A 111076-nucleotide genomic window follows, 5' to 3' on the forward strand; every position below is an offset into this window, starting at 1 on the left:
GTGCCTTGTCCACGCATCGATTGTCCCCCGTGCCACGGACCCGGTGCCCGGGCGGGGTCGTCGGCAGACGGCAGGGAGTGAGTTGGATGTGGCAACCTAGTGGCATGAAGGCACGCACCACCGAGGACCACAAGCTCCCCGCACTCGCTCTCGACTCGCGTGGCCGGCCCTGTTCGATCGCCGCATCGCTCCAGGCCGTCGGCGAGAAGTGGTCACTGCTGGCGGTGCGGGAGATCAGCTTCGGCAACCGCCGCTTCGCCGCGATCGCGCGTAACACCGGCGCTCCCCGCGATGTCCTCACCGCGCGCCTGCGTCATCTGGAGTCCGTCGGCGTCCTGACCCGGCGGCAGTACAGCGAGCACCCTCCGCGCTTCGAGTACCACCTCACCGAGGCCGGGCGGGACCTGCTGGTGGTGCTGACCACGCTGCGCGCGTGGGGCGACCGGTGGCTCGTCGACGAGCCGCCCGCCGTCTTCGGCCACTCGTGCGGCGAAGAGCTGGACCTGGTCCACAGCTGCCGTCACTGCGGCCAGGAGGTCGTGCCCGAGGATCTGCGGCTCGACGTGCGTACGCCCGGCTGGAATTCCTCCGGACCCGTCGAGTCCCCGGCTGCCGACTCGTCGGTCGGGAGCGAATGACCGCAGGCCGTGCTCCGGTGGCCCGGCGCGGTGAGGTAGTGTTCTCCTACGCGCTCGGCCGGGAAACCGGGAGGATTCGCGCAGCGGGACGTGGCGCAGCTTGGTAGCGCACTTGACTGGGGGTCAAGGGGTCGCAGGTTCAAATCCTGTCGTCCCGACTTGTAAGAGTCGCAGATCAGGGCCGTTTCAGTGCAATCTGAAACGGCCCTTGATCATTCTTGGGACGAGTTGCGGAACAACCGGTTTGACCGCGTCAGTTGGCGGCGTGAACCGCGGATGGGCTTCGCCTTCTGCGGACTGGACACGGCCCTCTACCACGGCACCGAATCCGAGGGCGAGCAGGCGATCTACATGAGCATGCCCTGCCCCTGATCATCGCGCAGAACAGGTGGTCCCCAACTGGTCCCCAGATGCCTGGACATCGGCCACCTGCACGGTCAAGGCGTGCTCCAGCGCAGTACCGCCCCCAGCCCGCCCGCCGGACCGTGCATGCCCTGAGGCACGAGCAGTACCTCGGCGTCGGCCGCCGCAGCCGCCCGCAGCAGCGCGTCGTCCGCGCGTGCCTGGACGGGCTTGGCCACGCCCATCGCCTGAGCCTGGCCGCGCTGTACGGCGACGTCGTCCACGCCGGGGCCGATCCATACGTCGCGCGCCGCGTCCGACGCGTCCTGCGCGAGCAGGAGCGTGGCCACCTGGTGGCTGCGGGCCGCGTCCACGACCGCCGGAACACCTTCCGCCGCATCCCCCCGGCCGGTGTCGACGGAGGCTTTGCGGTGCTCGCCCGGCCGGCCGCGTCCGATACGGAAGCGCTCCAGGGCGCTCTGGAGCCGGTCGCGGGAGTACGCCTCGCGGGCCTCGGCGATCTGGCGGTCGAGCACGCTCTTTGAGGCGCCCGGCGATCTGCTGCCGCTCTCGGCCTCGACGGCAGCGGCCCGGATGTGTTCGGGCAGCCGGTGGTGCACCGCCTTGCGCTCGCGGGAGTCTCCGGTCAGGACCAGCAGCCGGGCGCCGCTGTCGGGCCACTGCTTCGCGATCTCGCCCGCGATGATGTCGGCGGTTTCGTTCCAGCTGTTCTCGACCTTGTTCCGGTAGTGCCACTCGTAACGGTCGGCGGGGATGCTGCGATGCCCGCGGCCCCGCCACTCCCTGCCGTTGGCATGGCCCAGGGTCTCGCGGTGGTGTGCGTCGCGCAGTTCCAGATCGGCGCCGGTCCGGTCGATGTACGCCACCAGGCAGGGGGGTTCGTCGCCACGCAGCCCGGCGAGCGGGGCGACATGGGGCAGGATCGACCACGTCGCCTCGGTGTTGAGGGGAGAGACGGCGAGCCGTAGGTCGAGCACGACCTCGGCACCGGCGGCGAAGATCGCCCGGCCGGGAGGCGCCCCGGAGACCGGCTCATGGGAGAGCGTGTCGATCACGGCCTTGACGGTGTAGGCGTCGGCGCTGGCGTCGATGAGCTGCGCCGCCACAAAGCGCTCACGGAGCTTCTGGACCTTTGTGGCTTCCTCGGTCGCGCGCGAGGTGTCGATGTAGACGGAGGCCCAGGGGCCTGGACGATCGAAGAGCGGCTTGAGAAAAGCAAGTTCCATGATCTCCCCCAGGCTTGGGAGGGTGATTACTACCAGATTACGACGACCTGTCCAAAGTGCCCTGCGGAATCGAGCAAGTTGAGGCGCACCCGAGCAACGACCGGTTCGTGGACCCGGACCGCTGACGGGCACCGTCCGCGACGCGGTCCGGCGGCGGTTGCAGCGCGTAACGGTTCATATTGCGAGCGTGTCGGGGCGCTGTTTCGCTGAGGGAGTCCGCTCTACCCGACGTCCAGGGAGTGACGATGAGCGTTGCAGGTGAATCCGGTGGCCGAGTCCGGCAGATGCGTGAGAAGGCCAAGCAGATGCAGGAGGCCGCGGAGCGCACGACCGACCCGCAGGAGCGTCGGCGGCTCCAGGAGAAGGCCCGGAAGCTGCAGGAGCAGAGCGAGCAGGAAGGCGGCATGGGCAGCGGGGACCCTCGCCCCCTGTAGGTGCCCGCACCACGTGAACGGCTGACGGCCTGTCCTTGGGGCAGGTCGTCAGCCGTCGCTGTTGTGCCCCGTCGGCTCGGGCGCCCGGTCGGCAGGTGTCCCTGCGGACCGTGGCTCGTCGCCCGGTTGCCGGTGATCAAAGCCGAACTCGTAACGGGGGATACTCCGCCGAGCCATGGGAACCCGGCGACCGACAGCGGCACGAGCAAGGCGCGCGAAAGGACGTGAGCCCCATGAGAGTGGCGTTCCTCATGGCCCCCAAGGGGTCGAACAGATCGAGCTGACCGAGCCGTGGCAGGCCGTCGTCGACGCCGGTGGAGAGCCGGAACTGCTATCGACGAAGCCCGGCCGTGTGCAGGCCTTCCGTTACCTCGACAAGGCCGACACCTTTGCCGTCGACCGGACGGTCGCCGAGAGTGATGCCGCGGTCTACAACGGGCTGGTGCTCCCGGGAGGCGTCGCCAATCCGGACGCACTGCGCATGGACGAAGCGGCCGTCGCGTTCGTCAAACGCTTCTTCGGCCTCGCCAAGCCGGTGGCCGCCATCTGTCACGCCCCGTGGACGCTGGTGGAGGCGGACGTGGTCCGCCGTCGGACCCTGACCTCCTGGCCCAGCCTGCGAACCGATATCCGCAACGCGGGCGGGACCTGGGTCGACGAGGAGGTCGCGGTCTGCCGCGCCGCCCCGGCAACGCTGATCACGAGCCGTAGACCGGCCGATCTGAAGGCGTTCTGCTCGACGTTTCTGCCGGAATTCGGCGGCTGAGCCCTTGGAGCGCGTCGTAGGTCGAGCAAGATCCACCAAATTGTCACGGTATGTGTTCAGTTGCGTACTTTGAGCGATGGGCGCAGTGTGGTTACGGCGTTTCACCCCACACCCGAGAAACCCGAAAGGACACGTCATGGGTAAGGCAAAGGCCAAGGGCAAGCAGGTCAAGGGTCGGATGAAGGAATCCGCGGGCAAGGCCATGGGCGACCGGGGCATGCAGGCGGAGGGCCGGGGCGAGCAGATCCCCGGCTCGCCCCAGGAGGCCGTGCGGAAGGCCGCCGACCAGGCGAGGAGGCCGGGCGGACGGTAAGTCTCCGGCCAGGTGGACGGGCTGCCCCGGGGCTACGGTCCCGGGGCGGCCCGCTGTCCGGCCACGACTCGCGTGACCAGGGCGTAGGGCGGCGGTGGGTACGCCGGAAAGCGGATAGTTGTCAGTTCAACCGGCGCCCCGCACTCAGGAAACCCGCCTGTCCTCGCGCAGCGCGGGTTGGAGCCTGGACACCAGACGGAAGAAGTCGGCCTCGTTGCCCGCCATGCCGAGAGCGCGCAGCGCCTCGTCCGCCTCGGCGATCGGCGCGGTGAGCAGCGGCAGATGGAGCAGCGGCCGTTCCGTTTCGGAGAGGACGGCCCGGGTGGTCTGCAGCAGTCGTAGGTACGCCTGTGCCGCGGCGAGCTCGGAGTCGGTCATGTCGGTTGCCCCCTTGGAAAGGTGTCGGACCGTCAAGCATCTCGCGAGGCACTGACAATGCCTGCCGGGCAACGGGTTCGCCCGGGTCCTGCCGCAGGGCGGGGGCAGTTCAGGGCATGAGTTCCAGGGGGTCGTACTCATGGGGCCGGTCGCCCACCCACTCGATCCAGGTCGGGTCGTCGAGCAGATTGTCCGCGTCGGGCAGCCCGGCCCGGCGGAGGAATTCCAGCAACTGGTCGTCGGAGTGGGCGAGCCCCATGATCTGATCCCGCACGGTGACTCGGCGGCCACCCGACGGGGAGATCCGGTGTACAACGATCGGTGGGTGCACAGCCATGTCTCCAGCGTCCGTCCATCATGGCCCGGCGGCATCCGGACACCCTGCATCCTCGCGCACCGCGGGGGCGGCCGGAACGCCCCCGTGATCAGCGGTGCGTTCGCCGTCGGGTTGGAGGCGTCGTCGGTGCCGTGAACGACGAGTGTCCCGACGCGGCGTCCGGTGATGAACCGCGCCCCGCGACGGACCTGTTCGAGGCCGGAGGGCAACTTCTCGGTGGCCGTGCGCCGCGCGTCTCCACGTCGAACGCCATGTCCGATTTCCGCCAGCCCCGGCCCCCGGGCGGTGCCCATACTGGTCGTATGACGATCGAGGACAGCAGGATTGAGGACAGCAGGTACGAGGCGGTGAGCAGCCGGGACGCCCGGTTCGACGGGATGTTCTTCTTCGCCGTGGCCACCACCGGGATCTACTGCCGCCCCAGCTGTCCCGCGATCACGCCCAAGCGCCAGAACGTGTCCTTCTACCGGACGGCCGCCGCCGCCCAGGGCGCGGGATTCCGGGCCTGCCGCCGCTGTCGCCCCGACGCGGTGCCGGGCTCCGCCGAGTGGAACGCCCGCGCCGATGTCGTCGGCCGGGCCATGCGGCTGATCGGCGACGGCATCGTGGACCGCGAGGGCGTCGCGGGCCTCGCCGACCGGCTGGGCTACAGCGCCCGCCAGGTCCAGCGGCAGCTGAACGCCGAGCTCGGCGCCGGCCCCATCGCCCTCGCCCGCGCCCAGCGCGGACACACCGCACGCGTACTGCTGCAGACGACCACCCTGCAGGCGGCGGAGATCGCTTTCGCCTCGGGTTTCGCGAGCGTGCGGCAGTTCAACGACACCATCCGCGAGATCTACGCGGCCACCCCCAGCGAACTGCGCTCGGCCCGGCCAGGGCGCGGCTCGCGCTTCGGCCCGGTCGCCCCGGCCAACGGCGCCTCCGGGGTGCCACTGCGGCTTGCCTACCGCGGCCCGTACGCCTCGGCGGAGGTCTTCGACCACCTCACCGCGCGTGCCGTCACCGGCATCGAGGAGATCGTCGGCGAGCGCGGTTCCCGGACCTACAGGCGCACTCTGCGGCTGCCCGGCGGATCCGGCGTGGCCGAGGTCGCCGAACAGCCGGGCGCGGGGGGCTGGTTGGAGTGCCGACTGCACCTCACGGACCTGCGGGACCTGACGACCGCCATCCAGCGGATGCGCCGCCTGTTCGACCTCGACGCCGACCCCTGCGCTGTCGCCGAACGCATCGGCGCAGACCCGGCTCTGGCTCCCCTGGTCGCGGCCCGCCCCGGTCTGCGCGCGCCGGGCACGGCCGATCCCCACGAGCTCGCGGTACGGGCCGTGCTGGGCCGGCGGGCGCTCTGCGACGAGATCGTCGCGGCGTACGGGCAGAAGCTGCCCGAGCCGAGCGGCGGGCTGACACATCTCTTCCCGCGCGCCGAGGACTTGGCGGCTGCGGAGCCCCGCGCGCTGCGCACCCTGGCGACCGCGCTCGCAGACGGCTCGCTGATCCTCGACCCGGGGGCTGACCGGGACGAGGCAGAACAGCAGCTGCTCACGCTGCCGGGCATCGACCGCCGGACGGCGGGCTACATCCGGATGCGGGCGCTCGGCGACCCCGACGTCCTGCTGCCGGACGACGTGACGGTGCGAGCGCAGACGGGGGATGGGGAGAGGTGGCGGCCGTGGAGGTCGTACGCGATGCACCATCTGTGGGCCAGGGCGTCCGGAAGCTGATCCACCGGCCGACGGTGTGGGTCACCGGGGAACGAAGGCGACTCGGAACAACTTGGGCCACCACTTGCCGGTGAGCAGGAACTGGCGGGTCCCGGGAACGGCCGCGATGCCGTTCAGGACGTCCGCTCGGGCAGCCTCCTGTGGCGTGAGCAGCCCCGCGGCGTCGATTTCCCCGGTGACCGTGCCGGTTTTCCCGTCGATGCGCATGATCCGGTCCGATCGCCAGACGTTGGCGTACACGAGGTCACCGACGCATTCGAGCTCATTCAGCCGGCTCACGGGGCGCCCACCGGCGGTGACGGCAACCTCCCCTGTTTTCAGGAGTGTCCGGGGGTCCCGGAAGGAGAGCCGGGAGGAGCCGTTGCTCGTCACCAGCCGGTCGCGATGCCGCTGGTGGCACAGGCCCCAGCCCTCGTCCCCGTACGGGACCCGGCGCAGCTCGGCCAGCGTTCGCGCGTCCCGTTCGAGGGCCAGGCCGTTCCGCCAGGTGAGCTGCCACAGAGTGGGTCCTATGACGGTGATCCCCTCGCCGAACAACGGCCGGGCCAACTCGGCGCGGACTGCCGGAAATCCGTCGAGCGGGCCCGCCCGGACCGAGGACTGTCCGACCACGCCCGTGCTCTCGTACAGCGTGCCGTCTTCGGTCATCTCCAGGCCCTGGGTGAAGGCCTTCGGGTCATGGGGCAGGGTTCCGACGACCTCGGCCCGCAATTGCTCGATCCCTGTCGCGGCCCGCACCGCTGGGCCGCGGCCGGTCTCCCCGGCTCCGCCCCCCGTCCCACACGACGTGGCCAGCAGTCCACCGACCAGGGCCACGACCACGACGGGGACCGTCAGTGCAGCACGCATGACCTCACGTTGCCCGGTTCTACGATCGTGTCTTGGACGGCACCCGCGCTCCGTGCTGCTTGTCGGCCGGCCGTCGGCCGGGGACCACTGCCGCCAAGCGCGACGACACGAGCGCGGTGAGCCGGGCTGTCGTGTCCTGCTTCGGCCGGTAGCTGTACGCATAGGCGTGTGCGTCGCCCTCTCCGCGTACCGGAGCCGCGTTCAACACGGCTCCCAGCACAGGGACGTTGACGCGTTCGAGAATGCGCAGGGCGTCGATGACCTGGCTCCGGCTCGTCCGCCCGGCGCGCGCCACGAGCAGGTAGCCGTCGATGGCGGGTGCCATCGCTGTGGTGTCGGCGAAGGGGAGCACCGGGGCCGTGTCCACCACGACATGGTCGAACTGCTCGGCAAGAGTGCGCAGCAGGGAGGCGAAGTAGGTGCTGCCCAGGAGCTGAGTCGGGTTGGGAGGGATCCTCCCGCTGGCGAGCACCGAGAAGGTACCGGCCGACTGGAGTACCTCATGCAGTTCGGCCTGGCCCACCAGAGCGGTGGTGAGCCCGGCGTCCCTGACCAGGCCGAGGGCCGGAGCAATCGAAGGCCGGCGCAGGTCGCAGTCGATCAGGCATACCTTTGCCCCTTCTTCGGCCAGTGTGGCGGCCAGGTTGACCGACACGCTGCTCTTGCCCTCACGTGGCAGCGGGCTGGTGACGGCGATCACCTTCGGCCGCTGGTCCACCTCCGCGAACTGCAGGTTGACACGAAGCTTCCGGAAGCCCTCGGCACGCGGACTGTGCATGTCGTCGCGCAGGGAGACCGGTTGCCGTGCGGCTCGCGGGTCCTGAACGATGCTGGACAGTACGGCGGGCCCCCCGGCGGCTGCCAGGCATTCGGCGAGGGCTTTGGAGTCACGCATCGACGTGTCCACCGTCTCCAGCGCCACACCCAGCCCAAGCCCGAGCAGCAGGCCCACCGCCAGACCCAGGGCAACGTTGACCGCGGTGTTCGGGGACGAGGGCGCGGTCGGCACGTCGGCGGGGTGCGTCACGGTGAGCCGTACCGGGGAGGGGAGCTTGCTCGACTCGGGACGCTCCAGCTTCCTGATCACGTCGGCAAAGCGCCGAGCGACCGCGTTGCTGATCAGGGCGGCTTGTTCCGCACCGGTGTCGGTGACGGTCAGGCGGACCAGAACGGTGTTGAGCGGCGCTTCGGCCTCGACCCTGTCAGCCAGCTGGGCCGACGTCATCGTGAGCCCGAGGGATTTCACGACCGGTCCGGTCACCGCGGGGCTCTCCGCCACGTCGGCGTAGGACTGGACTCTGGCCTGGGCGAACGAGTTGCCCTCGTTGAGCTGGGAGGTGTTGGTGTCGGCCTGGAGGGACACGAAGAGCGTGGTCGTCGCCCGGTATTCCGGAGTGACGAGGACACTCGCCAGGACGCCCGCCACCGTCCCCAGCACAGTCACGAGGGCGATGACGTGCCAACGACGGGAAAGGACACGTAGGTAGTCGCGCAGATCCAAGGCCATTCCCCAGTCGGAGGCAGTGAGTGAGCAGTCAGCCTAGGAGCAGGCTCAGGGATTTGGGGCGCATGGCATGTGCACTCGACCTTTCGTACCCCAATGGAGTGCACCGGCGTCCTTTCAGAGACGCTCAACTGTTTCCACGCGGCACCGATTGCAGGCGTCGAATACGTAGTCGGCGACACGCTCCACCATTGCGTAGTCGAAGGAGTCGTGGTCGGTGGCAATGACCACGGCGTCGGCAGCCGCGACTTGTTCCTCCGTGAGGTCGACGCACAGAATGTCGTCGGGCAGCTGACGAGGGTCGACATGCGGTTCCACGGCGAGGACGTGAGCGCCCATGTGCTGGAGTCCGAGAGCCACCGCGACCGAAGGGGACTCCCGGATGTCGCCGGTGTTCCTCTTGTAAGCGAGCCCGAGGACCAGAACCTGGCTGCCGTTGACCGGCTTACGCCGGGCGTTGAGCCCTCTGGCCACCCGCAGCACCACATGGTCGGGCATATGGCTGTTGATGTCGTTGGCCAATGCCACGAAGCGGAAGTCGTGCCGCAGCCTCTGCTTGACCTGCCACGAGAGGTAGGACGGGTCAATGGGCAGGCAATGTCCGCCGACGCCGGGCCCGGGCAGAAAGCGCATGTAGCCGAAGGGCTTGGTCGACGCGGCGTCGATCACTTCCCAGATGTCGATGCCGAGCGGTTTGCAGAACATCGCCAGCTCGTTGACGAGGGCGATGTTGACATGGCGGAACGTGTTCTCCAGGAGCTTGGTCAGCTCGGCCGTGCGGGGTGAGCTGACCGGGACGGTACGGTCCACGATGTCTTCGTAGAAGAGCTCCACATGTCGCAGGGAGTCCTCGTCCATACCGGAGACGACCTTCGGGGTGTTCTCCAGCCGCCAGGTCGGGTTTCCCGGGTCGATTCTTTCCGGGCTGTATCCGAGGAAGAAGTCCTTGCCCGCCTGAAGCCCGCTGCCCGCCTCCAGGATCGGGCACACCACGTGCTCGGTCGTGCAGGGGTACGTGGTCGACTCCAGGATCACCGTGGCGTTCGGCCGAAGGTGCAGGGCGATTTCCCGCGCGGCGCTCTCCACGAAACTCAGGTCGGGGGCGCCCTCCTTCAGAGGCGTGGGCACCGTGATGACGCAGACATCGAAGTCCGCCGCGTCCGCGTAGTCGGTACTCAGGACATAGCGGCCCGAGTTGAGGGCAGCCAGCAGGCGGGGCGACGTCACGTCCTCGGCGAACGACTCGCCGCCGGCCAGACGCTTGACGCGCATCTCGTCCACATCGAGACCAACGACGTTGCGCCCCGCCTCCACTGCGCGAACGGCAAGTGGAAGGCCCACGTACCCCTGGCCGACCACCACTACCTTCTTTGTTGCCTCCGACATGATCGGACTCCTCTCTGCTGGCCATGCAGAATGTTTCGTTGGGATATGCCCGGTGCTCGCCCGACGCGGCTTTCTGTCCGTCTCCCGAGTGAACACTCGCCAGGCGAATGGGGGCATGTCGGCAGCCAAGGAGTGCGAATGGTCTAAGGGCGGGATTCAATTCATTCTTTTTGCGTCATCCCTGGCTATGGTTTCCGTGCGTTGCTGGGCACTTGCCCCCGGCAACGCCCACCCGCAGACATGGAGTGACGGCGTGATGGAACGTCCGAAATACCTGGTCACCGGAGGAGCCGGCTTCATCGGCTCCCATCTCGTCGATGCACTTCTGGCGCGTGGTGAGCCGGTCGTCGCACTCGACGACATCAGTACGGGAAGCCTGGTGAACCTTGCACGAGCGCGCGAGCAGGGTCACTTCCAGTTCGTCCACGGTTCCGTACTGGATACATCGCTCGTCGACAAGCTGGTCAGTGAATGCGATGTCGTGGTGCATCTGGCGGCGGCCGTAGGTGTGAAACTCATCGTGGAACAGCCACTGAATTCCTTCACCATCAACACCAAGGGCACTGAAACGGTGCTCAGTTCCGCTCACCGCCATGGCCGGAGAGTCATCATTGCCAGCACGTCGGAGATCTACGGCAAGAACTCGTCCGGACCGCTGAGCGAGACATCCGACCGTGTCCTCGGCAGCACCTCCGTCCCCCGGTGGTCCTACAGCACGGCCAAGGCGGTCGATGAGATCCTTGCCGAGCTCTACCGCCGGGAGTACGGACTGCGGTCCACCATCGTGCGGTTCTTCAACACCGTCGGCCCTCGACAGAGCGCCGCCTACGGCATGGTCATCCCGAGATTCGCCCGTCAGGCAGTGAAGGGTGAACCCCTCACCGTCTACGGCACCGGACAGCAGAGCCGCTGCTTCCTCCATGTCGCAGATGTGGTCCAAGCGCTCTTGTTGCTGATCGACCGTCCGGAGGCGGTGGGCCAGACCTTCAACATCGGGAGCGACGAGGAGATCAGCGTTCTGGATCTGGCGCGGCGGATCATCGCGTGCGCCAAGAGCAGTTCGACGGTGCGCCGGCTCTCGTACAGCGAGGTCTACGGACCGGAGTTCGAGGACATGGAGCGCAGGGTCCCCGACACCACGAAACTGAGGAACTTCACCGGCTGGAAGCCGCGTCGGAACCTCGACGACGTTTTGGTCGATGCCGTCGAAGACGCCCGGAGCGACGTGAGGAGGCAGGCACTCGGGGCCGCCGACAGCTCGGCGAAGGGAGGAACAGGCGACCCCAAGAGCCGGACGGCGCTGGTGGGTCCATGTCCGGTCTGAGTCCGTGGCTCGTGTCGGCGGTCGCAGGCGTGGGGGCACTCTTCATCGCCGCCCTGCTGACCGAGCCCCTGCGACGCCTGGCCCTGCGGCGCGGTTACACCGACCGGCCGAGCGCACGCAAAGTCCATGTCCGTCCCACTCCCTATCTCGGCGGCATCGCGGTCGCGATCGCCACGATCGGCTCGGCGTGTGCGGCGACAGCCGTCGTGACGGGGACCGACACCACAGTCCTCGTCCTGCTCGCAAGCGCCTCGCTCATCGCAGTGCTGGGCCTCGGCGACGATCTGCGTCCGCTCAGCATTCGTCTGCGTCTGTGTGTCGAGGCCGCGGCAGCCCTGGCGGTGGTGCTGTGGTGCGGCCATCCCGTTCTCTTCGGTTCATGGTTCGACGTTGTGGTCGCTGTCGGGTGGATCCTCTTCACCACCAACGCGTTCAACCTGCTGGACAACATGGACGGCGTGGTGTCCACCGTGACCACCGTCACCGCGGGATTCCTGTGCTGTGCCGCCCTCTCCGTCGGACTGGCCGGCCTTGCCCCGGTCATGGCTGCCCTCGCCGGAGCCAGCGCGGGCTTCCTCTTCCACAACTGGCATCCCGCGCGGATCTTTCTCGGTGACGCGGGCTCGCTCTTCGTGGGCTTTCTGGTGTCGTCCGCCACGGTGACCCTGCACCGGGACACCGCCGCCCTTTCCGGGTACACCAGCCTGTTGCTCATCACTCTGGTGGTCACCGCGGACACCGGCCTGGTCATGGTCGCCCGCCGCAGGGAGGGCAGGCCTCTGCTGCAGGGCGGCAGGGACCACATCGCCCACCGGCTGCGCAGCCTTGGGCTGACCGTCCGCCAGGTGACCGTTGTCATCGGCGGTTTCGCGGCCATGTCGTGTCTGACGGCGGTGCTCGTCATGTTCAGGGTGTTCCCGCAGAGCGCGGTGCTGGCCGCGGTGGTCGTGGTGACCGCGGTGACCGCGCTGGCGTGGGGTCTGCTGCTGAGAGTCCCTGTGTACACGTAGAGGGCGCGGACAGAGGTGAGGGGAGCCCCGGCGCATCGCCGGGGCTCCCCTCAGTGCTGTGGTCAGCCCACTTCCACCGTGAGGCGCTCGGCAGGTACCGCCCCCTCGTACTCGGGCAGGGTACGGAACCAGCGCACGGTCTCGGCCAGCCCCTGCTCCAGCGGCACTTGGGCGACATCCGGGAAGAGTTCGCGCAGGAGGCCGCCCGAGGCCTGGGAGTGACGGACGTCTCCCGGCCTCGCCGCCTCGTGCCGGATGTCGGGCGGAGACCCGATGATGTCCGCGAGCTGCCGGGTCAGGTCGATGACCGGCACCCGCGTACCGAAGGCCAGGTTGACCGGACCGGGGCAGGTGACCTTGCGCAAGACAGCGTCGGCCAGCACCCTGACGACGGTTCCGATGTAGGTGAAGTCCCGCGTCTGCAGTCCGTCGCCGAAGATTCTCACCGGCGTGCCGCGCAGCAGGGCATCGATGAAGGCCGGTACGACGGCGGCGTAGGCGTGGCCCGCCGCCTGCAACGGCCCGTAGACATTGAAGAACCGGAACGCCAGGACCGGGAGGCCGAAAGAAGCCCCGTAGGCAAGGACGTACGACTCGGTGGCGAGCTTGCTCGCGGCGTAGGGGCTCATGGGCCGCGTGGGCAGCTCCTCGTGCTTGGGAAGCACAGGGACGGCTCCATAGACCGAGGAGGACGAGGCGGCGACCACGGGGACGCGATGGCGTCGGCAGGCCTCGAGGACGTACACCGTCCCGTTCGCGTTGACGTTGTGACTGGCGACGGGGTCCGCCAGAGACCGCGGTACGGACGGGCGGGCAGCAAGGTGAACGACAGCATCCACTCCCGACACGATGTCGTCGAGGAGTTCGGGGTCGAGAATGCTGCCCTCGATCAGCTCCGCGTCGACTCCCGCCAGGTTGGCTGCGAATCCTGTGCTCAGGTCATCCAGAGCGAGGACCTTGCTCACGGTCGGACGTGATGCGAGCTCTCGGCAGAGGTTGGCACCGATGAATCCGGCACCTCCGGTGACTAGGACGTTCACAGTGCTGACCTTTCGAACGGGGATGTGGTCCACCAGCCGCGGGCAACCGCGATGGAGGTGTAGAGAGCCTGCGTGTCGGCCACCAGACGTTCCGCGCCGAAGTGCTGGGTGGTGAACGTTTGTGCCCGTGCCCCCATCTCCTGGCGCAGTTGTCCGTCGCGCAGAAGCGTCACCGTGTGCCGGGCGAGTTCGGTGGACGACGGCTGTGCCAGGAGTCCCGTCGTGCCGTCCTGCACGACCTCCGCGACGCTGCCGACGTTCGTGGCCACCACGGGCAGCCCCGCCAGCCCGGCCTCGATCAGGCTGACGGGCATGCCTTCGTTGTCCGAGGTGAGCAACACCAGGTCGGCGGCCGCGTAGACGGTCTCCACATCGGCGCGCCAGCCCAGCCGGTGGAGCGAGTCACCGAGATCGGCAACCGCCTCCGGATCCGGCTCGAAGTCACCTTCTCCGCACACCACGAAATGCGCTGCGGGAACGGCGCGTCGTACTTCGCGGGCCACGGCCAGAAAGCGATCGGGCCGCTTGATGCCGGTAATTCGCCCTACGTAGGCGACCACGGGGCAGTCCTGCGGGAGACCGAGCAGTCGCCGGGCTTCGGCTGGCTCTGGTGCGGTTGCAAGCCTGGTGCCGGGCGGCGTGACCGTGTATTGGCTCGCCTTTCCAATGCCGGCGGCGACGAGGTCGTCCCGCACCCGACTGCCCACGGCGACCAACCGATCAGTGAGGGCTGCCAGACTGCGCTCGGTCTGCACCAGGACCCGAGTCTTTGCCGGAGAGAAATAACCATGCAGGAGATGGCCGTGAAAGGTGTGCACCCTTGAGGGGACACGCGCCAGAACGGCAGCCGCCCGCCCCAGCGCGCCCGCCTTCGCAGTGTGCGTGTGGACGATATGGGGCCGGAATCGACGCATGGCTCTGGCCAGTTCGACAACGCAGCGCACGTCGTCGGTAGGCCGCACGGACCGTCCCAGCCATTCGAGCCGATGGACCGGCAGGTCGGCCGCTCGCTGATCCAGATAGTCCGCCTCACCCGAACCCACCTGACCGGTGATCAGAAGATGGTCGAATCGGTCGGGATCCAGGCCTCGCATGAGGGCCGAGACCTGAACTGCCGGACCACCGACGTTCATTCGCGTGATGACTCTCATCACGCGCAGGCGTGGAATGCCGGAACCCGTGCTTCGGTGCGTGGTGGTCGACATGTGCCCGATATTAAGCCGAGCGCAGTCCGGTATCCGGCAAGGGCGCGAATTGTGTTTCCGTCGCTTTGGGTAAACCTCTCGGAAATATTTCGACAGGCCAAGGAGTTCGCTGGAAGCCCGCTATTCGGTCGATTCTCGTCTCCGTCGCCGCAGCGTCGCTCGCCCTTCTCGACTGGCGTCTGATATACCGCGTCAGTACGCGCGTTTCTCCTCGGGTCGAGCGCAAGGGGGTGGCGCCGGCGCCTGCGGTACATGCCCGCAGCAGCGGGCTCTTCTCGCTGGCCCCTCGCCCGCGCTGGTTCCGAACGGCCAGGCGCGGGCGGCGCCCGCCGTTTCCGGTGGAGGTGTTATCGGCGCCCCAGCAGTTTCCGGTAAAGGCTGATGTGCCGCTCCACCATGGTGTCCGCACTCAGGTGCTCAAGAGCCCATACCCGGGCGGCCTTGCCCAGTCGTGCGGCGGCGGTGTGATCCGTGAGCAGCCAGTGCAGGCCCTCCGCCAGAGCTTCGGCGTCAGCCGGCGGTACCAGTACCCCACGGTCGCGCAGCAGTTCAGGTGTTCCACCGACGGCGGTGGCCACCACCGGCCGGCCGACCGCCATGGCCTCCATGACCGCGTTGCTCAAGCCCTCCTCCAGGGAAGGCAGTACGACGACGTCCGCGCGGGCGAGGAATGCGGCCACATCAGTGCGATGGCCCAGAAAGCGTACGTCGATGCCCAGCCGCTCCGCCTGTTGTTCCAGATCAGGCCGCTGCGGACCCTCGCCGATCAAGACGAGTGTGCAGCGCTGCCCCCGCTGCTGCAACCGGCAGACGGCGTCCAGCAGATACTGGTGGCCCTTGTACGTACGCAGGTTGGCGACGCACAGCACCACGGGCAGGTCTGTGGTCAGGTGAGCCGGTGCGACCGCCCGGAAATCCTGCGCCTCCATGCCGTTGTAAATGACGGCGATCTTGTCCTGCGGCAGACCTTCCTGACGCAGGGCGTCCTCGGCGACGGCATGCGCATTCGCCACAACGAAGTCGGTCATACCAGTGGCCACCCGCTCCACGGCCAGCTGCACGCGGCGCCCCTCCTTGAACGTGCCCAGACTGCGCCGCCCGGCCACGCACACGGGAACACGCGCCAGGCGGGCCGCGGGAGCTGCCGCGATGTAGCAGTGGAACAAGTAGGCGTGCAGGACTTGTGGTCGCGCGCGGCGCAGGTGAGCCACGAGCCGCGCGTATGCCTTCACGTCGGCGATGGTGCCCTTCACGGCGCCCTCGAGATCGACCCACGGCCGGGAGATTCCCCGGCATCCGAGGCCGATCACCTTCACACCGGAACCGGACAGCTCTGCGATACGCGGTCCTCGGTCGGAGAGCAGGAACAACGTGGTCTCAATGCCCCGGGCCACGAGGCCGCGGGCCAGCATCGCCACCTGCTTCTCCGCACCTCCTAGTCCCAATTGACCGATCATCAGGCACACCCGGGACAGCTCGACCTCGTCGGCGGTGCTCCCGGGGATCGGTACGGCGCCGGTCTCGCGGCATCCAGTCACTGGTATCAGCTCCATCCAGCCGGCAGTTCGTCACGGCAGTAGCGTGCTTTCCTTGTGGTTCAGGCTCTCAGTACCATTTGCGTCGATATCCATCGCGACGCACGGTCGTCCGGGTGATGGGCCGCCGATGGCAGTCAGCAGACCGAGGGCGGGTGGCTACCCGGGCGGCAGGGACGCCGCGGCATGCTTGCCCGGCACGCATCGACGAGCTGTGGCGATGAGTGTGAGCAGGTCCGCGGTCACAGGGAGAAGGTTCCTGGCCCGGATGCCTGTCACCCTGGTGAACAGGCGCGTCTGGAAGGCGGCCAAGAGTACGTAGGCCAGCGACGAGGCCAGTGCGCAGCCGACAGCGCCCCACACAGGAATCAGCAGCAGGTTCAGAACGATGTTCACCACCAGGGCGATCACGGACGGCACGACGACGAGCTTCGCCCGGCGCAACCGCAGCAGGTAGGCGCTCGGGAGCCGGGTTGCGCCCAGCGCCATCACTCCGGGCGCCAGCAGCATCACGAGCGGTACCGCATCCGCGTACGCCGCGCCGTATACGACGGAGACCAGCACTGGTGCGGACAGCGTCAGCACCAGCGCCGAGGCCAGTGCCAGCAGAACCGCGTACCGGGTGATCCGTACGGTGACATCAGCGGATTCGGTGTCGCTGGCGGTGAACTGTCGTTTGAGCATCACCTGCGAGACGACATCCGCCAGCAACCGGCTGTACCCGGCCAGGCCGACAGCCAGTGAATAGATGCCCACCTCCCGCGCGCCGGCGAAGGCGCTGAGCAAGTAGATGTCCGCGTTCATCAGAAGGAACACCGATGCGGGCCCGAGGTGGTACCGGGCGCCGGTGACCACCGTCGTGCGCGCCAGTTCCAGGTCCCGGCGGCGCCCCGCAGTCACCCCGAAGGCGGTGAACACCACCAGCGGGGCAGCCCCAGTGGCCACCCAGACGAGCAGCCCCGTCACTACGTTCAACCGCTCACCGGCCGCCAGGACGGCCACAGCGGCACATTGGCCGATCGCGGCGGTCAGCATCGACCAGTTCGCCACCTGGACGCGGCCCTGCAACAGCGCGATGTTGCTGGCGTAGTTCGACGCGATGCCGAGAGGAACGCTCAGGCAGGACACCATCACCAGGTACCCACCCGGCAGGTCCAGGGTTTCGGGTCCGATCACGGTCACAAGGGCTGTCCCCGCCAGCCCGCTGAGCGTCCCGAGCACGAGGGCGAGCGGCACGCAGTTGCCGGCGAGTTCCTCGCGGCGCCCGGCGTCCGTCCACAGCGCACTCTGCGCCTGCTCGCCGGACAGGTGCCCCAGCATGGTGGCGGTCGTGGCGACGGTGACCGCCATGTAGTAGATCCCGCGGCCCTCCGGCTCCAGCGACCGGGCGATGACTGCGCTGGTGAGCACGGACAGGACCAGGCACGCGGCCCGGCTGCCCAGTATGCTGAGCACTTGTCGCGCGGTGTCAGCCACAGTTTCCCTGGGCGGCGGGTTCGGGAGCGGCACTCGAGGTGTCGCAGGAGGACTCGGCGCAGGTGCGGTGCCACAGTTCGAACTGCAGTAGCGACCACAGCCGAGTGGAGCGGTCGCGTCCCTCCACATGGTCCTGCAGCAGTTGTCGCACGACCTCGGGCCGGAACAGTCCGCGAGAGCGAGCGGTGTGGTCGGTGAGCAGATCGAAGGCAAGTGGCCGCAGTTCGCAGCGCAACCAGTCCGCCATCGGCACGCCGAAGCCGGCCTTGGGCCGGGAGATCAGCTCAGGCGGCAGCCACGGAGTCATTGCCTTCTTCAGCAGTGCCTTGGTGACCCGGCCGTCGACCTTCCACCGGCCGGGCAGACCCGCGGCCCACTCCATCAGATGGTGGTCCAGGAACGGAGAACGGGCCTCGAGCGAATTGGCCATGGTGGTGATGTCCACCTTCACCAGCAAGTCGCCCGGCAAGTAGGTGTTGACGTCGACGTCCATCAGCCGGTTGACGTCCTCGTCAGCAGGGCTGGCGTCGAACACCTGGCTGATCAGCTCGTTGCTGTCGACGCCGACCACCTGCTCGTGCATCGCCCGGGTGTACAGAGCGTCCTTGGCCTCGCCGGTGAAGTGGGACATGAGAGTGGCATATCGGTGCTGGGGTGTCTCACTCAGCAGCCGCAACCCTCTGCCGACCCTCTGCAGTTGGGGTGTGGCAGTTCGCTGCATCAGCGCCGAACCGATACCGGTGAGCATGCTCCGCAGAGGTTTCGGCGGCTGCATACGCCCCACTCTGTTCATGTACGCATAGCGCCGGTAACCTCCGAAGCTTTCGTCCCCACCGTCGCCGTTGAGCACCACCGTCACGTGTCGGCGGCTCAATTCGGCCACGAAGAAAGAGGGGATGGCCGAGGAGTCGGCGAACGGTTCGTCGAAATGCCGCGTCACCGTGGGCAGAACTTCCAGCGCGGACGAACCCGCCACCACGAACTCATGGTGGTCGGTTCCGTAGCGGCGAGCCACGGTCGCCGCGTACGACCGTTCGTCGAAACGCTGGTCGTCGAATCCGATGCAGAACGTTTTCACGGGCCGGTCACTGAGCCTGGCCATTGCGGCCACCACCGCGGAGGAGTCGATGCCGCCGGAAAGAAACGCCCCCAGCGGACGCTCGCTGACCATCCGGACCCGCGTTGCATCCAGCAGCAATTCCCTTGCCTGCTGTGCCGCATCCTGCTCGCAGCCCACCGGCCGGGGCGTGAAGTCCAGCTTCCAGTAGCGCTTCAGGCTCACCTCCCCGTCCTGCCAGATCAGCAGGTGTCCGGGGGACAGCTTCCGGACTCCGTTGTAGATGGACCAGGGTGCCGGCACGTACTGGTAGGTCAGATAGTGATGCAGAGCCACCGGGTCCACCTCACGGGACACCGCTGGATCGGCCATGAGGGCCTTCAGCTCCGACGCGAACGCCAGTGAGGTCCCGGACTGCCGGTAGTACAGCGGCTTCTTGCCCACCCGGTCCCGTGCCATCAGCAGCCGGCGCCGTGCCGCGTCCCAGATCGCGAAGGCGAACATCCCCCGCAGATGCTCGACCAGGTCCTCGCCGTGTTCCTCGTACAGGTGGACGAGTACCTCGGTGTCGCCGTCGGTGGCGAATCGGTGCCCGCGCGCGATCAGTTGCTCGCGCAGCTCGACGAAGTTGTAGATCTCTCCGTTGAAGATCGCCGCGACCGTGCGGTCCTCGTTGTAAACGGGCTGGCCTCCGCCGACCACGTCGATGATGGCGAGTCGCCGCATCCCTAGCGCTGCGTTGGCGTCGGTGTGGTAGCCCTCTCCGTCGGGCCCCCGATGGGTGATGAGGCGGCACATCGCCCGCACCTGTTCGGGATCGGGAGGGCTGGTGGACACGATTCCAGCTACACCGCACATAAACGCTCCCACCGCAGGCCGACCGCCAAAGCATGCCGATACCTACCACATATATGTGGGTATTTCGTCGGGCCTCGCCCGCGCAACGGCAGCTCTTCCCTCTTCGGGAACCGCGCCGTGTGCTCTGATCCGGTGACCTCCTCTGTGCGGCGCCGCCAATTTCGCCGTCGGGTCCTGGCGGAGGGATATGGTCGCGGAGCCCCATCGGGGCGTTCCGGGGCCCGTGGTCGAGTTCTCGCCCATCTGCTGGCCGCGCATCGTCAACATGTCGGCACTCCAAAGGGTTCGCGATGGGCGCTGGCACCGAGCATAATCAGATGTGATCTGAATGCGCGAGCTTGCAGAGCTCATTCCGCGGAGGCTCCGAACATCTGGCGAACCATGAGTGTTTCACTTCTCCCCGGGCGACGCGCATGTACAGTGCGGAACTATGAGCATCTCCCTGGCGCCGAAAAGCCTCACGCATCAGCATCTACTGGCTTCGGTAAATACGGAGCTATCCAGTACAGCCGGGCGGGATAGTCTTCGGGTACTAGACGTGGGATGCGGCGAGGGGGACCTCGTGGCGTTTCTCCAGGCTGGACTGACCGACCTCAATCCTGGAGTCGCCGTCGAGGTGCACGGGTTCGATGTTATTGACACATTGTCAAATCGTCCTGATTTCCCGAAGTCGACTGTGGATCGGCTGGAATCCTTGCTGCCGGGCGAGCCATGGGCCGATCGTATTCAATCCGTATCCCAGCACGAGGCGTGGCCATACCCGGACGGAAGTTTCGACATCGTGGTGTCAAACCAGGTATTGGAGCATGTCGTCAGGCTTCGCCCGTTTCTCGCTCAACTCAGCCGTGTACTTGTGCCGGGCGGGCGCTCGATGCACGTCTTTCCGCTGCGGAACGCACTATGCGACGGCCACGTCCTCATGCCGCTGATTCACCGCGTTCGTGGTCATGAGCAACGTGCGGCAATGGCGCGTATGTGGAGGTGGTTGAAGGTGGGAAACAACAGGACCGGGGACATCAGGGAAACCGCCGAACGTATCTCGACCTATTTGCATCTGGGTACGACATACCGATATTTTGAGGAATTCTCAGAGGAGTCGAAGCGTGCGGACCTGAAGCTTTCATACCGGTACACGCAGGAGCTTTACCAGCAGAAGATCGCTTCCGTGCTCGGTCGTAGGGGATTGGAATCCTACTGCCGTTCCAGGCGGGCCGTAATCGACTGGATCGCCTTTTGTGTCCTTCGTCATGTATCGTCAATTACACTAGTATTCGAAAAGTAGCGGTCTGCGGGTTGGGACCTATGGTCAAGTGAGCGGCCTCCAATTGCGCGTCCCGGTTGCGGCGGTCGGTCTGCCGTGGCTCAACCGCTCCCGGGTGTGGTTGCTGCCCGCACTGCCGTGCGCTGTCGCGGTCCTGGAAACCCGGCCGTGAGGCGCCTTTCACAAGGTGGTCATCGTGCTGACGAGCCTGGCCGTCACCATGGCTCTCACAGAGGCGTGCCATGGTGGCCACCAACGTGCAGGAGTCGATGTCGCCCGACAGGAAGGCACCCCAGCGGACGCTCGCTCATCATGCGGACCCGGGTGGTGTCCAGCATTCCCTTGCCTGCTCTGCCGTCTTCCGCTCGCAGCCCATCGTCCGGGGTGTGAAGTCCAGTTTCCAGTACCGTCGCAGGCTCACCTCCCCGTCCTGCCAGACGAGCAGGTGGCCGGGGGCCGCTTGTGTACTCCGCGGTAGATCGACCAGGGTGCGGGCACGTACTGGTAGGTCAGACAGTGATGCAGAGCCGCCGGGTCTACCTCACGGGACACCGCCGGATCGGCCATCAGAGCCTTCAGCTCCGACGCGAACGCCAGTGAGGTCCCGGACTGCCGCTGTACTACCGGGTCTTCGCGGTTGAGCGGTGCGTCTCGTTTGTGGCCTGAGGTGGTGTCACGGTCCGCCTGGCCTGGCTCTCGACCACCCCGCTGACCTGGCGGAAGAACATCCGTCACGTCGCGATCGACATGTCGTCCACCTACCGGGCCGCGATCCGCACGGGACCGCCCGACGCCGTCATCGTGGTCGATCACTTCCACGTCGTGCAGCTGGCGAACAAGATGCTGTCACGGAGCGCAGGCGCACCACCGCCGAGGTCCGCGGCCGGCGCGGACGGGCCACGGACCCGGAGTGGAAGGCCAGGCGTCGGCTGCTCCGCAACCGCGAGGACCTGAGCGATGAGCAGTTCGCGAAGATGTGGAACCCGCTGCTGGCCGAGGGGAGGGTCGGCCAGACCCTGCTGACCGCGTGGATCGCCAGGGAGTCCCTGCGCAACATCCTCGCCCTCGCCCTCACCGGTGCGAGCCGACATCAAGTCGGCCACGCCCGCTGGAAGTTCCTCAGCTGGTGCGCAGACAGCGACATCCCCGAAGTGCGCCGCCTCGCCGTCACCGTCGACCGCTGGTGGACCGAGATCGCCGTGTTCATCGACACCGGGTACAGCAACGCCCGGAGCGAGGGCATCAACCGCGTGATCAAGCTCGTCGCCCGCAACGCGTTCGGGTTCAGCAATGCCGACAACCGGCGCCCTCGGACACGCTGCGTCACCACCCGCCGAGCCCGCGGGCACCTCCGCACCGCTCAACTATGAAGACCCACCTGCCCACAAGCAGAAAGCTCGAACCTGAACGCGCAGAAAGGGTCCGTCAGCAAGCTGACGGACCCTCATGCAAGATCGAGGTTCGGGGCCCGCGCAAAGACTACTCTCAAGGCCCGATTGTCTCGCCCATGCATCAAACTCTCTTCAGATATTCGATGCACCTGACGACAATCACCAGCCCACTGGAGCGAACCAGTCAAATTACAGCGGAACCAGGAGTGTGTAGCGCCGAAGGCCCAGCGCTACCCGAATTTCACGTACTTGTATACGTGCCCCACAGACCCGGGCTCGATGCTGCTCTGGACCTCGCCCCTGCAACCGCTGAACTGATACGAACGTACCATCCGGCTGGTGTAGTTCGACGCATAGAACGGCGGGCTGTCCCCTCGCAGAGAGTAGCAGCGACCCGACTCCGGGGAAGACAGCACTCCGTCCTGCGCACCCAGTCCGGAGGTGCTCCAATAGAAGTCTCCGTCAGCCGCATGCGCGGATACCGGCAGCGCAAGCAGAGCGGCCGCCAGCAGTCCCGGACCGGCCGCTCGCGCGACCTTCGCACCAATCATTTCCACAGGCTCCAATCTTTTCAAGTGTTTTTTGTGCGCATCACTGGGTGGTAAAACATCGAATTGAGAATCCAGTTTCCGATGCGCACCTTGGTCTCCACGCTGATGTGTACGCTTGTACCGTAGACAGGTACCCCGGAAATCTCTTTGGGGCACTGATTTAGGTCATTGCAGAGCTGGTGGTAGAGATCCAGGTAATGCACTCCTGGATACTTCTTGCTGAACTCCAGGAGAATTCCGGACAGCAGGACCGCCACCGTGTTCGGCGTATGCGCAAATGTCGACCCGAAGACATAGACTGGCGTTCCCCTATTGGAGAGGATCCGGATGGCTCGGTCAAGATTGGTGACGAACCTCCGCCGGGCCTCGTCATCGCGAATCGTCACTCGCTTCCCGCCCGGATCGATCTGCTGCTCGCCCGCATCCCACTGGATGCTCATCAAAACCGCATCCGGACGCACCTTGTCCATCAGGGCAGGCCACTCGACCTCCCAGTTCGGGCAAGTCTTCGGGATCGGAAGCGGTTTACGGATCCCGCACGCGAGCACTGCGGCGTTCTTGGCCTGCCCCTTTTTGCCGAGAGCGGAAGCGATGCCGTCACCCGCGTCACGTCCCCAGGAATCTCCGACGACCAGTACCTTCTTCCCTTCCGCACCCGGCAGCAGGGCAGGGTCCCCCCACGGAGGGATGCTGGTGTTACGCAAATTCGGTGACGTTTCAGGGAACGAGCACGGAGCGGCGTAGCAGGGAATTTCCGAGAGCATGGGCTTAGATTCTCGAACCAGTCCAGGGCTCCCACCCCACCACCCTGCCATGCTGGCCGCCAAGCACAGGGATAGACCTTTCAGCATGTGACATGCAGGCATTGTCACCAGTCCCTCCGAAGGAAGTCAGCACGCAATTCGTCGTGAGGCCCCGGGCCCCGGATCACCTCGGAGCGTACCGACAGGACTGCTGAGCAACCACCCGACTCGACGCACCAGTACGAATTTTCACCGGATTGGTCCAAGCTGGCCGGACGGCTACCTCCGGATGACGCATTCATGGGCGCGCCAGAACTCGGCGTTGGCTACCGGCAGCTAATCTCCTGATCGACAATCAACTTGCGCTCGGCCGACGGGCGGGATGTCGGCCTGCTCGATTGTAGAACCTCAGTCAAATTACAGACCTTCGTACGCAGACTCCGCAAGCGCGTCCGACGACGACGGAATCCCGGGAATCAAGGTGGGTAGCCATGGCGCGAGGAAGAATTCTCTGGCTCTGCGTCGCCGGAGTGATCAGCGTGCTGGCATGCGGTTGCACTTCACCACATGTGGAGAAGAACACCGCACACTCCGAAGCAGCCCCTGCCAAAGCCGGTGAACCACACTATGGGGCAGCCGTTCCCCCTCTCGGCTCCCCTTCTCTCTCACCCGCGGTGTCCGGGAAGACCGTGCTGGTGGTGGGGGACTCCTGGTCCGCCAGCATCGGCCAGGGCATGAGTGAAGTCGCGGCCTCTCACAACACCATCGTAAACGCGGGACTCGGCGGCTGCGGAATCCTGCTGCCCATGGGCAAGGAAACACCGGAGACATGTCGCAAGTGGCCCACCCAATGGCCCTCCTATCTGCAGAAGTACAAGCCCGATGCCGCCCTGCTAAATGTCGGCTTCTGGGACGTCACCCCGCAGCGGCTGGCAGCCAACGCAGAGCCCCGCGACCTCACCTCGCCGGCCCACGAGACGGCCTTCCGGGACCGGCTGAACCAGGCAATCTCCATTCTGACCAGCCGGAACACCCCGTTGTACCTGATGACTTCGCAGCAGGTCAGCCACCCAAAGTACCGATCCTCCGCCCTGGTGATGAACCGAATCCTCCGGGAGGCCTCAGCAGAACATCCCGGTGTGCGACTGCTGGATCTGCGCGGCCAGCTGTGCAATGACGATGGGTGTCCTGAAGTCCTCTCAGGGACACAGGTCTACGACCCCACTGACCACCCCACCAAGCCTGCCCGCGCACGCCTGGCCATCTGGGCTCTGAACGCGATGTTCACCAGGAGCGGTGCCTGAGGTGTCGCTGGCTATCGAACATATGGCCCTAACCGGAGACGAGACTCACCGCGGAAGAATCGACGCGATCGACGGCCTACGGGCCGTCGCCGTTGCCGCAGTCATGGCCTTCCACTGCGGGATCGGGCTGGACGGCGGATTCCTCGGGGTCGATCTGTTCTTCGTCATCTCGGGGTTCGTCATCACCCGGTTGCTGCTGGCGGAACGAGCCCGAACCCCACGCCCTTCACTGGGGAGCTTCTGGTTCCGGCGGGCCAAACGACTCCTCCCCGCCGTCCTACTCGTTGTCGGAACCGTCCAGGCGTGGATGCTCCTGCAGGATCCTCCGGGACTGCGTCCCACCGTGAACGCCCAGACGCTAGCCGCCCTCACGTACACCTCCAACTGGTACGCGGTCCTCGGACACGTCGACTACTGGGACGTGGCCCAGGAACAAGCCCCGCTGAACCACCTTTGGTCCCTGGCCGTTGAGGAGCAGTTCTATCTCGTCTGGCCAGTCCTGCTGATCGGGCTCACCACCTGGGGTAGCGTACAAATCCGCCATCCCCACCGGCTTCTCCTCGCGGCTGCCGCAGCCTGCTACCTGCTAGCGCACCTCCTCTACCTCCCCGGCATGCCGGAGCGGGCCTACCTCGGCACTGATTCCCGGGCCGGAGCGCTATTGCTGGGGGCCGTCATCGCGTTCCGCCCAGGTCTGTTCTCCCGGTTCTCTTCGCCAGCGGTAGCGGTCCTCGGCTGGCTGTGGTGCACCGCAGACATCGACTCGGCCGCCTTCTACGCCTGGCAGCTGCCTGTGGCAGGGATTGCAGCAGTCGCGCTGATCGATGCCACCGCGCACCAAGATCGATTCCGGAGGACGCTGACGTCCCGCCCACTCCTATGGCTCGGGCACCGCAGCTACGGGCTCTACCTGTGGCACTGGCCCGTATGGGTCTACCTCGGTGTCAACCACCCGGAGTGGAACCAGGGAACGACTGCGTCCGTAGCCGTCAGCGCGTCCGTCCTCCTCTCCGCGGCCAGCTACCGACTGATTGAGCGCCCCGTTCGAACCTCGCCGTTGCGCCCCCGGATCCTTCTCCCCGCTCTGGCTGTCTGCAGTGTCGTGGTGGCCATCGTCACCACAATCCCCGTCGCCGCTCCCGTGGATGCCCACAATGACGGCCCGATCGTCACCGGACCAAACGCACCCTGACGAACCGGTGGGGTGAAACCCGCGTTGTAGCTGTTCAGCAAGGGTGACCAACCATCGGATGTCCGTGAGCTGCGGAAACGCGCTCACGGCTTCAGGGGCGGAAATCGCAGGCCGGACAGGACCGCGCCGACGAGTCCGCTGTGGTGAGGTGGACACGACGTCTCCCGTCGTCCAGCAGCTCGGCGCGCTGGACAAGCACCCCGTCGAGGTCGAGCAGCACCGTCGTATCGTTGACCAAGCCCGTGGCTCCTGCATGATCGCTCTGCCTCAAGAACAGAAATGATCACGCATGACCACGGGCGCCTTGCATTAGCGTCAGGGCACCCTCGCGGCGGTCACGGACCGTGACACCACCTCAGGTCACAAACGAGACGCACCGCTCAACCTCGAAGACCCGGTAGTACAGCGGCTTCTTGCCCACCCGGTCCCGTGCGAGCAGCGGCCGGCGCCGTGCCGTGTCCCAGATCGCGAAGGCGAACATCCGCCGCAGATGCCCGACCGGGTCCTCGCCGTGTTCCTCGTACAGGCCACAGAGATAGGGGCCATTTCGCCCGGCTTGCCGCGCAACGCCCGCGCCTCGCTTCGGGAAATTTCGCGGTGTGCTCTGAACCGGTGACCTCTTCTGGCGGGCACCCTCGACTTGGTGGTCAGGCTCGGATGGCGGGTGCCATCGCGACCTTGAAGTCCTGGCGCATCTTCCGCAAGGCACGGTGTAGCCCCACGGGCTCACGTCAGCCACGGCCCCCGTTCACCCCGGAGGGCACCGCTGATTGCCCATTGGTGGATCTCATGAGTCGGTTGCATGCCTAACTCGTCGTAATATGCGGCAAGAACACGACACGCGAGTGCTTGCCCGCCGCAAAGTGAACGATCAGTTAGCTTGTCCTGCATGCACAGGAGATTGGCCGATGGCCTCGCGGAGAAGAACCGAGACGCTGGCTGGTTCGAAACGCTTCAGTGTCCGAACTGCCGTGCGCGGCTTCACGGAGAGACCACACTGACCTGCGAAAGGTGTAGGCGGGTCTATCCGGTGCGTGAGGGGATCCCACGGTTCGTTCCCGAGGACAACTACGGGAAATCGTTCGGGTATCAATGGAATGTGCATCGGCTTACCCAGCTTGACTCGTATGTGGGGCTTCCCGTTTCCAGAGATCGCCTCCTGAGGGAGAGCGGCTGGACTCCTGATGAGCTTAAGAGCCGCGAAGTTCTTGAGTGCGGAAGCGGCGCCGGACGCTTCACGGAGGTGCTCTGCCAGATGGGGGCTGCTGTAACCTCCTTCGACATTTCCAACGCGGTGGAGGCCAACGCCACATCCAATGGCCGATTCGCCAACCTGCGGCTACTTCAGGCCAGCATTTACGAACTCCCCCTGGTGGATGAGTCGTTCGACCACCTCGTCTGCCTCGGAGTCATCCAGCACACGCCTGACGTCGAGCGGGCCTTCAAGACGATCTTCCGTTACCTGCGTCCCGGTGGAAAGTTCTGCATCGACGTGTACGCGGCGATCGTCGCCTATCCGCATCTACGGCAACTGCTGCGGCCCGTCACCAAGCGAATTCCTCCCGGCAAGCTCTACAGCGTTGTCCAATCCATGACGCCACGACTGCTGCCGGTTTCCATGCGTCTCAGCGCAGTTCCACGGGTGGGTGACTACCTGACCCGGCTGGTTCCCGTTGCCAATCACCGCCACCTCGGGCTGACCGACACCGAGACCTTGCGGACCTGGTCGATCCTGGACACCTTCGACTGGCTCTCGCCTCAATTCGAGCGGCCCCAGCCGCGGCGCCGACTCGATCGCTGGTGCAGGGATCTTCGCCTGAGCGAATTCGAGATCGAACGCATTCGCGGGCTCTATGTCGTCCGTGGAACGAAGTAACACAGATCGAAAGGGGCCGGTTGACCATGCGCGCATCGACCGTGCTCAGAAAACCGGCCAGCCCTCATCCTAACCCGACCGACGCCCCGCGGAGTTCCCTCTGGGGGGCTCTGGCGGTATTCACGGCAGCGGCGGTTCTCCACGTCGGTGTTGTCGTCGTCGTTCACTCACATACCAACGGCGACGCGCTCTTTCCGGATGCTCGGGGCTATAGAACGGCAAGCGACATGATTGCCGCTGCCTGGCGCAGCGGGAGCCCCTTGGAGTCGCGCAACCTCTCGGGGCTGGTCGGTTCCGAGGTGTGGGGCTACCCGGCGATCATGGCGCTGTGCAGGCTCCTGACCGGTGGTGGGTGGCTGGCCGCCAAGACGGTTCTGGCTCTTCTCGCGGCCACCGGCGCGGTCGCCGCGTACGGACTGGCTCTCACATCCGGGCGGGGGCGTAAGCGCGCCGCCGCCGCCGGACTGATGGTGGGCGCGAGTCCGTCCCTCTTGCTGTGGGATGCCTGGGGCCTGAAGGACGGGCTGATCACCAGCATCGTCCTGTGGTCCCTGCTCGTGCAGACCCGGGCGCGCTTCTCGCTCGCCTGTGTCAGCACGATGCTGAGCATCTACACATGTCTGTACCTGAGACCAGCGGCAGCCCTCTTTCTCGGGGTTGCTCTGCTCGCCCGGGTGAGATTTCGCCGTGAGTACCTGGCGGGTTCCCTTGTCCTCATCGGGGCCGCCGCCGTCTTCATTCTTCCTCGTCTGATGACGCTCTTTGGCCTTGTGGACAGTCTGGAGGTCCACGACGGAACCCGTCTCGCCTTCGGCGGGGGATACGGCTCCCAGAACCTGTTGAATCATCCTCAGTATCTGGTGACCTTGCTGCTCGGGCCGTTCCCCTGGGAGTTCGGGCCGGAGACCGCCGTCCCCGAACGTTGGCTCTATCTGGGCACCGTCATCTGGATCGCCTCACTCTTCCTTGGCCCCACCGCTTTGCGAAAGGCCTGGGCGGATACCGCGGGTGTCGGCCGCGCCGCAGTGCTGGGGGCCTCGGCCTATGCCGCCGCATATATCGCGACCTTCGGCGGAGCCTTTTACCGGCAGCGTTCCCTGCTCGAATGCATGCTGCTCATCCTGGTGGTGCTTTACCTCCCTCTCTCTCCGGCCAGGGCCATGATGCGGATCCACGTGTGGCTCGCGGCCATCGCTGCCGTGGCCGTCGTACACAGTCCGCACCTCACGCCCACGACGTGGAGCAAGTATCTGGCGGTGTATGTCCTGGGTCTGGCCGTTCCTCTGGCACTCATGTACGGCCTCCGGAGTGGCGCAGCACGTCGATTTCGTGCACGCCATACGTAGACACGCATCCTGAAAGGATTTTCCGGTGCTGGATACTTCGCCTGATCCCTGCCCTCTTTGTGGTTCTTCATCCTTCCTGACGCTGTCTCACATCCATCTCTCCGATGTCTGGCGGGCATACGCGGAGCAGTGGGCCACCTCGTTTTCGGACGATGTCATCGCCCACTACGGGGACGGACCCGTAGCCCTGCGCCGCTGCGGTCGTTGCGAGCTGGAATGGTTTGCCCCCGCGCTCGAGGGCGACGCCGACTTCTATACCCAGCTCTTCACCGGTGGGGTCAAGTACGAGACGTGGCGTTGGGAGTTCGACCGAGCCGCGCAGCGTATCGAGAATGGTGCGCGAGTGGTCGAAGTGGGCTCGGGCGAAGGAGCCTTCCTGCGCTCCGTACTTACTCGGTGCAGTTCCGTCGAGGCGCTGGAGAAGAACCCTCGGGCTGCGGACGTGCTGCGTGCGGCCGGCATCAAGGTGAGCGAGGACGACATCCGCGCCGACGCTCTGGCACGTCCTGCCCGGGCGGATGTCGTCTGCGCTTTCCAGGTGCTGGAACATGTGGCGGATGTACGCGGCTTTCTGACCGCGCTGGCGGCGGTCGTGGTGCCGGGCGGTGAGATCCTCCTTTCCGTGCCGAACCGTGAGCGGTTCCGCCAGGGGCTGGAACCGAATGACTGCCCACCGCACCACCTGTCCCGTTGGGGTCCCCGGCAGTTCACCGCGGTGGCCGAAGTCCTGGGCATGGAGCTAGTCCTGGTCGAGTACCAGCCGCCTTCCCTATCCCAAGCCAGGGCATCGCGCCAACGATCCGTCCGGACGGCGCTGCGTCCGGTGACCGGTTCCCGGGTGGCGCGGTTTGCGGGGCGCGCCACTGCCCGGGTGCGCATGTCGGAACGTCGTCATGCACGTCTGGCCGCCGAAGGCCGCTTCGCGTCCCGGGGCGAGTACGGGCACACCACGTTCGCGGTGCTCCGCCGTGCATGATCCGTTCCGTGTGCTTGTCGTCTGCACCGGGAACCTGCATCGCTCACCCTTGGCGGAGCGTCTGCTGGCCTTCCGACTCGCCTCGGCCGGGGGCAGGTTCCGGGTGTCGAGCGCGGGAACCATCGCGGTGAACGGGGCGCCGATGGACCCCGCCGCAGCCTCCCTGCTCACCGAGCTGGGCGGGGACCCCGCCGGAGCCGCCGCCCGACGGCTCACCGCGTCTCTCGTGAGAGACGCGGAACTGGTGTTGGGCGCCGCGACGGAGCACCGCGAGGCGGCTGTCCGGCTCTCCCCGGTTTATGGGCTCGGACGCGCCTTTACGTTGCGGGAGTTCGCGCGGCTGCTGCACGAGGACGACGCGGCCGGTCTGACCGACCCGGTCGAGCGGGCCGCGGCCCTGACCAGAGGGGCCGCGGCCCGGCGGGGAGCAAGCGGCGGGGGATCGTGGGACGACGACCTGGACGACCCCTATGGTGCGTCCGAGGAGGAGGCAAGGGCGTGCGCCGCCCGGATCGCGGAAGCGGTGGAGGGGATCACCGCGGCAGTGCTGGGCTGACCGGTGGGGTCCCCGCTCAGTCCCCCGTCGCAGCCCGGGGAAGGGTGCACCGTGGCGTGCAGCGGGCGCGGAAGCCGCTGGTGCAGCAGGGTGGGCGCGTCGTCGGCCGGGGGCTCGAGCAGGTGCAGCGTCACCGTGCGGCTGCTGCCCGCGGGCACCTCGACGTCGAGCGTGTACACGGGATGTCCGCGCTCGATGCCCGGTGACATGAGAGCCGTGCGCCCGTCGACCGTAGCCTTGATCAGATTCGCCCCGGCGGTCGCGTAGTAGGACACGAGCAGGCGATTGTCACCCTCGTGCGTTGCATACGGCGGCTTGTCCAGGCGGTCGGTGACGTATGTCGGAAGTCCTTGAGACGGCGCACTGTTGGCGAGGACGGCTTTGACCGTGACCTCGCGGCCGGCCGCGGTGCAGCGGCCGGGACGCCAGTCCAGGGTGCGGTCGAGGTAGTAGTCCAGTTTGGTGCCGGCGGCATTGTTGACCACCAGCCCGGCGTAGGGCTCCGGCCTCTGCGGCAGGGCGCCGCCGGCCGGGCGTGACTCCAGCTCCCGCTGCTCGTCGCGGTGGGCGCTCCAGATGTTCATCTGCCCGTTGCTCAGGACGTCGTACAGGCCGAGCAGCAGACCCGGCCGCCGCTGGGGATCTTCGGCGGCGGCCAGCAACTGCCCAGCAGAGGCCCGGGCCATGTCGAGCAGGAACGCCTTGCGCTTGAGCGGGTCCGAGTACCTCGTGTAGTTGGTGCGCTCGCTGAGATCCACCACGTTGTCCGCGGTGACGACGGTGCCGTCGGTCGTGCGCGTCGGCCCGGAAGCTGCCAGCAATCGGGCCAGCGCGCCCGGGTCCAGTGAGAGCACGCCGTCGACACGCTCGCCACTCTTGTCGAGCCAGGCGGCCGACCAGATGCGTGCTGCGTAGGGGAAGTGCGGGCTCATATTGGAATTGGGCCATGTGTTCAGCGCGTCGTACTGCCCGTACATGGAGGCGAATTCGGCACCGAGATCCACCTTGGGGTGGGTGGTCACCATCTCGGCGTCGTGTCCGAAGTGCGTCAACGCCAGCCTGCCCCTGTCGGCTGTCATCAGGGCATGAGCACCGGGCATTCCACCGGTTCCCCGCGCCTCTGCGGGGTTCTGGAACACCACCAGGTAACGCCGAGGACGGTCTTGACCCAGCATCAGTGGCAGGAGGCGGGCGCCGGTGGCGGCGTCCTCCACTGCGGGCGCCATCCGGTCCAGCCGGCCGAGGAGTTCGTCCCGGACCCGGTCCAGGGCCGGCAGCCAGGTGTGGTTGGGTAGCTTGCGGGTCTCCGCACGGGTCACGGCCACCTGGCGTGAGACGTTCTCGAGAGCCGGGGCGGCCCTGCGCAGTTCGGAGAGGTCCAAGTGGCCGCCGTCGGAGCCTGCATCGTCGGCGAGGTTGCCGGCGGTTCGTACGACGGCAGGCAGAACGTCACCGGTCAGCCGGTCGACGGCCTTGGCCGTACCGCGGACGGTCTCGACCGTGCCGCCGAGGCCCGGCAGATACGTGGCCATGGACCATGCGGGTCCGGTGGTGAGGCGGTGCGCCCGGTCCGCGTGCGCCGCAGCGGACCGGGCCGCGGCTTCGCTGCGTGCCCGGCGGCCCGCAGCGTCCTTCGTCGTTGAGACCGACGAGGCGGACGTCGTCACCGAGTTCCGCAGCGTTTCCAGGTCGCCGCGGGCCGCGAGCAGCTCGCTACGGGCGTACAGGCCCGTGACGACCAGCCAGCACGAACCGGCGAGGAAAGTGGCTGCCGTTGCCCACATCAGCGGCCTGGCGCGGCGGTGATTCCGTCGCACCAGGCCGGTGAAGTGGGACACAACCGCGCTGCCTTGGAGTTTGCGGGTCGTCCACGGCATCCGCTGGCCTCTCTCAGCCGCGTTCGGTGTGACTGCGCCGCCGCCTGACGATCACGAGTGACCCGCCGCCGAGAAGCACCAGAGCGCCCGCCGCGCTGAGCAGCGCCACCGTTGCATCCGAGGAACCTGTCTTCGCGAGCTGCGAGGGGTCGTGGTGATGGCCCGGGTGGCCGGGGCGTCCGTGGTTGTCCCAGGGACCGCCCCCGTCGCGGGTAACTGTCAGCGGCGCGGAGAGCCAAATTCCGGATGACTGGCCCTTGAGCGTGAAGCGGTAGTCACCGGGGCGAACGTCCTCGGGGATGGTGACCGTTCCGCTCACAGCCCCGTTGGAGTCCGCGGTGAAGGTGCCCAGGTACACGGGGTCGCCGTGTCCGCCCCCGTGTCCGCCACCGTCTCCACCCTCCACTGTCGGCGACACGATGGGCAGCACGGACGACGGCGATGTCCTGAGTGCGGCCGTGGACGCGCCGCTTCGGGTGGTGGCGGCACCGCCGGGGATCAGGAGGGCGACTACCTCCTCATCCGGCTCGAGGCCCGTCGCGGAGAAGGTGAGCTCATCACCGGGGGCCACGGTGTCATCGCTCAGCTGAGGGGGAGGACCCGGTGGGTACTGGGCGTAGGCCGGCTCGGCAAGCACCATCGGAGCGGCGGCAACCAGGGCTGCGGTGGCGGCGGCCAGGGCGACACGCCGTCTTGATCGTCTGAGCATCGTGTTCGGCTCCTTCAGAAGGCCTTGGGCAGTGATCGTTTGTTGTTCTCGGCGCGGGGTGGACGACTTCTGGGGCCATGACTCGGACAGCAAGGCATCGACCGAATAAGCAACACAATCCATAGACGTGGGCGGTTCAGGACAAACAGGCTCGCCAGGTGTTCCACGGGTCGGCGCACCGGTTGCACCCGACTGGCTCCCCAGCACTCGCGCCTGCGGCCCGCTTCTGATGAGGCCTCGACGCTCACGAGCCGGAAGTGAACCGCCACTGATCGGCGAATCCGTGCGTTACCGGACAGACGCTGTGGTTCGGTGGCAGGGTGAGGGTGCGCGTACCTGGGTGCGCGCCACTGGGCAAGCGTGTCGCTTTCGAGGAGTAACGATGGAAGCCACCGGCATCACAGCGAATCTGCGCGTCCCGGACATCGCGGCCGCCCGCGACTTCTACACCGGCTATCTCGGCCTCAGCGTCGAAGATTTCAATATGGGCTGGGTCGCCCGCTACCGGTCGCCCGATGGACGTGCCGAGATCCAGCTTCTTACGCGCGACGCAACCGCGCCCCAGGATCCCGTCGTCTCGGTCAAGGTCGGTGCGGCTGTCGACGACGCATACGCCGAGGCACGACGGCGCGGATTCGAGATCGTCCACCCGCTCACCGAAGAACCGTGGGGCTTGCGCCGGTTCTTCGTCCGCGCACCCGACGGCAACATCCTCAACATCGCCGGCCACCCGGACGCCTGAGCAGCGACGTGTGCCAGCAGCAACCAACCGATCATGTTCGGTGAACCCTGAAAGACCCGGGGAGCGCTGCTCGGGCATTCGAAGCGGTAGGCTCCCGGGCAACGCCCTTGACCTGGAGGAAGCAGGCAGGGAGCAGACATTCCGGGAGTTTCTCCATGCTTCGTGCCATGTTCAAGTCCAAGATCCACCGGGCCACCGTGACCCAGGCCGATCTCCACTACGTCGGATCCGTCACCGTGGACGCCGCGCTGATGGAGGCGGCCGATCTGCTGCCCGGTGAGCTGGTCCACATCGTCGACATCACCAACGGCGCCCGCCTCGAGACGTACGTCATCGAGGGCGAGCGCGGCTCCGGCGTCATCGGTATCAACGGCGCGGCCGCCCATCTCGTCCACCCCGGCGACCTGGTGATCCTGATCAGCTATGCCCAGGTCGACAACGACGAGGCGCGCACACTGGTGCCGAGTGTCGTCCATGTCGACGAGAGGAACAGGATCGTCGCGCTCGGCTCGGACGCCTCCGCGCCCGTACCCGGCAGCGATACGGAACGCAGTCCGCACGCCGTCGTGTGACCACTCACCAGCGCCTGAAGGAGCGAGCCGCCATGGCAGAACGCGACATCCGTGACAACAGGCCGATGGGACTCCTGGAGGCGTACGAGGACGGTCGCGTGACGGGCCGCATCGTCTACTTCACGCTCGACGCGGATCCCGCAGCCCTGGTCGCCGTGCACACCGTGGTGGAGCCGGAACACGAGGGCAAGGGCATCGCGAGCGCCCTGGTGCGGGAGTTCTACGCGATGGCGGCACGCGAGGGCGTACCCGTCGTGCCCCTGTGTCCGTACGCCGCCACATGGGCCGCCAGGCACCCCGACGAGGCCCCCGCGGCCCCGGCCGAACTGGTGCAGGAGGCCAAGGCGCAGCTCGAAGCAGACCACGCGGAGCTCTGGTAGTGCCCGTCGGCCCCTCGGGGACGCTTGCGCTGCTGCACACCTCGCCGGTCCATGTCCCGGTCTTCGAGGGGCTGCGGGACGCGGACCATCCCGGCCTCGGGCTGCGTCATCTCGTCCGTGAGGACCTGCTCGCCCGGGCCCGGGAGGAAGGGCCCCAGGCCGTCGCCCCCGCCGTCGCCGCCGCGCTGGCACAGGCGGTCGGCGAGGGGGCGAGCGCCGTTCTGTGCACCTGTTCCACGATCGGCGGCGTTGCCGAGGCATGCGCCGCCGGGCTCGGCGTGCCGGTGCTGCGGGTCGACCGCCCGATGGCCGCGGCGGCGGCCGCGGCCGACCGGATCGTCGTGGTCGCCTCCGTGCACAGCACCCTGGAGCCGACCCTCGCGCTGATCCGTGAAGAGGCCGCGGGACGGGGCGTCGACGTGCGCACACTGCTCGTCGAGGGCGCCTGGGAGCTGTTCGAGGCGGGCGACCGCGACGGCTATCTGGACGCGGTGGCCACCGCCGTCGACGGGGTGCGGGAGGCGGATGCCATCGTGCTGGCCCAGGCATCGATGGCGGACGCGGCGGTCCGTACGACGACCGCCGTCCCCGTCCTGTCCAGCCCGAGGCCCGGACTGCGGGCCGCCGCCGGGGCCATCGCGTCCGAAGCATGACGCGTGGACCCGGCGCGCGTGGGCACGCGCAACGGGAGACATTGGGAACGCACGACTCCGTACCTCAGGAGGTCCGGCATGACCCAGCCGCCCGTCCCGCCTTCGCCGCCCCTCCCGGGACCTGATCCGGGGCCCCTGCCCAGCCCGGTGCCGCCTCCGGCACCGCCGCCGGGACCCCCGCCGGACCCCGTTCCGCAGCCGCCGGGGCCTGGCCCCCGCCCCGAGCCCGTACCCCCGCCGGAGCCGGAGCCCCAGCCGGGGCCTGCGAGCTGATCGCCTCAGCGCTAGGGCCTGTCGTTCGGATCAGGCCCTGGCGTGCGCGGACTCAGTCGGTGCCCACCTCCGAGCGGTCGCCGCCCCAGAGGGTGTGGAACGAGCCCGCCCGGTCGGTCCGCCGGTAGGTGTGCGCACCGAAGAAGTCGCGCTGCCCCTGCGTGAGCGCCGCGGGCAGCCGCTCAGCGCGCAGCGCGTCGTAGTAGGCGAGGGCCGCCGAGAAGCCCGGCGTCGGCACGCCCTGCCGTGCGGCCGTCGCGACCACCTCGCGCCAGTCGTCCTGCGCCGCGCCGATCTCCTCCGCGAACTGCTTGTCGGAGAGCAGACTGGGCAGGTCGCGCTGCGCGTCGTACGCGCCGCGGATGCGGTCCAGGAACGCGGCCCTGATGATGCAGCCGGCCCGCCAGATCGCGGCCACCGAACCGAGATCGATGTTCCAGTCGTACGCCTCGCTGCCCGCCTGGATCTGGTGGAAGCCCTGGGTGTACGACACGATCTTGGACGCGTACAGCGCCTGCTCGACACGGTCGGCGAAGCGCCCGGCCTCGGCCGGGCTCAGTGGCTGCGCCGTCGGCCCGGGCAGCGTGCGTGAGGCCTCGCGCAGCTCGGCATGGCCCGACAGAGAGCGGGCGAACACGGCCTCCGCGATGCCGGAGACCGGCACACCGAGATCGAGCGCGATCTGCACGGTCCAGCGACCCGTGCCCTTCTGCTCCGCCTGGTCCGTGACGATGTCGACAAAGGGCTTTCCGGTCGCGGCGTCCGTATGGGCCAGCACCTCCGCCGTGATCTCGATCAGATACGAGTCCAGGCGCCCGGTGTTCCAGGTGCGGAAGGTCTCGGCGATCTGCGCGGGGGAGTAGCCCGCGACGGCGCGCAGCAGGTGGTACGCCTCGGCGATCAGCTGCATATCGGCGTACTCGATGCCGTTGTGGACCATCTTCACGAAGTGCCCGGCGCCGTCCGGGCCGATGTGCGCGACTGTCGGGGTGCCGTCGGGAGCCTTCGCGGCGATCTTCTCGAGCAGCGGTCCGAGCGAGGCGTACGACTCGGTGGAGCCGCCGGGCATGATGCTCGGCCCGTGCAGCGCGCCCTCCTCGCCGCCCGAGATGCCCGTGCCCACGAAGTGGATGCCGCGCTCCCGCAGCTCCTTCTCCCGGCGGACGGTGTCGGCGAAGTGGGCGTTGCCGCCGTCGATGATGACGTCGCCCTCTTCGAGCAGTGGCGCGAACTCCTCGATCACGGCGTCCGTCGGGTCGCCGGCCTTGACCATGATGATCAGGCGGCGCGGGCGCTCCAGAGCCGCGACGAACTCCTCGGGCGACTCGGCGGGCACAAAGGTGCCCTCGTCGCCGAACTCCTCGACCAGCGCGCGCGTCCTGGCAGCCGTGCGGTTGTGCACGGCGACGGTGAGGCCGTTGCGGGCGAAGTTACGGGCGAGATTGCGGCCCATCACCGCGAGCCCCGTGACGCCGATCTGGGCTGTTCCACTCATACGTGCGCTCCTGGATGTCCGTCGGAAAATCCGGCCTCTACGCATACGTACGCGCGCGGCCGGCCATTCATTGATCCTCAAGCCCTGCCCATGCTTCCGTATTTCCGTCGCGGCCGAATCCCGTCGCGGCTCCAGTGTCCGCCCACGGGCAGGTTTCGGACGCCATGACGGCGGGAAGCGGGCGCCGCCGCCGGGCGTGGGACCCGTGACGGGCGGTGCTACCAGGGCCGACGCCCCGGCGAAACGGGCACGATCGGGCGCAGCGGATCCTGTGAAGAGCCTGGTCGAGCCGCCTTGCCTGCTTGTACAAACGACGCATGGGCCCGAACGGACGCCGGGCACTCAGAACCGAACACAAGCAGAAGCAGGGAAGGGTGCCGTGGACACCGAGGAACGCCGACGGGGAATTCTCGAGTCGGCCCGCCGGGACGGGTCGGTCGACGTCAACCGGCTCGCCGCGCAGTTCCAGGTGGCCAAGGAGACCATCAGGCGTGATCTGCACGCCCTGGAGGAACACGGCCTGGTGCGGCGTACGCACGGCGGCGCCTACCCCGTCGAGTCCGCCGGCTTCGAGACCACGCTCGCGGTACGGACCACCCGTCACGTCCCGCAGAAGTCCCGGATCGCCGCGGCCGCGTCCGAACTCCTCGGTGACGCGGAGACGGTCTTCGTCGACGAGGGCTTCACCCCGCAGCTCGTCGCCGAGGCCCTGCCGCGGGACCGGCCGCTGACCGTCGTCACCGCGTCCCTGGCGGTGGCGACCGTCCTGGCGGACGCCGAGAAGATCTCCGTACTGCTGCTCGGCGGACGCGTCCGCGGCGGCACCATGGCCACGGTCGACCACTGGGCCACCCGGATGCTCGCCGACTTCGTCATCGATCTGGCGTACGTCGGCGCGAACGGCATCTCCCGTGAGTACGGACTGACCACACCCGACCCCGCGGTCAGCGAGGTCAAGGCGCAGGCCATGCGCAGTTCACGCCGACGGATCTTCGCCGGAATCCATACCAAGTTCGGTGCGGTGAGCTTCTGCCGCTTCGCCGAGGTCGGCGACTTCGAGGCCATTGTCACCGACGTGGGCCTGCCCTCGGCCGAGGCGCAGCGCTACTCCCTGCTCGGCCCGCAGATCATCCGCGTCTGACCCGGCGCGCCCCCGACGGCCGACTCCCATATCCCATAAGCGCATTGATCCCCGGCAATCGGCCGGGGGGCAGGGCCACCACGCCCCAACACCGATCACCGAGCCGCTACGAATCATCAGGAGACATCATGTCCCTCCAGCGCCGACGACGTGGAATCCACCTGAGTGTGGGGGCCGGCACGGCCGCCATGGCCCTGCTCGCGGGGTGCAGCGGAGCAGGAGCATCGTCCTCGGGAGGGGGCGAGGCCGTGAACGTACTCATGGTGAACAACCCGCAGATGGTCGAGCTGCAGAAGCTGACCGCGGAGAACTTCACCAAAGAGACCGGTATCAAGGTCAACTTCACTGTGCTCCCGGAGAACGACGTCCGCGACAAGATCAGTCAGGACTTCTCCAACCAGGCGGGCCAGTACGACGTGGCCACCATCAGCAATTTCGAGGTGCCGTTCTACGCCAAGAACGGCTGGCTGCACGGGCTCGACGAGTACGCGGCCAAGGACACCGCCTTCGACCAGAACGACATACTCAAGCCCCTGCGGGACTCGCTCACCGCCAAGGACGGAAAGCTCTACGCCGAGCCCTTCTACGGCGAGTCGTCCTTCCTGATGTACCGCAAGGACGTCCTGGCCAAGAAGGGGCTGACGATGCCCGCGAAGCCCACCTGGCAGCAGGTGGCCGATCTCGCGGCCAAGGCGGACGGCGCGGAGAGCGGGATGAAGGGCATCTGCCTGCGCGGGCTGCCCGGCTGGGGCGAGGTCATCGCCCCGCTCACCACCGTCGTCAACACCATGGGCGGAACCTGGTTCACCCAGGACTGGCAGGCGCAGCTGACATCCCCGGAGTTCAAGAAGGCCACCCAGTTCTATGTCGACCTCGTGCGCAAGCACGGTGAGGCGGGCGCGGCACAGTCCGGGTACGCCGAGTGCCTCAACAACATGACCCAGGGCAAGACGGCGATGTGGTACGACGCCACGGCAGGAGCCGGGTCCCTGGAAGCGGCCGGATCCCCGGTGAAGGGCAAGATCGGATACGTACCGGCGCCGGTGGAGAAGACGCAGAGCTCCGGTTGGCTCTACACCTGGGCCTGGGGCATGCAGAAGGCGTCCAAGAAGACCGACAGCGCCTGGAAGTTCATCTCGTGGGCCTCGAGCAAGAAGTACGAGGCTCTGGTCGGCGCGAAGAGCGGCTGGGCCAATGTGCCCGCGGGCAAGCGGGCCTCCACCTACGCCAACCCCGAGTACCGCAAGGCGGCGGGCGCCTTCGCGGACATCACCCAGCAGGCCATCGCGAGCGCCAACCCGGAGAACCCCGGCGTCCAGCCGCGCCCCGCGGCCGGAATCCAGTTCGTCGGCATCCCCGAGTTCACCGACCTCGGAACCAAGGTCTCGCAGGAGATCAGCGCCGCCATCGCCGGCCGCCAGTCGGTCGACCAGGCCCTGGCCGACTCGCAGAAGCTGGCCGAGAAGGTCGGCAAGGAGCAGCAGTGAGTGCCTCCGTCACCACCCAGCCGCTGAACCCGCAGGTCCGCTCGAGGCAGGCGCGGCAGCCGAAGGGGCGCAAGGGGGGCGTACGGGCCTGGGCCACCCGGGCCCCGCTCCTTCCCGCCCTCATCTTCCTGATCGCCGTCACCCAACTGCCCTTCGTGGCAACGCTGGTGATCTCGCTCTTCGACTGGAACTCCCTCAGCCCCGACGAGCGCAGCTTCGCCGGGCTCGCCAACTACGGCACCGTGGTCACCGACCCGGAGCTGCGTGACTCGGTCTTCACCACGGTCCTCCTCACCGCGAGCGTCGTCATCGCCACCGTGCTGCTCGGACTGCTGCTCGCCCTGCTCCTCGACCGCACGTTCTTCGGCCGCGGCATGGTGCGCACCCTGCTCATCACGCCCTTCCTGATCGTCCCCGTCTCGGCCGCGCTGCTGTGGAAGCACGCGCTCTACAACCCGGAGTACGGACTGCTCAACGGGGCCTGGAACTGGGTCGCCGGACTCTTCGGCGACGACACTCCCGCCCAGCCGGACTGGATATCCGGTATGCCGCTGATCGCGGTCGAGGCCGCGCTGGTGTGGCAGTGGACGCCGTTCATGATGCTGATCCTGCTGGCGGGGCTGCAGAGCAGGCCCGCCGACATGATGGAGGCCGCGCGCCTCGACGGCGCGAGCGCCTGGCAGTCCTTCCGCTATCTCACGCTGCCGCATCTGCGCCGCTATCTCGAACTGGGCGTGCTGCTCGGTTCCGTGTACATCGTGCAGAACTTCGACGCGGTGTTCACGATCACCTCCGGAGGGCTCGGCACCGCCAACCTCCCGTACACGATCTACCAGACCTTCTACCAGGCCCACGAGTACGGACTGGCGTCCGCCGCGGGAGTCGTCGTCGTGATCGGCACGATGATCATCGCGACGTTCGCGCTCCGGGTGGTCTCGTCCCTCTTCCGTGAGGAGGCGAACCGCGCATGACAGCTCATACTGCTCCCGCTCCCGCTCCCGCAGCCGCACCGGCTCCGTCGAAAAAGCCGCCCAGGCTTCTGCCGCCGGCGGCGCGCCGGGCCAGGCGCCGGTCCGCCGTGCTGGGCCTGCTGGCCTGGGTGGCGGGCATCGGATTCTGTCTGCCCGCCGCATGGATGCTGCTGACCTCCCTGCACTCGGAGGCGGACGCGGCGACCAATCCGCCGTCCGTCGCGGCCCCGCTGAGCCTCGACAGCTACCGGGAGTTCTTCGGCGCCGGCGGCGGGCCGAGCCCCTGGCCGTCCCTGATCAACTCCCTGACGGCGTCCGCCTTTTCCACCCTGCTGGTGCTCCTCCTCGCCCTCCCGGCGGCGTACGCGCTCTCCATCCGGCGCGTACGCAAGTGGACGGACGTGATGTTCTTCTTCCTGTCCACCAAGATGCTTCCGGTCGTCGCCGGGCTGCTGCCCGTTTATCTCTTCGCCAAGAACGCCGGGATGCTGGACAACATCTGGCTCCTCGTCATCCTCTACACCTCGATGAATCTGCCGATCGCGGTGTGGATGATGCAGTCCTTCCTCGCGGACGTACCGGTCTCGATCATCGAAGCCGCGCAGGTCGACGGCGCGCGCCTGCCCACGGTCCTGGCCCGGGTGGTCGCGCCGGTGGCCGCTCCCGGGATCGCGGCCACCGCCCTGATCTGCTTCATCTTCAGCTGGAACGAGCTGCTCTTCGCCCGCGTACTGACCGGTGTCGTCGCCCAGACCGCGCCCGTCTATCTGACCGGATTCGTCACCAGTCAGGGCCTGTTCCTCGCCCAGCTGTGCGCCGCGTCCGTCGTTGTGTCCCTGCCGGTGCTCGCCGCCGGATACGCCGCCCAGGACAAGCTCGTCCAGGGCCTTTCCCTTGGAGCTGTTAAATGAGGGCAGCGATCGTCGAAGCCCCCGGCAAGGTCTCCGTCACGACGGTTCCCGACCCCACCCCGGGACCTCGGGAGGTCGTCGTCTCGGTGGCCTCGTGCGGTCTGTGCGGCACCGATCTGCACATTCTGCAGGGCGAGTTCGCGCCCACCCTGCCGATCCTGCCCGGGCACGAGTTCGCCGGTGAGATCGTAGGGATCGGCAGGGACGTCACCGAGCTCGCCGTCGGGGACAAGGTCGCCGTCGATCCGTCCCTGCACTGTCACGAATGCCGCTACTGCCGGGCAGGCCGCGGCAATCTCTGCGACCGGTGGGCCGCCATCGGCGTCACCGAGCCCGGCGGCGCGGCCGAGTTCGCCGTCGCCCCCGTCGCCAACTGCGTACGGCTGCCCGACCACATCGACGTCAAGGACGCGGCGCTGATCGAGCCGCTGTCCTGCGCGGTGCGCGGATACGACGTACTGAACAGCAGCACCCTCGGCGCCAATGTGCTGATCTACGGCTCGGGGACCATGGGACTGATGATGCTGGAGCTCGCCAAGCGCACCGGCGCCGCGAGCGTCGACATACTCGACATCAACCCGGACCGCCTCGCGACGGCGTCGGTGCTCGGCTGCTCCCGCTCGGCAGCCGGCGCCGGTGAACTGGAGCAGCCGGGTGGCTGGGACTTCGTCATCGACGCGACCGGCAATGCGGGGGCGATCCAGGACGGCCTGGGACGGGTCGCGAAGGGGGGCACCTTCCTGCAGTTCGGCGTCGCCGACTATGCGACGACCGCCGTGATCGAGCCATACCGCATCTACAACCAGGAGATCACCATCACCGGCTCCATGGCGGTGCTGCACAGCTACGAGCGGGCCGCGGCGCTCTTCGCGAGCGGCGTGCTCGACCCGTCCGTCTTCATCAGCGACCGGCTGCCGCTGGACCAGTACCCCGAGGCCATCGACCGGTTCAAGGCGGGGCAGGGCCGCAAGATCGTGGTGGAACCGTGAGTGGCGGGCCCGGCCCGGTGGGCGACTCCGTGGATGGGCCCGGCCCGGTGGGCGGGCTCGATTCCGTAGGCAAGCCCGGCTCCGTACTGGTCCTGGGCGAGGCGCTCATCGACCTTGTCCCCGTGCCGGGCGAGCCGGAAAGCCTGCGCGCCCAGCCCGGCGGCGCCCCCGCCAATGTCGCGGCGGGTCTGGCCCGCCTCGGTATGCCTGTCGCCTTCGCCGGAGCCCTCGGCACCGACGGCTTCGCACGGGCGATCGAACGCCGGCTCACGGACGCGGGTGTCGACCTCACCCTCTGCGCCCGCCCCGACCTGCCCACGGCGCTGGCGGTCGCCGACCCGGGGGAGTCGGGGAACGGCTACCACTTCCACCTCCAGGACACGGCGACCTTCAGCTTCCCCGACCGGGCGGCCGACGTGGGCCGCTTCGGCGCGGTGTACGCAGGAGGTCTGGCGGCCGTCGTCGACCCGGCGGCCCGGGCCGTCGCGTCCACGGCGCGGGCCGCCGCCCGGCACTCCCTGCTCGTGGTGGACCCCAACGTCCGCGAGGACCGCACGATCGACCCCGGCCGGAGCCTGGCCCTGCTGCGTGAACTGTGCGAGCTCGCGCATGTGGTCAAGGCCAGCGACGAGGACCTGCTGCGGCTGTGGCCGGACACGGCCCCGGACGAGACCTGCCGTCGGCTGGCCGCGGGCGCCCTGGTGATCCTCACCCGCGGCGCCCGGGGCTCCACCGCCCACACCCCGTCCGGCCCGCCCGTCTCGGTCCCGGCCGTCCCGGTCGAGGTGGTCAACACCATCGGTGCCGGTGACGCCTTCATGGCGGGCGTCCTGGCCTGGCTTGCCACGACGGGTGGCTGGGAGCGCGCTCTGAGCCCGGACCGTGCGGTGAGCATGCTGGAGTTCGCGGCACAGGTGGCGGCGTCGGTGGTCACGCAGGCGGGCACGGAGCCCTCGGCACCGGCCTCCGTGTGAACCCTCGCCCCGCCGGACCATCCCCCTCCGGCGGGGCGAGCGTGGTGGTTCCCTTGCAGGGCCGCACCGCTCACGATGGAGGCCGGACAGCGGCCTCCCCGGCGACGGGGAAGCCGAACCCGGGGCCGGTGTGGGAGGAATGCATGCCTGAGGTGTTCGTGCGGCGTCTCACCCGGTGGCAGGCCGAACAGCAGCGGGAGAACGTGGCGGATGTGTACGTAGAGACCTACCGCGCCTTCTCCGGGGCGGAGTTCCACGACCGGCAGGAGTTTCTGCGGCGCTTCGCCGAGGATGTGCAGCGCCCCGGCTTCGACATGGTGGTGACCGGCACGGCGCGGCTCGCGGGGTGCGCCTACGGGTTCCGGCTCGACCGGGAGGGCGGCTGGTGGCAGGGCTTCCGGGGAGAGCTGCCGCGTGAGGTGGAGGAACTCACTGCCTCGGGGCAGGGCTTCGCAATGGCCGAGCTGATGGTCGTTCCGGCGCAACGCCGCCGCGGTGTCGCAACAGCGCTCGTGCGACGGCTCCTCGAGCGAGCCGACACGGCGCTGGTGACCGTGCTCCTCGAGCCGACGGACGTCCCGGCGCGCAGCGCGTTCGAGAGCTGGGGATGGACGCGGATCGGCGATATCGGGGCCGATTCCGGCAGCGGCCCTGTGCTCGAGGTGTGGAGCCGCACGCGCACTGAATGAAGGCGGTTTGTGACGGTGTGTGATGGCGTGTTGTAGCCGCCTCCCGCGAAGTCGGAGGCCGTTTCCCCTCTGACCGGCCTGGGGCCACTTGCTTCCCGGCGCGGCAGCATCTAGCCTCACGAGCGACGTACCGACCAGTTGGTACGTGCTAGCCGCCCTGGCACTCAGTAGCGACCGAGGAGCCGCCGAGATGAGCCGCACCAACCATCAACTGCGCCTGGCCGCCCGTCCCGTGGGGGAGCCCCGGCCAACCGACTGGGAGCACGTCGAGGAGCCGGTCGCCGAGCCGGGCGACGGCGAGTTCCTGGTGCAGGTGCTCTACCTGTCGATCGACCCGGCGATGCGCGGCTGGATGAACGCGGGCAAGTCCTACATACGCCCCGTCGAAATCGGCGAGGTGATGCGCGCCGGCGCGGTGGGCAGGGTCATCGCCTCCCGGCACCCCGACTTCTCGGAGGGCGACCACGTCTCGGGCTCGTTCGGTGTCCAGGATTACTGCGTCTCGGACGGGCGCGGTGTCACCAAGGTCGACCCGGCGCTGGCGCCCCTGCCCGTGTATCTCGGCACCCTCGGCATGTCGGGCATGACAGCCTACTTCGGCCTGCTCGACATCGGGCGTCCGCTGGCCGGGCAGACCGTTGTCGTCTCCGGTGCGGCCGGTGCGGTCGGCAGTGTGGTCGGCCAGATCGCGAAGATCCTGGGCTGCCGGGTCATCGGCATCGCAGGCGGTGAGCGCAAGTGCCGTGCGGTGGTTGAAGAGTTCGGGTTCGACGCCGCGATCGACTACCAGACCGAGGACGTACGCAAGGCACTGCGCGAGCACGCCCCTGACGGAGTCGACGTCTACTTCGACAACGTCGGCGGCGACATTCTGGACGCCGTGCTGACCCGGCTGGCGCGCGGCGCCCGGATCGTCATCTGTGGCGCGATCTCCCAGTACAACAACACCGAGCCGGTCAAGGGACCGAGCAACTACATGTCGCTGCTGGTCAACCGCGCCTCCATGACGGGCATGGTGGTCTTCGACTACGCCGACCGTTACGGCGAGGGCGTCGCGCAGCTCGCCGAGTGGCTGGCGGCGGGACAGCTGCTGTCGAAGGAGGACGTGGTGTCCGGCGGGGTCGAGGCGTTCCCCGAGACGCTTCTGAGGCTGTTCCGCGGCGAGAACCTCGGCAAGCTCGTTCTCCAGATCGCGGACGCGTGATCCAGGTGGCGGCGATGAATCTCAAGGACGCGGGTGTGGTCGTCACGGGCGCCGGTTCCGGCATCGGAGCGGCGCTCGCCCGCCGCTTCGCCGCGGAGGGCGCCCGGCTCGTGATCAACGACCTGGACGGCGCGGCGGCCGCCCGGGTCGCCGCGGAGGTCGGCGGGCTCGCCGTGCCGGGCGACGCCGGCGCCGAGGAGAGCGTGGCCGCCATGGTCGCGGCGGCGCGCGCCCACCTCGGCGAGATCGACCTGTTCTGCGCGAACGCGGGCATCGAGCCCGGCGGCGGGCTGCACGCCCCGGAGGACGTGTGGGACCAGGTCTGGCAGGTGAACGTCATGGGACACGTGCGGGTGGCCCGCCACCTCGTCGGGCCGTGGCTGGAACGGGGACGCGGCCACTTCCTGGCCACGGTCTCCGCGGCGGGCCTGCTGACCCACCTCGAATCGGCGCCGTACTCGGTGTCCAAGCACGGCGCGCTGGCCTTCGCGGAGTGGCTCTCGGCCACGTACGGCGACCGGGGCCTGACGGTCCAGGTCGTCTGCCCGCTGGGCGTGCGCACCGAGATGTACGAGAAGACGGACGCGGCAGCCAAGGCGGTGCTCGGCGGCAACGTCCTCGAACCCGAGCAGGTCGCCGACGAGGTCATGGAGGGACTCGCGGACGGGCGCTTCCTGATCCTGCCGCACGGGGAGGTGCGGGACCACTACGCGTTCCGGGCGACCGACACGGACAGGTGGCTCCGGGGAATGCGGCGCCTGCGGCGGCGGATCGACGAGGTCGACAACGGCTGAGCCGGGCCTCGGAGGCCTCCCTCTGAGCGGCTCCCGGTGAATTGCCTCCGAAGACCGCAGGCAATTCACCGACAAATAACAATCGACTTGTTAAACTCTCGATATGGCCACTCATCCCGTGCCCGGCGAAGGCCCTGTCCGGCCGGTATCCGTATCCCTCCATGAAGGAACGATCGCGGCGCTCAGGGAGCGCACCGGCAAGCGCGGCATGTCCGCGTACGTCGAAGCTCTCATTCAGCGGCAACTGGAGCGCGAACGGCTGCGCGAACTCATCGAGGACGCGGAGGCCGAGCACGGACCGGTCGACCAGGCGGCGGTCGAAGCCAAGCGGGCAGTCCTGCGCGGCGACACGGCCAGCTCGGCGGACGCCGCGTGAGCGGGACTCTTGTCCTGGACTGCGAAGGACTGTCCAAACTCGTGAGGCACTCTCCCGAGCTCACCGAGTGGCTGACCGCTGCCGAAGCCGAAGACATACGCGTGATTACCAGCTCCGTCACGCTGGTCGAAGCGCGCGATCCCAAGGTCAACCAGGCCAGATTCGACTACGCCGTCTCGCGGGTGAACATCGTCCCGCCGACGGAAGCCATCGCCCGCCACGCGAGCAAACTGCTTGCCGCGGCAGGTCTGCACGGCCAAAAGTACGCCCTCGATGCAATCGTGGCGGCCACTGCTCTGGCCTCGCCCGCCCCGGTAACCATCCTGACGTCGGATCCCGAAGATCTCCTCATGCTGTGCAGCTCCGGCGGTGTCCGCGTGATCAAGATCTGAGCCGGGTGACCGACGTCGGCAGGCGGATTTCGTCGTCCGGCCGGCTCGTTCCCCCATTCACGCCGCCCTGCGGCCCCTCCTCCCCGCCGAGCGGATGATGTCCGCGTACCTGTGCCCGCTCGCCTTGATCGTGCGGCGCTGCGTCGCGTAGTCCACGTGCACCAGGCCGAAGCGCTTTTCGTAGCCGTACGCCCACTCGAAGTTGTCCATCAGCGACCACGCGAAGTACCCGGCCACCGGGGCCCCTTGGCGGGCCGCCCGGGCGCATGCCGCCAGGTGTTCCTCCAGGTACCGCACCCGTTCCGGGTCGTCGATCGTGCCGTCCGCGCGGACCACGTCCGGGTAGGCGGAGCCGTTCTCGGTGACGTGGATGCGGCCCGCGCCGTACTCCTCGGTCAGGCGCAGCAGGAGTTGCTCCAGGCCGTCCGCGTGGACCTCCCAGTCCATGGCCGTGTGGCGGGCGTCCGGGAGGTAGATCTGTTTGGCGTGGGGCAGCGGGCCGGTGGGGTCGGCGGTGACGATCTGGCGGAAGTAGTAGTTCAGGCCCAGCCAGTCCAGCGGTGCCGCGATCGTCTCCAAGTCGCCTGCCCGCTCGGGCAGTTCGACGCCGTACAGGTCGAGCATGTCCTGCGGATAGCCGCGGCCGTGGATCGGGTCCAGCCACCAGCGGTTGGTGTGGCCGTCCGCCCGGGCCGCGGCGGCGTGGTCCTCAGGGCGGTCGGTGGCCGGTTCGATCGGGCTGAGGTTGTTGACGATGCCGACGCGGGCGTCGGGCGAGGCCGCGCGGATCGCCTGGACGGCCAGGCCGTGGCCGAGGTGCAGATGGTACGAGGCGTGCACGGCGGCCCCGATGTCCGTGAGGCCCGGTGCCATCCGGCCTTCCAGATGGCCGATCCAGGCCGAGCACAGCGGCTCGTTGAGGGTCGCCCAGTCCTTGACCCGGTCGCCGAGGCGCTCGGTGGCGACGGAGGCGTACGTCGCGAAGTGCTCGGCGGTTTCACGGGACGGCCAGCCGCCGCGGTCCTGGAGCGCCTGCGGCAGATCCCAGTGGTAGAGCGTCGCGACGGGCGTGATGCCCGCGTCCAAGAGCCCGTCCACCAGCCGGTCGTAGAAGTCCAGGCCCGCCTTGTTCACCGGACCGTCGCCGCCCGGCACGACGCGGGGCCAGGCGATCGAGAACCGGTAGGCGCCGAGGCCGAGTTGCTTCATCAGCGCGATGTCCTCGGGCCAGCGGTGGTAGTGGTCGCAGGTCACGTCGCCGGTGTCGCCGCCCGCCACCGCTCCCGGGGTGTGGGAGAAGGTGTCCCAGATCGACGGGGAGCGGCCGTCCTCGGCCACGGCACCCTCGATCTGGTACGCGGCGGTGGCCGCGCCCCAAGTGAAGTCGGCCGGAAGGGCGTTGAGGTCGTTCACGGACTGCCTTTCTGCTGGGGTCGGGGGACGGTTCACTTGACGGCGCCCGCCGTGAGGCCGGCGACGAGATAGCGCTGGAGCAGCAGGAACCCGGCGACGACGGGCACGCTGACGACGAGCGACGCGGCCATGACCTGGTTCCAGTAGACGTCGTTCTGGGTGGCGTAGCCCTTGAGCCCGACGGAGAGCGTGCGGGTGGTGTCGTTGGTCATGACGGAGGCGAACAGGACTTCGCCCCAGGCCGTCATGAAGGCGTAGACGGCCACGGCGACGATGCCGGGGACCGCTGCCGGAACGACGACCCGGAAGAGCGCGCCGAGCGCCCCGCAGCCGTCCACCATCGCGGCTTCGTCGAGATCCCGGGGGATCGAGTCGAAGTAACCGATCAGCATCCAGATGGAGAAGGGCAGCGAGAACGTCAGATAGGTGAGGATCAGTCCGCCGCGCGAGCCGTAGAGGGCGATGCCGGTGCTGTTTCCGACATTGACGAAGATCAGGAACAGCGGGAGGAGGAAGAGGATGCCGGGGAACATCTGCGTGGAGAGCACTGTGACGGTGAAGACCCGCTTCCCGCGGAAGCGGTAGCGGCTCACCGCGTAGGCGGCGAACACCGCGATCACCACGGACAGCACGGTCGCCGCGCCTGCCACGATCAGTGAGTTGAGGAAGTAGCGGGCGAGCGGCACCGTGTGCCAGATGTCGATGTACGGGCGGATCGTGAGCCCGGAGGGGATCCAACGGAACGTGCCCGACACATCCTGCAGCGGCTTGAGCGAGCTGCTGAGCATCACATAGACGGGCAGCAGCGCGAAGGCCGTCAGGAAGCTCAGGACGATACGGCGCGTCCAGACGAAGGACCGCGGCGGTGCACTGGGAGAGGCGGCCGTTCTAGGCATCGGCGCTCCTCCTTCCCCGTGAGGTTCGCGAGGTCAGCAGCAGATAGACGGCCGTGACCACCAGCAGGAAGAGCAGCAGCAGGACGGACATCGCCGAGCCCGAACCGAAGTTCCAGGTGACGAACGACGACTGGTAGATATGGATCGATATGAGGTCGGCGGCCTCCGGTGCCGCCCGCCCGAACAGCACATACGGCGTGTTGAAGTCGTTGAAGGTCCACAGGAACAGCACGAGCACCAGCACCTGGTTGACCGGCTGTAGCGACGGCAGGGTGATCCTGCGGATCTGCTGCCAGATGCCCGCGCCGTCGATCGCCGCCGCCTCGTACAGCTCGCGCGGGATGTTCTGCAGGCCCGCCATGAGGATGAGGAAGGCGAACGGCCAGGACTTCCAGACGGCCACCACGACCAGCGCGATGAAGCTGTTGTCGCCGATCAGCCAGAAGGACGGCTCGTCGGTGAGGCCGAGCTGGTCGTGCAGGACGTGATTGATCAGGCCGTTGTCGCGCTGGAACATGAAGGCCCAGGTGATGACGGCCGCGTACACGGGCAGGGCGTACGGAGTGAGGAAGACGGCCCGCAGCAGGCCCCGGCCGCGGAAGTTCTCCTGCATCATGATCGCCGCGGCCACGCCGAACAGCCAGGACAGGCCGACCGCGATGACGGTGAACACACAGGTGACGTAGAAGGAGTGGAGCAGGGCCTCGCCGAGCGGTGCGTGGAAGTCGACGGCGACCTTGTAGTTGTCGAACGCCGCCCACGGGGCCTCGCCCCAGTTGCGTACGTAGAACTGGGTGAGCTGACGGAAGCTCATCACGATGCCCATGACCATCGGGATGAGATGGACGAGCAGTTCGAGCACGACGGCGGGCAGCAGCAGAAGATAGGGCAGGCCGCCGCGGCGGATCCGGTCGGGGATGCGCGGCAGGCTCCTGCGCGCTTCCCCCTTGCCCACGCTCTCACCGCCGCCCGCCCGGTCCGTGCGGCCTTCGGTCACGGTGGCGGTCATCGCGAGGGCCTCACTGCTGCATCAGCTGCTCGGCCTTGGCCAGACGCGCTTTGACGGACTCGGTCGTCACCGGCCGTCCGGCCGCGGCATCGGCCCACAGATCCTTCACGGCCGTGCCGACGGTTGTTTCGAACTGCGACTCGGCGGGCACCTGCGGCAGCGGCGCGGCACTGGTCGCCAGCGTGTCGCGCAGCACCTTCAGGTCGGGGGCCGAGAACGCCGGATCCTGCTGCGCGGCCTTGACCGGCGGGATGGATCCGTACGTCTTGTTGAGCAGCCTCTGCTCCGCGTCGCTCGTCATGAACTTCACGAACTTCTTGGCGCCGTCGATGTTCTTGGTGTTCTTGAAGACGGCCATGTTGATCCCGGCGACCATGGAGTTGGTGTTCTGGCCGGTGCCGGGAGCACCCGCGGGGACGGGTACGGGAGCGACTCCCCAGTCGGCGGGCTTCATGCCCTGGGCGGCGAAGGTGGATGCGGCCGCCTGCCACAGCACCATGGCCGTCCTGCCGCGCGCGAAGTCCTGGAGCGACTGGTTCTGCGCGTACTCCGCGTTGCCCGGCGCGACGATCTTGTCCTTGGCCATGAAGTCGACGTACTGCTTCACGGCCGCGACCGCGCCGTCCGAGGTGAAGGTCGGTTTGGCCGAGGAGTCGAAGAAGTCCGCGCGGTGCTGCTTGCCGAGGACGAAGACCTGGTGGATGTTGTTGGCGAGGTTCCCGCCCTCGGCGCCCAGCGCCCACTTCCCGTTCTTCGAGATCTTCTTGCCGTCCGCGATTAGTTGGTCCCAGGTGGCCGGTGGCTGCGAGATCCCGGCCTCGGCGAACATCTTCTTGTTGTAGTAGAGCGCGTACGCGAGGGAGTACAGGGGCACGGCCGCCGGGTCCTTGCCCTCGGCCCCGGCCGATGCGACCGCCGAATCGACGAAGCGGTCCCGTCCGCCGATCGCGTCGAAGTTCTTCTGGTCCCAGGGCAGCAGCGCGCCGGTCGCCTGGAGGGAGGCCGACCAGGTGTTGCCAATGTTGAGGACGTCGGGACCCTGCCCGGAGGCGGTGGCGGCGAGGATCCGGTTGAGCAGATCGGACCAGGGGATCACTTCGAGCTTGACCTTGATACCCGTCTGCTTCTCGAACTTCTCCAGCTCGGGTGTGAGGATCTTCTTGTCGGCCTCGATGTTGGGGCCCTGATTGGAGGCCCAGTAGGTGAGCGTCTTCGGCGAATCGTTGCTGCCCGCTCCGTCGGCGGAGGTGCCACCGCCGCAGCCGGTGGAGGCGGCGAGCGCGGTGACGACGGCGAGGCTTGCTGCGGCTTTGAAGTTTGCTGCGGCTCTGAACGTGCGCATGAGAGGTGGCCCCTTCCCGGGGGTGGCTGCGTTCGGTTCCCGAACGGCCTCCATGACTTAATTTATGCCGTGATTTAAGAGGTGAGAGAAGGGCGCGTCAAGGCCTGTGACCGGGGTATGTTCCCTCCAGGGAAGGAGCACCATGGCGGAGCGCAACAGACGGACAGTGCGTGACCTGCGGCGGGGCAACCGCGCGCGGGTTCTGCAACGGTTGTATTTCGACGGCCCGTTGAGCCGCCAGGAGCTGGGGCCGGCCACTGGGCTGAGTTCAGGTTCCATCAGCAACGTCGTCGCGGAACTCGTCGCCGAAGGAGTGCTCGAAGAAGCCGGAGTGGTCGACTCCGACGGCGGCCGCCCGCGCACCCTGCTTCGCGTCACCCCCACCAGCGGCCTGCTGATCGGCATCGACATCGGCGAGACCCGCGTGCGCGTCGAGCTCTTCGACCTCTCGCTCACCGAACTCGCCCGCACCGAACGCCTGTTGGCCCAGCACGGCTACGACGTCGAGCGCATCGTCGCCCATGTCCGTACCGGCATAGCCGATGTCCTGGACGAGGCGGGCGTCGGTGCCGAGAGGCTGCTCGGCATCGGGATCGGCGTCCCCGGCATCATCGAGCAGGACACAGGTGCCGGAGCGACCGGCGCGATCGTCCACGGTCAGACCATCGGCTGGAGCGCCGTGCCGCTCGAGAAGCTGCTCCTGGACGCCGTCGAACTGCCTGCGGAAGTCCCGGTGTTCATCGACAACGGCGCCAAGACGCTGGGCCAGGCTGAGATGTGGTTCGGTGGCGGGCGCGGCTCCCGTGAGGCCGCCGTCGCCCTCATCGGCTCAGGAGTCGGCGCCTGTGTCGTACATGCCGCCACCCCCGACGAGAACGCCCGCAGCAGCGCCCTCGAATGGGGGCATACGACCGTGCAGATCCGGGGACGGCGCTGCCGCTGCGGCTCTCTCGGCTGCCTGGAGGCGTACGCGGGGGCCGAAGCGCTGCGCGAACGGTGGCAGGAGGCCGGCGGACCGCTCCCCGCCGACGCCGACGACGAGACCGCGCTCGCCGCCCTGCTGGCCGCGGCCTTCCCCGGCGAGGAGGGGCCGAAGCCCGACCCGGTGGCGCTCTCCCTCCTCGACGACACCGCCGAGTACCTGGGCGCGGCCGTGGCCGACCTGATCAATCTCTTCCGGCCCGAACGGATCCTGATCGGCGGCTGGGCAGGACTGCTCATCGGTCCGCATCTGCTTCCCGAAGTGCGCCGGTACGCGGGGGAGTACGCCCTGCGGCACGCGGCCGACCGCACCACCATCGAGCTGGGACGGCTCGGCCCGGACGCGGTCACGGTCGGCGCTGCGACGCTTCCGCTGGCCGACTTCCTGGCGCGCGGTGGCAGCCGCCCGGCCACAGTGCGCCGGGCCTGAACCCTTGTCATGGTCCGGGCCAAGCACCTAAGTTGACCGCTTGCGACGTGACTGCATCCGTGACCTACATGGCAGTGGGGGAGTCTCACCATGGGCGCAACCGGTCGGCACCGCCGATACCAGCCGAGCCGTATCAACCGTGCTTCCCTCACCGTCACCGCGGGCGGTGCGGGCATGGCCCTGCCGCTCATCGGCGCGGGCACGACGCACGCGGCCTCCGTGGATGTCTGGGAGAAGGTCGCGGCCTGCGAGTCCACCAACAACTGGAAGATCAACACCGGCAACGGCTACTACGGCGGGCTGCAGTTCACCCAGTCCACCTGGGAGGCGTACGGCGGCAGGCACTATGCCCCGCGCGCGGATCTGGCCAGCAAGGACCAGCAGATAGCCATCGCCGAGAAGGTACTCAAGGGCCAGGGCCCGAGGGCCTGGCCCGCCTGCTCTGCCCGCGCGGGTCTCACCCGTGGCGGCGACGCCCCCGACATCGCACCGGCCAGGGGCTTACAGACGCACAGCGAGCGGGAGACCGCACCCCGCAAGGCCACGCCGACGACCGTGCCCACGCACCGTGAGGGCTACACCGTGGCCCGCGGCGACTCGCTCTCCAAGATCGCGGATTCCGAGGACGTCGTCGGCGGCTGGCAGCGCCTGTACGCGCAGAACCGCACCGTCATCGGCAGCGACCCCGACCTGATCTTCCCCGGCCAGAAGCTGATCCTCCGCGTCGAGGTGCCAGGCAAGCCGAAGCCGACGGCGCAGCCGAAGCAGCAGGCACCCAAACAGCAGGCCCCCAAACAGCAGGCCCCCAAGCAGCAGGCACCGAAGAAGCAGACGCCGAAGCCCAAGGCCCAGCCCAAACAGCAGGCCCCCAAGCAGGCGCACGCGACCAAGCCCGTGCACAAGAGCGGATTCAGCGCGCCCGTCGAGGCGAGCGTCGGCACGCCCTACCGCAAGCCGGGCTCCGCCTGGGCCAGCGGCTACCACACGGGCGTCGACTTCCCGGTCCCCACCGGCACCTCGGTGAAGGCCGTCGCCTCCGGCCGCGTCGTCTCGGCCGGCTGGGGCGGTGCGTACGGCTACCAGGTCGTCATCCGGCATGCGGACGGCAGGTACAGCCAGTACGCGCACCTGTCGGCGCTCACTGTGCGCTCGGGCCAGCAGGTCAGCAGCGGTCAGCGGATCGCGCGCTCGGGCTCGACCGGCAACACCTCAGGGCCGCATCTGCATTTCGAAGTGCGTACAGGGCCCGGATACGGGTCCGACATCGATCCCCTCGCCTACCTCAGGTCCGGCGGCGTCAGCGTCTGAGGACAGCACCCGCCGGTCAGAGGGCCGCGGCGTACCGTCCGCGTGGAGCACCCGCGGCTCCGCGTGGCGCGCCGTCTGTCGCGAGGGCGCCGACTCCGACGCGCGTATCCGCGCCGCCGGCTCTGCCTGAGCCGGGGCTTTCGCTTCCGAACTCGTGGCCTTGATCCGTTCCGTCGTCAGCAGGATCAGCCCGCCCGCCGCCACAGCCCCGAAGGCCAGCGCGAACACCGTTCCCAGCACGCCGTACCGGAAGGTCTCGCCGAACATCGTGAGGCCGACGGCCGCCGCGATCACCGGATTGACGACCGTGACGGTGGCCAGCGGCGCCGCGAGGCCCGCGCCGTGGTACGAAGACTGAGACAGCAGCAGCCCGCCGCAGGCCAGGACGGCGATCGCCACCAGGCTCGGCCACTGGTCGAGCGGTGCCGACCACGTCCAGTCCACCGCGACGGTCTTGGTGAACACCGAGGCGATACCGAAGGCCACACCCGCCGCGGCGGCGAGCAGCACACTGCGGATGATTGGCCGGTTCACGGTCTGGGCGACCAGGAAGAGCAGCGCCACCCCGCCGAAGGTCGCACCGGCGAGCAGTCCGCGCTGCCCGCCGTCGAGCGACTGGGATGCGGATGTTCCGGTCAGCGCCAGCAGTCCGGCGAGCCCGGCCGTGGTGATGATCGCGCCGCGCCAGGCGGCCGCGCCCGCCCTGCGCCGTACGAACAGCGCGGCCATCGGCAGGGCGAAGACGATCGTCAGCGCTCCGAGCGGCTGGACCACGCTCAGCGGCCCGTACGCCAGCGCCGCGACGTGCAGGAGGGCGCCGAGGCCGTTGAGGGCGACGGCGACCCACCACGCGGCGTGGTGCAGCGGGGCGTACGGCCGGGCCGAGGTGGTGGCGGCGACATGCTCCTGCATGATCGCCCCGGCCGCATATGCGACCGCGGAGACCAGTGACAGCACCACGGCCAGCGCGAGGGAACTCATAGAGACCACGATCTCCCTCTTCAGCGTTCGCGTCGTCGTCCTTGAGCAGGCACTTGGACGTACTGCCGACGTAGTACGAGCCTAGGTCAAAAGTCCCCCTTGCGACGGGTGGGCAGGTCAGCGCGCGTGGGGACAGCCGACGCTATCGCTACCGTGACGCAGGCGGCCAGGCGCCGCGGCAGGGCTGACAAGAAGCTGACACCAGGGACGGAAACGTGGGTGTGGATCTCGACGAGGTGGCGTCCGTGGGCGGCTTCTTCGCCCTGCGGACCGGCGAGCCGGGCGAAGGGCATATGCCGCTGGCCCGGCTGTACGCGGGCGACACGGCACCCCTGACCGCCCGGGTCGACACGGTCGCCGCACGGCTGCGCACCCCCGAGCGGCGGGTCGCCGCCTCCGTCGCGCACCTCGGGTTCGCCGCCCGCCTGTGGTCGGTGGCGCTCGGCTGTGCCGCGCTGCACGGCGAGCTCCCCGATCTCGACCCCACCTTGCTGCACTGGGACCCGCGGCTCAGCGCACCCGACGATCTCTGTCTGACCGCGACCCGGACCGTGCCCGCCGCCGCGGCCACGGTTCGCGAGGTGGTCCAGTACGGCCATCTCGTACCGCTCGCCGACGCACTCACCGGCGACACCCGCATCTCACGGCAGCTGCTGTGGGGCAACGCGGGCTCCGCGCTCGCCGGAGCCGTGCGCGAACTGCGTGCCTGGGCCGGGCGCGGTGGCCGGACGGACGTCGCCGAGCGAGCCTCGGCCCTCGCCGCCGGGCTCTTCTCCCACCCCGATCTGTCCGGCACGGTCGAAGGTCCCGCCATGCGGCGGCGGACCTGCTGCCTCTACTACCGCTGCCCCGGCGGCGGGCTCTGCGGCGACTGCGTCTTCGACCGCCCGCCGCAGCACGGCTCGATGCGGTGAAGGCGGCAGAAGCGGAGTGATCCTGGCCGTGCTCTTCCCCGCACGCCGCATGTGAGTGACCATCATGAGGTGCTGTGTCTTCCCGGGGGACAACCCCCGGACCCCCGGCAGAAAGACAGGCCATCGGGGCTGAACCGACCGCCCTCGCGAGGTGAGACTCCGTGAAGGTGGGACTGCTCACGCGCGAATATCCGCCGGACGTCTACGGGGGCGCCGGTGTCCATGTGGAGTTCCTGGCCCGGGAGTTGAGAGCCCTGGCCGATCTGGAAGTGCACTGCTGGGGCGAAGGTGAGGCCGAAGGTGTCCTGCGCCACCAGGCACTCGCGGGACTAGAGAACGCCAACGACGCCCTGCGCACCTTCTCCGTCGACCTGGCGATGGCCGCCGAGCTGCAGGGCCGCGAACTGGTCCACTCCCACACCTGGTACGCCAACCTCGCCGGCCATCTCGCCAAGCTGCTCTACGGCGTCCCGCATGTGATGACCGCCCACTCGCTCGAGCCGCTGCGCCCCTGGAAGGCCGAGCAACTCGGCGGCGGATACGCGCTGTCCAGCTGGGCCGAGCGCACCGCGATCGAGGCCGCCGACGCCGTGATCGCCGTCTCTCACGGCATGCGCGCCGACATCCTCGCCTGCTATCCGGCCCTCGACCCGGACCGCGTGCGCGTCGTCCACAACGGCATCGACACCCGTATGTACCGCCCCGACGCCGACACGGACGCCCTGGAGCGCATCGGCCTCGACCCGGACCGGCCCTTCGCCCTTTTCGTCGGGCGCATCACCCGCCAGAAGGGCGTTCCGCATCTGCTGCGCGCCGCCCGCTCGTTCGACCCCGGAACTCAGCTGGTGCTCTGCGCGGGCGCCCCGGACACGCCGGAGATCGGCCGTGAATTCCGGCAGCTCGTCGACGAGTTGGAGCAAGTACGCGACGGTGTGCACTGGATTCCCGAGATGCTGCCGCGACCCCAGGTCATCCAACTCCTCAGCCACGCGACCGTGTTCATCTGCCCGTCCGTGTACGAGCCGCTGGGCATCGTCAATCTGGAGGCCATGGCCTGCGGCACGGCAGTCGTCGCGTCCGCGGTCGGAGGCATCCCCGAGGTGGTGGACGACGGACGCACCGGGCTGCTCGTGCCGTACGACGCCGATCATCCCGAAGCCTTCGAGTCGGGTCTCACCCAGTCCGTGAACCGGATACTCGACGACGCCGGACAGGCCGCCAGGATGGGCGCCGCCGGACGTGAGCGCGCGGTGCGCGAGTTCGGCTGGGACCAGGTGGCCCGGCGCACGTACGAGGTGTACGAGGAGTTGCTCAAGCAGGGGTAGCGGACACGGCATGCAGAGAGGGGCGGCGATGCGCGGTGGACCTTCGGTGCTCGGAATCGTACTGGCCGGAGGGGAGGGCAAACGGCTGATGCCGCTGACCGCCGACCGCGCGAAACCGGCGGTGACCTTCGGTGGCATGTACCGGCTCGTCGACTTCGTGCTCTCCAGCCTGGTCAACGGCGACATCCTGCGGATCTGTGTGCTCACGCAGTACAAATCCCACTCCCTGGACCGCCATGTGACCACCACCTGGCGGATGTCGAGCCTGCTCGGCAACTACGTCACGCCGGTCCCGGCACAGCAGCGGCTCGGACGGCGCTGGTATCTCGGCAGCGCGGACGCGATTCTGCAGTCCCTCAACCTCGTCAACGACGAACGGCCGGACTACATAGCGGTGTTCGGCGCGGACCATGTGTACCGGATGGACCCGCGGCAGATGCTGAAGCAGCACATCGAGGGCGGCGCGCCGGGATCAAGGTGCCGCGCTCCGAGGCGTCCTCGTTCGGGATCATCACTCCCGCATCCGACGGCGCCCGCGTCGAGAGGTTCCTGGAGAAGCCCGCCGACCCTCCCGGGCTGCCCGGCGATCCGGGCCGGGTCTTCGCCTCCATGGGCAACTATCTCTTCACCACCAAGGTCCTCGTCGACGCGCTCCACCGGGACGCGGAGGACACGCACTCCGTCCATGACATGGGCGGCTCGATCCTGCCGATGCTCACCGAGCGGGGTATGGCGCAGCTCTACGACTTCGATGAGAACCATGTGCCCGGCGAGAGCGCCCGGGAGCACGGTTACTGGCGCGATGTGGGCACGCTCGACACGTACTACGAGGCGCATATGGATCTGATCTCGGACCGCCCGGTCTTCGACCTCGACAACCGCCGCTGGCCCATCTACACCCACCCCGGGCAGCTGCCGCCGGCCCGGTTCATCGGCGCGGGCATCGCGAGCGAGTCCGTCGTCAGCCCGGGCTGCATCGTCCGCGGACAGGTCACCCGCTCCGTCCTCTCGCCGGGTGTGACGGTGGGGGAGGGAGCGGTGGTGCAGGGCTCGGTCCTCCACGACAACGTGCGTATCGGTCGTGGAGCGGTGGTGCGCGGCTCGATTCTCGACAAGAACGTCGATGTCCCGCCCGGCGCGACGATCGGTGTCAATCCCGAGCGTGACCAGGAGCTTTACACCGTATCCAAGAACGGAGTCATCGCGCTGGGCAAGGGCCGGCCGGTGCTCTGAAGCCGCAACGCGGCGCCATGGCCGATTGCCGATCACCCCCCGCGGGAATCACTGGGGTGAGGGGCCTGTCGTTGCGCCTGGACCGCGGACAAAAGCCCCACTTGGCGTTCCTGGCTGGTTCCGACCGGAAACGGAGTGATGACATGCGTGCGCACAGACGCTCCGGTCGGCGCGCCGCATGCGCGACGTATCTCCTGCCCCAGGCGGAGAACTCCGCCCGCTGGGCACGTCACCTGACGACTGCCTTCCTCACCCGGGGCTGCGGCGAGAAGCTGTCCGGCGACCAGGTGGAGGACGCGACCCTGGTCGTGTCCGAGCTGGTCACCAACGCCACCCGGCACGGCAGGAGCAGCTGCCGGCTGCGGCTGCACGTCGACCCGGGGCTGGTCACCGTCGAGGTGGAGGACGCCAGTCCGGTACACCCGCGGCTGTGCTCGCCGCTGGACCTGGACGAGGGCGGACGGGGCATCGTGATGGTGCGGGAGCTGTCGCAGCACTTCGCGGTACGGGGCGGACCCGGGGGCGGCAAGACCGTACAGGCGGTGCTCGCCGCGTCCTGAGGCCCAGATCCTCAAGGGCGCCGCCTCAGCACGGCTGACGCCACACCCTTCGCGAAGGGCGTCAGCGCCGCACAGTCGTCGTACTGTGCGCACTCCTCGTTCACCGCCAAGTCGAAGTCCCCTACCAGCTGGGCGACTTGGGGAAGGTCGTTCTTGGCAGGTCCATGCGCCCTGCCACCAGCGGGCGCAGGGTGTCGAGCCGCCGGATGTCGAGCCGGCGCTCGCCCAGTCGTTGGGTCTGCCCAGTACGGATGCCGTGAAGTCCTGTGGTCTGGACGGAACGACTCCCACGCGCCGCACGCCGACAACGAAATGAGTCTGGACAAAAAAAGTTGTCGGTGAGAGAGTGAAGCCATGTTGGACGTGACCGTGATCGAGGACTCGGCGGCTGCCGCCGTCTCGCTGGACCCCATGCGCTCCCGGCTGCTCGCCGAGCTCGCCGCCGGTCCGGCGTCGGCGGCCATGCTGGCCGCCCGGGTCGGGCTGCCCCGCCAGAAGGTGAACTACCACCTCAAGGCACTGGAGCGGCACGGCCTGGTCGAGCTCGCCGGCGAGCGCAGGAAGGGCAATGTCACCGAGCGGCTGATGCGGGCCACCGCGGCCTCGTACGTCATCTCGCCGCTCGCCCTGGCTGCCGTGCAGCCCGACCCGGGCCGCTTCCGCGACCAGCTCTCCGCCCGCTGGATGCTCGCGGTCGCCGCGCGGCTCGTGCGCGACGTGGGCACGCTGATCACGGGCGCCGCCAAGGCCCGTAAACGGCTCGCCACCTACGCCCTCGACGGCGAGGTGCGCTTCGCCTCGGCCGCCGACCGGGCCGCGTTCGTGGAGGAGCTGACGCAGGGCGTCGGCGCGCTGATCGCCAAGTACCACGACCAGGACGCGCCGGGCGGCCGAGAGCACCGCATCGTCGTCGCCCTCCACCCCACGGTGAAAACACCACCCTCCGTCCCCGCCATTGAGAACGCGCCCGAGAGCGCCTGAGTACCTGGAGTCACCATGTCCAAGGAGTTCGAGATCGTCCGCGAGTTCGAGGTCGACGCAAGCCCCGAAGAGGTCTGGGAGGCGATCACCTCCGGCACGGGAGGCTGGCTGTGGCCCTTGGAGTACGAGCCCAAGAAAGGCGGCGCCGGGCCCTTCGGCAGCACCGTCACCGAATGGGATCCGCCCCGCCGGCTGACCGGGCGCACGGAGAACGTGGAGGGCATTCCCCAGCAGACGTACAACCAGCTCGACCATGTCATCGAGCCGCGTGAGGGCGGCGGCTCCTGGGTGCGCTATGTGCACAGCGGCATCTTCGTCGATGACTGGGACAACCAGTACGACGGTGCGAGCAAGCACACGGACTTCTATCTGCACACCCTGCGGCAGTACTTGAAGCACTTCACCGGCCGGGCGGTCACCTTCACCACCCTGGACGCTCCCGCCGCCTCGAACACCCCGGGCGCCCTGGAGGTCGTCAGCCGCGGACTCGGGCTGCCGGACGACTCCGCCGAGGGCGCGACCGTACGGGTCGAGGTGCCGGGCGCCGGCCAGGTCGACGCGGTCCTCGACTACCGCAACCCGTACTTTGTCGGGCTGCGCACGGACGAGGCGATGTACCGCCTCTTCGGCCGCAACCACTTCGGTGCGCCGGTCGGTGTCAGCGTGCACGACTTCGCGAGCGGCGCGGACGCGGGGAAGAACGAGGACGCCTGGCGGACGTGGCTGACCGGCCTGTTCGCGTGACCCGGTCGGGAACTCGCAGGGGCCTTCGCCCGCGGACCCGGGTCCGCGGGCGAGGTCCTGTCCCGAAGCCGCCGGTCACGGGATTTTGTCGTCACCCTTTTGCTCAGTAAAGTTGCGCTTTTGAAAACCCCTGCGTACGAGTGACTGAGGAACGGCAAAGGCAATGACGGTGACAGAGGACAGCCCGGCGTTCGGCCCGGGCATCGACCCGGAGCGCCTGGCCGTCTGCCTCAGCGTGCTCGACGAGCTCGACAAGCTGGACGTCGACCACCCCGACGCGATCATGGTGCGCCGCGCCACCGCGGGCATCTACCGCACCGTGAAGCAGCGCCGCCGCCAGGAGCGCCGGGCCTCCAAGACCGCCCACGACAAGGCGGTCACCGAGGCCACCGCGACCGGTTCCGCAGAGCGCATCGACGACGAGACCGAAGGTCTGCTGCCGTCCTCCTCGGTCAGCGGCGAGATCGCGGGGATACTCCAGCGCCCCCGGTCCTGCTACATCTGCAAGACCCGCTATGTCGAGGTCGACGCCTTCTACCACCAGCTGTGCCAGAAGTGCGCGGCCGAGAACCGCGCCCGCCGTGACGCCCGTACCGATCTGACCGGCAAGCGCGCCCTTCTCACCGGCGGCCGAGCCAAGATCGGTATGTACATCGCGCTGCGACTGCTGCGTGACGGTGCCCACACCACCATCACCACCCGCTTCCCCAACGACGCGATCCGCCGCTTCAAGGCGATGCCGGACAGGGACGAGTGGATCCACCGCCTCAAGATCGTCGGCATCGATCTGCGTGACCCCGCCCAGGTCGTCGCGCTCGCCGACTCGGTGGCCGCCGAAGGCCCGCTGGACATCCTGATCAACAACGCCGCCCAGACCGTACGCCGCTCCCCGGGGGCCTACAGCGAACTGGTCGCCGCCGAGTCCGCGCCGCTGCCCGCCGGCGAGCTGCCGCCCGCCCAGGTCATTGGCACCTTCGGCAGCGGTGCCGTGGATTCCGTGGCCGCGCTGCCCTCCGGCGCGGGCGAGGGCCTGAGTGCCCAGGACGTCACAGAGCTGGCACTTGTCAGCGGCTCGGCCTCACTGGAGCGCATCGCCGCGGGCACCGCCATCGACGCCGGCGGTCTCGTCCCCGATCTGCACGACACCAACAGCTGGATCCAGACGGTCTCGGAGGTGGACCCGGTCGAGCTGCTCGAAGTGCAGCTGTGCAACTCCACCGCGCCCTTCATCCTGATCAGCCGGCTCCGCCCGGTCATGGCCGCCTCGCGGGGCAAGCGCACCTATGTGGTGAACGTCTCCGCGATGGAGGGCGTCTTCAGCCGCGGCTACAAGGGCGCGGGCCATCCGCACACCAACATGGCCAAGGCCGCGCTGAACATGCTCACCCGCACCAGCGCCCAGGAGATGTTCGAGACCGACGGCATTCTGATGACCGCCGTGGACACCGGCTGGATCACCGACGAGCGCCCGCATCCGGACAAGATGCGCCTGGCTGACGAGGGCTTCCACGCCCCGCTCGACCTGGTCGACGGCGCGGCCCGCGTCTACGACCCGATCGTGCGCGGCGAGGACGGCGAGGACCTCTACGGCTGCTTCCTCAAGGACTACGCTCCGGCGAACTGGTAGAGCTGTAGAGCTCAGGCCATGTCCGGTCGATCAGGCCGGACACGCCCCAGCTGATCGTGGAAGGCGTACGAGCCGGTGCCCGCCGCCGAGCCACAGCACCGCCCGCGCCACGTCGTCGGGCTCGCCGATCCGGCCCAGCGGCAGACCTTCGGCGATGCGCCGCTCGGCGTCCTCCCAGACGAAACGGGCTATTTCGGTGCGAAATAGCCCGGGTGAGACGGCGTTCACGCGTACACCCGGGGCGAGTTCGCCCGCGAGCTGCTGGGTGAGGTGCGACAGAGCTGCCTTGCTGGTGCCGTACGCGCCGTGAACGCGTGGCGCCATTCGTCGGGATCGGCCTCCATCGGCGGGCCGTAGGGGGCGTTGGTCGCGGCGTTGTTGACCAGGATGTCGAGCCGCCCGAACTCCCGCAGCGCGAGTTCGGTGCACCGGCCGAGATGCTCCGGGTCCCCGACGCTGCCCGCGCAGCCGGCGGCGTGCGCGCCCGACTTCCGCAGCCCGGCCACCGCTTCTGTTACTCCATCCGTGTTCCGGGCGGAGACCACCACCTTCGCACCGGCCGCGGCCAGTGCCCCGGCGACTGCGCGGCCGATACCCCGTGAAGCCCCCGTCACCAGGGCCGTTCTGGCTTCGAGGCAGCGCTCTGCCCGCCCGGAAATCATCCGCGTACGACCCCACAAAGCCCCGCACAGAGATAGATCGTTGGCCGGAATTGGGTTGGTTTACAGGAGATTTACAGGCCCCATCGAGCAGGGGGCCGCTCATATGGTTACCCTGGGGTGAACGGACGCCACCAAGGGACCCACGAAACTCCCTTGGCCGTCCTGGGACAAGTCTGCAACCAGGCTGCGGTCCCGCCCGAGTAACGGCGCCACCGCGACCCGAACTGCCCTGTCCCAGTTACGCGACACAGAGGAGTGCGCGGTGACATCAGAAGTGAAGAAGCACGAGAAGCGCCCGCAAGAACGCAGCGGCGAACGGACCACTCGGTCCGAAGAACTCGGCAGTCTCGAAGTGTGGGCCCGATCGGCCCCGATCCGGCTGGCCGGCTACGAGGAAGACCTCGCCGAGCCGCATATCCTGCCCAGTATCGACTGAGCGGACCGTTTCGCCCCCCGTGCCCCCTGCCTCCACAGGCAGGGGGCACGGACGGTCAGAGAGCCGGTGCTCAAGGTCAACAACGAGGCGATCGCCCGGGTGTTCACAGCAGCCGGGTCGGCCTGAGGAATTCGCGCACATAGGTCCGGTGCCACCATGCGCCCGTGGCCCGCAGTTCGCGCCAGGTCGTGTACCGGTAGTGGTACAGCCTGGCGCGGACGTACGCGGGCGGGGCGTCCGGGAACGGATTGCGGCTCAGCAGCCGCAGGGTGTCCCGGTCGCCGTCGAGGAGCCGCTCCATGAAGGGGCCGAACCAGGGGTGCGCATAGGCGGGCGAGAGCGCGGCGAACCACATCATCCAGTCGAGCCGCAGATGGTACGGGGCGTACTGGCGCGGCAGCCTTCGCACATCACCGGGCTTGCCCTTGAACTCGTACTCCCGCCAGACCGTGCCCGGGTGGATCGTCCTCTCGTCCGTACCTTCGACCACCAGCTCGAAGCGCACCCGCCCCACCGTGCCGAACGCGCCGTAGGCGTTGACCAGGTGGAAGGGGTCGTAGGAGCGGTTCATCGACTGCCGCCGGGAGAGGAGATTGCGCGCCGGGCGGTAACTCAGGCCGAGCAGCAGCGCGCTGAAGGCGATGACCACGACTTCGTACCAGAGCGGGGAGCCGGGCAGCGCGTGCGGATCGGCGATCAGCGAGCCGTCCACGACGGACAGGGCGAGGACGATCGTGATCCAGTTCAGCCACGAGAAGTTGCCCGAGAGCACCAGCCACAGCTGGGTCAGCACAATCATCGCGGCGGCTCCGCTCGCGATCGGCTGCGGGGTGAACAGCAGGACGGGCACGAAGAGTTGGGTCACATGGTTGGCCGCCACCTCGACCCGGTGGAAGGGCCTGGGCAGGCGGTGGAAGAACCAGCTCAGCGGGCCCGGCATCGGCTGTGTCTCGTGGTGGTAGTAGAGACAGGTCAGATCGCGCCAGCACTGGTCGCCGCGGATCTTGATCAGCCCCGCGCCGAACTCCACCCGGAACAGCACCCAGCGCAGCAGCCACAGCACGAGCACCGGTGGGCCGGTGCGCTCATTGCCGAGGAAGACGGCGAGAAAGCCCACTTCCAGCAGCAGCGACTCCCAGCCGAAGCCGTACCAGGTCTGACCGACGTTCACGATCGACAGATAGAGCACCCACAGCGCCGCCCACCACAGCATCGCGACCGGGAGCGGGATGTCGTCGGCGGCGCCCGCGACCAGGCCGGCCGAGAGCAGCGCCCCGCACCAGGCGCAGAGCGCGAAGAGCCGGTCGGAGTAGCGCAGTTGGAACAGGCTCGGCGCGCGCCGCATCGGCACCCGGCGTACGTACGCGGGCACCGGCAGCATGCCCCGCTCCCCGATCAGCGCCCGGAACTGCAGCGCCGCGGTGAGAAAGGCGACCAGATACACGGCGGCCAGCGCCCGCTGGAAGACCAGCCGGCTGAGCCAGTAGTCGCTGTCCGTGAACCACTCCATCACCTCCAGTATCGGTCCGCGGCAAGCCGCCGCACGGTGTGACCCAGCCGCCGGGCGTACCACTTCTGCAGTACGGGCACGAGTGGGCCGGCGAGCCGGGTGTACCAGCGGGCGGGGCGGCTGAACGCCATGACGGTGAACCACACCGAGCCGTCGTCGCGGATGTCGACGACGAAGGACTCCTCACCGCGCTCGGGATGCCCGGCCAGCGTGCCGTACGCGAAGCCGGTGCGGTTTCTCTCGTACGCCGTCCAGATCACCTCGCACGGCGCGGCGAACCGCAGCGGTCCCACGCCGACCGAGACCTGGAGCCGGGCGCCGGGCTCGGCGCGAACCGCCGCGCTGCGCACCCGTGCCCCCGAAGTGCGGTGCATCCGCCAGGTGGTGACCGCCTCGCCGGCCGCGTCGAAGACGGCGCGGCCGCAGCCGATGCGGGTGGTGTGATGGAGATGGTGGTAGCCGTCGGGCAGCGGGCCGAGCCGGGTGGCGCCCACCTCCGGGTAGCTGAGGCCGCGGCAGGTGGTGGGGCGGACGCTGTTCATGCCGTCGTCCTTCATGCGGTCGTCTCCTTGAGTCGTCGCCAGGCGAGCACCGAGCAGAGCGCGAAGCCGAGGGCGTTGCCGAGGCCATGGGTGGCGGCCATCCAGGTGAGATTCGGGTGGGGCAGGCCGGTGGCCTCGCCGAGCGCCCAGCTCAGGGCGAGCAGCATCGTCGCCACCAGGACGGCGGCCGAGACGGCGAGCAGGGTGCGGGTGACCCCGTCACGTCCGCCCGCCCGGACATCGCGCCAGGTCAGCAGGGCCACGGTCCACATGCCCGCGGTCAGTACGAGTGCCCCGAGCAGTTCGGCCCAGTCGTCGAGGAAGTACCCGGCCAGGACGAGCAGGGTGCCCAGCGGCACGCTCAGCGCGGCGAAGCGCCCGGCGGCTCCGGCCGTTGTGCGGCAGACCAGGCCCGCGACCAGGGCAGCGGTGAATCCGGCGAAGTGGAAGTGCGGCACGGTCAGCGCGAGGACCGTCAGGCCGAAACCGAAGAGCTCGTGCCCGGCGCGTTCCGCGACGAGCGCGAGCCCGGCGACGGACGGGGTCACCAGCGCGGTGAGCTGTGCGACCTCGGCGGGCGCGAGCGAGCGGGTGCGGGCTGGGGCGTGTTTGAGAAGTCGCGCCTGCCCCGCGACGCCTGGCACGCGCACTCGCGGTGTTGTCGGAGTCGCCCAAGTACGTCCAGTACGAGGGCGATCCTCCGCCTTGCGATTGCACGCACCAGACGCCGCGGGGCCCGCCCTGCGGGCGGACGGCGCTACTTCTAAAACACGCCCCAGTCGCCGCGGGGCCTGCACGGCCAGGGCGAGCGTGCCGAGTGCGTAGAGGCCGGCGAGGACGGCGGCCGTTGTCGAGCGCGGCAGCCAGAGCGCGACCGCTCCCGGGACCGCGAACACCGGCCAGATCCGCCGAATGGACGCGAGCTCGGCGGCGTCCATGAGGCGCAGTCCGGCGGGCACGACCACCAGCATGCCGAGCATCACGATCACGTTGACCAGTACGGACATCGCGCACCCCACCCCAGGCTTGAACGTGTTCAACTCCCTGCGCTCCGAGACTAGGGCTAAACTTGAACGCGTTCAAGTCGCGAGGGTGGCGGCCGTCCGGCAGAACTTGGAGGAACCACATCGGCTCGAAGGAGCACAGCGGGTGAAGAGGCGGGAGATCTTCGTGCGTCCACCCAAACGTCGTCGGTACGCCGCGGTTGCCGCGGCGCTCTTCGTCACGCTCCTGGCCGCCGGCTGCGGCGGCGCCAGCAGCGCGGCGACGGACGGGCAGGGGGAAGTCCTCCTCCAGCCGGCCGCGGCCCAGGGGCCGGACCCGTACACCGCCACCACCGCTCTCTCCGGGGGCGCGCCCCCGCCTCCGCCGCCCGTACCGTCGAGCGAGCCGAGCCCCAGCAGAGGCCTGACGCTGCGCACGCTGTCCGGCGCGACGCCCGGTCTCTACGGCGGCACGCAGTCGATCGGCAGCTGCGACGTCGAGCAGCAGGTGATGTTCCTGGGCGACGACCAGGCCAGGGGGCGTGCCTTCGCCCGGGGTGCGGGCATCTCCCAGGCCGACATCCCGGACTATCTGCGAGGGCTGACCCCGGTCGTCCTGCGCGCCGACACGCGTGTCACCAACCACGGCTACCGCGCCGGCTCCGCCGTCAGCTTCCAGGCCGTGCTGCAGGCCGGGACCGCGGTCCTCGTCGACGGACACGGAGCACCGAAGGTCAGATGCGCCTGCGGAAACCCGCTGAAGCCCCCGGTCGCCGTCAAGGGCGCCGTGGTCCACACGGGTCAGTCCTGGGACGGCTACCGGCCCGACAAGGTGGTCGTCATCAAGCCCACGGTCCAGATCATCAACAGCCTGGTGATCGTCAACGTCATCAACAACACCTGGATCGAGCGGAACGCCGGGACCGACGGCGAAGAGGACAAGCGGCCCGATGTGCTCCCGCCCGTGACCCCGGACGACATCTTCACCTACCCGCCGCTCACCGAGCCGCCCGGAGCCGGTGACTCGACACAGCCGGGCGACTCGACCGGGCCGAGCGACGGCACGAGCAGCCCCGCCCCGCCCGAGCAGCCGGTGAACCCGCCCGTGGAACCGGTGCCGGACATGCCGAATGAGCAGCTGCCCCCGCCCGTCGAGCCCGATGTGCCCTCCGAGGAGGGGGTCACTCCGTCCCAGCCGGACCTGCTCCTGCCCTCCGAGGAACCGGCGGAGCCGGACACCTTCCAGGGCTGAGCGGATCGGTCCGAATCGGTCGAAGAATCCGACAAATGATGGCAGAGTGGCGACATGGTTGATCGGGCAGCGGGTGCCCTGTCGCTTCCCGACGACTGGCCGGCCGACTCGGATCTGAGCCTGACCCTCAATCGGATGGGCAGCTTCGACTGGGACCTGGTCAGCGGGCTCATGCACATGGACAGGCCCGCTCTTGAGGTGTTCGATCTGAGACCCGAGGAGTACGACGGCCGCCCGGAAAGTCTCTCGAGCCGGGTGCCGGCGGACGAGGCCGCCCGGCTGGACTCGATGGTGACCCAGGCGCTCAAGAAGGGCAGCGATCGCTACGGCGCGTACTTCCGCATCCGCCGCCGTGACGGAAAGCTGCGCTGGACCCACACCCAGGCATCCGTCCGCCGGGACGAGAGCGGACGTCCGCTGCGCATCATCGGCATCATCCGCGACGCCACCGAAGAGCTCGCGCAGTACACCGCGCGGGTGGCGGCAGACAGCGACCGGCGCAGACAGACCAGCATCGTGGAGAGCACCACCGCGGCTCTCGCCCACGCGAGGACCGTCCATGACGTCATCGACGTACTGAAGGACTCGCAGGGCCTGGAGCGTTTCGGAGCCACCAGCCTGGTCATGGGGCTGCTCGAGGCGGGCCGGATCCATCTCGTCGCGGAAGGTCCCGAGAGCTCCTTCGTGCCCGGCACGCGCTACACGCGCGTCGACGAGGAGTACCCGATGAGCGAGGTGGTCCGCACCCTCGCGCCCCGTTTCATCGAGTCCGAACAGGACTTCGCCGAGTCCTACCCGCGGCTGTGGCCGCACATCAAAGGGCTCGACATCAGCGCGGCCGCCTATCTGCCGCTGATCGCCCAGGCCCGCCCCATCGGCGCCCTCGGCCTGCTGTACAGCGACAAGACCGGTTTCACCCCCGACGAGCGCAATCTGCTGGTCGCGCTCGGCAGCAGCATCGCGCAGAGCCTGCAGCGCGCCGTCCTGTACGAGCAGGAGCACGACCTCGCCGAGGGGCTGCAGCAGGCGATGCTGCCGCGCCGGATCCCCGATGTGCCCGGGGCGCAGATCGCCGTGCGCTACCGCTCCGCGCGGCTGGGCCGGGACATCGGCGGCGACTGGTACGACATCATCGCGCTGCCCGGCGGACGGGTCGGCGCGGTCATCGGCGACGTACAGGGGCACGACACCGACGCGGCCGCGGTGATGGGGCAGCTGCGGATCGTCCTGCGGGCGTACGCGGCCGAGGGGCACACCCCGGCCACCGTGATGGCGCGTGCCTCGGTCTTCCTCCATGAGCTGGACACCGAACGCTTCGCGACCTGCATGTACGCGGAGGCCGACCTTACGACCGGCGTGGTGCAGCTGGTGCGCGCCGGGCATATCGACCCGCTGATCCGGGACACCGACGGCGACTGCCGCAGGCTGCCCGTGGAGGGCGGGCTGCCACTGGGGCTCTCGGCGGAGTTCGGCAGGCTCGAATACCCCGTCAGCACCGTCGAACTGGATCCCGGGCAGACCCTTGTGCTCTGCACCGACGGGCTGGTCGAACAGCCCGGCGTCGACCTCGACGACGGCATGCAGCTGCTGACCTCGCTGGTGCGCTCCGGTCCGCGGGATCTGCAGCTGCTCGCCGACCGCCTGTGCGAGGTGGTGGAGGAGCGTGGCGGCGAGGACGATGTGGCGCTCCTGCTGTTGCGCCGCAGGGGCGCGTTCACCTCGCAGTCGGGCGGCCGGCTCCAGCAGCATGTCGGGCAGAACGACCCGGAGGCGCTGCGCTCGGCCCGGCACATGATCCGGGCGGCCGTACGGGCGTGGGGCGCGCGCGAGCGGTCGGACGAGATCGAGCTCGCGGCGGACGAGATGATCACCAACGCGCTGGTGCACACCGACGGAGGCGCGATCGTGACGCTGCGCGCGCTGGCGGGCCCCGAGCGGCGGCTGCGGGTGGAGGTCGAGGACCGTTCCAGCGCGCTGCCGCGCCGCCGCGAGGCGGGGGAGTCGGGAGTTTCGGGCCGCGGGCTGATGCTGGTGGACCGGCTGACCGAGGCCTGGGGCGTCGAATCGAGAGGCAGCGGCAAGTGCGTCTGGTGCGAATTCATCGTTGCGGACAGGCAGGTCCGCCGATGATTACCTGTTGTTAACTGTCCGTGAACTGATCATACTTGACCGTAACCGACCGCAGGGGGTTGACTTCGCATTCCGTGGCCTTCCGGGACACTTCTAGGACAAGAGGACCCCTTTGAGCAGCGAGCTTCTTGCCCCCCTCGACCTGGCGTTCTGGCACCTCGAGTCCGCCGGACATCCGATGCATCTCGGCGCCCTCGCCTGCTTCGCCCCGGCCCCGGGAGGACAGAGCGGCGAGGGTGTCCTCGAACTGCTCGCCACCCGCGCCGCGGCGATCCGCCGGCTGCGGATGCACGTACGGGACGTCCTGCTGCCCGTCGGCGGTGCGGCCTGGTCCGTGGCCAAGGACTTCGACGTACGGCGTCATGTGCACCAGATCCGCATCCCCGACGGCGACTTCGGCGCCGGGGCCGTCTCGATCGCCGGTGAGCTGATGGAGCGGCCGCTCGAACGGGGCCTGCCGCCCTGGGAGATGTACCTGCTCACCGGGGAGGCGGGCGGCCCGTTCGCGGTACTGGTCAAGCTCCACCACGCGCTGGCCGACGGTATGCGCGCGGTCGCCATCGGGGCCGGGATCTTCGACGAGATCGCCGACGCCCGCACCATCGGTGCCCGTCGGGCGCGGGCCGTGCAGCCCACGTCCTGGCTCTCGGGACCCCGGCAGGTGGCCGGTTTCGCGCGGGGCCGTATCGAGGAGCTGGGCCGGGCCGTCGGTGTCGGAGCCTCGGTCGTACGGGCCAGCAGGCTCGACCCGCGCGGCGTGCCCGCACTCTCGGCCGGCTCCAGCGGCACCCGGCGGCTCGGCACCGCCGTGCTCGACCTCGAAGACGTCCAGCGCGTCCGCAGGGCGGCGGGCGGGACCGCCAACGATGTGCTGCTCGCCGTCGTCGCCGGTGGGTTGCGGCGCTGGCTGGAGGCTCGCGGCGAGCCGCTGCCGGACGTCGGCCCGCGTGCCCTGGTGCCCGTCTCCCGGCGCCGGCCGGGCAGCCCGCCCGGATCGGGCAACAAATTCTCCGCGTATCTGCTCGAACTGCCGGTCGGCGACCCGGATCCGCGCTCGCGACTGGATCGCGTACGCAGCGCCATGGACCGCAACAAGGCGGCCGGGCCCTCCCGCGGGGCCGGGGCGCTCACCGTACTGGCCGACCAACTGCCGCCACTGGCACACCGGTTCGGCGCGCCCCTGGCCGGAGGGGCCGCCCGGATGCTGTTCGACGTCCTGGTGACCAGCGTGCCGCTGCCGCGCTCGGCCCTGTCGCTGGGCGGCTGCCCGCTGCGGGAGATCTACCCGATGGCGCCGCTCGCCCGCGGGCAGTCCCTGGCGATCGCGCTGTCGACGTACGGCGGGCGGGTGCATGTCGGCCTGGTCGCCGACGGCAAGGCCGTTCCGGACCTCGACCGGCTCGCTCGCAGCCTGGGGGAGGAGCTCGACGAGCTCCTCGCGCTCAGCCGATAGATCGGACAGCTAGGGGGTGTCTTTCGGATCTTGCCGGGCTCGCGTGCCCTGGCACGCACTCCCCCGTAGCCCTTCGGGCACGGGAGGTGCCCCCACGCTGCGTTGCGTCAGTCGCCGACGCTCCGCGTCGACTCCCTCCTCCGCCTTGCAGCTGCACGCACCGCAGTGACATCAGCCGCTCCGTGGCGGGCCGCTCACTGATCCGGCCTGATCCAAAAGACACCCCCTAGGTCTTCCGCCGCAAGACTGCGCGCCGCCAAGGGTGTTGACGCCCTCAAGTGATCCGATGAATATTCGTCGTGATCGGCGAACGCCACGGCGAGAGGGCAGAGGCGGATGCGACGGAGCACGCTCGGACACAGCGCGGTCGAGATCACCGAGCTGTCCTTCGGTGCCGCCGCCATCGGCAATCTCTACACCCCGGTCGAACCCGAGGCAGCGGCCGCCGCGGTGGACGCCGCCTGGGACGCGGGCATCCGCACCTTCGACACCGCACCCCACTACGGCCTCGGCCTGTCCGAACGCCGACTGGGCCAGGCGCTGCGCACCCGCCCCCGCGACGCGTACACCCTCTCCACCAAGGCCGGGCGGCTGCTCGAACCCTGCCCCGCCGCCGGCGACGACCTCGATCACGGCTTCGCCGTCCCCGCGGACCACCGCCGCGTATGGGACTTCAGCGCGGACGGAGTACGCCGCAGCATCGAAGAGAGCCTTGAGCGGCTCGGCCTCGACCGGATCGACATCGTCTATCTGCACGACCCGGACGAGCATGAGGAAGCCGCCTTCCGCCACGGCTATCCGGCCCTGGAACGGCTGCGCGCCGAAGGAGTGATCGGCGCGATCGGCACCGGAATGAACCAGGCGCCCATGCTCAGCCGCTTTCTGCGCGACACCGACGTCGACGCCGTCCTGTGCGCCGGCCGCTTCACACTCCTCGACCAGAGCGCGCTCGCCGAACTGCTGCCCGAGGCGGCGGCCCGGGGCAAGAGCGTCGTCGTCGGCGGGGTCTTCAACTCAGGGCTGCTCGCCGATCCACGCCCCGGCGCCACGTACGACTACACCGCCGCACCCGACGAGATCCTCGGCCGTGCCCTGAGACTCAAGGCCGTCGCCGAGCGTCACGGCGTCCCGCTGCGAGCCGCCGCCCTGCACTACCCCCTTTCCCACCCGGCCGTCGCGGGCGTCCTGGTCGGCACCCGCTCGGCCGGTGAAGTACGGGACGCCGCAAGGATGCTGGCCCTCACCGTTCCGCCCGCGCTCTGGGACGACCTGCGCGGCGAAGGACTGCTGCCGAGGAACGGGGATCCCCGATGAGAGTCGCCCTGCACACCAAGGTCCGCGCCGACCGCATCGCAGAGTACGAGGCGGCGCACCGCGAGGTCCCCGGCGAGCTGACGGCCGCGATCAGCGCCGCCGGTGTCACCTCCTGGACCATCTGGCGCAGCGGCACGGACCTCTTCCATCTCCTCGACTGCGCCGACTACGGCCATCTCCTCGCCGAACTCGAAAGGCTCCCCGTCAACATCGCCTGGCAGGCCCGGATGGCCGAACTCCTCGACGTGGCTCACGACTACTCCGCGGACGGCGCGGATGCCGGACTGCCCGTCGTCTGGGAGCTGTGACCGCCGATGGCGATCATCGACGCGCACCACCACGTGTGGGACCTCTCCCAACGCGACCAGGACTGGATCACCGGCCCCGAGCTGGCGCCCATCCGCCGCGACTTCTCCCTCGACGACCTCGCACCCGAGGCGCGCGCCGAAGGCGTACGCGCCACCGTTCTCGTCCAGACGGTCACCGTCACCGGGGAGACCGCCGAACTCCTTGCGCTCGCCGACGGCAGCGATCTCGTCGCGGGTGTCGTCGGCTGGACCGACCTCACCGCCCCCGGTGTCGCCGGCGCCCTCGCGGGCCTGCGTGAACTCCCCGGCGGGGACAGGCTCGTCGGCATCCGCCACCAGGTCCAGAGCGAGCCCGACCCCCGCTGGCTGCTGCGCCCCGACGTACAGCGCGGCCTCGCCGCCGTCGCTGCGCCCGGACTCGTCTACGACCTCGTGGTACGGCCCCACCAACTGCCCGCCGCGGCCGAAGCGGCCGCCCGGCTCCCCGGCCTCACGTTCGTACTCGACCATCTCGGCAAGCCGCCCATCTCGGCCGGGGAGCTGGAGCCCTGGGCACGCGAGGTGCGCGCCCTGGCCGCCCGCCCGAACGCCGTCTGCAAACTCTCCGGCATGGTCACCGAGGCCGCCTGGTCCGCCTGGACCACGCCCGATCTGCGCCCGTACGCCGAAACCGTGCTCGACGCCTTCGGCCCCGACCGGCTGATGTTCGGCTCCGACTGGCCGGTCTGCCGGCTCGCCGCGAGCTATGCCGAGGTGGTGGCCGCGGCCCGCGCACTGACCCATCGGCTGAGCGAGCGCGAGCGCACGGCCGTCTTCGAAGGGACCGCGCGCCGCGTCTACGGACTGCGTTAGGGGCTGTCGTTCGGATCTTGCCGGGTTCGCGTGCCCTGGCACGCACGCTCGCCGCGTTGTCGTCAGTCGCCGACGCTCCGCGTCGGCTCCTTCCTCCGCCTTGCGATCGCACGCACCAGACCCCGCTCACTGATCCGGCCTGATCCAAACGACAGCCCCTAGCCGTGAACCTGCGGCCCCCTGATGCCTTTGGCACTCTGGATGCATGCCGGAGCTGCCCGAAGTCGAAGCACTGAGAGAGTTCCTCGACGATCACCTCGTGGGACAGCGGATCGTCCGCGTCCTGCCACTGGCGATCAGCGTCCTCAAGACGTACGACCCGCCCCTGACCGCCGTCGAGGGCGCCGAGGTCACCGCCGTCGACCGGCACGGGAAGTGGCTCGACATCAGCGCGGGCGGGCTCCATCTCGTCGCCCATCTCGCCCGGGCGGGCTGGCTCCAGTGGAAGGAAGAGTTCCCGGCCGCTCCGCCGCGCCCCGGCAAGGGGCCGCTCGCCCTGCGTACCGTCCTCGAATCCGGCGGCGGCTTCGACCTCACCGAGGCGGGCACCACCAAACGCCTCGCCGTCCACCTCGTGCACGACCCCGCCGAAGTGCCGGGCATCGCCCGCCTCGGCCCCGATCCGCTGGCCGACGGCTTCGACCGCGACGCGTTCGCCGCCCTCCTCGCCGGGGAACGGCGGCAGGTCAAGGGCGCCCTGCGCGACCAGAGCCTGATCGCGGGCATCGGCAACGCCTACAGCGACGAGATCCTGCACGCCGCGAAGATGTCCCCGTTCAAACCGGTGCAGAACCTCGACGAGGCCGGGATCACCGCCCTGTACGAGGCGCTGCGCGCCACGCTGAGCGAGGCCGTCGAGCGCTCTCGCGGAGTGGCGGCGGGCCGGCTGAAGGCCGAGAAGAAGAGCGGCCTGCGCGTCCACGGCCGCACCGGTCAGCCGTGTCCCGTCTGCGGCGACACCATCCGCGAGGTCTCCTTCAGCGACTCCTCGCTGCAGTACTGCCCCACCTGCCAGACCGGCGGCAAACCGCTCGCCGACCGCCGGCTCTCCCGCCTGCTCAAGTAAGCGAGCTCTCGGGCAAGGACTACCCCCCGAGGGTGACCAGCGGCTGCCCGTCGGCCGCGCGGACCTCCCAGCGGGCGATCTCGCCGCTCGGCAGATCCGTACCGCCCTCGATGTCCAGCGGCTCCTCGTGCCCGGGTGACCCCGGGATCCCGTAGCCGCCCTCCGGCACCGCCCAGCTGAGGATCGGGTGTTCGATGCCGTTCTTGCCGACGGCGACCAGCGAGCAGGTGCGCGGCCCCTTGAGATGGGACAGATGCAGCGAGACCGCGGTGCCCCACTGCCGGTCCTGCAGTGCCGCGGACGCGGTGACGCCCGTCTTGGCGTCCGTCGCCTCGACCCGCTGACCGGCCGGTCCCGAGCCGCCGCCCCGGAGGGCGACCGCCGCCACCGGCAGGGTCACGATCAGCGCGGCCGCCGCCGCCACCAGCTGAAGCCGGCGTCTGCGGCCCCGCCGCCGTTCCGCCGCGACCTCGCCGGTCAGCCGGTCGAGCAGGCGCGGGCTCACAGAGGCCTCGACCCGCTCGGGTCCCCCGAGTTCGGCCAGCGAAGCGGCAACCGAGGTGAAGTCCGAAAGCTGTACGGTGCACATCACGCACTCGGCGAGGTGCTCCTCGAAGCGGAAGGCGTCCGCGGGTTCCAGGACGCCCAGCGCATAGGCGGCGACGTCCCGGTGTCGCTGCTGCATGCTCATGGCGTCCTCGATTCGTCTCTTGCGGTGCTGACTTCGTTGCGGTCTGTCGCCATGGAGTACGCATCAGGTGCGCGCTCTGCTCAACCCATGTGTCACAAGCGCAACGCGAAGGCGCCGACCTGCTCGACGGTCTCGGCGACGACACCCCGTAGTCCAGCCGTCCGGGCGCGCCTACACTCCGCAGCATGCTGCGCGTACTGGCTGTCGACGACGAGAAACCGGCACTTGAGGAACTGCTCTACCTGCTGCGTTCCGACTCCCGGATCCGGAGTGCGGAGGGAGCCACGGACGCCACCGAGGCACTGCGCCGCATCAGCCGCGCGCTGGACGCGGGCCCGGACGGCGAGGATGGCATCGATGTCGTCTTCCTGGACATCCACATGGCAGGGCTGACGGGCCTCGATGTCGCCCGGCTGCTCGCAGGGTTCGCGCGCCCGCCGCTGATCGTGTTCGTCACGGCCCACGAGGGCTTCGCCGTCCAGGCATTCGACCTCAAGGCAGTCGACTATGTCCTCAAGCCCGTGCGCAGGGAGCGGCTGGCCGAAGCCGTACGGCGGGTCCGTGACCTGGTCGTCTCGGCGCGCGAGCCTCGGCAGCCCGCGCCGGAGGACCATGCCGCGCACACGCCTGTACCGCACACCGCAGCGGCTGCTCCGCAGTACACCCCCGCCGGGAGTACCTCCGGTCCCGAGCAGATACCGGTCGAACTGGGCGGTATCACACGGTTCGTACCGATCGACGACATCGCCTATGCCGAGGCCCAGGGCGACTACGCCCGCCTCCACACCAAGGACGGCAGCCATCTGGTGCGTATCCCGCTGTCCACACTGGAGGAGCGCTGGGCCTCCCGCGGCTTCGTACGCATCCACCGCAGCCATCTCGTCGCCCTCGCCCGCATCGACGAACTGCGCCTGGACGCCGGGACGACCACGGTCCGGGTGGGCGACGCGGAGCTCGCCGTCAGCCGCCGTCACGCCCGCCAGCTGCGCGATCTGCTGATGCGGCACGCCAGGGGCTGACACGCAGACGTGTGACCGTTCGGCGGCCGTGGGCAGCCGCTCGTCGACCGGTCACAGCCGTACGGCGACGCGCGCCGTCCGCTGACCGACCGGTCTCCCATTCGGCCGCAGTCGCCCCCGGCCGCCGCCTAACCTTGATCCGGCAAGCGGGGAAGGGGCCTGATGTCCGACATCGAAGCACTGCTGGAGGAGCTCCGGAGCCTGCCCGCGACCCGGGTGGCCGGCGCCGATGACCTCGAAGCCCGGCTCGCCACGGTCAAGAGCGCCGCCGGACGCTGGGCGGATGTGCTGTACGAGATCCAGGAGTCGGCCCAGGGACTTGTCGGCCCGCGTGCCGAAGCCGCCCTCGAAGTCGCCTTCCGCAGGGCAGAGGAGTCCTATGTCGAGCTGGAGATCGCGCTGAGCGACTGCGGCCGGCGCACCGGCCACTGACCCGGCCTGATCCACAAGACACCCCTACCGCAGGTAATCGCGCCTGCGTAGACTCCACAGCTCCCGAGAGTTCGCCTACCCACGCTGGAGCGGACGACGATGTCTGCAGAGCAACAACCCCGCCGCGAGGTGGTCACCGGCGTGCCGCGCGGCGCGCGGCGTGCACCGGGGCACGCGCCCGCCCGCTCCGAGATCAGCGAGCAGACGACACTCGGTGCCACCTACGTCCGCTCCCTGATGCGCAGCCAGCTCCGGGCCGCCCTCTACGCACTGGGGACGCTCGCCCTGCTCGTCGGCTCACTGCCGCTGCTGTTCGCGCTCCCGGCCGCCTTCGGCGGCACCCTCTCCTCGCCCGAGCCGTTCGTCTGGGTGGCGCTCGGCGTGGCGGTCTACCCGGTGATGTGGCTGACGGCCCGCTGGTACGTGCGCCGTGCCGAGCGCAACGAGCAGGACTTCAGCAGACTTGTCGAAGGCCGCTGACCGTGCGCGTCGGTGACCGGACATGAACCAGACCTACGCGGTGACCGCCGTCACCGTCGTGGTGCTGGCAACTGTGCTCATCGGCGCGCTCGGCCTGCGCATATCCCGTACCACCTCCGACTTCTACGTCGCATCGCGCACCGTGAAGCCCGGTCTCAACGCCGCCGCCATCAGCGGCGAGTACCTCTCCGCCGCCTCCTTCCTCGGCATAGCCGGACTGGTGCTCCTCCAGGGCCCCGACATGCTCTGGTACCCCGTCGGGTACACCGCCGGCTATCTCGTCCTGCTGGTGCTGGTGGCCGCCCCGCTGCGCCGCTCGGGGGCGTACACCCTCTCCGACTTCGCCGAGGCCCGGCTCGAGTCCGCGGCCGTGCGCAGACTCGCCAGCCTCTTCGTCGTCGGCATCGGCTGGCTCTACCTTCTGCCCCAACTCCAGGGCGCCGGACTGACCCTGGAGATCCTCACCGGCGCACCCGACTGGGTGGGGGGCGTCGTCGTCGCCTTCGTCGTCACGGGGGCCGTCGCGGCGGGAGGCATGCGCAGCATCACCTTTGTGCAGGCCTTCCAGTACTGGCTCAAGCTCACCGCTCTGCTGGTGCCCGCGCTCTTCCTCGTGGCGGCCTGGGCCGGTGACGACACACCGCGGGCCCGCTTCGACGCACCGGCCGTGTTCCGCGAACACACCACCGTGCGCATCGACGACACCGTCCGCGTCGACTTCGACAAACCGCTGACCCTCACAGTCACCGGAGACATCGACAACACACCGTACGAGAAGGGGAACGTCACCCTCGACCGGGGCACCCACCGTATAGGGGCGGGGACCAGCCTGGGCTTCCCGCAGGGCGCCGAGGTGCCCCAGCGGGCCTCCTCGGGCTCCGATCCGGCCAGCTGGTCCCAGCCGCTGTCCGGCGGCAGGGACGGTTACCACCTGTACGCGACGTACGGACTCATCCTCGCCACCTTCCTCGGCACGATGGGGCTCCCGCATGTCGCCGTCCGCTTCTACACCAGCCCCAACGGCCGCGCCGCCCGCCGCACCACACTCGTCGTCCTCGGGCTGATCGGCGCCTTCTATCTGCTGCCGCCCGTCTACGGCGCACTCGGACGGATCTACGCCCCCGAACTCTCGCTCACCGGCGACGCGGACGCGGCCGTGCTGGTGCTGCCCGCGCGGATGGTGGGCGGCATCGCCGGGGACCTGCTCGGGGCGCTGCTCGCGGGCGGGGCGTTCGCGGCGTTCCTGTCCACCGCATCCGGACTGACCATGTCCGTCGCGGGTGTCATCACCCAGGACGTGCTGCCCTCGCGCGGCGTACGGCACTTCCGCCTCGCGACCCTGCTCGCCATGGCGGTGCCGCTGGCCCTGAGCGTGATGGCGACCAATGTGCCGGTTGCCGACGCCGTGGGGCTCGCCTTCGCCGTCTCGGCATCCTCCTTCTGCCCGCTGCTCGTGCTCGGCATCTGGTGGCGCGGACTCACCCCGCCCGGCGCCGCCGCCGGGCTCGTCGCAGGCGGGGGGTCCGCCCTCACCGCGGTGATGGCCACCCGCGCGGGCCTCGCCCCGGCCGGGTGGGTGCACACCCTGATGGCGTGGCCCGCCGTGTGGTCGGTACCCGTCGGCTTTCTGACCATGGTGCTGGTGTCCCTGGCCACCCAGCGCCACATACCGCCCGGCGCCGCCGCCATCCTCGCGCGGCTGCATCTGCCGGAAGACCTCGTCGGCAGGCCGCAGCCCGAAGGAGCGGAACGATGACCGGGACTGCGATGGCCGCACTGGCCGCTGCGGGAGCGCTCCTGCTCGCCGCCGGTGTCGCACTCGGCAGACTGACCGCACGGCGCGGCACCAAACCCGACCTCGACCTGGGCACACCCGTCGAGCGCGCGACCTTCCACACCCTGCACACCGCCTCGCTCGCCGCGCCCCCGCTGCGCGCGGGCCTCACCGAGGACACCGCACGCAAGGCCGCCCGGCGGCTGCGCTCCCTGCTCGGCACCGAGGCGCTGTGCCTCACCGACCGCGAATCCGTGCTCGCCTGGGACGGTCCGGGCGCCGACCACCACGAGCAACGGGTGATGGTGCGCGTCGCCGACATGCTGGACTCCGGGCGCAGTCAGAGCGTCCACACCGAGTGCGAGGACCTGGAGTGCCCCCTGCGCTGGGCCGTGATCGCCCCGCTCACCGGCGAGGAGGGTGTGCTCGGGGCGCTCGTCGCCTACGGTTCGCGGGAGTCGGCCGTCCTGGTGCGGGCCGCGACCGAAGTGGCCCGCTGGGTCTCCGTACAACTGGAACTCGCCGAGCTCGACCGGTCCCGCACCCGGCTGATCGAGGCCGAGATCCGCGCGCTGCGCGCCCAGATATCGCCGCACTTCATCTTCAACTCGCTCGCCGCGATCGCCTCCTTCGTCCGTACCGATCCCGAGCGGGCCCGTGAACTGCTCCTGGAATTCGCCGACTTCACCCGCTACTCCTTCCGCAGGCACGGCGACTTCACCAATCTCGCCGACGAACTGCGCTCCATCGAGCAGTACTTGGCGCTCGCCGGTGCCCGTTTCGGGGACCGTCTCAAGGTGACGCTCCAGGTGGCACCCGAAGTCCTGCCGGTGACCCTGCCGTTCCTGTGTCTGCAGCCGCTCGTCGAGAACGCCGTCAAACACGGTCTGGAGGACTCCAGGAACGACTGCCGCGTCACCATCGCGGCACAGGACGCCGGATCCGAGGCCATGGTGACCATCGAGGACGACGGCGTGGGCATGGACCCGGCCGTGCTGCGGGGGATCCTCGCGGGGGAGCGGACGGCGTCGTCGGGCATCGGTCTGTCCAATGTCGACGAGCGGCTGCGCCAGGTGTACGGCGACGATCACGGCCTGGTCATCGAGACGGGCGTCGGCGCGGGCACGAAGATCACGATCCGGCTCCCCAAGTACCACTCGGGCGTGCACTCCTCGGCAGGCCGCCGGCCCACGGGCTGAGAAATCCGCGCGATCGCGCGGTGGTCCGACTCGTCGGTGGGGCAAGGCGGCTGAACCCGTCCAGACGGTCGGCAGGAGAGCCGTCGCCGGACCTTCAGCAGAAGAGATGGATGGCCAGGTGGCTCAGCGGCAGACCCAGCTGCCAGGCCGGAGTCCATATCTCCGCGTACTCGTCCACGGCGCCGGACTGCGGACCGGCCGGGTGCCAGGGCTCGCTGTCCCCGAGATCGGCGGCGAGCAGCTCCGTCTGCCGCAGCCAGCGCCAGGCGTCCAGCGCGAGTGCCAGGTCCGGATCGGCTCCCTCGTCGAGGTCCCGTTCCCGCTCCTGCCGGGCGGTCAGCCGCTCCTGCGCCCACTCCTGCCAGGGATGGCCGTACGAGGTCAGTGACAGCCACTCGTCGATCCGGGAGACCACCCGCACGCCCGCCAGCTCGTCCGCGCTGTCGCACAGATAGATGGTGAGGGCCAGGGTCTGTCTGCCCGCGCGGTATTCGAGCGAACCGCCCTGCACGAGCGCGCCCGCCCGCAGCATCTCGTCGGCGATGTACTCGGCGCAGAGCCACGCCATGGGGACTGCCAGCCTGCCGCCGCTGGTTCCGTTCGTACTCTCGGGCTGCACCCTTTCCACCTTCCTTCCGGACGACTTCGTGCCGACACGACGACGAGCCTCCACCGTCAGACACGGCCAGGAGCCCGTCTTTACTCAACTTGCGCGTGAGGTTTCGCATACTGTCGCTCCTTGGTCGTGGCCCGAGGGGGACAAGGACACCGCAGGGACATCCGGGGCGCGCGGGACTGAGTCTCGGACGGATCGACGGACAGACGAACGGCCGGCCCGGGCCATGGCGTCAGGCCGCCACCGGGACCGGCCGATGCCGCCAGCTGCCGTCGTGGAGCTGAATACGCAACAGCCCCGCCCGGCATCTGCGCCACGCGGGACTGCCCGCGTCCGCCGCGCTGAGCGCGAGCAGAGCCAGCGCCGTGGCGGGCGGCTCGTCCTCGATGCGCGCCTCGTCCCGTCGCGAGGCCGCGATACGGGCCACCGCCTCGCGCACCGGCAGGCGGCCCGCCGCCGGATGCTCGACCAGTAGCCGGGCCGCGAGCAGGGCGGGGGAGCCGGGCCGGCCGGTGAAGGGGCACGGCGTACCGGCCGCGATGTCGCGGGCCAGCAGCCCGCCCAGCCTGCCGATCGGGGCGCCGCCGACCACGGCCAGATCGACGTGGACGGCGACCGCGTGGACGATCCGGGTGAGGGCGGCGCAGTTGGGTGCGGAGAGCAGCGGGTGACCGAGATCGACCGGCTCGCCTTCGCGGAGAGCGAGCGTCCGCAGCGCTGTTTCGATCAACCCGGCCGTGGAGTACGCCGGTTGGGGCGAAGCGCCGCGCAGCCAGCGGCGCGCACGACGGGCCGCCCGGGCGGCAGCCGCGTCGGGGCAGCGGCTGAGCGCCAGGGCGGCGAGCGCCGTCTCGGCGATCGCCGGCCGCCGGGATGAGGGCGTCTCGGTCACAGGAACCGTCCTCGGATGGTCGAAGCATGCGATGGTCACTTCGGACATTACGCACGGCGCGCCCCCCTGGTTCAGCCGCCCCCCGTGCGCCCATCCGTGCCGCCTCGCCCCGCCGCCACCGGGAGCCGCGACGAACGGTCGGCCCGGCGCGACGAACGGCACGAAAGCCGGGCCGGTTGTCAGCGGCGGCGCGCGTACCCCGGCAGACAGCGGGCCAGCGCACGCAGTGCGTAGTACGAACGCGACTTGACCGTTCCGGCCGGTATGCCGAGCTCCTCGGCCGCCTCGTTCACGCTCAGCCCATGGAAGTAGATGTGCACCAGCACCGCGCGGTGCTCGGGGCTCAGCGACTCGACCGCGGCCCGCACATCCATCGCGGCGACGGCCGTCTCCGTGACGTCCGCCGGGTCCGGCGTGGTGGCCAGGACGCCGTCGCCGATCTCGGTCGGCCGGGCCATCCGGGAGCGCCTGGCGTCGATCGCGAGCCGCCTGCCGACCGTGAAGAGCCAGGGCCGCATCGACTCGTACGGCCCGTCGAAGGCCTCGGGGTGCTGCCAGGCACGTACGAGCGTCTCCTGCAGCAGGTCCTCGGCGCGTTGCTGGTCCCCGTAGGTCAGACCGAGCAGAAAGCTGAGCAGTGCGGGCCCGTGCTCACGCTGCAGCTCCGCCATGGCCCGCTCGTCGGTCGTCTCGGTCGCCGTCGCCATTGCCAAACACCCTTTCGTGCAGAGGTCGCCGCCACGTGGCGTATACGAACGCATCAGGGCGCGAAGGGACAGATGACGTGCAGCGGTTGTCGGCGAGTGGTCGCACGGAGCGGCGAATGGTGCGATGAGCGGGCGGCCGGGAGCAATCGAACGGCCGGACACCCCCCACCTCCGTCTCAGTGACATGTCGGCTTTGTCGCTTGACTCGACCGTGCCCCGACCGGCAACCCTGACCGATGACTCAGCGCACGCGTCAGGGAACGGTGGCCGCCGTCCTCCTACTCCTCACCACCGCGGCAGGCTGCGTGGGACAGACGGGCCCCGCCCGCACCCCGCAGAACCGGGGGACCGTGCACCCCGCCCCCTCCGCCGCAGGCGGTGCCGGCGCGACCCGCGGCTTCACGCTCGTCGCCAGCGGTGACATGCTCGCGCACGACTCGGTCGTCGGCCGGGCCAGGGCGGACGCGGGCGGCGACGGCTACGACTTCCGGCCCATGCTCGCGGGCATCAAGCCCGTCGTCTCGCGGGCCGATCTGGCGATCTGCCACTACCCCATCAGCACCTCCCTGCCGCAGCTCGCGAAGGCGCTGGGCTCCACCGGGTACGACTCCTGCTCCACCACCTCGAACCAGAGCCTCGACGCGCTCGACACGGCGGGCGTCAGACATGCGGGATCGGCTCGTACCGCCGCCGAGGCCCGCCGCCCCGCCTGGCTGAAGGCCGGCGGCGCCAAGGTCGCCCAACTGGCCTACACCTCCGGCACCAACGGCTCCGCGCCCGCCGACAAGAGGCCCTGGGCGGTCAGTCTCATCGACGAGAAGAAGATCGTCGCCGACGCGCGCGCCGCCCGCAGGGCCGGAGCGGATGTGGTCGTCGTCAGTCTGGACTGGGGTACGCGGTGGCAGACCGAGCCCGACGAGCATCAGCTGAACCTCGGCAGGCGGCTCACGGAGTCCACCGGCGTCGGCCGCCCCGACATCGACCTCGTCCTCGGCACACGGGCCCAAGTGCCACAGCCGTACGAGAAGGTCAACGGCACCTGGATCGTCTACGGCATGGGCGCCGTCCACGGGTCCATCGGCCGCTTCACCTTCGCACCGCCCGCCGAGCCCGGTCGACGCTGGTTGGTGAAGAAGGCGGAGTTCGTCCCGACGTTGATGGACACCGACGCCGGACGCGTCATCAATCTCCCGGAGGCGCTGCGACGCGGGGCGGACCGGGACGGGCTTCGCGAGGCACAACAGGCGATCCGCGCGGCGGTGCTCGGCCGCGGCGCCGCCGGGGACGGCCTCACCCTCGGCGGCTGACGGCTGACGGCTGACGGCTGACGGCTGACGGCGTTACGGAACGACCGTCACCGGCCAGCGGCCCGCCTTGACCAGCCTGACCGCCACCGAGCCGATGATCCGGTGGCCCGCCGACTCCGAAGCACCCACCACCACGGCGTCCGCCTTCAGCTCGTCGGCCGCGGCGACCAGCCCGCTGTACGGGTCACCGCGGACGGTGTGGAACTCCCAGCGGACGTCCCAGATCCCCTTGACCCGTTCGGCCGCCGAGCGGATCTCGTCCACCAGCTCCTCGGCGACGTCCCCGGTCGCGTCACCGACCAGGGCGCCGAACGCCGCACCCGTTGGCATCACCTGCTGGACGTACACGATCGCGAGCAGGGCGTTCTGCCGCCGGGCGAGCCCTCCGGCGTACGCCGCCGCCCGCATCGAGGAATCGGATCCGTCCAGGCCGACGACGATCACCTTCGGGCCGTCGGTACCGCGCTCGAAGCGCTGAGGCTGCTGCTGGGGCCGCTGCTCTGTCACAGCATCGAGGTTATGCCCTGCCCGGCCGATCTTGCGGGCCCGATCAACCGGAACGGACCTCATCCCTTCCAACAGGCGGCCCGCCGGTGGCCTCCTTAAAGTGCAGATCATGAGTGTCACCGTGGAGCAGCCCACTTCCGCCCGTGGCGGATTGCTCAGCAGGGTGCCCGGCGCTTTCGCGATGTTCTTCGCCGCTCTCGGTGTCTTCTGCGTGATCCTCTCGCTCATCCCTCCGCTGCGGCGCCTGCTGCGCCCCGTCGCCGTCTTCCTGGACCGCGTCGCGATCCCCGTCAGTGCGAACCTCGCCTACGCGGTCTTCCTGCTGCTGCTCGCCGCGGCGATCGGCGCGCGCAAGAAGGCCGCGTGGTGGCTGGTCGTCAGCTATCTGGCCCTGCTCCTGATCGCGGACGTACTGGTCCTGGCCGTCGACCACGAGTGGACGTGGATCCCCAATCTGGTGCTGTGCACCGCCGCCGTGGCGGTGCTCGTCGCGGCACGCGGGGAGTTCTACGCCGAGTCCCGGCGCGCGTCGCTGCGGCACGCGCTGCTCGTCCTGGTCCTCGGGCTGGCCGCGGGCGTACTCGTCGGCTGGGGCCTTGTCGAGCTGTTCCCCGGCGGTCTGCCGCAGAACCAGCGCCTGCTGTGGGCCGCCAACCGGGTGCTCGGCGGACTGGCCTCGGGCGACCAGTTCGACGGCCACCCGCCCCGCTTCCTCTTCTTCCTGCTGGGTCTCTTCGGAGCGATCGCCCTGCTCAGCGCCGCCGCCACGCTCTTTCGCTCACAGCGCATGGAAGCCGCTCTGCACGGCGACGAGGAGCCCCGGATCCGGGCCCTGCTCGGTGCGTACGGCGCCCAGGACTCACTCGGCTACTTCGCGACCCGCCGCGACAAGGCCGTCGTCTTCTCGCCCAGCGGCAGGGGCGCCGTCACTTACCGCGTCGAGGCCGGAGTCGCTCTGGCCAGCGGCGATCCGATCGGCGACCGGGCGTCCTGGGCCCCGGCCATCCAGGCCTGGCTGGACCTCGCCAAGCGCTATGCCTGGGCCCCCGCCGTGATGGGAGCCTCGGAGGAGGGCGCCAGGGCCTTCGGGCGCTCCGGACTCGGCGCGATCCAGCTCGGCGACGAGGCGATCCTGAACGTCGCCCGTTTCGACCTGGACGGCCGCGACATGCGCGTCACCCGGCAGGCCGTGAACCGGGTCAAGCGCACCGGAGCCACCGTCCGGATCCGCCGCCACTCCGCCCTGACAGACGAGGAGATGCGGGGCATCGTCGACAAGGCAGACGCCTGGCGGGACACCGAGACCGAACGCGGCTTCTCCATGGCACTGGACCGCCTCGGCGACCCGGCCGACGGGGACTGCCTGCTCGTCGAGGCCTTCGACGCCGACGGCAATCTGATCGCCCTGCTCTCCTTCGTCCCCTGGGGCAAGGACGGCATCTCGCTCGACCTGATGCGCCGTGACCGCACCGCCCCCAACGGCGTCATGGAGTTCATGGTCGCCGAACTCTGCGCCCAGGTACCCAGACTCGGCGTCCGCCGGATCTCCCTCAATTTCGCCGTCTTCCGCTCGGCCTTCGAGGAGGGCGCCCGCATCGGCGCGGGCCCGGTCCTGCGGATGTGGCGCAGGCTGCTCCTCTTCTTCTCCAAGTGGTGGCAGTTGGAAGCCCTCTACCGCTCCAACGTGAAGTACCAGCCCGAGTGGTATCCGCGCTTCCTCTGCTACGGAGACGCCGGCTCCCTCGCCCGGGTCGGCATGGCCTCGGCGATCGCGGAGGGTTTCGTCTCCGTACCGAGCCTGCGCGAGCTCTGGGGCAAGGGGAAGGCACGGCACCGGGGCGTCGTCAGCCCCGTCACGACCGCGGGGCTGCCGTCCATCGACTCCCTCGGCCTGGTGGGCCCGGCCTCGGCGGAGGCGGCGGGGGAGCAGCGGCTGCCCGAGCAGGTGCGCATCCGTCACCGCAAGCTGGAGCGGCTGCGGGCGGACGGCATCGATCCGTACCCCGTCGGCATCGCCCAACGCACGGACACGCTCGCCGAGATCCGGGGCCTCAACCCCGCGCCCTCGGCCGGTACCCGCACCGGCCGGAAGGCCACCGTCGCCGGGCGCGTGATGGTCGTACGCGACCTCGGCGGTGTCGTCTTCGCCGTGCTGCGCGACTGGTCCGGCGACCTCCAGCTCGCCTTCACGCGTGACACCTGCGGCGCGGACGTACTGAACGGCTTCACCTCCGACGTCGACTTCGGCGACCACATCACCGCCACCGGCGAGATCGGCGCCAGCGACAAGGGCGAGCTGTCCCTCTTCGTCAGCGCGTGGCAGCTGACCGGCAAGTGCCTGCGCCCGCTGCCCGACAAACGGCGCGGCCTCGCCGACCCGGAGGCACGCGTCCGCCGCCGCTATCTCGACCTGGTGTCCAGCCCCGGCGCCCGCGATGTCGTACGCCACCGCTCCACCGCCGTCCAGGCGCTGCGCCAGGGCCTGCTGGAGCGCGGCTATCTCGAGGTCGAGACGCCGATGCTGCAGCAGATCCACGGCGGCGCCAACGCCCGCCCCTTCACCACCCACATCAACGCCTACGACCTCGATCTCTATCTGCGGATCGCCCCCGAGCTCTATCTCAAGCGCTTGTGTGTGGGCGGTCTGGAGAAGGTCTTCGAGATGGGCCGCACCTTCCGCAACGAAGGCGTCTCCTACAAGCACAACCCCGAGTTCACGATGCTGGAGGCCTATCAGGCCTTCGCCGACTACGACGTGATGCTCGATCTGACCCGCGAGCTGATCCAGGGCGCGGCCACCGCCGCCTTCGGCGCCCCGATCGCGCACAAGGCGGGCCCGGACGGCAAGCTGGTGGAGCACGACATCTCCGGCCTCTGGCCGGTCAGGACGCTGTACGGAGCGGTGTCCGACGCGCTCGGCGAGGAGGTCGACGCCGACACCGACGAGGCCGTGCTGCGCAGACTGTGCGACCGGGTGGGTGTGCCGCACACCCCGGACGACACCCGCGGCGACGTGGTCCTCGAAATGTACGAGCGCCTCGTCGAGGAGCGGACGAAGCTGCCCACCTTCTACAAGGACTTCCCGACCGACGTCTCCCCGCTCACGCGTCAGCACCGCCGTGACCCGCGACTGGCCGAACGCTGGGACCTGGTCGCCTTCGGGACCGAACTGGGCACCGCCTACTCGGAGTTGACCGACCCGGTCGAGCAGCGGCGCCGGCTCACCGCGCAGTCCCTGCTGGCCGCGGGCGGCGACCCGGAGGCCATGGAGATCGACGAGGACTTCCTGGACGCGCTGGAGTACGCGATGCCGCCGACCGGCGGTCTCGGCATCGGGGTCGACCGGCTCGTCATGTTCCTCACCGGGCTGACCATCCGCGAGACACTGCCCTTCCCGCTCGTGCGCCGCAACTGACGCGCCCGCGCGCGGCCCCGGGTTGCTCCCATCGGGTGCTTTCACCCGCCCGAACGGTGTTGGTGAGGTGTCAGGGGCCCCGGTCGTGCGAGCAGTTAGTCATGAAATCTGATCAGATGCTCCCGGGTCGCCGATCTGTACTCCGTATCGTGGCCTGCCTCGGCGCGGCCGCCACCACCGGGACGCTCTTCACCGAGCTGGGCCGGAGCCCCGGCAGGGCAGCAGCACCGGGCCCGGCAGCGGGCGCAAGGGGCGCCGCCGCGGGCCCGCCGGTGAGGGAGTCGGCGTACCGGCTGCAACCCATGACGGCGGACGTCCCACCGCGATTCCGCCGTGCGCTGCCGCCCGTGCGCACCAGACCCTTCGAGCGGTTCCGGGCGCCGGGCCGCAGCCTGGTGCTCACCTTCGACGACGGGCCTGATCCCCACTACACGCCCGGCATTCTGAGCACCCTGCGCCAGTACCACGTGAGCGCGATGTTCTTCGTCTGCGGTTCGATGGTCGCCGACCACCCCGAACTGCTGCGCCAGATTGCCCACGACGGACACATTGTGGGCAACCACACCTGGTCCCACCCGCTGATCCCCGGGCTCCCGCCCTCGAAGATCCGCAGCGAACTGAGCCGCACCAGCAAGCTTGTCGAGCAGATCCTGGGTACCGCGCCGCTGTGGTACCGCGCCCCGTACGGAGCTTGGAACAAGCTCTCCTTCGAAATCGGCGCGGAACTCGGCATGGAGCCCTTGGGCTGGACCCTCGACTCGCGCGACTGGACCGAGCCGGGCACGGCGACCATCGTCCGCAGGGTGCTCGGCGGCGCGGCGCCGGGCACCGTGATCCTCTCGCACGACGCGGGCGGCAACCGTTCGCAGAGCGTCGCTGCTCTGCGCCGCTATCTGCCCGAACTGCTGGACGCGGGATACAGCATCACCGTGCCGCACCGCTGAGCAGCAGCAGCGAGCGGCGGCGGACTGGCGGCGGACCGGCTCATCCGGGCCCGTATCAGCGGACCTTGACCATCCGGGCGAAGACGACGACGTTGCCGTCGTAGCCGCGGCCCTTCGAATAGCCGCCGCCGCAGGTGATCACGCGCAGTTCGGCGTAGCCCGTGTCGCCGTACACATGGGCACCGGGGAAGTTCGCCTTGGAGAACACCTCGACGCCGTACACCTCGAAGACCGCGGTCTTACCGTCGAAGCGGGCGACCTCGATGTGCTCGCCCTTGTCGATGGAGCCGAGCCCGTAGAAGACCGCGGGCCCCGACAGATTGTCGACATGGCCGACGACGACCGCGGTGCCGCGCTGGCCCGGGGAGATGCCGTTCTGGTACCAGCCCGCGATATTGGGGTCCTGGGGCGGCGGCGCCTCGATCCAGCCGTCGGAGTCCAGGCCCACGTTCATGACCGGCGCGTCGACCTTGATCGCGGGGATGCGCACGCGTTCCGCGGGTGCGTACGGCAGTGTCTGAGCGGCGACCAGCGGGGCGAAGGTCTCGCCGGGGCGGCTCTGCGATGCGGCGGCCGCCGGCTGGGGCGGGCCCAGGCCCACATCGACGCCATTCCTCATCATCGCCAACCCGGTGAGCATGACAAGGGCCAGTACGCCCCAGGGCGAGCGTTTCCTCGACTCCGAGCCGCTGTACAACTCGCCCATGACTCTCCCTTTTCGTAGGCCCTGTACGCACGCTAAGTGAGCCCAGGGGGACCGGCGAGGAGGGAGGGGCGAACGGGTGGCGGGCCGGGTGGCGCTGGCCCATCCGACGTATTTGTCGGATAAAAATTCTGACGGTCCGTGACCTGGGACTCCGTCAGATCTCCCGGCGTGTCGTCGGCGTGTCGCTCACCGGAAGGGACCAATACCGAAATGCGGTGGTTGTCCGGCCCGGTGAGGGTTCGTCGTGGAAGACGTACTCGTCGAATCTCCCGGAGCGCCGCTTTGGGGCGTCTTCCACAGGAGGTTCTACGATGCGTGCATCACGCGCTCTCGCAGTGGCCGCGGCCGCCATCGCGGCCGTCGGGCTCTCTGCCCCGATGGCCGCCGCGGGCGGCGACGTCGGCCAAGGGGGTCAGAGTGGAAGAGGACAGGGGGGCGACGGCGGAGTCCAGGTCCTCTCCGTCAGCCCGGAGGCTGTCCACCAGGGCGGCACCCTGACCATCACCGTCCGGGGTTGCAACCGCGGCGGAACGGTCACGTCCAACGCCTTCCCGCAGACCAATCTCTCCCAGCCCCGCAACGGCATCTCGACCGCCAGCGCACGGGTCAACGACAACGCAGCGCCGGGACAGTACAACCTGGCCGTCAGGTGCCACGACAGCCAGAACGTGGCGACCGCGCAGTTCACCGTGCTGGCGGCCCGCGGCGCGATGGGCGGCCTCGGCGGCTCGGTCGGCCCGAGCGGCACCGAAATGGCGATCGGCGGCGGACTCGTCGCCACGGCAGCCGTCGGCGGCTCCCTCTTCATCGTCCGGCGCCGCCGCATGATCAGCGGAAAGGTCTGACCGGCCGAACCTCCCGGTAGGCCGTAACCGCCCGTCGCCCCGAGTCCTGGCCAGGACTCGGGGCGACGGGCGGTTAGGGGGTGTCCGGCGGATCAGGGGGCGGGCGGGTGTCAGTGCCGGCGGCTCTCCGCGCGCCTGCGTACGACGAAGATGGTGCCGGTGGCCGCGGCCACGACCAGCGCGGTGCCCGCGGCGAGTTCCCCGGCGTTCAGCCCGCCGATGCTGCCGCCGAGCCCGCCCCTGACACCCGCGGGCGAGGTGGAGGTGGAGGTGGTCCTGATGGTCGGCGTGGACCGGCCGCCGCTGATGGTGAGGTTGAACGAGCCCGTGCCCTGCCCCGGGCAGTTGAACTGGACCGAGTACTGGGCGCCCGGGCGCGCGTCGAGGTCGACCGTGACCGTGGCCGAGGAGCCCGGGCTGATGCTGACGGTGTCGAAGACTCCGGAAGAGGCGGTGGAGGTCGTGTTGCACCCGGTGGCGGACAGGGTGACGCGGCCGCCCGGCGAGACGGTCGAGGGGGCGACGCTGAAGACGGGCGACGACACCTGGCTGTCGGCGGCCATGGCGATGGGGGCGGTCAGAGCGAGTGAGGCCACTCCCAGCAGAGCGGCGGATGCGGCACGTTTCGCGCGCATGGTCAGTCCTCCGGGTCTCCGAGGAGCAGCTGCGGAACCTGTTTCCACAAAATGCGGGGAATGCACCTCGATGCCCGAAACGCTAGAAGCGGGGGTTACACCCCGCGATCGCTGTAGCGCGAATGGGGCATCCGTGTCCCCCGTGCGGCGGACGGCCAGCGGGTGTCGCGGCGTTGTCCGGGTCGGCGGATGAGAAAGGAGGGGCGCAGTGGCCCGGGGCCGGGGTGTACTGGGCGGCTCAGGGAGTAGCCGTCCGTACAGACAGGGAGCGCAGGGTATGTCCGAGCTGTATCCGCCGATCGAGCCGTGCGAGCAGGGGATGCTCGATGTCGGTGAGGGGCACCTCGTCCACTGGGAGGTCTGCGGCAACCCCGAGGGCAAACCCGCACTCGTCGTCCACGGCGGCCCGGGATCCGGATGTTCCACCGGCGTACGCAGCTACTTCGACCCGGACCGCTATCGCGTCGTCCTGTTCGACCAGAGAGGCTGCGGACGCAGCACACCGCACGCAGCCGACCCCGCGTCCGATCTGACCCACAACACCACCGGCCATCTCCTCGGCGACATGGAGCGCCTGCGCGAGCACCTCGGGATCGAGCGCTGGCTGCTCTTCGGCGGCTCGTGGGGTTCGACGCTCCTTCTCGCCTACGCCGAGCGGTATCCGCGGAGGGTCTCCCAGATCGTCGTCAACGGGGTCACCACGACCCGGCGGTCCGAGATCGACTGGCTCTACCGCGGCGTCGGACGGTTCTTCCCCGAGGCATGGGACCGCTTCCGCTCCTTCGCCCCGGTCGCCGGCGACGAGGTCAATCCGGTGGCCGCCTACGCGCGTCTGATGGCGGACCCCGACACCCGCGTACGGGAGAGGGCCGCCGCCGAGTGGTGCCGCTGGGAGGACACGGTGCTGTCCATGGAACCCCAGGGCGTGCCCAGCCCTTACGGTGGCCGCCCGCCTGCCGCGCGGCTGGCGCTCGTACGGATCGCCTCCCACTACTTCGCGCACGGCGCCTGGCTGGAGGAGGGCGCCCTGCTGCGCGACGCCGGCCGGCTGAAGGGAATCCCGGGCGTGCTCTTCCACGGCCGGCTCGACCTGAGCAGCCCGCTCGACACCCCCTGGGAACTCATGCGCGCCTGGCCCGACGCGGAACTCGTGGTCGTCGACGACGCCGGGCATCAGGGCAGCCGGTCGATGCGGGCGCAGGTGCGCGGAGCACTGGACCGGTTCGGCTCCCTGAGTGACTGAAGGAACCTGTGGGGCAGTTGAGATCAAGCCATTCCGTTGTGGGGTGAATTCCCCTGATGGAAGCGGGTTTTCGGCGATTCGCGTTCGCGACCTCGGATATTTTTCCCGACGGGTTGAACACATCCCGCCCCGCTGTCCGTACCTAGGGCCATGAACACGGCGCACCCAGGCGTCGCAACAGGTTCGATGGACTAACGGGAGTGGACATGAACACCTGGCGTAACGCCTCGCTCGCGGTGACTGCGGCGGCCGTACTCGCGCTGACGACGGCGTGCGGTCAGGAAAAGGGCACCGAGACCCCCAACGGCCAGGCCGTCGGCGCCGTCAATCCCGCCCAGCCCGGCAGCGGCGGCTACGGCTCCGACTACGGTGCCGGTTCCGGCACCGCGGCCCAGGCGGCGGCCAAGCCCGCCGGCCAGCTGGCCGTGTGGGACAGCAAGGAGCTCGGCAAGGTCGTCACCGACAGCGCGGGCTTCACCCTCTACCGTTTCGACAAGGACACCGCCAGCCCGCCGAAGTCGAATTGCGAAGGCGAGTGCGCGAAGACCTGGCCCGTGGTGGCCGCCGGCGGTGCCTCGGCCGCTCCTGGCGTCGACCCCTCCCTGATCGGCGAGGTCACCCGGTCCGACGGCACCAAGCAGCTCACCATCGGCGGCTGGGCGATGTACCGCTACGCCAAGGACGCCAAGCCCGGTGACGCCAAGGGCCAGGGCGTGGGCGGCACGTGGTTCGCCTCCGCCCCCGACGGCAAGAAGGCCGCGGGCGGCGCCGGCGGTGGCTCGGACTCCGGCGAGGGCGGCTACGGCGACGGCGGCGAGGAAGCAGGCGGCGAGCAGGCGGATCTCGCGGGCCTCTCGGTCCGAAAGGACCCCAAGCTCGGCGAGATCATCGTCGACAAGAACGGGATGACGGTTTACCGGTTCATGAAGGACTCGGCATGGCCGATGAAGACCGCCTGCACGGGCGACTGCCTCAAGAAGTGGCCGGTTGTCGCCCCTGTGAACAAGAACAACACCGAGGGAATCCTCAAGAAGGGCTTTGTCACCTTCGACCGCCCGGATGGAATCAAGCAGCAGACCATCGACTGCTGGCCGATCTACACCTTCGCGGGCGACGCCAAGCCCGGTGACACCAACGGTCAGGGCGTTGGCGGCACTTGGTACGCAGTTTCTCCCGAGGGCAAGCCGGTCGGAGCGCCCAAGTAGTCCCCACGCTGCGCCTCCGGCCCGGTCGGCCCGTCTCACGCCCCCCGCGTGCAGGCGGGCCGGTCGTTATGTCAACACCCGTGCGGAGCAACACGTGTGACCAAGAACGGACCGCTAATTTCCGTTTGGGCTCGCTCTCCAGGCGGGCGATCAGTAGCCTCGGCTCGAACACTGGCCATGGACATGGCCGAACTCCCCCGTGGCGACTTGTTGGAGACATCGATGGAGCGTCCCGCCTGGGCCCCGCAGGGCATCGACATATCGGTGCCGAGCGTGTCCCGCATTTACGACTACTACCTGGGCGGTTCGCACAATTTCGAGGTCGACAGGGAAGCCGCCCGCAAGGCGATGGAGTTCATGCCGGGCCTGCCCAAGATCATGCAGGCGAACCGGGCGTTCATGCGCCGGGCCGTGAATTACGCGGTGAGCGAGGGCGTCACCCAGTTCCTCGACATCGGCTCCGGCATTCCGACCTTCGGCAATGTCCATGAGGTGGCGCAGCAGGCCAGCGCCGAGGCCAGGGTCGTCTACGTCGACCACGATCCGGTCGCCGTCGCGCACAGCCGGGCGGTCCTGGACGGCGACGAGCGCTCGGCCGTCGTCTCCGCCGATCTGCGCAAGCCGCAGCAGATACTCGACCACCCCGAGGTCGTCGGACTGCTCGACCTGGAGCGGCCGGTGGCGCTGCTCCTCGTCGCCGTACTGCACTTCGTCGAGGACGAGGACGACCCGTACAACGCCGTGGCCCTGCTGCGGGACGCGCTCGCGCCCGGCAGCCTCGTCGTCGTCACCCACGCCTCGTACGAGGGCATCCCGCTGTCCGAGGAGCAGGCGGGCGGTGCCGTCGGCGTCTACCGGAACATACGCAGCCCGCTGATCATGCGCTCGCACGAGCAGATCACGCGGTTCTTCGAGGGGTACGAGATGGTCCAGCCCGGCCTGGTGTCCATGCCGCACTGGCGGCCCGACACCCCCACCGAGCAGGAGGACCCATACGCCTTCTCGGGCTTCGCAGGGGTGGGGCGCAAGGCGTGATGGCGCCGGCGCAGGCGGCGGGTACCCCGGCGGACCCGGACAGCCTGGAGGACAGACTCCGCCGGTTCGCGACGATCTGGAGCCGTGCCGTGTTCCCGGTGACGGCCACGTCGCTGACCCGGCCCGAGGTCGAGGAGCATCTGCTGCCGCTGGCACGGAAGTTGAGCCAGTCGCTGCACGCGCGCCCCTTCGACCCGCAGAGCGCCCAGCGGATCGGGGCAGCCCTCATCGATGCCCACTGCACCCACCCGGAGGCGCTCAGCCGCACGCTGGGTGTCGTCGACGCCTATCTGGTGCTCTACTGCGGCAGCGGTGATCCCGAGCAGTCGGCCGAGGAGAGCCGGGCCCGCTGCGCGAAGCTGCAGCACGCGCTGGCCGCCGGCTTCGCCCAGGGGCTGCGCGAGCGCACCCTCGCCGAGCAGGAGGCCATCGCCCGCTCCTCGCTGCTGGCCCGCAGCGACGCCGTACAGGCGCTGCACGCGACCGAGGCCCGCTTCCGGGCGGTGTTCGAGGGAGCCGCGATCGGCATCGGGATCGCCGACCTCGAGGGCAATATCCTCGAGGTCAACGAGACCCTGACGAGGATGTTCGGCGGCCTCGAACACCATGTGCGCGGCCGGAAGGTGACCGAGTGGTCCCATCCCGAGGACAGGCCCCATGTCTGGGAGCTGTACCGGGAGTTGGTACGCGGCGAACGCGACGACTACCGCGTCGAGAAGCCGTTCTTCCGCAATGACGGCACGGTGCTATGGACCAATCTGACGGTCTCTCTGCTGCGGGACGCCGACGGCAAGCCGCAGTACCAGCTGGCGCTGATGGAGGACACCACGGAGCGCCGGCTGCTCAATCTGCGGCTGCGCTACGAGGCCACGCACGACGCCCTGACCGGGCTGCCCAACCGGACGCTCTTCTTCGAACGACTGGAGAAGGCCCTGTCCGGCGGCGAGGGCTCACGCTTCGGGCTCTGCTACCTCGATCTCGACGGATTCAAGGCGATCAACGACAGCCTCGGCCACGCGGCGGGCGACCGGCTCCTCGTGGAGGTCGCCGACCGGCTGCAGAGCTGCGCCACCGCGCAGGGCGAGATGGTGGCCCGGCTCGGCGGCGACGAGTTCGTGGCGCTGACCACCGGACCCGATACGCAGATCGGTGTCGACGAGCTCGCGGGCCGTATCCTCGGCGCGCTCGCATCCCCGATCCGGGTCGACGGACGGGAGTTCACGGTCCGCGGGAGCATCGGCATCGTCGAGGGCCCCGCGGGCGAGCGCACCCCCGCCGAGGTGCTGCGCAGCGCCGACATCACGATGTACCGGGCCAAGTCCGCGGGCGGCAACCGCTTCGAGCTCGCCGATCCTGAGGCGGACGCCCGCGCGATCACCCGGCACGGTCTGACCACCGCGCTCCCCGCGGCTCTGGAGCGCGGTGAGTTCTTCATCGAGTACCAGCCGCTGGTGCACCTGGGCGACGGAAGCGTGCACGGCGCGGAGGCACTCGTACGCTGGTGCCACCCGCAGCACGGAGTGCTGGGACCGGACCAGTTCATTCCGCTCGCCGAGCACACCGGACTGATCGTGCCGCTGGGCCGCTGGGTGCTCCAAGAAGCCGTACGCCAGGCCAGATACTGGCAGGAGCGCCACTCCGACGGCGGTCCGCTGCGGATCAATGTGAACCTCTCGCCCGCGCAGCTGCACCACCCGGGCCTGGTCGCCGACACCGTCGACGTCCTCGAACGCTCCGGCCTCGAACCGGGAGCGCTGTGCCTGGAGGTGACCGAGTCCGCGCTGATCGGCGCGGACGAGGACCTGCTCAAGCCGCTGCGCCAACTCGCCGAGATGGGCGTGGACATAGCGCTCGACGACTTCGGTACGGGGTACTCGAACCTGGCGAACCTGCGTCGGCTGCCAGTGAGCGTCCTCAAGCTCGACCGCTCCTTCACCCAGGGAATGCAGCGCCATCCGGCCGACCCCGTCGATCTGAAGATCGTCGAGGGGATCGTCTCGCTGGCGCACAGCCTGCAACTCGCGGTCACGGTCGAGGGGGTGGAGACGGGCGCGCAGGCGGAGCAGCTGCGGGAGCTCGGCTGCGACACGGCTCAGGGCTGGTACTACGCCCGCCCGGGCCCGCCGGACAAGCTGCACGCGCTGTCTCTGGCGGACGCGGTGTGACCTGGCCGTCCAGTAGCCGTAGCTAACGCACCGCCGCCCGCGAGCCGAGCAGCACCCGCTGCAGCTCGCGGGCCGCCCGCGGCGGCGCCACGTCGCTGCGGTGCGCGAGCGCGATCGTACGGCGCAGTCCCGGCCGGGCGAGCGGTGTGACCCGCAGGTCGCGGCCGGCCCGGTCGGCGACCATGCTCGGCACCACCGCGACGCCGAGCCCCGCCCGTACGAAACCGAGCACCGCGTCCATCTCGCCGCCCTCCACGGTGAAGCCCGGCTCGAAGCCCTCCGCGCGGCACGCGGCCACCGTCAGCTCGCGCAGGTCGTAGCCGTGCCGGAACATCACCAGCGGCTGATCGCGCAGATCGGCGATCCGCACCGGGCTCCGCGGTCCGGGCACCGATGCGGACGACACCACCACCAGGTCCTCGCGCAGCAGCTCGACCGTGGTCAGCGCGGGTGAAGCGGGCGGCAGCGGCAGCACGATCAGGGCCAGATCGAGTGAGCCGCGCGCCAGCTCCCGTACGAGATCGTGCGAACCGCTCTCCTCGATCAGCAGCTCGATGCCCGGATGCAGGTCGTGGAAGGCGCGCAGCACATCGGGGAGCAGCCCGGTGCAGAGGCTGGGTGTCGCGCCGAGCCTGACCCGGCCGCGGCGCAGCTGCACCAGCTCCTGCACCTCGTGCCGGGCGGTGTCGGCGTCGGCGAGGATCCGGCGGGCCAGCGGCAACAGCGCCTCGCCCGCGTCCGTGAGCGCGATATTGCCGCGGGCCCGGCTGAACAGCTCGGCGCCCAGCTCCTTCTCCAGCGCCCTGATCTGCTGGGAGAGCGACGGCTGGGAGACATGGACGCGCTCGGCGGCATGGGTGAAGTGCCGGGTCTCGGCGACCGCCACGAAGTAGAGAAGCTGCTGGAACTGCATGGACCCACGATAGGCCAGGGCTATGGAGATGAGCCGGATCATGTCTTGGACCTCTGGAGGGTCCCGGCCCTAGCGTTCCAGGTATGGCTCTGGCAACGCGGACGGATCGAAAACCGTCGCCCACGCGCACCTTCTGGGGATCGACGGTCGGCAAGAAGACGGTGATGGCCGTGAGCGGCCTGATCATGCTCGGCTATCTGGTCGCGCATGTGATGGGCAACCTCAAGGTCTTCTTCGGGGCGGGGGAGTTCAACGCCTACGGCCACTGGCTGCGCACTATGGGCGAACCCGTGCTGCACTACTCGTGGGGTCTGTGGATCGTCCGCGTCGTGCTGCTGGCGGCCGTCGTGGGGCACGCGGTCTCGGCGTACCAGCTCAGCAGGCGGGACCTCAGGGCGCGGCCGGTGCAGTACGCGCACAAGCGGCGCCGGGCCAGTTACGCCACCCGCACCATGCGCTGGGGCGGGATCATCGTGGCGCTGTTCATCGTCTGGCATCTGCTCGACCTGACGACGCTGACGGTGAACGAGAACGCCGAGCCGGGCCATCCGTACGAGAACGTCGTCGCGACCTTCTCCACCTGGTACGGCAACGTCATCTACATCGTCGCGATGCTCGCCGTCGGACTGCACGTCCGCCACGGCTTCTGGAGCGCCGCCCAGACCCTCGGTGTCGGCAACGCCACCCGCGACCGCGCGCTCAAGACCGTCGCCAATGTCCTCGCGCTGGTGCTCACCGCGGGGTTCATCTCCGTACCCGTCGCCGTCATGACAGGAGTGGTGGGCTGACATGAGCCGTCTCAACTACACGGTCGGCGCTCCCCTCGCCGACACCAAGGCGCCCGAAGGGCCTGTCGCCGAGCGCTGGGACCGGCGGCGCTTCGAGGCGAGGCTGGTCAACCCGGCCAACCGCCGCAAGCACACCGTCATCGTCGTCGGCACCGGCCTCGCGGGCGGCGCCGCGGGCGCGACACTGGCCGAACAGGGCTACCACGTCGAGCAGTTCTGCTACCAGGACTCCCCGCGCCGGGCCCACTCCATCGCAGCCCAGGGCGGCATCAACGCGGCCAAGAACTACCGCAACGACGGCGACTCGATCCACCGTCTCTTCTACGACACGGTCAAGGGCGGCGACTTCCGCGCCCGTGAGTCCAACGTGCACCGGCTCGCCCAGATTTCGGTCGAGATCATCGACCAGTGCGTGGCCCAGGGCGTGCCCTTCGCCCGGGAGTACGGCGGACTGCTCGACACCCGCTCGTTCGGCGGCGTCCAGGTCTCCCGTACCTTCTACGCCCGCGGCCAGACGGGTCAGCAGCTCCTGCTCGGCGCCTACCAGGCCCTGTCGCGGCAGATCGCCGCAGGCACCGTGACCATGCACGCCCGTACCGAAATGCTCGATCTCATCGTCGTCGAGGGGCGGGCCCGCGGCATCGTCGCCCGCGATCTGATCACCGGGAAGATCTCCAGCCACTTCGCCGACGCGGTGGTCCTGGCCTCCGGCGGCTACGGCAACGTCTTCTATCTGTCGACCAACGCCATGAACTCCAACGCCACCGCCATCTGGCGCGCCCACCGGCGCGGCGCGTACTTCGCCAACCCCTGCTTCACCCAGATCCACCCGACCTGCATCCCGCGCACCGGCGACCACCAGTCCAAGCTGACACTGATGAGCGAGTCGCTGCGCAACGACGGCCGCATCTGGGTGCCCGCGGCGAATGGTGAGGGCCGGCCGCCGAACGAGATCCCCGAGGACGAGCGCGACTACTACCTGGAGCGGATCTATCCGTCCTTCGGCAATCTTGTCCCCCGCGACATCGCCTCGCGCGCCGCGAAGAACGTCTGCGACGAGGGCCGCGGGGTGGGACCCGGCGGGCAGGGCGTCTATCTGGACTTCGCGGACGCGATCTCGCGGATGGGCCGCAAGGCGGTTCAGGAGAAGTACGGCAACCTCTTCGACATGTACGAGCGGATCACCGCCGAGAATCCGTACGAGGTGCCGATGCGGATCTATCCCGCCGTGCACTACACGATGGGAGGGCTCTGGGTCGACTACGACCTGCAGACCACCGTCCCGGGGCTCTTCGCGATCGGCGAGGCCAACTTCTCCGACCACGGCGCGAACCGGCTGGGAGCGTCCGCGCTGATGCAGGGCCTGGTGGACGGGTACTTCGTCCTGCCGTCCACCATCAACGACTATCTCGCCCGCAACCCGAACACCGAGAGCGTCGACGCCTCGCACCCGGTGGTGGCAGAGGTGCTCGCGGAGACCGAGGACCGGCTGAACCTGCTGCTCGCGGTCGACGGCGACCGCACGCCCGACTCCTTCCACCGCGAACTGGGCGAACTCATGTGGGAGTTCTGCGGAATGGCACGTACGGACGCGGGCCTGCGCAAGGCTCTGGAGCGCATCCCGCTGATCCGCGAGGAGTTCTGGCGCCGCATCAAGGTGCCCGGCACCGGTCAGGAGTTCAACCAGTCCCTGGAGAAAGCCAACCGCGTCGTCGACTATCTGGAGCTTGCCGAGCTGATGTGCCTCGACGCACTGCACCGTTCCGAGTCCTGCGGCGGCCACTTCCGCGAGGAGTCCCAGACGAAGGACGGCGAAGCCGCCCGCCGTGACAAGGAGTTCTCGTACGTGGCTGCCTGGGAATTTCGGGGGTCCGGGGGTCGTCCCCCGGGAGAGCACAGCACCGGGGAAGCCCCCGTTCTGCACAAGGAAGACCTGGTCTTCGAGTACGTTCACCCCACCCAGCGGAGCTACGCATGAAGCTCAACCTGCGCGTCTGGCGCCAGCGGAACGCCGAAGCGCCCGGCGCCATGGCCACGTACGAGGTCGACGGGATCTCCAAGGACATGTCCTTCCTGGAGATGCTCGACACCCTCAACGAGGAACTCATCCTGCGCGGAGAGGACCCCGTTGCCTTCGACCACGACTGCCGCGAGGGCATCTGCGGCGCGTGCAGCCTGGTCATCAACGGTGATGCGCACGGCCCCGAACGCACCACCACCTGCCAGCTCCACATGCGGTCCTTCCAGGACGGCGACACCATCGACGTCGAGCCGTGGCGTGCCTCCGCCTTCCCGGTGGTCAAGGACCTGGTGGTGGACCGCAGCGCCTTCGACCGGATCATCCAGGCCGGCGGCTACATCACCGCCCCCACCGGAGCGGCACCCGAGGCCCATGCCACGCCCGTCCCCAAGCCGGACGCCGACTTCGCCTTCGAGCACGCCGAGTGCATCGGCTGCGGCGCGTGCGTGGCGGCCTGCCCCAACGGCTCGGCGATGCTCTTCACTTCGGCGAAGATCAACCATCTCAATGTGCTGCCACAGGGCGCGCCCGAGCGCGAGACGCGCGTGCTCGACATGGTCGCGACGATGGACGAGGAGGGCTTCGGCGGCTGCACCCTGACCGGCGAATGCGCCACGGCCTGCCCGAAGGGGATCCCGTTGCCGTCCATCGCCGCGATGAACAAGGAGTGGCTGCGGGCGAGCCGGAAGGTCCGCCGCTGAGCCATGAGATCCGGACAGCTTCCCGGTGTGAGGCCGCGCACGTCTTCCCGATGTGAGCAACAAACTCTTCACGCAACTGTCACATCCGCCGCAGAATTTACGTCTCTGGCGGCAACGGGACGCGCAGACAGCAAGATCAACCTTGTTCAACGCTGCACTGCGTATCGCGACATGTCCGCATAGCAGCGAGCCAATTCCCGGCGATTTCCCCGGAGTTCGGGTGAACCGGTAGGCATGGAGCCGGGTCACGGGTGCCGACCACGCCCGTGACCGACCGAACCGAACCACCGAAACATCTGGGGGTATTTGCCATGCCTGAACTCACCCGCCGACGCGCCCTGGGCGCCGTCGCAGGAGCGGCCGCCGCCGTGGCCGTAGCGGGCACAACGGCCGCTGCCGCGCGTACCGGGCGGACCGTCTCCGCTCCCTCGGCCGAACCCGCCTCGTTCGACGAGGTCTTCCAGGGCCGCCGTATACAAGGCGCGCCCTCCGAGGCGAGCGGGCATCACGGAGGCGGACACCACGGGGGCGGACACGGCGGCGGACACGGGGGCGGCTTCGCCGTGCACATCGACGGCAAGGAGCTGCATGTGATGCGCAACGCCGACGGCACCTGGATCAGCGTCGTCAACCACTACGAGACGTTCGCCACGCCCCGCGCGGTGGCCCGCGCTGCCGTCGCCGAACTCCAGGGCGCCGCCCTCGTCCCGCTCGTCACCACCTGATCCAGGAGCCCGCACCGTCATGACCGTACGCAAGAACCAGGCGCAGCTCACTGCCACCGAGAAGCGCCGCTTCGTCGACGCGCTGCTCGAACTCAAGCGCAATGGGCAGTACGACACCTTCGTCACCACCCACAACGCCTTCATCATGGGCGACACCGACAACGGCGAGCGGGTCGGCCACCGCTCGCCCTCGTTCCTGCCCTGGCACCGCAGGTTCCTCATACAGTTCGAGCAGCAGCTCCAGGCCGTGGACCCCTCCGTGGCGCTCCCGTACTGGGACTGGACCGCCGACCGCACCGCCGCCTCCTCGCTCTGGGCGGCCGACTTCCTCGGCGGCACCGGGCGCAGCAGGGACGGCCGGGTGACGGACGGCCCGTTCGCCTTCGCGGCCGGCAAATGGCCGGTGAGCATACGCGTGGACGGCCGCGACTATCTGCGCCGGGACCTCGGCGCCGGGGGCCGTCAGCTGCCGACCCGGGCCGAGGTGGACTCCGTACTCGCCATGGCCACTTATGACGCTCCGCCGTGGAACAGCGCCTCGGACGGCTTCCGCAATCACCTGGAAGGCTGGCGCGGCGTCAATCTGCACAACCGGGTCCATGTCTGGGTCGGCGGCCAGATGGCCACCGGAGTCTCGCCCAACGACCCGGTGTTCTGGATGCATCACGCCTTCATCGACAAGCTCTGGGCCGAGTGGCAGACACGCCACCCCGACTCGACCTATCTCCCGGCCGCCGGCACGCGCAATGTCGTCGATCTGCGGGAGACCATGCGCCCCTGGAACGACGTGACCCCGGCCGACATGCTGGACCACACCCGCCACTACACCTTCGACACGGCGGCGTAGGCGATACAGCGCCCAAGCGGGTCGTGGGGGCTGTGCACGGCGGACGACTTTAGGCGTTCGCGCTGGTCAGCCCCGCGATCCGGGCGAGCCTGCGGAAGGAGTTCAGCAGGGCCTCACGGTCGTACGTACTCGTCGTGACCAGTACTTCGTCGGCGCCGCTGTCCTTGACGACCGCCTCCAGCGCGTCCGTGACCTGCTCCTCGGTGCCCGCGATGTGGCCGGCGAGCCCGGACTCGTAGAACTGGCGCTCCCGGGCCGTCATCGTCATTGCGTCGATCCGCTCCGGCGGAGAGAGCGGCGGGAAGACCCCGTGCGTCCGGGAGTACGCCAGCGACCAGGCCTCCGGCATCAGCAGCCGGTGCGCCTCCCGCTCCGTGGCGGAGACGACGACCGTGCCCGAGACGACCACGTACGGCCGCTCGGACCAGGAGGACGGCCGGAAGTCCCGGCGGTAGCGGTCGATGGCCGCGAGCATCCGGTCGCGGCCCCGTATGTCGCCGATGACCAGCGGCAGGCCGGCGGCGGCCGCGATCTGTGCTCCTTCGCCGGTGGCCAGAAGATACGGCGGGACCCGCAGGCCCTCCGCGGGGCGGGCATGCACCTGCGGATGCGCCGTCTGCCGGCCGTCGAACCAGCCGAGCAGTTCTTCCAGCTGCCCGGCGAAATCCTCGGCGTCCTGCTTGTCCCGGCCCAGGGCCTTGCGTATGCCGTCCGTGAAGCCCACCGAGCGGCCGAGCCCCATGTCGATCCGGCCGGGGAAGAGCGCTTCGAGGACCCCGAACTGCTCGGCCACGACCAGCGGTTGATGGTTCGGGAGCATCACTCCGCCCGTGCCGACACGGATCGTCGAGGTCGCGGCGGCGACCGCGGCCGCGAGAACAGTCGGCGCGGAGCCCGCCACTCCGGGCACGCTGTGGTGCTCGGAGACCCAGAAGCGGTGGTATCCCAGCGCTTCCAGCTCCTGGGCGAGACGCACCGTGTCCCGCAGAGCGGCGGGCTCGTCGTGCCCCTCGCGGGTGCGGGAACGGTCCAGTACGGAGAGGCGGGTCGACTCGATCAATGCGCTCACACAGGGTTCAACGTCCGCGCCGCGCGAGGATTCCCCAGGTGCATGGATCACGAGCGACGCGGGCCGCACCTGAGGGTCCGTACGGGTGAGCCCTCAGGCGCCCGGGTGTCCGTGCGGCCGGCCTGTCAGCTGCCGTCCTCGAGCCGGAATCCGACCTTGAGCCCGACCTGCCAGTGCTGGATCTGCCCGTCGACGATCTGGCCGCGGACCTCGGTCATCTCGAACCAGTCGAGAGCGCGGAGGGTCTGGGACGCCCGGTGGATGCCGTTGCGGATGGCCTGGTCAATGCCGTCGGGCGAGGTGCCGACGATCTCGGTGACCCGGTAGGTGTGATTCGACATGTGTGTCGCACTCCTCTCGATGCGTTCACTCCACGGTGCCCCACCGGGAGGCGGCGCGCGAGGCGTCGGGGCCCGGACGGTCGTCCGAGGCAGTGCCGAGCGCCGTCCGGGCGCGGCGGTGGAGCGACGGTCGGCGCCGAGTCCGGGGCCGAGGGTGCGCTCGGAGGGATCGCGTCGCCGGGACGCCGGTCCTCGGCGAGAGCGAGGCGTCGACCATGGTTTCCGACCGCCGGCTTCTCGTCTTCGCAGGTCAGAGCTTCTCCAAGGTGATGCACCGTCAGGTGAAGACGTAATTGTCGCGGCTGAAACATCGCCTCGGCGTGTTGTGCAGTCCAACGAGTGATATTCGGGCCTTCGCCACTCGAAGGGCCCAGGGTCTCCCTCGATTGCGGTGGTGTCGACTGGTGCTGAGCCGTGATCGGGCTGACGGTGGATCATGTCGTACTGCGATCCGATGAGCCGACGAAGTGTCAGCCTTCGCAGCGCGGCGAAAGGAAAGTGCCTCATGCGCTCTGCCCGCACACTGTTCGCCTCGGCCGCCGTGACGGCGGTCCTCGCCATCACCGCGCCCGCTGCGAATGCCATCACGTTGGACGAGGACTACGGGCAAGACAGCTCCTCCTCCAGCAGCGGCTACGGCAAGACCGGCAAGCAGGACTCCACCGCGCAGGACTCCACCGCGCAGGACTCCTCCACAGCGGCCGACCCGTCGGCGAAGAAGGAGTCCTGGAAGAAGGAGTCGGCGACCGGAGACTCCGCGACGACCGGCGAGTCGGCGGCCGGAGACTCGGCGACGACCGGCGAGTCGGCGACGACCGGAGAGTCGGCGAAGAAGGAGTCCTGGAAGAAGGAGGCGCCGGCGACGACTGGAGAGTCGGCGACCACTGAGGAGTCGGCGGCCGCCACTGGAGAGTCGGCGACGACTGAGGAGTCGGCGACGACCGAGGCGCCGGCGAAGAAGGAAGCCTGGAAGAAGGACAAGCCGTGGGGCGGTGTCCACACCGGTGGTGGCGCCCTGGCCAAGCTCGTGGCCGAGGACTGGGGTCAGGACAGCGGCTCCTCCTCGGAGAGCGGCAGCTCCTGGAAGAAGGAGAAGCCGGCGGGCGGCGTCCACGCCGGTGGCGGCGGTCTGGCCGAGTCCGGTGGCGGCCTGGCCGCAGGATCCCTCCTGCTGCTCGGCGGCATCGGCTTCGCTGCGTACACGCTGCGCCGCCGCAACGCGACGAGTGGCGCGGTGGCTTGATAGCCCGGGCCACCCGTAGTCACTTCCCGCCGCGGCCGCCGTCCTTCCCGGACGGTGGCCGCGGTGGCTGGTTCTCCCCGGGCTGGTTCTCAGAACACGCCCCAGCAACCCCCGCGCGGCCGTCCGCTCGCGACCCACCGGCCCACGTCCACGAAAGGCACGCCCCCATGGCCGCCCTGCAGTCCCCCGGCCCGAACCCGCCCGCGTCCGCACCCCGTTCCTTCGGCCGCTCGATGCTGTGGGCCATCGCCTCGATCGGGCTGGGCGTCATCGTCATCCTCAACTCCTCCGGATCCTCCGCGGACAGCGTTGCCCAGGTCGTCCCTCCGGTGGTCGCCGCCCCGCCCACGTACGGCCCGGTCGCGTCGCCCGTCGGCGAGCTGGTGCTGCCCCGTTCCGCGCCGAAGCGGCTCTCGATCCCACAGATCGGCGTCAACGCCCCCTTCACGACCTTGTCCATCGGCAAGTCCGGGCGGCTCGACGCACCGCCCGCCAACGACAGCAACCTGGCCGGCTGGTTCGCGGGAGGCGTCTCGCCCGGGGAGCGCGGCGCTGCGATTGTCGCGGGCCATGTCGACACCAAGACCGGCCCGGCCGTGTTCGTGCAGCTGCGTCTGCTCAAGCCCGGGGGCAAGGTCGCCATCACCCGCGAGGACGGCACGGTCGCCTCGTTCGTGGTCGACTCCGTCGAAAGCTTCAGCAAGGCGCGCTTCCCCAATGAGCGGGTCTACGCCGACACCCCGAACCCGCAGCTGCGTCTCATCACCTGTGGGGGCTCGTACGACCGAAAGAAGAAGGACTACACCGAGAATGTGGTGGTGTTCGCCCATCTCGACTCCGCGTAGCGCGCATGAGCGGGCCGCCTGACGTGTCCTGGCACCTGCGGCGGGCGGCGCGTGCAAGGCCCCCAAGCGGATCGCCGAAGCCCTCGCTCCTCACTGAACCGACGGCTCTCCTTACCCTGCGTGCCAGGTCCCCGGCACGCCATTCCCCGGCATTCAGCCGTCGCACATCCACTCTCCGCCGGGCGGTCATGTCGAATCCAGCCAGCCACGGAAGAAGTAAGGAGCCGGGCCGCCGCACCCGCGGTCCGTCCCCTTCCGTCCGGCACAGGAGACCGTCATGCCCGCATCGCCAGCTGTCGTCCCCGCCCCACTCGCCGCCCCGCTCGCCGTCCCCGCGCAGCTCCCCACCCAGCTCGCCGCGCCCCTGGCCTCGCCCGCCCCCGGGCCTCTGCGTGAGGGGGACGAGCAGCGCTACGTCGTCTCGCTCGCCCGCGACCAGGAGGACGTACGGGCCGCGCAGCGCCTGCGGCACCAGGTGTTCGCCGGTGAAATGGGCGCCAGGCTGGAGGGGCCCGAGCCGGGTCTGGACATCGACGCCTTCGACGCGTACTGCGACCACCTCCTCGTGCGCGAGGCCGAGACCGGAGAGGTCGTCGGCACCTACCGCCTGCTGCCGCCCGACCGCGCCCGGGTCGCGGGCCGGCTCTACTCCGAGACCGAGTTCGACCTGGCCAGGCTCGCCCCCATCCGCGACGACCTCGTCGAGGTCGGCCGCTCCTGCGTCCACCCCCTGCACCGCAACGGCGCCGTCATCGCCCTCATCTGGGCCGGGCTCGCCCGCTACATGACCCGCACCGGCCACAACTGGCTGGCCGGCTGCTGCTCCATCCCGCTCGCGGACGGCGGCACCCTCGCCGCGGCCACCTGGGACACGGTGAAGGCCAAGAACCTCGCCCCCGAGGAGTACTGGGTCACCCCGCACAAGCTGTGGAACCCCGACTCCGTCGCCCGCCTCGAGGGCCGCACCGAGCTGCCCGCCCTGCTCCGAGGCTATCTGCGGCTCGGCGCCTGGGTCTGCGGAGCGCCCGCCCACGACCCGGACTTCGGTGTCGCGGACCTCTATGTGCTGCTCTCGCTGCGCCGCACCAACCCGCGCTACCTGCGCCACTTCCTCTCCCTCGCCCCGGTGCGATGAGCGTCTGGCTGCCCAGCGCGCCCTGCACCCCGCGGGGCTGCGCGACCCATCACGGCCCGGCGGCGGGCTCGCTCAGGGCCGCCGCCCGGCTGCTCGCCGGCATCGCGACGGTCCTCGCCGGTCTTCTGCTCGGGCCGGTGGTCGCGCTGCTCGCGTTGGTACTCGGAACCCGGTTCCGCCATCTGGCTACCCGCTGCTGGGCGCGTGCGGTGGTACGCGCCTTCGGCGTCCGCGTCCGGGTCGTCGGCGCGGGCCGGACGCCGAGCACCGGGGGATCCCTGGTCGTCGCCAACCACATCTCGTGGCTGGACATACCGCTGATAGCGGCGGCCCTGCCCGGACGGATGCTGGCCAAGAGCGAGGTCCGGCGCTGGCCGGTGCTCGGACCGCTGGCCGCTCGCGGCGGCACATTCTTCCTGGAGCGCGACCGGCTGCGTACGCTGCCCGGCACGGTCCGCGAGATGGCGTCCGCGATGAACGGCGGCGCGCGCGTCATAGCCTTCCCCGAAGGCTCCACCTGGTGCGGCCGGGCCCAGGGCCGCTTCAGGCCCGCAGTCTTCCAGGCCGCACTGGACGCGGGCGCGGACGTCCGGCCCGTACGCATCAGCTATCTGCCCACCGGCGCCGCCGCCTTCGTCGGGGAGGACTCGCTGACCGCGTCCCTGTGGCGGGTCGTGGCGGCGGGCGGGCTCACCGCGGAGATCCGGCTGCTGCCGGCCATCCCCGCGGGGAGCTGCCCCGACCGCCGCTCACTCGCCCGCGCGGCTCAGCTGGCCGTCGCCAGAGAGAGTGCGAACCTGCCTTCTGTGTCCGTCCACCAGTTCGTCAGCTCGAGTTCCGCCGCGGCCAGTTCGGTCCGTACACCTTCCTGACGGAACTTCGCCGACACCTCCGTACGCATCTCCTCGCCCGCTTCGAACGGCACCACGAGATCCAGCTCGGGGATCTTCACGGTCACTGCGGAGCGCGCCCGCAGCCGCATCTCGATCCACTCCTGCTCGCGGTCCCACAGCGCCACATGCTCGAAGTCGTCGGGGTCGACGTCCGCATCCAGCTCACGCGCGATGACGGACAGCACGTTCTTGTTGAACGCGGCCGTCACCCCGGCCGCGTCGTCGTACGCCCGCACCAGCACGTTCTCGTCCTTCACGAGATCCGTGCCGAGCAGCAGCGCGTCGCCGGGGTCCATCATCGAGCGCACGCTGTGCAGGAACGCCGCGCGCTCCGCGGGCAGCAGATTGCCGATCGTGCCCCCGAGGAAGGCGATGAGCCGCGGTCCCGGGGTGCCGGGCAGGGTCAGACCGCGGGTGAAGTCGGCGATCAGGGCATGGACATTGAGCGAGGGCCGCTCGGCGAGCAGCGCCTCGGACGCGCCGGTCAGCGCGCTCTCGCTCACGTCGACCGGCACATACGTGTGCAGCTGAGGCAGCTCGTCCAGCAGATGCCGGGTCTTCTCCGAGGAGCCCGAGCCCAGCTCCACGAGGGTGCGCGCCCCGGTCGCCGCGGCGATCTCGGTCGAGCGGGCGAGCAGGATCTCGCGCTCGGCGCGGGTCGGGTAGTACTCGGGGAGCCGGGTGATCTCCTCGAAGAGCTCGCTGCCGCGGGCGTCGTAGAACCACTTGGGCGGCAGCGTCTTGGGCGTACGGGTCAGACCGTGCAGCACGTCCGCGCGCAGAGCGGCGTCGGTGGCGTCCTCGGGCAGGGTTCGGGTCAGCAGGAACGGGCTCACGCGGGTGGCTCCTTGAGCGGGGTCAGAAGGACATCGGTGCGGGTCGCCGCCAGCAGGGTGCGGTCGGGGACCTCGCTCCAGTGCGGATCGTCGTCGTAGGGCTCCGAGGCGACGACCGTGCGGCGCCCGGGCTCGGCCAGATACCAGAGCGTGTCGCCCCACGCGGTGGCCGCGACGGTCTCTCCGTCGGTGAGAAGCAGATTGAGCCGGGAGCCCGGCGCGGCCTCGCCGACCTCGCGGACCGTGTCGGCCAGCGCCTGGCCGAGCTCGTCGCCGTCGCGCAGCCGGTGCAGCACCAGCGCCCACACCAGCGCGGAGTCGCACCGTGCCTCCAGCGACAGCAGCTCGGCCGCGGGCAGGGTCAGAGCGAGCTGGGCCAGCGAGCCGGGCCAGCCCTTGACCGCGCCGTTGTGGCTGAACAGCCACGGCCCGGCGGCGAACGGCGCGGCCGCCGCCTCACCGTCCGCGCCCGCCTCGGTGGCGTCGCGGACGGCGGCGAGCAGGGCGCCGCTGCGGACCACGCGGGCGAGATCGGCGAAGGAGAGATCGGCCCAGATGGGGCCAGGGCGCCGGTACCGGGCGGGCGCCGGGTCGCCCTCGGCGTACCAGCCGACGCCGAAGCCGTCGGCGTTGACGGTTCCGTGCCGCTGGTGACGCGGTGCCCAGGACTGCCTGAACAGCCCGTGCGCGGGCTCGACGAGCAGCTGCCGAAGCGGCAGCGGCGGGCCGAGAAAGGCGATATGGCGGCACATCAGGCCGACTCCTCCCGCACGTGTGCGTCGCGTGCCGTACGGAAGCCGGAGAAGATCTGACGGCGCACCGGAAGGTCCCAGTTGCGGAAGGTGCCGCGACAGGCCACCTGGTCGACGGCGAACGACCCGCCGCGCAGCACCTTGTGCGCACTGCCGAAGAACACCTCGGAGTACTCGGGGTACGGGAAGGCCGCGAAGCCCGGGTAGGGCAGGAAGTCGCTCGCCGTCCACTCCCACACATCGCCGATCAACTGCCTGATCCCGAGCGGCGATTCCCCCTCGGGATAGCTGCCGACCGGGGCGGGCCGCAGATGGCGCTGGCCGAGGTTGGCGTACGGGGGCTTCGGATCCTCGTCGCCCCACGGGAAGCGGCGCGAGCGGCCCGAATCGGGATCGTGGCGGGCGGCCTTCTCCCACTCCTCCTCGGTGGGCAGCCGCCGCCCCGCCCAGCGGGCGTACGCATCGGCTTCGTACCAGCTGACATGCAGCACCGGCTCGTCCGCCGGCACCGGCTCGGTCACCCCGAAGCGGCGCCGCAGCCACTGGCCGCCCTCGCGCCGCCAGAACAGAGGCGCGGCGATGTCGTGCTGACGGATCTGCTCCCAGCCCTCGGCCGCCCACCAGCGGGGATCGGTATAGCCGCCGTCCTCGATGAAG

The 111076-nt window shown here is 69.3% G+C and carries 106 protein-coding genes, 1 tRNA gene and 6 pseudogenes (2 of these 113 running past the window's edge); 72 read left to right on the forward strand and 41 right to left on the reverse strand.

Annotated elements, in window-relative coordinates; translation table 11 throughout:
* Positions 1-13: the start of a DUF309 domain-containing protein gene (locus OOK40_RS20425; protein ID WP_266483679.1), read on the reverse strand. It extends 461 nt beyond the left edge of the window; only the first 13 of its 474 coding nucleotides appear in the window; its start codon is at positions 11-13; the stop codon falls past the left edge of the window.
* 91 nt (positions 14-104) lie between these two features.
* Here OOK40_RS20425 and OOK40_RS20430 point away from each other — a divergent pair, with 91 nt between their 5' ends.
* From OOK40_RS20430 to OOK40_RS20440, 3 genes and pseudogenes are all read left to right on the forward strand, one after another.
* Complete coding sequence (locus tag OOK40_RS20430; protein ID WP_266483682.1) at positions 105-638, forward strand: helix-turn-helix domain-containing protein; 534 nt, start codon at positions 105-107, stop codon at positions 636-638.
* 84 nt (positions 639-722) lie between these two features.
* Positions 723-796: transfer RNA gene (locus OOK40_RS20435), tRNA-Pro, on the forward strand.
* Between the two features lie 115 nt (positions 797-911).
* A pseudogene (locus tag OOK40_RS20440) lies at positions 912-1010 on the forward strand (GNAT family N-acetyltransferase); the annotation flags it as partial.
* A gap of 65 nt (positions 1011-1075) precedes the next feature.
* Here OOK40_RS20440 and OOK40_RS20445 read toward each other — a convergent pair.
* Positions 1076-2227 (reverse strand): hypothetical protein, encoded by a 1152-nt coding sequence (locus OOK40_RS20445; RefSeq protein WP_266483684.1) that lies wholly within the window; start codon positions 2225-2227, stop codon positions 1076-1078.
* Positions 2228-2472: 245 nt separating this feature from the next.
* Here OOK40_RS20445 and OOK40_RS20450 point away from each other — a divergent pair, with 245 nt between their 5' ends.
* The 3 genes and pseudogenes from OOK40_RS20450 (at position 2473) to OOK40_RS20460 (ending at position 3740) form a co-directional block, all read left to right on the forward strand.
* The gene (locus tag OOK40_RS20450) at positions 2473-2661 is read left to right on the forward strand and encodes a DUF6381 family protein (RefSeq protein ID WP_266483687.1); all 189 of its coding nucleotides are present in this window, start codon (positions 2473-2475) and stop codon (positions 2659-2661) included.
* Between the two features lie 233 nt (positions 2662-2894).
* A pseudogene (locus tag OOK40_RS20455) lies at positions 2895-3427 on the forward strand (type 1 glutamine amidotransferase domain-containing protein).
* Between the two features lie 136 nt (positions 3428-3563).
* A complete protein-coding gene (locus tag OOK40_RS20460; protein ID WP_266483690.1) occupies positions 3564-3740 on the forward strand; it encodes a CsbD family protein in 177 nt (58 codons plus the stop codon).
* A gap of 144 nt (positions 3741-3884) precedes the next feature.
* On the opposite strand, the gene OOK40_RS20465 is transcribed toward OOK40_RS20460, so the two are convergent.
* Both OOK40_RS20465 and OOK40_RS20470 read right to left on the reverse strand, forming a co-directional pair.
* Complete coding sequence (locus tag OOK40_RS20465) at positions 3885-4118, reverse strand: hypothetical protein (protein WP_266483693.1); 234 nt, start codon at positions 4116-4118, stop codon at positions 3885-3887.
* 109 nt (positions 4119-4227) lie between these two features.
* The gene (locus OOK40_RS20470) at positions 4228-4455 is read right to left on the reverse strand and encodes a hypothetical protein (RefSeq protein WP_266483695.1); all 228 of its coding nucleotides are present in this window, start codon (positions 4453-4455) and stop codon (positions 4228-4230) included.
* Between the two features lie 302 nt (positions 4456-4757).
* On the opposite strand from OOK40_RS20470, the gene OOK40_RS20475 reads away from it, so the two are divergent.
* Complete coding sequence (locus tag OOK40_RS20475; protein ID WP_266483698.1) at positions 4758-6173, forward strand: DNA-3-methyladenine glycosylase 2 family protein; 1416 nt, start codon at positions 4758-4760, stop codon at positions 6171-6173.
* A gap of 21 nt (positions 6174-6194) precedes the next feature.
* On the opposite strand, the gene OOK40_RS20480 is transcribed toward OOK40_RS20475, so the two are convergent.
* The 3 genes from OOK40_RS20480 to OOK40_RS20490 all read right to left on the reverse strand — a co-directional run bounded on the left by OOK40_RS20480 (position 6195) and on the right by OOK40_RS20490 (position 9912).
* Positions 6195-7022 carry a glutaminyl-peptide cyclotransferase gene (locus OOK40_RS20480; protein WP_266483701.1) on the reverse strand — a complete coding sequence of 276 codons (828 nt, stop codon included), beginning with the start codon at positions 7020-7022 and terminating at the stop codon, positions 6195-6197.
* A gap of 19 nt (positions 7023-7041) precedes the next feature.
* Positions 7042-8529 (reverse strand): polysaccharide biosynthesis tyrosine autokinase, encoded by a 1488-nt coding sequence (locus tag OOK40_RS20485; RefSeq protein WP_266483703.1) that lies wholly within the window; start codon positions 8527-8529, stop codon positions 7042-7044.
* A gap of 114 nt (positions 8530-8643) precedes the next feature.
* Positions 8644-9912: a nucleotide sugar dehydrogenase gene (locus OOK40_RS20490; protein WP_266483707.1), complete on the reverse strand. Its 1269-nt coding sequence runs from the start codon at positions 9910-9912 to the stop codon at positions 8644-8646.
* A gap of 115 nt (positions 9913-10027) precedes the next feature.
* Between OOK40_RS20490 and OOK40_RS20495 the strand changes: the two genes are divergently transcribed.
* Positions 10028-11236: an NAD(P)-dependent oxidoreductase gene (locus OOK40_RS20495; protein ID WP_266483711.1), complete on the forward strand. Its 1209-nt coding sequence runs from the start codon at positions 10028-10030 to the stop codon at positions 11234-11236.
* Positions 11224-12246 (forward strand): MraY family glycosyltransferase, encoded by a 1023-nt coding sequence (locus OOK40_RS20500; RefSeq protein WP_266483714.1) that lies wholly within the window; start codon positions 11224-11226, stop codon positions 12244-12246. Before OOK40_RS20495 ends, OOK40_RS20500 begins: the two co-directional genes overlap by 13 nt.
* Positions 12247-12308: 62 nt before the next feature.
* Here the strand turns inward: OOK40_RS20500 and OOK40_RS20505 are convergent, their stop codons facing one another.
* The 5 genes from OOK40_RS20505 to asnB form a co-directional block, all read right to left on the reverse strand.
* Positions 12309-13319: an NAD-dependent epimerase/dehydratase family protein gene (locus tag OOK40_RS20505; protein ID WP_323136080.1), complete on the reverse strand. Its 1011-nt coding sequence runs from the start codon at positions 13317-13319 to the stop codon at positions 12309-12311.
* Complete coding sequence (locus tag OOK40_RS20510) at positions 13283-14491, reverse strand: glycosyltransferase (protein WP_266483720.1); 1209 nt, start codon at positions 14489-14491, stop codon at positions 13283-13285. The genes OOK40_RS20505 and OOK40_RS20510 overlap by 37 nt, the downstream gene beginning before the upstream one ends.
* A gap of 347 nt (positions 14492-14838) precedes the next feature.
* Positions 14839-16029, reverse strand: coding sequence for a glycosyltransferase (locus OOK40_RS20515; protein WP_266483724.1), 1191 nt, complete (start codon positions 16027-16029; stop codon positions 14839-14841).
* Positions 16030-16185: 156 nt separating this feature from the next.
* The gene (locus OOK40_RS20520) at positions 16186-17481 is read right to left on the reverse strand and encodes a lipopolysaccharide biosynthesis protein (protein ID WP_266483729.1); all 1296 of its coding nucleotides are present in this window, start codon (positions 17479-17481) and stop codon (positions 16186-16188) included.
* Positions 17482-17494: 13 nt separating this feature from the next.
* On the reverse strand, positions 17495-19417 hold the full coding sequence (asnB, locus tag OOK40_RS20525) for an asparagine synthase (glutamine-hydrolyzing) (protein ID WP_266483734.1): 1923 nt from the start codon (positions 19415-19417) through the stop codon (positions 17495-17497).
* A 430-nt stretch (positions 19418-19847) separates the two neighbouring features.
* Here asnB and OOK40_RS20530 point away from each other — a divergent pair, with 430 nt between their 5' ends.
* The 3 genes and pseudogenes from OOK40_RS20530 to OOK40_RS20535 form a co-directional block, all read left to right on the forward strand.
* Positions 19848-20699: a class I SAM-dependent methyltransferase gene (locus OOK40_RS20530; protein ID WP_266483737.1), complete on the forward strand. Its 852-nt coding sequence runs from the start codon at positions 19848-19850 to the stop codon at positions 20697-20699.
* A gap of 663 nt (positions 20700-21362) precedes the next feature.
* On the forward strand, positions 21363-21632 hold the full coding sequence (locus OOK40_RS35445; RefSeq protein ID WP_353961857.1) for a transposase: 270 nt from the start codon (positions 21363-21365) through the stop codon (positions 21630-21632).
* Positions 21530-22048, forward strand: a pseudogene (locus OOK40_RS20535) (transposase); the annotation flags it as partial. The gene OOK40_RS35445 and the pseudogene OOK40_RS20535, both read left to right, overlap by 103 nt.
* A 592-nt stretch (positions 22049-22640) precedes the next feature.
* On the opposite strand, the gene OOK40_RS20540 reads toward OOK40_RS20535, so the two are convergent.
* Positions 22641-23384, reverse strand: a complete 744-nt coding sequence (locus OOK40_RS20540) for an SGNH hydrolase domain-containing protein (protein ID WP_266483744.1) — start codon at positions 23382-23384, stop codon at positions 22641-22643.
* Between the two features lie 470 nt (positions 23385-23854).
* On the opposite strand from OOK40_RS20540, the gene OOK40_RS20545 reads away from it, so the two are divergent.
* Complete coding sequence (locus tag OOK40_RS20545; RefSeq protein ID WP_266483747.1) at positions 23855-24667, forward strand: SGNH hydrolase domain-containing protein; 813 nt, start codon at positions 23855-23857, stop codon at positions 24665-24667.
* A gap of 22 nt (positions 24668-24689) precedes the next feature.
* Positions 24690-25859: an acyltransferase gene (locus tag OOK40_RS20550; RefSeq protein WP_266483748.1), complete on the forward strand. Its 1170-nt coding sequence runs from the start codon at positions 24690-24692 to the stop codon at positions 25857-25859.
* 91 nt (positions 25860-25950) lie between these two features.
* Here OOK40_RS20550 and OOK40_RS20555 read toward each other — a convergent pair whose 3' ends face one another.
* Positions 25951-26097: a hypothetical protein gene (locus OOK40_RS20555; protein WP_266483751.1), complete on the reverse strand. Its 147-nt coding sequence runs from the start codon at positions 26095-26097 to the stop codon at positions 25951-25953.
* A gap of 117 nt (positions 26098-26214) precedes the next feature.
* Entirely contained in the window at positions 26215-26598 is a 384-nt protein-coding gene (locus tag OOK40_RS20560; RefSeq protein WP_323136081.1) for a hypothetical protein, read from the reverse strand.
* 150 nt (positions 26599-26748) lie between these two features.
* Here OOK40_RS20560 and OOK40_RS20565 point away from each other — a divergent pair, with 150 nt between their 5' ends.
* From OOK40_RS20565 to OOK40_RS20580, 4 genes are read left to right on the forward strand one after another with little or no spacing between them, the layout of a single operon-like run.
* On the forward strand, positions 26749-27735 hold the full coding sequence (locus tag OOK40_RS20565; protein WP_266483754.1) for a methyltransferase domain-containing protein: 987 nt from the start codon (positions 26749-26751) through the stop codon (positions 27733-27735).
* 26 nt (positions 27736-27761) lie between these two features.
* Complete coding sequence (locus OOK40_RS20570) at positions 27762-29081, forward strand: hypothetical protein (protein ID WP_266483756.1); 1320 nt, start codon at positions 27762-27764, stop codon at positions 29079-29081.
* 25 nt (positions 29082-29106) lie between these two features.
* Positions 29107-30057 carry a bifunctional 2-polyprenyl-6-hydroxyphenol methylase/3-demethylubiquinol 3-O-methyltransferase UbiG gene (locus OOK40_RS20575; protein ID WP_266483758.1) on the forward strand — a complete coding sequence of 317 codons (951 nt, stop codon included), beginning with the start codon at positions 29107-29109 and terminating at the stop codon, positions 30055-30057.
* A gap of 10 nt (positions 30058-30067) precedes the next feature.
* The gene (locus OOK40_RS20580) at positions 30068-30613 is read left to right on the forward strand and encodes a low molecular weight phosphatase family protein (RefSeq protein ID WP_266484486.1); all 546 of its coding nucleotides are present in this window, start codon (positions 30068-30070) and stop codon (positions 30611-30613) included.
* Here OOK40_RS20580 and OOK40_RS20585 read toward each other — a convergent pair.
* On the reverse strand, positions 30526-32490 hold the full coding sequence (locus tag OOK40_RS20585; RefSeq protein ID WP_266483760.1) for a DUF4012 domain-containing protein: 1965 nt from the start codon (positions 32488-32490) through the stop codon (positions 30526-30528). The genes OOK40_RS20580 and OOK40_RS20585 overlap by 88 nt on opposite strands.
* A 13-nt stretch (positions 32491-32503) precedes the next feature.
* The gene (locus tag OOK40_RS20590) at positions 32504-33199 is read right to left on the reverse strand and encodes an LPXTG cell wall anchor domain-containing protein (protein WP_266483762.1); all 696 of its coding nucleotides are present in this window, start codon (positions 33197-33199) and stop codon (positions 32504-32506) included.
* 382 nt (positions 33200-33581) lie between these two features.
* Here OOK40_RS20590 and OOK40_RS20595 point away from each other — a divergent pair, with 382 nt between their 5' ends.
* The 4 genes from OOK40_RS20595 to OOK40_RS20610 all read left to right on the forward strand — a co-directional run bounded on the left by OOK40_RS20595 (position 33582) and on the right by OOK40_RS20610 (position 35546).
* Positions 33582-33941, forward strand: a complete 360-nt coding sequence (locus OOK40_RS20595) for a VOC family protein (protein ID WP_266483764.1) — start codon at positions 33582-33584, stop codon at positions 33939-33941.
* Between the two features lie 155 nt (positions 33942-34096).
* On the forward strand, positions 34097-34513 hold the full coding sequence (panD, locus tag OOK40_RS20600) for an aspartate 1-decarboxylase (RefSeq protein ID WP_266483767.1): 417 nt from the start codon (positions 34097-34099) through the stop codon (positions 34511-34513).
* A gap of 32 nt (positions 34514-34545) precedes the next feature.
* The gene (locus OOK40_RS20605) at positions 34546-34893 is read left to right on the forward strand and encodes a GNAT family N-acetyltransferase (RefSeq protein ID WP_266483770.1); all 348 of its coding nucleotides are present in this window, start codon (positions 34546-34548) and stop codon (positions 34891-34893) included.
* Positions 34893-35546, forward strand: coding sequence for an aspartate/glutamate racemase family protein (locus OOK40_RS20610; protein ID WP_266483772.1), 654 nt, complete (start codon positions 34893-34895; stop codon positions 35544-35546). Before OOK40_RS20605 ends, OOK40_RS20610 begins: the two co-directional genes overlap by 1 nt.
* 325 nt (positions 35547-35871) lie before the next feature.
* Here the strand turns inward: OOK40_RS20610 and gndA are convergent, their stop codons facing one another.
* Entirely contained in the window at positions 35872-37314 is a 1443-nt protein-coding gene (gene gndA, locus OOK40_RS20615) for an NADP-dependent phosphogluconate dehydrogenase (RefSeq protein ID WP_266483775.1), read from the reverse strand.
* A 379-nt stretch (positions 37315-37693) separates the two neighbouring features.
* Here gndA and OOK40_RS20620 point away from each other — a divergent pair, with 379 nt between their 5' ends.
* The 11 genes from OOK40_RS20620 (at position 37694) to OOK40_RS20670 (ending at position 47242) form a co-directional block, all read left to right on the forward strand.
* The gene (locus OOK40_RS20620; protein ID WP_266483777.1) at positions 37694-38455 is read left to right on the forward strand and encodes a DeoR/GlpR family DNA-binding transcription regulator; all 762 of its coding nucleotides are present in this window, start codon (positions 37694-37696) and stop codon (positions 38453-38455) included.
* A 128-nt stretch (positions 38456-38583) separates the two neighbouring features.
* On the forward strand, positions 38584-39942 hold the full coding sequence (locus tag OOK40_RS20625; RefSeq protein ID WP_266483779.1) for a sugar ABC transporter substrate-binding protein: 1359 nt from the start codon (positions 38584-38586) through the stop codon (positions 39940-39942).
* A 23-nt stretch (positions 39943-39965) separates the two neighbouring features.
* Positions 39966-40913, forward strand: coding sequence for a carbohydrate ABC transporter permease (locus OOK40_RS20630; protein ID WP_266484487.1), 948 nt, complete (start codon positions 39966-39968; stop codon positions 40911-40913).
* Positions 40910-41824 carry a carbohydrate ABC transporter permease gene (locus OOK40_RS20635; protein WP_266483781.1) on the forward strand — a complete coding sequence of 305 codons (915 nt, stop codon included), beginning with the start codon at positions 40910-40912 and terminating at the stop codon, positions 41822-41824. The genes OOK40_RS20630 and OOK40_RS20635 overlap by 4 nt, the downstream gene beginning before the upstream one ends.
* Positions 41821-42813, forward strand: a complete 993-nt coding sequence (locus OOK40_RS20640) for a zinc-dependent alcohol dehydrogenase family protein (RefSeq protein WP_266483784.1) — start codon at positions 41821-41823, stop codon at positions 42811-42813. Before OOK40_RS20635 ends, OOK40_RS20640 begins: the two co-directional genes overlap by 4 nt.
* Positions 42810-43787, forward strand: a complete 978-nt coding sequence (locus OOK40_RS20645; protein ID WP_266483787.1) for a PfkB family carbohydrate kinase — start codon at positions 42810-42812, stop codon at positions 43785-43787. The genes OOK40_RS20640 and OOK40_RS20645 overlap by 4 nt, the downstream gene beginning before the upstream one ends.
* Before the next feature lie 143 nt (positions 43788-43930).
* A complete protein-coding gene (locus OOK40_RS20650; RefSeq protein WP_266483790.1) occupies positions 43931-44476 on the forward strand; it encodes a GNAT family N-acetyltransferase in 546 nt (181 codons plus the stop codon).
* A 190-nt stretch (positions 44477-44666) separates the two neighbouring features.
* Positions 44667-45680 carry an NADP-dependent oxidoreductase gene (locus OOK40_RS20655; protein WP_266483825.1) on the forward strand — a complete coding sequence of 338 codons (1014 nt, stop codon included), beginning with the start codon at positions 44667-44669 and terminating at the stop codon, positions 45678-45680.
* A 14-nt stretch (positions 45681-45694) separates the two neighbouring features.
* Positions 45695-46474: an SDR family oxidoreductase gene (locus OOK40_RS20660; RefSeq protein ID WP_266483827.1), complete on the forward strand. Its 780-nt coding sequence runs from the start codon at positions 45695-45697 to the stop codon at positions 46472-46474.
* A gap of 103 nt (positions 46475-46577) precedes the next feature.
* A complete protein-coding gene (locus tag OOK40_RS20665; RefSeq protein ID WP_266483829.1) occupies positions 46578-46850 on the forward strand; it encodes a hypothetical protein in 273 nt (90 codons plus the stop codon).
* The gene (locus OOK40_RS20670; protein ID WP_266483832.1) at positions 46847-47242 is read left to right on the forward strand and encodes a type II toxin-antitoxin system VapC family toxin; all 396 of its coding nucleotides are present in this window, start codon (positions 46847-46849) and stop codon (positions 47240-47242) included. Before OOK40_RS20665 ends, OOK40_RS20670 begins: the two co-directional genes overlap by 4 nt.
* Positions 47243-47299: 57 nt before the next feature.
* On the opposite strand, the gene OOK40_RS20675 is transcribed toward OOK40_RS20670, so the two are convergent.
* The 4 genes from OOK40_RS20675 to OOK40_RS20690 are packed head-to-tail and all read right to left on the reverse strand — an operon-like array spanning position 47300 to position 51902.
* A complete protein-coding gene (locus tag OOK40_RS20675; RefSeq protein WP_266483835.1) occupies positions 47300-48655 on the reverse strand; it encodes a GH1 family beta-glucosidase in 1356 nt (451 codons plus the stop codon).
* Between the two features lie 32 nt (positions 48656-48687).
* Complete coding sequence (locus OOK40_RS20680) at positions 48688-49551, reverse strand: carbohydrate ABC transporter permease (RefSeq protein WP_266483838.1); 864 nt, start codon at positions 49549-49551, stop codon at positions 48688-48690.
* Complete coding sequence (locus OOK40_RS20685) at positions 49544-50560, reverse strand: carbohydrate ABC transporter permease (RefSeq protein ID WP_266483840.1); 1017 nt, start codon at positions 50558-50560, stop codon at positions 49544-49546. Before OOK40_RS20685 ends, OOK40_RS20680 begins: the two co-directional genes overlap by 8 nt.
* Before the next feature lie 10 nt (positions 50561-50570).
* Positions 50571-51902: an ABC transporter substrate-binding protein gene (locus tag OOK40_RS20690; protein WP_266483842.1), complete on the reverse strand. Its 1332-nt coding sequence runs from the start codon at positions 51900-51902 to the stop codon at positions 50571-50573.
* 142 nt (positions 51903-52044) lie between these two features.
* Here OOK40_RS20690 and OOK40_RS20695 point away from each other — a divergent pair, with 142 nt between their 5' ends.
* Together OOK40_RS20695 and OOK40_RS20700 are read left to right on the forward strand one after the other, a co-directional pair.
* The gene (locus tag OOK40_RS20695) at positions 52045-53313 is read left to right on the forward strand and encodes an ROK family transcriptional regulator (protein WP_266483843.1); all 1269 of its coding nucleotides are present in this window, start codon (positions 52045-52047) and stop codon (positions 53311-53313) included.
* Positions 53314-53403: 90 nt separating this feature from the next.
* A complete protein-coding gene (locus tag OOK40_RS20700; protein ID WP_266483845.1) occupies positions 53404-54621 on the forward strand; it encodes a transglycosylase family protein in 1218 nt (405 codons plus the stop codon).
* On the opposite strand, the gene OOK40_RS20705 is transcribed toward OOK40_RS20700, so the two are convergent.
* Entirely contained in the window at positions 54523-55602 is a 1080-nt protein-coding gene (locus OOK40_RS20705) for a DMT family transporter (RefSeq protein WP_266483847.1), read from the reverse strand. The genes OOK40_RS20700 and OOK40_RS20705 overlap by 99 nt on opposite strands.
* A gap of 221 nt (positions 55603-55823) precedes the next feature.
* Between OOK40_RS20705 and OOK40_RS20710 the strand changes: the two genes are divergently transcribed.
* From OOK40_RS20710 to OOK40_RS20725, 4 genes and pseudogenes are all read left to right on the forward strand, one after another.
* A complete protein-coding gene (locus OOK40_RS20710) occupies positions 55824-56516 on the forward strand; it encodes a (2Fe-2S)-binding protein (protein ID WP_266484489.1) in 693 nt (230 codons plus the stop codon).
* A 161-nt stretch (positions 56517-56677) separates the two neighbouring features.
* Complete coding sequence (glgA, locus tag OOK40_RS20715) at positions 56678-57841, forward strand: glycogen synthase (protein ID WP_266483849.1); 1164 nt, start codon at positions 56678-56680, stop codon at positions 57839-57841.
* 28 nt (positions 57842-57869) lie between these two features.
* Positions 57870-59074: pseudogene (locus OOK40_RS20720) on the forward strand (glucose-1-phosphate adenylyltransferase).
* 143 nt (positions 59075-59217) lie between these two features.
* On the forward strand, positions 59218-59634 hold the full coding sequence (locus OOK40_RS20725; protein WP_266483851.1) for an ATP-binding protein: 417 nt from the start codon (positions 59218-59220) through the stop codon (positions 59632-59634).
* A gap of 47 nt (positions 59635-59681) precedes the next feature.
* On the opposite strand, the pseudogene OOK40_RS20730 reads toward OOK40_RS20725, so the two are convergent.
* Positions 59682-59789: pseudogene (locus tag OOK40_RS20730) on the reverse strand (endo alpha-1,4 polygalactosaminidase); the annotation flags it as partial.
* A 199-nt stretch (positions 59790-59988) separates the two neighbouring features.
* Between OOK40_RS20730 and OOK40_RS20735 the strand changes: the two are divergent.
* The 3 genes from OOK40_RS20735 to OOK40_RS20745 all read left to right on the forward strand — a co-directional run bounded on the left by OOK40_RS20735 (position 59989) and on the right by OOK40_RS20745 (position 62986).
* Positions 59989-60615 carry a helix-turn-helix domain-containing protein gene (locus OOK40_RS20735; RefSeq protein WP_266483855.1) on the forward strand — a complete coding sequence of 209 codons (627 nt, stop codon included), beginning with the start codon at positions 59989-59991 and terminating at the stop codon, positions 60613-60615.
* Between the two features lie 15 nt (positions 60616-60630).
* On the forward strand, positions 60631-61359 hold the full coding sequence (locus OOK40_RS20740; RefSeq protein WP_266483858.1) for an SRPBCC domain-containing protein: 729 nt from the start codon (positions 60631-60633) through the stop codon (positions 61357-61359).
* Between the two features lie 163 nt (positions 61360-61522).
* On the forward strand, positions 61523-62986 hold the full coding sequence (locus OOK40_RS20745; protein ID WP_266483860.1) for an SDR family oxidoreductase: 1464 nt from the start codon (positions 61523-61525) through the stop codon (positions 62984-62986).
* A gap of 87 nt (positions 62987-63073) precedes the next feature.
* Here the strand turns inward: OOK40_RS20745 and OOK40_RS20750 are convergent.
* Positions 63074-63648: pseudogene (locus OOK40_RS20750) on the reverse strand (SDR family oxidoreductase); the annotation flags it as partial.
* A 262-nt stretch (positions 63649-63910) separates the two neighbouring features.
* Between OOK40_RS20750 and OOK40_RS20755 the strand changes: the two are divergent.
* Positions 63911-64084, forward strand: a complete 174-nt coding sequence (locus OOK40_RS20755) for a hypothetical protein (RefSeq protein WP_186356859.1) — start codon at positions 63911-63913, stop codon at positions 64082-64084.
* 103 nt (positions 64085-64187) lie between these two features.
* On the opposite strand, the gene OOK40_RS20760 is transcribed toward OOK40_RS20755, so the two are convergent.
* From OOK40_RS20760 to OOK40_RS20770, 3 genes are read right to left on the reverse strand one after another with little or no spacing between them, the layout of a single operon-like run.
* Positions 64188-65594, reverse strand: coding sequence for a lipase maturation factor family protein (locus OOK40_RS20760; RefSeq protein ID WP_266483868.1), 1407 nt, complete (start codon positions 65592-65594; stop codon positions 64188-64190).
* Positions 65594-66151, reverse strand: a complete 558-nt coding sequence (locus tag OOK40_RS20765) for a DUF1990 family protein (RefSeq protein ID WP_266483871.1) — start codon at positions 66149-66151, stop codon at positions 65594-65596. The genes OOK40_RS20760 and OOK40_RS20765 overlap by 1 nt, the downstream gene beginning before the upstream one ends.
* The gene (locus tag OOK40_RS20770; RefSeq protein WP_266483873.1) at positions 66148-67143 is read right to left on the reverse strand and encodes a YndJ family protein; all 996 of its coding nucleotides are present in this window, start codon (positions 67141-67143) and stop codon (positions 66148-66150) included. Before OOK40_RS20770 ends, OOK40_RS20765 begins: the two co-directional genes overlap by 4 nt.
* 142 nt (positions 67144-67285) lie before the next feature.
* On the opposite strand from OOK40_RS20770, the gene OOK40_RS20775 reads away from it, so the two are divergent.
* The 7 genes from OOK40_RS20775 to OOK40_RS20805 all read left to right on the forward strand — a co-directional run bounded on the left by OOK40_RS20775 (position 67286) and on the right by OOK40_RS20805 (position 75494).
* A complete protein-coding gene (locus tag OOK40_RS20775) occupies positions 67286-68371 on the forward strand; it encodes a DUF6777 domain-containing protein (protein ID WP_266483876.1) in 1086 nt (361 codons plus the stop codon).
* Positions 68372-68425: 54 nt separating this feature from the next.
* Positions 68426-70501 carry a SpoIIE family protein phosphatase gene (locus OOK40_RS20780; protein ID WP_266483878.1) on the forward strand — a complete coding sequence of 692 codons (2076 nt, stop codon included), beginning with the start codon at positions 68426-68428 and terminating at the stop codon, positions 70499-70501.
* Between the two features lie 112 nt (positions 70502-70613).
* A complete protein-coding gene (locus tag OOK40_RS20785; RefSeq protein ID WP_266483880.1) occupies positions 70614-71954 on the forward strand; it encodes a wax ester/triacylglycerol synthase family O-acyltransferase in 1341 nt (446 codons plus the stop codon).
* Positions 71955-72290: 336 nt separating this feature from the next.
* The gene (locus OOK40_RS20790; RefSeq protein WP_266483882.1) at positions 72291-73268 is read left to right on the forward strand and encodes an aldo/keto reductase; all 978 of its coding nucleotides are present in this window, start codon (positions 72291-72293) and stop codon (positions 73266-73268) included.
* Positions 73265-73576 (forward strand): L-rhamnose mutarotase, encoded by a 312-nt coding sequence (locus OOK40_RS20795; protein WP_266483885.1) that lies wholly within the window; start codon positions 73265-73267, stop codon positions 73574-73576. The genes OOK40_RS20790 and OOK40_RS20795 overlap by 4 nt, the downstream gene beginning before the upstream one ends.
* Before the next feature lie 6 nt (positions 73577-73582).
* Positions 73583-74428 (forward strand): amidohydrolase, encoded by an 846-nt coding sequence (locus OOK40_RS20800; RefSeq protein ID WP_266483888.1) that lies wholly within the window; start codon positions 73583-73585, stop codon positions 74426-74428.
* A 205-nt stretch (positions 74429-74633) separates the two neighbouring features.
* Complete coding sequence (locus OOK40_RS20805; protein WP_266483891.1) at positions 74634-75494, forward strand: Fpg/Nei family DNA glycosylase; 861 nt, start codon at positions 74634-74636, stop codon at positions 75492-75494.
* Between the two features lie 19 nt (positions 75495-75513).
* On the opposite strand, the gene OOK40_RS20810 is transcribed toward OOK40_RS20805, so the two are convergent.
* Positions 75514-76179: a zf-HC2 domain-containing protein gene (locus OOK40_RS20810; RefSeq protein WP_266483894.1), complete on the reverse strand. Its 666-nt coding sequence runs from the start codon at positions 76177-76179 to the stop codon at positions 75514-75516.
* A 191-nt stretch (positions 76180-76370) separates the two neighbouring features.
* Here OOK40_RS20810 and OOK40_RS20815 point away from each other — a divergent pair, with 191 nt between their 5' ends.
* From OOK40_RS20815 to OOK40_RS20835, 5 genes are all read left to right on the forward strand, one after another.
* Positions 76371-77204: a LytTR family DNA-binding domain-containing protein gene (locus tag OOK40_RS20815; protein WP_266483897.1), complete on the forward strand. Its 834-nt coding sequence runs from the start codon at positions 76371-76373 to the stop codon at positions 77202-77204.
* Positions 77205-77366: 162 nt separating this feature from the next.
* Positions 77367-77636 carry a hypothetical protein gene (locus tag OOK40_RS20820; RefSeq protein WP_266483900.1) on the forward strand — a complete coding sequence of 90 codons (270 nt, stop codon included), beginning with the start codon at positions 77367-77369 and terminating at the stop codon, positions 77634-77636.
* A 99-nt stretch (positions 77637-77735) separates the two neighbouring features.
* Positions 77736-78116, forward strand: a complete 381-nt coding sequence (locus tag OOK40_RS20825) for a hypothetical protein (protein WP_266483903.1) — start codon at positions 77736-77738, stop codon at positions 78114-78116.
* A 22-nt stretch (positions 78117-78138) separates the two neighbouring features.
* Positions 78139-79872 (forward strand): cation acetate symporter, encoded by a 1734-nt coding sequence (locus OOK40_RS20830; protein WP_266483906.1) that lies wholly within the window; start codon positions 78139-78141, stop codon positions 79870-79872.
* On the forward strand, positions 79869-81089 hold the full coding sequence (locus tag OOK40_RS20835; protein WP_266483909.1) for a sensor histidine kinase: 1221 nt from the start codon (positions 79869-79871) through the stop codon (positions 81087-81089). Before OOK40_RS20830 ends, OOK40_RS20835 begins: the two co-directional genes overlap by 4 nt.
* Before the next feature lie 94 nt (positions 81090-81183).
* On the opposite strand, the gene OOK40_RS20840 is transcribed toward OOK40_RS20835, so the two are convergent.
* The 3 genes from OOK40_RS20840 to OOK40_RS20850 form a co-directional block, all read right to left on the reverse strand.
* Positions 81184-81708: a hypothetical protein gene (locus OOK40_RS20840; RefSeq protein WP_266483912.1), complete on the reverse strand. Its 525-nt coding sequence runs from the start codon at positions 81706-81708 to the stop codon at positions 81184-81186.
* Positions 81709-81937: 229 nt separating this feature from the next.
* Positions 81938-82597, reverse strand: a complete 660-nt coding sequence (locus tag OOK40_RS20845; protein ID WP_266483915.1) for a hypothetical protein — start codon at positions 82595-82597, stop codon at positions 81938-81940.
* Positions 82598-82776: 179 nt separating this feature from the next.
* Positions 82777-83304: a sigma-70 family RNA polymerase sigma factor gene (locus tag OOK40_RS20850; RefSeq protein ID WP_266483919.1), complete on the reverse strand. Its 528-nt coding sequence runs from the start codon at positions 83302-83304 to the stop codon at positions 82777-82779.
* A gap of 236 nt (positions 83305-83540) precedes the next feature.
* On the opposite strand from OOK40_RS20850, the gene OOK40_RS20855 reads away from it, so the two are divergent.
* Positions 83541-84611 carry a CapA family protein gene (locus tag OOK40_RS20855; RefSeq protein WP_266483923.1) on the forward strand — a complete coding sequence of 357 codons (1071 nt, stop codon included), beginning with the start codon at positions 83541-83543 and terminating at the stop codon, positions 84609-84611.
* Between the two features lie 33 nt (positions 84612-84644).
* Here OOK40_RS20855 and OOK40_RS20860 read toward each other — a convergent pair whose 3' ends face one another.
* Positions 84645-85118 carry a universal stress protein gene (locus OOK40_RS20860; RefSeq protein ID WP_266483926.1) on the reverse strand — a complete coding sequence of 158 codons (474 nt, stop codon included), beginning with the start codon at positions 85116-85118 and terminating at the stop codon, positions 84645-84647.
* 109 nt (positions 85119-85227) lie between these two features.
* Here OOK40_RS20860 and lysX point away from each other — a divergent pair, with 109 nt between their 5' ends.
* Both lysX and OOK40_RS20870 read left to right on the forward strand, forming a co-directional pair.
* On the forward strand, positions 85228-88533 hold the full coding sequence (gene lysX, locus OOK40_RS20865; RefSeq protein WP_266483929.1) for a bifunctional lysylphosphatidylglycerol synthetase/lysine--tRNA ligase LysX: 3306 nt from the start codon (positions 85228-85230) through the stop codon (positions 88531-88533).
* A gap of 101 nt (positions 88534-88634) precedes the next feature.
* Entirely contained in the window at positions 88635-89477 is an 843-nt protein-coding gene (locus OOK40_RS20870) for a polysaccharide deacetylase family protein (RefSeq protein WP_266483933.1), read from the forward strand.
* Positions 89478-89532: 55 nt separating this feature from the next.
* On the opposite strand, the gene OOK40_RS20875 is transcribed toward OOK40_RS20870, so the two are convergent.
* Positions 89533-90183: a class F sortase gene (locus tag OOK40_RS20875; RefSeq protein WP_266483936.1), complete on the reverse strand. Its 651-nt coding sequence runs from the start codon at positions 90181-90183 to the stop codon at positions 89533-89535.
* Between the two features lie 311 nt (positions 90184-90494).
* On the opposite strand from OOK40_RS20875, the gene OOK40_RS20880 reads away from it, so the two are divergent.
* Complete coding sequence (locus OOK40_RS20880; protein ID WP_266483939.1) at positions 90495-91028, forward strand: hypothetical protein; 534 nt, start codon at positions 90495-90497, stop codon at positions 91026-91028.
* 110 nt (positions 91029-91138) lie between these two features.
* Here OOK40_RS20880 and OOK40_RS20885 read toward each other — a convergent pair whose 3' ends face one another.
* Entirely contained in the window at positions 91139-91663 is a 525-nt protein-coding gene (locus OOK40_RS20885; RefSeq protein WP_266483942.1) for a hypothetical protein, read from the reverse strand.
* A gap of 277 nt (positions 91664-91940) precedes the next feature.
* On the opposite strand from OOK40_RS20885, the gene pip reads away from it, so the two are divergent.
* The 4 genes from pip to OOK40_RS20905 all read left to right on the forward strand — a co-directional run bounded on the left by pip (position 91941) and on the right by OOK40_RS20905 (position 97311).
* Positions 91941-92906, forward strand: a complete 966-nt coding sequence (gene pip, locus OOK40_RS20890) for a prolyl aminopeptidase (RefSeq protein WP_266483945.1) — start codon at positions 91941-91943, stop codon at positions 92904-92906.
* A 206-nt stretch (positions 92907-93112) separates the two neighbouring features.
* A complete protein-coding gene (locus OOK40_RS20895; RefSeq protein WP_266483948.1) occupies positions 93113-94111 on the forward strand; it encodes an SCO0930 family lipoprotein in 999 nt (332 codons plus the stop codon).
* Positions 94112-94333: 222 nt separating this feature from the next.
* Positions 94334-95146, forward strand: a complete 813-nt coding sequence (locus tag OOK40_RS20900) for an SAM-dependent methyltransferase (protein ID WP_266483950.1) — start codon at positions 94334-94336, stop codon at positions 95144-95146.
* Positions 95143-97311: an EAL domain-containing protein gene (locus OOK40_RS20905; protein WP_323136082.1), complete on the forward strand. Its 2169-nt coding sequence runs from the start codon at positions 95143-95145 to the stop codon at positions 97309-97311. The genes OOK40_RS20900 and OOK40_RS20905 overlap by 4 nt, the downstream gene beginning before the upstream one ends.
* Positions 97312-97333: 22 nt before the next feature.
* On the opposite strand, the gene OOK40_RS20910 is transcribed toward OOK40_RS20905, so the two are convergent.
* Complete coding sequence (locus OOK40_RS20910) at positions 97334-98224, reverse strand: LysR family transcriptional regulator (protein WP_266483955.1); 891 nt, start codon at positions 98222-98224, stop codon at positions 97334-97336.
* A gap of 83 nt (positions 98225-98307) precedes the next feature.
* On the opposite strand from OOK40_RS20910, the gene OOK40_RS20915 reads away from it, so the two are divergent.
* From OOK40_RS20915 to OOK40_RS20935, 5 genes are all read left to right on the forward strand, one after another.
* Positions 98308-99012: a succinate dehydrogenase gene (locus OOK40_RS20915; RefSeq protein ID WP_266483958.1), complete on the forward strand. Its 705-nt coding sequence runs from the start codon at positions 98308-98310 to the stop codon at positions 99010-99012.
* Position 99013: 1 nt separating this feature from the next.
* Positions 99014-100990, forward strand: coding sequence for a fumarate reductase/succinate dehydrogenase flavoprotein subunit (locus OOK40_RS20920; protein WP_266483960.1), 1977 nt, complete (start codon positions 99014-99016; stop codon positions 100988-100990).
* Positions 100987-101733 carry a succinate dehydrogenase/fumarate reductase iron-sulfur subunit gene (locus tag OOK40_RS20925; RefSeq protein WP_266483962.1) on the forward strand — a complete coding sequence of 249 codons (747 nt, stop codon included), beginning with the start codon at positions 100987-100989 and terminating at the stop codon, positions 101731-101733. Before OOK40_RS20920 ends, OOK40_RS20925 begins: the two co-directional genes overlap by 4 nt.
* Positions 101734-102044: 311 nt before the next feature.
* Positions 102045-102458 carry a tyrosinase cofactor gene (locus OOK40_RS20930; protein ID WP_266483964.1) on the forward strand — a complete coding sequence of 138 codons (414 nt, stop codon included), beginning with the start codon at positions 102045-102047 and terminating at the stop codon, positions 102456-102458.
* A gap of 19 nt (positions 102459-102477) precedes the next feature.
* Positions 102478-103305 carry a tyrosinase family protein gene (locus OOK40_RS20935; protein ID WP_266483966.1) on the forward strand — a complete coding sequence of 276 codons (828 nt, stop codon included), beginning with the start codon at positions 102478-102480 and terminating at the stop codon, positions 103303-103305.
* 49 nt (positions 103306-103354) lie between these two features.
* Here the strand turns inward: OOK40_RS20935 and OOK40_RS20940 are convergent, their stop codons facing one another.
* Together OOK40_RS20940 and OOK40_RS20945 are read right to left on the reverse strand one after the other, a co-directional pair.
* Positions 103355-104374, reverse strand: a complete 1020-nt coding sequence (locus tag OOK40_RS20940) for an LLM class flavin-dependent oxidoreductase (RefSeq protein WP_266483968.1) — start codon at positions 104372-104374, stop codon at positions 103355-103357.
* 125 nt (positions 104375-104499) lie between these two features.
* On the reverse strand, positions 104500-104715 hold the full coding sequence (locus tag OOK40_RS20945; RefSeq protein ID WP_266483971.1) for a dodecin: 216 nt from the start codon (positions 104713-104715) through the stop codon (positions 104500-104502).
* Between the two features lie 505 nt (positions 104716-105220).
* Between OOK40_RS20945 and OOK40_RS20950 the strand changes: the two genes are divergently transcribed.
* The 4 genes from OOK40_RS20950 (at position 105221) to OOK40_RS20965 (ending at position 108810) form a co-directional block, all read left to right on the forward strand.
* Positions 105221-105958: a hypothetical protein gene (locus tag OOK40_RS20950; protein ID WP_266483973.1), complete on the forward strand. Its 738-nt coding sequence runs from the start codon at positions 105221-105223 to the stop codon at positions 105956-105958.
* Positions 105959-106125: 167 nt separating this feature from the next.
* A complete protein-coding gene (locus OOK40_RS20955) occupies positions 106126-106803 on the forward strand; it encodes a class F sortase (protein WP_266483975.1) in 678 nt (225 codons plus the stop codon).
* 277 nt (positions 106804-107080) lie between these two features.
* The gene (locus OOK40_RS20960; protein ID WP_266483977.1) at positions 107081-107938 is read left to right on the forward strand and encodes a GNAT family N-acetyltransferase; all 858 of its coding nucleotides are present in this window, start codon (positions 107081-107083) and stop codon (positions 107936-107938) included.
* A complete protein-coding gene (locus OOK40_RS20965) occupies positions 107935-108810 on the forward strand; it encodes a 1-acyl-sn-glycerol-3-phosphate acyltransferase (RefSeq protein WP_266483980.1) in 876 nt (291 codons plus the stop codon). The genes OOK40_RS20960 and OOK40_RS20965 overlap by 4 nt, the downstream gene beginning before the upstream one ends.
* Here the strand turns inward: OOK40_RS20965 and egtD are convergent.
* The 3 genes in view from egtD to egtB are tightly spaced (each overlapping or abutting the next) and all read right to left on the reverse strand, a layout consistent with a single transcriptional unit that may run on beyond the window.
* The gene (gene egtD / locus OOK40_RS20970; protein WP_266483983.1) at positions 108705-109667 is read right to left on the reverse strand and encodes an L-histidine N(alpha)-methyltransferase; all 963 of its coding nucleotides are present in this window, start codon (positions 109665-109667) and stop codon (positions 108705-108707) included. The genes OOK40_RS20965 and egtD overlap by 106 nt on opposite strands.
* Positions 109664-110419, reverse strand: coding sequence for an ergothioneine biosynthesis protein EgtC (gene egtC, locus OOK40_RS20975; protein ID WP_266483986.1), 756 nt, complete (start codon positions 110417-110419; stop codon positions 109664-109666). Before egtC ends, egtD begins: the two co-directional genes overlap by 4 nt.
* Positions 110419-111076, reverse strand: the 3' portion of a protein-coding gene (egtB, locus tag OOK40_RS20980) for an ergothioneine biosynthesis protein EgtB (protein WP_266483989.1). The gene runs 656 nt beyond the window's last position; the window shows 658 of its 1314 coding nt (coding positions 657-1314); the start codon falls outside the window, past its right edge; the stop codon is at positions 110419-110421. Before egtB ends, egtC begins: the two co-directional genes overlap by 1 nt.

The organism is Streptomyces sp. NBC_01481 (assembly GCF_026339995.1).
GTDB lineage: Bacteria > Actinomycetota > Actinomycetes > Streptomycetales > Streptomycetaceae > Streptomyces.

Bases quoted from the DNA above. Each gene is read 5' to 3' on its own strand.
- OOK40_RS20855 (WP_266483923.1), top strand. From the start codon at position 83,541: ATGACTCAGCGCACGCGTCAGGGAACGGTGGCCGCCGTCCTCCTACTC.
- OOK40_RS20880 (WP_266483939.1), top strand. From the start codon at position 90,495: ATGCGTGCATCACGCGCTCTCGCAGTGGCCGCGGCCGCCATCGCGGCC.
- OOK40_RS20900 (WP_266483950.1), top strand. From the start codon at position 94,334: ATGGAGCGTCCCGCCTGGGCCCCGCAGGGCATCGACATATCGGTGCCG.
- OOK40_RS20595 (WP_266483764.1), top strand. From the start codon at position 33,582: ATGGAAGCCACCGGCATCACAGCGAATCTGCGCGTCCCGGACATCGCG.
- OOK40_RS20475 (WP_266483698.1), top strand. From the start codon at position 4,758: ATGACGATCGAGGACAGCAGGATTGAGGACAGCAGGTACGAGGCGGTG.
- OOK40_RS20540 (WP_266483744.1), bottom strand. From the start codon at position 23,384: ATGCTCTCGGAAATTCCCTGCTACGCCGCTCCGTGCTCGTTCCCTGAA.
- OOK40_RS20465 (WP_266483693.1), bottom strand. From the start codon at position 4,118: ATGACCGACTCCGAGCTCGCCGCGGCACAGGCGTACCTACGACTGCTG.
- OOK40_RS20690 (WP_266483842.1), bottom strand. From the start codon at position 51,902: ATGCGCACGTTCAGAGCCGCAGCAAACTTCAAAGCCGCAGCAAGCCTC.
- pip (WP_266483945.1), top strand. From the start codon at position 91,941: ATGTCCGAGCTGTATCCGCCGATCGAGCCGTGCGAGCAGGGGATGCTC.
- OOK40_RS20530 (WP_266483737.1), top strand. From the start codon at position 19,848: ATGAGCATCTCCCTGGCGCCGAAAAGCCTCACGCATCAGCATCTACTG.
- OOK40_RS20965 (WP_266483980.1), top strand. From the start codon at position 107,935: ATGAGCGTCTGGCTGCCCAGCGCGCCCTGCACCCCGCGGGGCTGCGCG.
- OOK40_RS20450 (WP_266483687.1), top strand. From the start codon at position 2,473: ATGAGCGTTGCAGGTGAATCCGGTGGCCGAGTCCGGCAGATGCGTGAG.
- OOK40_RS20685 (WP_266483840.1), bottom strand. From the start codon at position 50,560: ATGACCGCCACCGTGACCGAAGGCCGCACGGACCGGGCGGGCGGCGGT.
- OOK40_RS20460 (WP_266483690.1), top strand. From the start codon at position 3,564: ATGGGTAAGGCAAAGGCCAAGGGCAAGCAGGTCAAGGGTCGGATGAAG.
- OOK40_RS20870 (WP_266483933.1), top strand. From the start codon at position 88,635: ATGAAATCTGATCAGATGCTCCCGGGTCGCCGATCTGTACTCCGTATC.
- OOK40_RS20795 (WP_266483885.1), top strand. From the start codon at position 73,265: ATGAGAGTCGCCCTGCACACCAAGGTCCGCGCCGACCGCATCGCAGAG.
- OOK40_RS20875 (WP_266483936.1), bottom strand. From the start codon at position 90,183: ATGGGCGAGTTGTACAGCGGCTCGGAGTCGAGGAAACGCTCGCCCTGG.
- OOK40_RS20445 (WP_266483684.1), bottom strand. From the start codon at position 2,227: ATGGAACTTGCTTTTCTCAAGCCGCTCTTCGATCGTCCAGGCCCCTGG.
- OOK40_RS20735 (WP_266483855.1), top strand. From the start codon at position 59,989: ATGTTGGACGTGACCGTGATCGAGGACTCGGCGGCTGCCGCCGTCTCG.
- OOK40_RS20700 (WP_266483845.1), top strand. From the start codon at position 53,404: ATGGGCGCAACCGGTCGGCACCGCCGATACCAGCCGAGCCGTATCAAC.
- OOK40_RS20585 (WP_266483760.1), bottom strand. From the start codon at position 32,490: ATGCCGTGGACGACCCGCAAACTCCAAGGCAGCGCGGTTGTGTCCCAC.
- OOK40_RS20430 (WP_266483682.1), top strand. From the start codon at position 105: ATGAAGGCACGCACCACCGAGGACCACAAGCTCCCCGCACTCGCTCTC.
- OOK40_RS20550 (WP_266483748.1), top strand. From the start codon at position 24,690: ATGGCCCTAACCGGAGACGAGACTCACCGCGGAAGAATCGACGCGATC.
- OOK40_RS20820 (WP_266483900.1), top strand. From the start codon at position 77,367: ATGTCCGACATCGAAGCACTGCTGGAGGAGCTCCGGAGCCTGCCCGCG.
- OOK40_RS20640 (WP_266483784.1), top strand. From the start codon at position 41,821: ATGAGGGCAGCGATCGTCGAAGCCCCCGGCAAGGTCTCCGTCACGACG.
- OOK40_RS20925 (WP_266483962.1), top strand. From the start codon at position 100,987: ATGAAGCTCAACCTGCGCGTCTGGCGCCAGCGGAACGCCGAAGCGCCC.
- OOK40_RS20960 (WP_266483977.1), top strand. From the start codon at position 107,081: ATGCCCGCATCGCCAGCTGTCGTCCCCGCCCCACTCGCCGCCCCGCTC.
- OOK40_RS20915 (WP_266483958.1), top strand. From the start codon at position 98,308: ATGGCTCTGGCAACGCGGACGGATCGAAAACCGTCGCCCACGCGCACC.
- gndA (WP_266483775.1), bottom strand. From the start codon at position 37,314: ATGAGTGGAACAGCCCAGATCGGCGTCACGGGGCTCGCGGTGATGGGC.
- panD (WP_266483767.1), top strand. From the start codon at position 34,097: ATGCTTCGTGCCATGTTCAAGTCCAAGATCCACCGGGCCACCGTGACC.
- OOK40_RS20805 (WP_266483891.1), top strand. From the start codon at position 74,634: ATGCCGGAGCTGCCCGAAGTCGAAGCACTGAGAGAGTTCCTCGACGAT.
- OOK40_RS20930 (WP_266483964.1), top strand. From the start codon at position 102,045: ATGCCTGAACTCACCCGCCGACGCGCCCTGGGCGCCGTCGCAGGAGCG.
- lysX (WP_266483929.1), top strand. From the start codon at position 85,228: ATGAGTGTCACCGTGGAGCAGCCCACTTCCGCCCGTGGCGGATTGCTC.
- OOK40_RS20850 (WP_266483919.1), bottom strand. From the start codon at position 83,304: ATGGCGACGGCGACCGAGACGACCGACGAGCGGGCCATGGCGGAGCTG.
- OOK40_RS20830 (WP_266483906.1), top strand. From the start codon at position 78,139: ATGAACCAGACCTACGCGGTGACCGCCGTCACCGTCGTGGTGCTGGCA.
- OOK40_RS20825 (WP_266483903.1), top strand. From the start codon at position 77,736: ATGTCTGCAGAGCAACAACCCCGCCGCGAGGTGGTCACCGGCGTGCCG.
- OOK40_RS20605 (WP_266483770.1), top strand. From the start codon at position 34,546: ATGGCAGAACGCGACATCCGTGACAACAGGCCGATGGGACTCCTGGAG.
- OOK40_RS20635 (WP_266483781.1), top strand. From the start codon at position 40,910: ATGACAGCTCATACTGCTCCCGCTCCCGCTCCCGCAGCCGCACCGGCT.
- egtC (WP_266483986.1), bottom strand. From the start codon at position 110,419: ATGTGCCGCCATATCGCCTTTCTCGGCCCGCCGCTGCCGCTTCGGCAG.
- OOK40_RS20835 (WP_266483909.1), top strand. From the start codon at position 79,869: ATGACCGGGACTGCGATGGCCGCACTGGCCGCTGCGGGAGCGCTCCTG.
- OOK40_RS20590 (WP_266483762.1), bottom strand. From the start codon at position 33,199: ATGCTCAGACGATCAAGACGGCGTGTCGCCCTGGCCGCCGCCACCGCA.
- OOK40_RS20950 (WP_266483973.1), top strand. From the start codon at position 105,221: ATGCGCTCTGCCCGCACACTGTTCGCCTCGGCCGCCGTGACGGCGGTC.
- OOK40_RS20480 (WP_266483701.1), bottom strand. From the start codon at position 7,022: ATGCGTGCTGCACTGACGGTCCCCGTCGTGGTCGTGGCCCTGGTCGGT.
- OOK40_RS20955 (WP_266483975.1), top strand. From the start codon at position 106,126: ATGGCCGCCCTGCAGTCCCCCGGCCCGAACCCGCCCGCGTCCGCACCC.
- OOK40_RS20470 (WP_266483695.1), bottom strand. From the start codon at position 4,455: ATGGCTGTGCACCCACCGATCGTTGTACACCGGATCTCCCCGTCGGGT.
- OOK40_RS20650 (WP_266483790.1), top strand. From the start codon at position 43,931: ATGCCTGAGGTGTTCGTGCGGCGTCTCACCCGGTGGCAGGCCGAACAG.
- OOK40_RS20545 (WP_266483747.1), top strand. From the start codon at position 23,855: ATGGCGCGAGGAAGAATTCTCTGGCTCTGCGTCGCCGGAGTGATCAGC.
- OOK40_RS20745 (WP_266483860.1), top strand. From the start codon at position 61,523: ATGACGGTGACAGAGGACAGCCCGGCGTTCGGCCCGGGCATCGACCCG.
- OOK40_RS20895 (WP_266483948.1), top strand. From the start codon at position 93,113: ATGAACACCTGGCGTAACGCCTCGCTCGCGGTGACTGCGGCGGCCGTA.
- OOK40_RS20910 (WP_266483955.1), bottom strand. From the start codon at position 98,224: ATGCAGTTCCAGCAGCTTCTCTACTTCGTGGCGGTCGCCGAGACCCGG.
- OOK40_RS20665 (WP_266483829.1), top strand. From the start codon at position 46,578: ATGGCCACTCATCCCGTGCCCGGCGAAGGCCCTGTCCGGCCGGTATCC.
- OOK40_RS20660 (WP_266483827.1), top strand. From the start codon at position 45,695: ATGAATCTCAAGGACGCGGGTGTGGTCGTCACGGGCGCCGGTTCCGGC.
- OOK40_RS20625 (WP_266483779.1), top strand. From the start codon at position 38,584: ATGTCCCTCCAGCGCCGACGACGTGGAATCCACCTGAGTGTGGGGGCC.
- OOK40_RS20510 (WP_266483720.1), bottom strand. From the start codon at position 14,491: ATGTCGACCACCACGCACCGAAGCACGGGTTCCGGCATTCCACGCCTG.
- OOK40_RS20500 (WP_266483714.1), top strand. From the start codon at position 11,224: ATGTCCGGTCTGAGTCCGTGGCTCGTGTCGGCGGTCGCAGGCGTGGGG.
- OOK40_RS20570 (WP_266483756.1), top strand. From the start codon at position 27,762: ATGCGCGCATCGACCGTGCTCAGAAAACCGGCCAGCCCTCATCCTAAC.
- OOK40_RS20495 (WP_266483711.1), top strand. From the start codon at position 10,028: ATGTCGGCAGCCAAGGAGTGCGAATGGTCTAAGGGCGGGATTCAATTC.
- OOK40_RS20760 (WP_266483868.1), bottom strand. From the start codon at position 65,594: ATGGAGTGGTTCACGGACAGCGACTACTGGCTCAGCCGGCTGGTCTTC.
- OOK40_RS20490 (WP_266483707.1), bottom strand. From the start codon at position 9,912: ATGTCGGAGGCAACAAAGAAGGTAGTGGTGGTCGGCCAGGGGTACGTG.
- asnB (WP_266483734.1), bottom strand. From the start codon at position 19,417: ATGTGCGGTGTAGCTGGAATCGTGTCCACCAGCCCTCCCGATCCCGAA.
- OOK40_RS20815 (WP_266483897.1), top strand. From the start codon at position 76,371: ATGCTGCGCGTACTGGCTGTCGACGACGAGAAACCGGCACTTGAGGAA.
- OOK40_RS20565 (WP_266483754.1), top strand. From the start codon at position 26,749: ATGCACAGGAGATTGGCCGATGGCCTCGCGGAGAAGAACCGAGACGCT.
- OOK40_RS20695 (WP_266483843.1), top strand. From the start codon at position 52,045: ATGGCGGAGCGCAACAGACGGACAGTGCGTGACCTGCGGCGGGGCAAC.
- OOK40_RS20780 (WP_266483878.1), top strand. From the start codon at position 68,426: ATGGTTGATCGGGCAGCGGGTGCCCTGTCGCTTCCCGACGACTGGCCG.
- OOK40_RS20920 (WP_266483960.1), top strand. From the start codon at position 99,014: ATGAGCCGTCTCAACTACACGGTCGGCGCTCCCCTCGCCGACACCAAG.
- OOK40_RS20810 (WP_266483894.1), bottom strand. From the start codon at position 76,179: ATGCAGCAGCGACACCGGGACGTCGCCGCCTATGCGCTGGGCGTCCTG.
- OOK40_RS20770 (WP_266483873.1), bottom strand. From the start codon at position 67,143: ATGTCCGTACTGGTCAACGTGATCGTGATGCTCGGCATGCTGGTGGTC.
- OOK40_RS20800 (WP_266483888.1), top strand. From the start codon at position 73,583: ATGGCGATCATCGACGCGCACCACCACGTGTGGGACCTCTCCCAACGC.
- OOK40_RS20740 (WP_266483858.1), top strand. From the start codon at position 60,631: ATGTCCAAGGAGTTCGAGATCGTCCGCGAGTTCGAGGTCGACGCAAGC.
- OOK40_RS20935 (WP_266483966.1), top strand. From the start codon at position 102,478: ATGACCGTACGCAAGAACCAGGCGCAGCTCACTGCCACCGAGAAGCGC.
- OOK40_RS20945 (WP_266483971.1), bottom strand. From the start codon at position 104,715: ATGTCGAATCACACCTACCGGGTCACCGAGATCGTCGGCACCTCGCCC.
- OOK40_RS20485 (WP_266483703.1), bottom strand. From the start codon at position 8,529: ATGGCCTTGGATCTGCGCGACTACCTACGTGTCCTTTCCCGTCGTTGG.
- OOK40_RS20655 (WP_266483825.1), top strand. From the start codon at position 44,667: ATGAGCCGCACCAACCATCAACTGCGCCTGGCCGCCCGTCCCGTGGGG.
- OOK40_RS20885 (WP_266483942.1), bottom strand. From the start codon at position 91,663: ATGCGCGCGAAACGTGCCGCATCCGCCGCTCTGCTGGGAGTGGCCTCA.
- OOK40_RS20705 (WP_266483847.1), bottom strand. From the start codon at position 55,602: ATGAGTTCCCTCGCGCTGGCCGTGGTGCTGTCACTGGTCTCCGCGGTC.
- OOK40_RS20680 (WP_266483838.1), bottom strand. From the start codon at position 49,551: ATGCCTAGAACGGCCGCCTCTCCCAGTGCACCGCCGCGGTCCTTCGTC.
- OOK40_RS20765 (WP_266483871.1), bottom strand. From the start codon at position 66,151: ATGAAGGACGACGGCATGAACAGCGTCCGCCCCACCACCTGCCGCGGC.
- OOK40_RS20725 (WP_266483851.1), top strand. From the start codon at position 59,218: ATGCGTGCGCACAGACGCTCCGGTCGGCGCGCCGCATGCGCGACGTAT.
- OOK40_RS20790 (WP_266483882.1), top strand. From the start codon at position 72,291: ATGCGACGGAGCACGCTCGGACACAGCGCGGTCGAGATCACCGAGCTG.